The sequence below is a fragment of the Chryseobacterium sp. 22532 genome (genome assembly GCF_052044665.1).
Classification (GTDB): Bacteria; Bacteroidota; Bacteroidia; order Flavobacteriales; family Weeksellaceae; genus Chryseobacterium; species Chryseobacterium lathyri.
This window is the reverse complement of the sequence record NZ_JBQENJ010000006.1, coordinates 286953-377827: the sequence shown is the minus strand read 5'-3', so window position 1 is coordinate 377827 and position 90875 is coordinate 286953. Positions and strand designations below refer to the sequence as shown.

At 37.3% G+C, this 90875-nt stretch carries 88 protein-coding genes, 2 tRNA genes and 1 riboswitch (1 of these 91 only partly in view); of the genes, 35 read left to right on the top strand and 55 right to left on the bottom strand.

Annotated elements, in window-relative coordinates; all coding sequences use genetic code 11:
- Positions 1-113: 113 nt before the first annotated feature.
- The 8 genes from ACTJIV_RS18020 to ACTJIV_RS17985 form a co-directional block, all read right to left on the bottom strand.
- Positions 114-341, bottom strand: coding sequence for a microviridin/marinostatin family tricyclic proteinase inhibitor (locus ACTJIV_RS18020; RefSeq protein WP_111960784.1), 228 nt, complete (start codon positions 339-341; stop codon positions 114-116).
- Positions 342-389: 48 nt separating this feature from the next.
- Positions 390-515, bottom strand: a complete 126-nt coding sequence (locus tag ACTJIV_RS18015; protein ID WP_440629042.1) for a microviridin/marinostatin family tricyclic proteinase inhibitor — start codon at positions 513-515, stop codon at positions 390-392.
- Complete coding sequence (locus tag ACTJIV_RS18010) at positions 466-579, bottom strand: hypothetical protein (RefSeq protein ID WP_440629047.1); 114 nt, start codon at positions 577-579, stop codon at positions 466-468. Before ACTJIV_RS18010 ends, ACTJIV_RS18015 begins: the two co-directional genes overlap by 50 nt.
- Before the next feature lie 59 nt (positions 580-638).
- Positions 639-884, bottom strand: a complete 246-nt coding sequence (locus ACTJIV_RS18005; RefSeq protein WP_440629041.1) for a microviridin/marinostatin family tricyclic proteinase inhibitor — start codon at positions 882-884, stop codon at positions 639-641.
- Positions 885-998: 114 nt separating this feature from the next.
- A complete protein-coding gene (locus ACTJIV_RS18000) occupies positions 999-1784 on the bottom strand; it encodes an alpha/beta fold hydrolase (RefSeq protein WP_440629040.1) in 786 nt (261 codons plus the stop codon).
- A gap of 6 nt (positions 1785-1790) precedes the next feature.
- Positions 1791-2195, bottom strand: a complete 405-nt coding sequence (locus ACTJIV_RS17995) for a hypothetical protein (protein WP_440629039.1) — start codon at positions 2193-2195, stop codon at positions 1791-1793.
- A gap of 12 nt (positions 2196-2207) precedes the next feature.
- Entirely contained in the window at positions 2208-2927 is a 720-nt protein-coding gene (locus ACTJIV_RS17990; protein ID WP_111960776.1) for a pyridoxine 5'-phosphate synthase, read from the bottom strand.
- 115 nt (positions 2928-3042) lie between these two features.
- Entirely contained in the window at positions 3043-4311 is a 1269-nt protein-coding gene (locus ACTJIV_RS17985; RefSeq protein ID WP_440629038.1) for a mechanosensitive ion channel family protein, read from the bottom strand.
- 122 nt (positions 4312-4433) lie between these two features.
- On the opposite strand from ACTJIV_RS17985, the gene ACTJIV_RS17980 reads away from it, so the two are divergent.
- On the top strand, positions 4434-4925 hold the full coding sequence (locus tag ACTJIV_RS17980; RefSeq protein WP_111960772.1) for a DUF456 domain-containing protein: 492 nt from the start codon (positions 4434-4436) through the stop codon (positions 4923-4925).
- A gap of 12 nt (positions 4926-4937) precedes the next feature.
- Complete coding sequence (locus ACTJIV_RS17975) at positions 4938-5447, top strand: hypothetical protein (protein ID WP_440629037.1); 510 nt, start codon at positions 4938-4940, stop codon at positions 5445-5447.
- On the opposite strand, the gene ACTJIV_RS17970 is transcribed toward ACTJIV_RS17975, so the two are convergent.
- The 3 genes from ACTJIV_RS17970 to ACTJIV_RS17960 form a co-directional block, all read right to left on the bottom strand.
- Positions 5434-6075, bottom strand: coding sequence for a uracil-DNA glycosylase (locus ACTJIV_RS17970; protein WP_440629036.1), 642 nt, complete (start codon positions 6073-6075; stop codon positions 5434-5436). The two genes, ACTJIV_RS17975 and ACTJIV_RS17970, sit on opposite strands and share 14 nt — an antisense overlap.
- A gap of 148 nt (positions 6076-6223) precedes the next feature.
- Positions 6224-7225, bottom strand: a complete 1002-nt coding sequence (locus ACTJIV_RS17965) for an acyltransferase family protein (RefSeq protein WP_440629035.1) — start codon at positions 7223-7225, stop codon at positions 6224-6226.
- Positions 7226-7253: 28 nt separating this feature from the next.
- Entirely contained in the window at positions 7254-7763 is a 510-nt protein-coding gene (locus ACTJIV_RS17960) for a GNAT family N-acetyltransferase (RefSeq protein ID WP_223559874.1), read from the bottom strand.
- A gap of 59 nt (positions 7764-7822) precedes the next feature.
- On the opposite strand from ACTJIV_RS17960, the gene ACTJIV_RS17955 reads away from it, so the two are divergent.
- The gene (locus tag ACTJIV_RS17955; protein ID WP_111960762.1) at positions 7823-9970 is read left to right on the top strand and encodes an endonuclease MutS2; all 2148 of its coding nucleotides are present in this window, start codon (positions 7823-7825) and stop codon (positions 9968-9970) included.
- A gap of 66 nt (positions 9971-10036) precedes the next feature.
- On the opposite strand, the gene ACTJIV_RS17950 is transcribed toward ACTJIV_RS17955, so the two are convergent.
- Entirely contained in the window at positions 10037-11107 is a 1071-nt protein-coding gene (locus ACTJIV_RS17950; RefSeq protein ID WP_440629034.1) for a GEVED domain-containing protein, read from the bottom strand.
- Between the two features lie 232 nt (positions 11108-11339).
- On the opposite strand from ACTJIV_RS17950, the gene ACTJIV_RS17945 reads away from it, so the two are divergent.
- Together ACTJIV_RS17945 and ACTJIV_RS17940 are read left to right on the top strand one after the other, a co-directional pair.
- Complete coding sequence (locus ACTJIV_RS17945) at positions 11340-12137, top strand: hypothetical protein (protein WP_111960758.1); 798 nt, start codon at positions 11340-11342, stop codon at positions 12135-12137.
- Between the two features lie 52 nt (positions 12138-12189).
- A riboswitch (cobalamin riboswitch) is annotated at positions 12190-12368 on the top strand.
- A 117-nt stretch (positions 12369-12485) separates the two neighbouring features.
- On the top strand, positions 12486-12869 hold the full coding sequence (locus ACTJIV_RS17940) for an acyl-CoA thioesterase (protein WP_111960756.1): 384 nt from the start codon (positions 12486-12488) through the stop codon (positions 12867-12869).
- 152 nt (positions 12870-13021) lie between these two features.
- Here ACTJIV_RS17940 and ACTJIV_RS17935 read toward each other — a convergent pair whose 3' ends face one another.
- Positions 13022-13612 (bottom strand): HD domain-containing protein, encoded by a 591-nt coding sequence (locus ACTJIV_RS17935; RefSeq protein ID WP_440629033.1) that lies wholly within the window; start codon positions 13610-13612, stop codon positions 13022-13024.
- Positions 13613-13622: 10 nt separating this feature from the next.
- Entirely contained in the window at positions 13623-14300 is a 678-nt protein-coding gene (locus ACTJIV_RS17930) for an XAC2610-related protein (protein WP_440629032.1), read from the bottom strand.
- A gap of 112 nt (positions 14301-14412) precedes the next feature.
- Between ACTJIV_RS17930 and ACTJIV_RS17925 the strand changes: the two genes are divergently transcribed.
- The 6 genes from ACTJIV_RS17925 to ACTJIV_RS17900 all read left to right on the top strand — a co-directional run bounded on the left by ACTJIV_RS17925 (position 14413) and on the right by ACTJIV_RS17900 (position 20624).
- Positions 14413-15747, top strand: coding sequence for a cytochrome P450 (locus ACTJIV_RS17925; protein WP_440629031.1), 1335 nt, complete (start codon positions 14413-14415; stop codon positions 15745-15747).
- A 215-nt stretch (positions 15748-15962) separates the two neighbouring features.
- A complete protein-coding gene (locus ACTJIV_RS17920; protein ID WP_111960748.1) occupies positions 15963-16292 on the top strand; it encodes a PadR family transcriptional regulator in 330 nt (109 codons plus the stop codon).
- 11 nt (positions 16293-16303) lie between these two features.
- A complete protein-coding gene (locus ACTJIV_RS17915) occupies positions 16304-18022 on the top strand; it encodes a PspC domain-containing protein (RefSeq protein ID WP_111960746.1) in 1719 nt (572 codons plus the stop codon).
- Positions 18023-18332: 310 nt separating this feature from the next.
- The gene (locus ACTJIV_RS17910; RefSeq protein WP_111960744.1) at positions 18333-18935 is read left to right on the top strand and encodes a 1-acyl-sn-glycerol-3-phosphate acyltransferase; all 603 of its coding nucleotides are present in this window, start codon (positions 18333-18335) and stop codon (positions 18933-18935) included.
- 94 nt (positions 18936-19029) lie between these two features.
- Positions 19030-19461, top strand: coding sequence for a PaaI family thioesterase (locus ACTJIV_RS17905; RefSeq protein ID WP_111960742.1), 432 nt, complete (start codon positions 19030-19032; stop codon positions 19459-19461).
- A gap of 197 nt (positions 19462-19658) precedes the next feature.
- Positions 19659-20624 carry a chorismate-binding protein gene (locus tag ACTJIV_RS17900; RefSeq protein ID WP_440629030.1) on the top strand — a complete coding sequence of 322 codons (966 nt, stop codon included), beginning with the start codon at positions 19659-19661 and terminating at the stop codon, positions 20622-20624.
- 187 nt (positions 20625-20811) lie between these two features.
- Here the strand turns inward: ACTJIV_RS17900 and ACTJIV_RS17895 are convergent, their stop codons facing one another.
- The 11 genes from ACTJIV_RS17895 to ACTJIV_RS17845 all read right to left on the bottom strand — a co-directional run bounded on the left by ACTJIV_RS17895 (position 20812) and on the right by ACTJIV_RS17845 (position 31120).
- A complete protein-coding gene (locus ACTJIV_RS17895; protein WP_111960738.1) occupies positions 20812-21006 on the bottom strand; it encodes a hypothetical protein in 195 nt (64 codons plus the stop codon).
- A gap of 5 nt (positions 21007-21011) precedes the next feature.
- Positions 21012-21614: a MarC family protein gene (locus ACTJIV_RS17890; RefSeq protein WP_111960736.1), complete on the bottom strand. Its 603-nt coding sequence runs from the start codon at positions 21612-21614 to the stop codon at positions 21012-21014.
- A 44-nt stretch (positions 21615-21658) separates the two neighbouring features.
- Entirely contained in the window at positions 21659-23398 is a 1740-nt protein-coding gene (locus ACTJIV_RS17885; protein ID WP_440629029.1) for a BatD family protein, read from the bottom strand.
- Positions 23398-24147, bottom strand: coding sequence for a tetratricopeptide repeat protein (locus tag ACTJIV_RS17880; RefSeq protein ID WP_111960732.1), 750 nt, complete (start codon positions 24145-24147; stop codon positions 23398-23400). The genes ACTJIV_RS17885 and ACTJIV_RS17880 overlap by 1 nt, the downstream gene beginning before the upstream one ends.
- 101 nt (positions 24148-24248) lie before the next feature.
- Positions 24249-25256: a vWA domain-containing protein gene (locus ACTJIV_RS17875; RefSeq protein WP_440629028.1), complete on the bottom strand. Its 1008-nt coding sequence runs from the start codon at positions 25254-25256 to the stop codon at positions 24249-24251.
- On the bottom strand, positions 25256-26245 hold the full coding sequence (locus ACTJIV_RS17870) for a VWA domain-containing protein (RefSeq protein WP_440629027.1): 990 nt from the start codon (positions 26243-26245) through the stop codon (positions 25256-25258). The genes ACTJIV_RS17875 and ACTJIV_RS17870 overlap by 1 nt, the downstream gene beginning before the upstream one ends.
- Positions 26238-27134, bottom strand: coding sequence for a BatD family protein (locus ACTJIV_RS17865; RefSeq protein WP_407934757.1), 897 nt, complete (start codon positions 27132-27134; stop codon positions 26238-26240). The genes ACTJIV_RS17870 and ACTJIV_RS17865 overlap by 8 nt, the downstream gene beginning before the upstream one ends.
- 44 nt (positions 27135-27178) lie before the next feature.
- The gene (locus ACTJIV_RS17860; RefSeq protein ID WP_223559884.1) at positions 27179-28042 is read right to left on the bottom strand and encodes a DUF58 domain-containing protein; all 864 of its coding nucleotides are present in this window, start codon (positions 28040-28042) and stop codon (positions 27179-27181) included.
- An 83-nt stretch (positions 28043-28125) separates the two neighbouring features.
- Entirely contained in the window at positions 28126-28584 is a 459-nt protein-coding gene (locus ACTJIV_RS17855; protein ID WP_111960722.1) for a GNAT family N-acetyltransferase, read from the bottom strand.
- Entirely contained in the window at positions 28584-29588 is a 1005-nt protein-coding gene (locus ACTJIV_RS17850) for an AAA family ATPase (RefSeq protein ID WP_111960720.1), read from the bottom strand. The genes ACTJIV_RS17855 and ACTJIV_RS17850 overlap by 1 nt, the downstream gene beginning before the upstream one ends.
- A gap of 236 nt (positions 29589-29824) precedes the next feature.
- Positions 29825-31120, bottom strand: coding sequence for a hypothetical protein (locus ACTJIV_RS17845; protein WP_440629026.1), 1296 nt, complete (start codon positions 31118-31120; stop codon positions 29825-29827).
- A gap of 204 nt (positions 31121-31324) precedes the next feature.
- On the opposite strand from ACTJIV_RS17845, the gene ACTJIV_RS17840 reads away from it, so the two are divergent.
- The 7 genes from ACTJIV_RS17840 to ACTJIV_RS17810 all read left to right on the top strand — a co-directional run bounded on the left by ACTJIV_RS17840 (position 31325) and on the right by ACTJIV_RS17810 (position 39709).
- On the top strand, positions 31325-32593 hold the full coding sequence (locus ACTJIV_RS17840; protein WP_440629024.1) for a peptide-N-glycosidase F-related protein: 1269 nt from the start codon (positions 31325-31327) through the stop codon (positions 32591-32593).
- A 251-nt stretch (positions 32594-32844) separates the two neighbouring features.
- The gene (locus ACTJIV_RS17835; RefSeq protein WP_111960714.1) at positions 32845-33318 is read left to right on the top strand and encodes a DinB family protein; all 474 of its coding nucleotides are present in this window, start codon (positions 32845-32847) and stop codon (positions 33316-33318) included.
- 114 nt (positions 33319-33432) lie between these two features.
- Positions 33433-34182: a 23S rRNA (guanosine(2251)-2'-O)-methyltransferase RlmB gene (gene rlmB / locus ACTJIV_RS17830; RefSeq protein ID WP_440629022.1), complete on the top strand. Its 750-nt coding sequence runs from the start codon at positions 33433-33435 to the stop codon at positions 34180-34182.
- A 97-nt stretch (positions 34183-34279) separates the two neighbouring features.
- Complete coding sequence (locus tag ACTJIV_RS17825; protein WP_440629020.1) at positions 34280-35329, top strand: DUF6263 family protein; 1050 nt, start codon at positions 34280-34282, stop codon at positions 35327-35329.
- Between the two features lie 161 nt (positions 35330-35490).
- Positions 35491-35718, top strand: coding sequence for a hypothetical protein (locus ACTJIV_RS17820; protein WP_440629019.1), 228 nt, complete (start codon positions 35491-35493; stop codon positions 35716-35718).
- A 30-nt stretch (positions 35719-35748) separates the two neighbouring features.
- Positions 35749-38295, top strand: a complete 2547-nt coding sequence (locus ACTJIV_RS17815; RefSeq protein ID WP_440629017.1) for a YfhO family protein — start codon at positions 35749-35751, stop codon at positions 38293-38295.
- Positions 38296-38413: 118 nt separating this feature from the next.
- Positions 38414-39709, top strand: coding sequence for a glycosyl transferase family 1 (locus ACTJIV_RS17810; RefSeq protein ID WP_440629015.1), 1296 nt, complete (start codon positions 38414-38416; stop codon positions 39707-39709).
- Positions 39710-39926: 217 nt separating this feature from the next.
- On the opposite strand, the gene ACTJIV_RS17805 is transcribed toward ACTJIV_RS17810, so the two are convergent.
- On the bottom strand, positions 39927-40571 hold the full coding sequence (locus ACTJIV_RS17805; protein WP_336378726.1) for a hypothetical protein: 645 nt from the start codon (positions 40569-40571) through the stop codon (positions 39927-39929).
- A gap of 118 nt (positions 40572-40689) precedes the next feature.
- On the opposite strand from ACTJIV_RS17805, the gene ACTJIV_RS17800 reads away from it, so the two are divergent.
- Positions 40690-41652: a YpdA family putative bacillithiol disulfide reductase gene (locus ACTJIV_RS17800; protein ID WP_440629012.1), complete on the top strand. Its 963-nt coding sequence runs from the start codon at positions 40690-40692 to the stop codon at positions 41650-41652.
- Positions 41653-41715: 63 nt separating this feature from the next.
- Here the strand turns inward: ACTJIV_RS17800 and ACTJIV_RS17795 are convergent, their stop codons facing one another.
- The 3 genes from ACTJIV_RS17795 to ACTJIV_RS17785 form a co-directional block, all read right to left on the bottom strand.
- Complete coding sequence (locus ACTJIV_RS17795; RefSeq protein WP_440629010.1) at positions 41716-43746, bottom strand: TonB-dependent receptor; 2031 nt, start codon at positions 43744-43746, stop codon at positions 41716-41718.
- 61 nt (positions 43747-43807) lie between these two features.
- Positions 43808-44977, bottom strand: coding sequence for an MFS transporter (locus tag ACTJIV_RS17790; protein ID WP_262901818.1), 1170 nt, complete (start codon positions 44975-44977; stop codon positions 43808-43810).
- Positions 44978-45264: 287 nt separating this feature from the next.
- Positions 45265-46938, bottom strand: coding sequence for a glutamine--tRNA ligase/YqeY domain fusion protein (locus ACTJIV_RS17785; RefSeq protein ID WP_111960694.1), 1674 nt, complete (start codon positions 46936-46938; stop codon positions 45265-45267).
- 155 nt (positions 46939-47093) lie between these two features.
- Here ACTJIV_RS17785 and ACTJIV_RS17780 point away from each other — a divergent pair, with 155 nt between their 5' ends.
- Both ACTJIV_RS17780 and ACTJIV_RS17775 read left to right on the top strand, forming a co-directional pair.
- Positions 47094-48221, top strand: coding sequence for an alpha/beta hydrolase (locus ACTJIV_RS17780; protein ID WP_440629008.1), 1128 nt, complete (start codon positions 47094-47096; stop codon positions 48219-48221).
- 416 nt (positions 48222-48637) lie between these two features.
- Positions 48638-48781: a hypothetical protein gene (locus tag ACTJIV_RS17775; protein WP_167409453.1), complete on the top strand. Its 144-nt coding sequence runs from the start codon at positions 48638-48640 to the stop codon at positions 48779-48781.
- On the opposite strand, the gene ACTJIV_RS17770 is transcribed toward ACTJIV_RS17775, so the two are convergent.
- Together ACTJIV_RS17770 and fbp are read right to left on the bottom strand one after the other, a co-directional pair.
- Positions 48782-49795, bottom strand: a complete 1014-nt coding sequence (locus ACTJIV_RS17770; protein WP_440629006.1) for an o-succinylbenzoate synthase — start codon at positions 49793-49795, stop codon at positions 48782-48784.
- The gene (gene fbp / locus ACTJIV_RS17765; RefSeq protein WP_040998657.1) at positions 49795-50811 is read right to left on the bottom strand and encodes a class 1 fructose-bisphosphatase; all 1017 of its coding nucleotides are present in this window, start codon (positions 50809-50811) and stop codon (positions 49795-49797) included. Before fbp ends, ACTJIV_RS17770 begins: the two co-directional genes overlap by 1 nt.
- A 325-nt stretch (positions 50812-51136) precedes the next feature.
- Here fbp and ACTJIV_RS17760 point away from each other — a divergent pair, with 325 nt between their 5' ends.
- The 3 genes from ACTJIV_RS17760 (at position 51137) to ACTJIV_RS17750 (ending at position 54419) form a co-directional block, all read left to right on the top strand.
- Complete coding sequence (locus ACTJIV_RS17760; protein WP_223559902.1) at positions 51137-52375, top strand: aspartate kinase; 1239 nt, start codon at positions 51137-51139, stop codon at positions 52373-52375.
- Between the two features lie 22 nt (positions 52376-52397).
- Positions 52398-54239: a lysophospholipid acyltransferase family protein gene (locus ACTJIV_RS17755; protein WP_111960686.1), complete on the top strand. Its 1842-nt coding sequence runs from the start codon at positions 52398-52400 to the stop codon at positions 54237-54239.
- A gap of 107 nt (positions 54240-54346) precedes the next feature.
- Positions 54347-54419 (top strand) — tRNA-Phe (locus tag ACTJIV_RS17750).
- A gap of 98 nt (positions 54420-54517) precedes the next feature.
- Here ACTJIV_RS17750 and ACTJIV_RS17745 read toward each other — a convergent pair.
- On the bottom strand, positions 54518-55084 hold the full coding sequence (locus ACTJIV_RS17745) for a cysteine hydrolase family protein (protein ID WP_440629046.1): 567 nt from the start codon (positions 55082-55084) through the stop codon (positions 54518-54520).
- Positions 55085-55107: 23 nt separating this feature from the next.
- Positions 55108-56049, bottom strand: coding sequence for an alpha/beta hydrolase (locus ACTJIV_RS17740; RefSeq protein WP_440629003.1), 942 nt, complete (start codon positions 56047-56049; stop codon positions 55108-55110).
- A 140-nt stretch (positions 56050-56189) separates the two neighbouring features.
- Here ACTJIV_RS17740 and ACTJIV_RS17735 point away from each other — a divergent pair, with 140 nt between their 5' ends.
- On the top strand, positions 56190-56552 hold the full coding sequence (locus tag ACTJIV_RS17735) for a winged helix-turn-helix transcriptional regulator (protein WP_111960897.1): 363 nt from the start codon (positions 56190-56192) through the stop codon (positions 56550-56552).
- 137 nt (positions 56553-56689) lie between these two features.
- Positions 56690-56762 (top strand) — tRNA-Phe (locus tag ACTJIV_RS17730).
- A 241-nt stretch (positions 56763-57003) separates the two neighbouring features.
- Here ACTJIV_RS17730 and ACTJIV_RS17725 read toward each other — a convergent pair.
- Together ACTJIV_RS17725 and ACTJIV_RS17720 are read right to left on the bottom strand one after the other, a co-directional pair.
- Positions 57004-57609, bottom strand: coding sequence for a hypothetical protein (locus ACTJIV_RS17725; protein ID WP_111960788.1), 606 nt, complete (start codon positions 57607-57609; stop codon positions 57004-57006).
- A 224-nt stretch (positions 57610-57833) separates the two neighbouring features.
- Positions 57834-58106, bottom strand: a complete 273-nt coding sequence (locus tag ACTJIV_RS17720; RefSeq protein WP_111956880.1) for a hypothetical protein — start codon at positions 58104-58106, stop codon at positions 57834-57836.
- A 436-nt stretch (positions 58107-58542) separates the two neighbouring features.
- Here ACTJIV_RS17720 and ACTJIV_RS17715 point away from each other — a divergent pair, with 436 nt between their 5' ends.
- From ACTJIV_RS17715 to ACTJIV_RS17705, 3 genes are read left to right on the top strand one after another with little or no spacing between them, the layout of a single operon-like run.
- Positions 58543-59718: a thioredoxin family protein gene (locus ACTJIV_RS17715; protein WP_440629000.1), complete on the top strand. Its 1176-nt coding sequence runs from the start codon at positions 58543-58545 to the stop codon at positions 59716-59718.
- Positions 59719-60342, top strand: coding sequence for a DUF3575 domain-containing protein (locus ACTJIV_RS17710; RefSeq protein WP_111956876.1), 624 nt, complete (start codon positions 59719-59721; stop codon positions 60340-60342).
- A 4-nt stretch (positions 60343-60346) separates the two neighbouring features.
- A complete protein-coding gene (locus tag ACTJIV_RS17705; RefSeq protein ID WP_072921985.1) occupies positions 60347-60553 on the top strand; it encodes a hypothetical protein in 207 nt (68 codons plus the stop codon).
- A 106-nt stretch (positions 60554-60659) separates the two neighbouring features.
- Here ACTJIV_RS17705 and ACTJIV_RS17700 read toward each other — a convergent pair whose 3' ends face one another.
- Positions 60660-61856 carry an exo-beta-N-acetylmuramidase NamZ family protein gene (locus ACTJIV_RS17700; protein ID WP_440628998.1) on the bottom strand — a complete coding sequence of 399 codons (1197 nt, stop codon included), beginning with the start codon at positions 61854-61856 and terminating at the stop codon, positions 60660-60662.
- Between the two features lie 4 nt (positions 61857-61860).
- Here ACTJIV_RS17700 and ACTJIV_RS17695 point away from each other — a divergent pair, with 4 nt between their 5' ends.
- Both ACTJIV_RS17695 and ACTJIV_RS17690 read left to right on the top strand, forming a co-directional pair.
- Positions 61861-63090, top strand: coding sequence for an ABC transporter permease (locus ACTJIV_RS17695; protein ID WP_111956874.1), 1230 nt, complete (start codon positions 61861-61863; stop codon positions 63088-63090).
- A 227-nt stretch (positions 63091-63317) separates the two neighbouring features.
- Positions 63318-64301 carry a PLP-dependent cysteine synthase family protein gene (locus tag ACTJIV_RS17690; RefSeq protein ID WP_440628996.1) on the top strand — a complete coding sequence of 328 codons (984 nt, stop codon included), beginning with the start codon at positions 63318-63320 and terminating at the stop codon, positions 64299-64301.
- 67 nt (positions 64302-64368) lie between these two features.
- On the opposite strand, the gene ACTJIV_RS17685 is transcribed toward ACTJIV_RS17690, so the two are convergent.
- The 3 genes from ACTJIV_RS17685 to ACTJIV_RS17675 are packed head-to-tail and all read right to left on the bottom strand — an operon-like array spanning position 64369 to position 66161.
- Positions 64369-64896 (bottom strand): hypothetical protein, encoded by a 528-nt coding sequence (locus tag ACTJIV_RS17685; protein WP_440628994.1) that lies wholly within the window; start codon positions 64894-64896, stop codon positions 64369-64371.
- A 44-nt stretch (positions 64897-64940) separates the two neighbouring features.
- On the bottom strand, positions 64941-65243 hold the full coding sequence (locus tag ACTJIV_RS17680) for a chaperone modulator CbpM (RefSeq protein ID WP_111956868.1): 303 nt from the start codon (positions 65241-65243) through the stop codon (positions 64941-64943).
- A 3-nt stretch (positions 65244-65246) separates the two neighbouring features.
- Complete coding sequence (locus tag ACTJIV_RS17675; RefSeq protein ID WP_223559916.1) at positions 65247-66161, bottom strand: DnaJ C-terminal domain-containing protein; 915 nt, start codon at positions 66159-66161, stop codon at positions 65247-65249.
- 93 nt (positions 66162-66254) lie between these two features.
- Between ACTJIV_RS17675 and ACTJIV_RS17670 the strand changes: the two genes are divergently transcribed.
- Positions 66255-67454: a dicarboxylate/amino acid:cation symporter gene (locus ACTJIV_RS17670; RefSeq protein WP_111956864.1), complete on the top strand. Its 1200-nt coding sequence runs from the start codon at positions 66255-66257 to the stop codon at positions 67452-67454.
- A gap of 204 nt (positions 67455-67658) precedes the next feature.
- On the opposite strand, the gene ACTJIV_RS17665 is transcribed toward ACTJIV_RS17670, so the two are convergent.
- Both ACTJIV_RS17665 and ACTJIV_RS17660 read right to left on the bottom strand, forming a co-directional pair.
- Positions 67659-68042 carry a DUF779 domain-containing protein gene (locus tag ACTJIV_RS17665; RefSeq protein ID WP_111956862.1) on the bottom strand — a complete coding sequence of 128 codons (384 nt, stop codon included), beginning with the start codon at positions 68040-68042 and terminating at the stop codon, positions 67659-67661.
- 432 nt (positions 68043-68474) lie between these two features.
- A complete protein-coding gene (locus ACTJIV_RS17660; RefSeq protein ID WP_111956860.1) occupies positions 68475-70004 on the bottom strand; it encodes an aldehyde dehydrogenase family protein in 1530 nt (509 codons plus the stop codon).
- Positions 70005-70184: 180 nt separating this feature from the next.
- On the opposite strand from ACTJIV_RS17660, the gene ACTJIV_RS17655 reads away from it, so the two are divergent.
- Positions 70185-71108, top strand: coding sequence for a helix-turn-helix domain-containing protein (locus tag ACTJIV_RS17655; RefSeq protein WP_440628990.1), 924 nt, complete (start codon positions 70185-70187; stop codon positions 71106-71108).
- 50 nt (positions 71109-71158) lie between these two features.
- Here the strand turns inward: ACTJIV_RS17655 and ACTJIV_RS17650 are convergent, their stop codons facing one another.
- The 11 genes from ACTJIV_RS17650 to ACTJIV_RS17600 form a co-directional block, all read right to left on the bottom strand.
- On the bottom strand, positions 71159-72217 hold the full coding sequence (locus ACTJIV_RS17650) for a hypothetical protein (protein WP_440628988.1): 1059 nt from the start codon (positions 72215-72217) through the stop codon (positions 71159-71161).
- 124 nt (positions 72218-72341) lie between these two features.
- A complete protein-coding gene (locus ACTJIV_RS17645) occupies positions 72342-73670 on the bottom strand; it encodes a hydroxymethylglutaryl-CoA synthase family protein (RefSeq protein WP_440628986.1) in 1329 nt (442 codons plus the stop codon).
- Between the two features lie 149 nt (positions 73671-73819).
- A complete protein-coding gene (locus ACTJIV_RS17640) occupies positions 73820-76330 on the bottom strand; it encodes a M1 family metallopeptidase (protein WP_440628984.1) in 2511 nt (836 codons plus the stop codon).
- An 11-nt stretch (positions 76331-76341) separates the two neighbouring features.
- Positions 76342-76572 (bottom strand): hypothetical protein, encoded by a 231-nt coding sequence (locus tag ACTJIV_RS17635; RefSeq protein WP_111956852.1) that lies wholly within the window; start codon positions 76570-76572, stop codon positions 76342-76344.
- A gap of 1 nt (position 76573) precedes the next feature.
- Entirely contained in the window at positions 76574-77896 is a 1323-nt protein-coding gene (locus ACTJIV_RS17630) for a serine hydrolase domain-containing protein (protein ID WP_440628982.1), read from the bottom strand.
- 197 nt (positions 77897-78093) lie between these two features.
- On the bottom strand, positions 78094-78888 hold the full coding sequence (locus tag ACTJIV_RS17625) for a thymidylate synthase (protein ID WP_440628980.1): 795 nt from the start codon (positions 78886-78888) through the stop codon (positions 78094-78096).
- Positions 78889-79051: 163 nt separating this feature from the next.
- Complete coding sequence (locus ACTJIV_RS17620) at positions 79052-79492, bottom strand: hypothetical protein (protein WP_223559923.1); 441 nt, start codon at positions 79490-79492, stop codon at positions 79052-79054.
- 159 nt (positions 79493-79651) lie between these two features.
- On the bottom strand, positions 79652-80998 hold the full coding sequence (locus ACTJIV_RS17615; protein ID WP_440628978.1) for an alpha-amylase family glycosyl hydrolase: 1347 nt from the start codon (positions 80996-80998) through the stop codon (positions 79652-79654).
- Between the two features lie 274 nt (positions 80999-81272).
- Entirely contained in the window at positions 81273-81863 is a 591-nt protein-coding gene (locus ACTJIV_RS17610; protein WP_111956848.1) for an IS1096 element passenger TnpR family protein, read from the bottom strand.
- Between the two features lie 134 nt (positions 81864-81997).
- Complete coding sequence (locus ACTJIV_RS17605; protein WP_111956847.1) at positions 81998-83029, bottom strand: sensor histidine kinase; 1032 nt, start codon at positions 83027-83029, stop codon at positions 81998-82000.
- Between the two features lie 46 nt (positions 83030-83075).
- Entirely contained in the window at positions 83076-83753 is a 678-nt protein-coding gene (locus ACTJIV_RS17600; RefSeq protein ID WP_111956846.1) for a response regulator transcription factor, read from the bottom strand.
- A 197-nt stretch (positions 83754-83950) separates the two neighbouring features.
- Here ACTJIV_RS17600 and ACTJIV_RS17595 point away from each other — a divergent pair, with 197 nt between their 5' ends.
- Both ACTJIV_RS17595 and ACTJIV_RS17590 read left to right on the top strand, forming a co-directional pair.
- Positions 83951-86590: a TonB-dependent receptor plug domain-containing protein gene (locus ACTJIV_RS17595; protein WP_440628975.1), complete on the top strand. Its 2640-nt coding sequence runs from the start codon at positions 83951-83953 to the stop codon at positions 86588-86590.
- A gap of 35 nt (positions 86591-86625) precedes the next feature.
- A complete protein-coding gene (locus ACTJIV_RS17590; RefSeq protein WP_336378754.1) occupies positions 86626-87849 on the top strand; it encodes a hypothetical protein in 1224 nt (407 codons plus the stop codon).
- A 147-nt stretch (positions 87850-87996) separates the two neighbouring features.
- Here the strand turns inward: ACTJIV_RS17590 and ACTJIV_RS17585 are convergent, their stop codons facing one another.
- The 3 genes from ACTJIV_RS17585 to ACTJIV_RS17575 form a co-directional block, all read right to left on the bottom strand.
- A complete protein-coding gene (locus tag ACTJIV_RS17585) occupies positions 87997-89235 on the bottom strand; it encodes an amidohydrolase (RefSeq protein WP_440628973.1) in 1239 nt (412 codons plus the stop codon).
- An 84-nt stretch (positions 89236-89319) separates the two neighbouring features.
- The gene (locus ACTJIV_RS17580) at positions 89320-90162 is read right to left on the bottom strand and encodes an AraC family transcriptional regulator (RefSeq protein ID WP_440628971.1); all 843 of its coding nucleotides are present in this window, start codon (positions 90160-90162) and stop codon (positions 89320-89322) included.
- 268 nt (positions 90163-90430) lie between these two features.
- Positions 90431-90875: the end of an amidohydrolase gene (locus tag ACTJIV_RS17575; RefSeq protein ID WP_440628970.1), read on the bottom strand. It continues 890 nt past the right edge of the window; only the last 445 of its 1335 coding nucleotides appear in the window; the start codon falls outside the window, past its right edge — the gene reads right to left on this strand; the stop codon is at positions 90431-90433.

Genomic DNA, 90875 nt, shown 5'->3' with positions numbered 1-90875 from the left:
AAATCATTCGAGTGGGTAATGCAGAGAATCATTGGCCGGATTTTATTAAAAAAGGAAACTTAGTGGTAAGTTTCCTTTGAAAGATTGTATAATACGATTATTTCTTTAAAGTATTAGTCTAATGGTACTGTTGGGGCATCATCATCTCCGTCAGATGGATACTTCATTGTATGCATCAGATCATCTTGAGGTGAAGTCACCGTATCAACTGACGGTTTTGTGATCACATCTCTTTCAGGAATAGTAATCTCACCACCTCCTTTCACTGTTTCCGGATCTTTAAGCTGCTTTTCTAAAAACGAAGCAAAAAACGGCTTCTTTTGTGAATTCTTGTCTTTCATAATAATTTAGTTTTGGTTAAAATATGTTTTAAATTTTTCTAGAGAAATTTAAACAACATCATCATCACCGTCAGAAGGATATTTCATCGTAACCAAAAGATCCTTGCTTGGAAATGTCACGTGATCAAAAACCTGTGCTGTTACATTCAACTGAAGGTGCCGTAACGATTTCATTATCAGTGTTGGTAATAATTCCGCTTCCCTGGATGGTATCCGGATCTTTGATCTGCTTTTCCAGGAATGAAGCAAAAAAAGCTTCTTTTTTAAATTCTCGTCTTTTATGGTAATTGAGTTAGATTATAGAGCATCCAGTTCCCCACTCTCATCACTGTCGGAAGGGTATTTCAGTGTCACTACCTGATCTTTTAACTGCGATGTTGCATTATCTAGGAACGGTGAAGTTGTTATAGTGTCTCTCGTTGGTAAAGTAAGTACATCAGTAGTAGGTGTTGTAATTCCACCTCCTTGAATAGCTTCAGGATCCTGAATTTGTTTCTCTAAAAACGAAGCAAAGAATGGCTTTTTTGAGTTTTTCTTTTCCATAAGTTATTATATTTAGTTTTATGCAAACTAAAATACAAAAAATTTCAATACACGGGGATATATTGCTTTATTTTAAGAAAATTTTAACTAAATCAGTAAAAAGAAAGAATTAAATTAATTTAAACCCAAAAAATCTTTAACAACTTTCGCGAAATCAACCGGATTTTCAGCCTGAACCCAATGTCCGGCATTTTTTACCGTAACAATTTTAGCTTTTGGAAACTGCTGTTTGATTCCGTATTCATCCTGAGGAAGGATATAATTTGATTTTTCGCCTGCAATAAATAAAGAATCGCCTTCAAAAACCCCAAATTTTACCGCATTAGAAACAAATTCGTTATATTTTTCAGATAAGGTTTTAAGATTGAATCTCCAGTTCAGCTTTTTATTGTCGTCCCAGTACAGATTTTTTGCCAGAAATTGGATCGTAGACTTTTCAGGAATGTATTGGCCTAATATGGCTTCTACATCACCACGTGAGCCTGCCGTATTGAAATCTACCGTTTCAAGGGCTTTAATAATCCCCTGATGATGCGGAGGATAGGCTTTTGGGGAAATATCCACTACAATCAGCTTTTCTACTCTTTCAGGGTATTTTAAAGCAAACTGCATCACGGCTTTCCCCCCTAAGGAATGACCCAAAACATGGGCTTTCTGAATACCGTAATGATCCATATAACGGGCAATATCGTCTGCCAGATCGTCATGTGACATACTTTCGGAATGAAAGCTTCTCCCGTGATTTCTAAGATCGATCAGATGTACCGGAAGATACTCTCCTAAGTCTTTTCCAAAACTCCCCCAGTTGTCGAGCATTCCAAACAGTCCGTGAAATACAAGAAGTGGCGTAACCGTAAGATTCTCGCCGAATATTTTTGAATTAAGTATATTATTATCCATAATGTATTAGTCTAAAAATGATGAAAAAAATTCTCCAACTGCCTGAAAGATATCCCCAATATCCAGCCAGGATAAATCGATTTCTGTGTCGGAAAGCTCAGGAATAACGAAATTGAATCCTCCTGAAGAAATTCCATCCAGCATGGCCTGCTTCATTTCGGCATAATCGCAGATTTCTCCCGAAGCTTTATGATATGAATCAAAATCCTCATGCGAGGAAAAAACAGCCATTCCCCAACAGGAATAATCAATTGCATCGCTTATATTACTCCATGAAGTTTTTTGATTGGCTTTTTTTATTTCCTCAGGTTTATAAAATTTCTTCTTACCGTAATCATCTACAAGGATGCTTCCTAGATCTTTAATATATTTTTTCCTGTCTTCAGGTAAAGGGGTACAAAATTCGTTCATTTTATTAATCAATTACCATTTTGCCAGTCTCTTCAAATAAGCCTGAACGGTGTTTTCAAGTCCCATATAAAGGGCTTCGGAAACTAAGGCATGCCCGATTGAAACTTCAAGAAGATTTGGAATCTGGTCCGCAAAGTATTTTAAATTTTCCAGGCTCAGATCATGCCCTGCATTGATTCCCAAACCGAATTCTGTAGCAGCAACCGCTGTATCATAATAAGGTTTTATAGCCTGTTCTTTGTTCGTCAGATAGTTTTTCGCGTAAGCTTCAGTGTAGAGCTCAATTCTATCAGCTCCTGTTTTTGCAGCGTGCTCTACCAATTCCGGTAAAGGATCAAGAAAAACAGAGGTACGGATTCCTGCTTTTTTAAATTCTGTAATAATCTCGGTCAGAAAGTCCAGATGTTTTTTAGTGTCCCAACCCGCATTGGATGTAATGGCATCATCTGCATCAGGAACCAGGGTTACCTGTTCAGGCTTTACTTCCAGAACCATATCAATAAAAGAGCGGTGCGGATTTCCTTCAATGTTGAATTCTGTTGTAACCAGCGGTTTCAGATCATATACGTCTTTTCTTGTAATGTGCCTTTCATCAGGTCTCGGGTGAATGGTAATCCCCTGTCCTCCAAATTCCTGGATTTTTATTGCTGCTTCTGTTACGCTTGGCGTATCACCTCCCCTGGCATTTCTTAATGTTGCAATTTTATTAATGTTTACACTTAGTTTTGTCATTTCTTTATTTAGATGTTATTTTTAAGAGATTAGAAATTTAGCTCTTGGAATTACTTCTCTAGTTAGATAAAAGTAACGGTCAAATTATATTAATCTCTAGTTCTGACTTCTTTATTTATGCCTTAATGCTTATTTGCATCACCTGAAGATCAAATTCTTTGGAAGCCACCAGGAGATGGTCGAAAATATCAGCCTGGATCTGCTCAAAATGTTCCCATTTAGAATCATTTGCAAAACAATACACTTCAAGGGGAAGTCCCTGTGGTGTAATATCCAGCTGACGGACCATTTTAGCTCCTTTTTGATCTATATCCGGATCGTTCTCTATATATTTTTGGGCATAATACCTGAAAACCCCGATATTGGTAAGCTGCCTTCCGTTAATGGTCTTATCATTATGCTTCAGGTCCTGTTTTTCTTTTTCTATCTCCAGTGTTTTTTCTTTCAGATAATCTGAGATCAGGTTGATTTCTTTTAAACGTTCAATATCTTCTTCATTCAAAAATTTAAAAGAATTGATATTAAAGTAAATAGATTTTTTGATCCTTCTCGTATTGGATTCGGACATGACCTGAAGGTTTCTGATCTCTGTCGTCAAAAGGTCATAGGTAGGAATTGTAGAAACTGTTTTATCAAAATTCATGACTTTCGTTGTCAGAAGGCTGATATCTATAATATTTCCTTCCATACTGTATTTGGGAATGCTTACCCAGTCCCCTACCTTAAGATTTTTGGAAGTAGCAACGTGTATCCCTGTTACAAAACCTAAAATGGTATCTCTGAAAACCAGTACCAGTACAGCTGTAATAGCTCCTAAACTCCCGACAATAGTGGTTCCTTTAATTCCAAATATGACGCATATTCCTAATACGGAAAATATGAAGATTCCTAAGATCTTTACGGTTTCTGAAATAGCATTCAGCGCCATGATCTTATAAAAATCCTGTTTTATGGTAAAATAATTTCTAAAGCCCGTTAATGACCTGTAAAGCATTCCGGCAAGAATAAGTACAAGCCCCAAATTGATAGATCTGTTAATAAAAATATTTGTTTTAGGGAGTGCCGTTGCCGGAAATATAGAAGGATGTATTCCTGCGACCACCAAAAGAGCGGCAAAATGAGCCACAGAATTAGAAATCTTAGACTGATAAATTGACCGGATGATCGGATATTTTTCGTCATTCCGGAAAAACCTGAAAATAAAATTGATCGCAAATTTAAAAACAAAATCTACTACTAAAAATACAGCACACAAAAGTGCCAGCTTGATAATAATATGAACAACCCAATCCATCCCGCCGGGTGTTACCTGGCTGATATAGATGTATAGCTGATCACTTATTTCCTGCAAAAAATTCTTAGTGTCTTGTATTTCGTCTTTCATTACGGCAAATTTATAAAATTAAGAATGATGATCTTACTATTGACAATCAATTTTCATCCCAAATATTAAAAAGGCTTCTGCGAATTTTCTTTTTTCCTATCTTGCATTGATAATTTAAAAGAATGGATACCACCTTAATTAATATTCTCTGTCTTATTTTATTGGTTCTCGGGATGCTGGGAACTTTCCTGCCTGTACTTCCGGGGCTTTTGCTAAGCATCTGCGGACTTTTAATTTATAAATTCGGGACAGATGCAGATTTGCCGATGATTTATATCTGGGCATTTGGGATCCTCACAGCAATTTCTGTAGTTTTAAGCTATGTAATTCCAGCAAAAACCAACAGGAAATACGGTGGAACGCGTTGGGGAAGTATCGGATCAGTTATTGGGACCATCGTAGGAATTTTCATTCCTATTCCTTTAGGGTTTCTGATCGGAATGTTTGCCGGGGTATTTATCGGGGAACTTCTTCATGACAGTAAGGATATGAATAAGGCCTTACAATCTACTAAAGGTGCATTTATCGGCTTCATTTACGGAACCGGTTTTAGTCTTGTGGTAGGTGTGGCAATGTTTTTGGTAGTAGTTTTAGATATGCTTGATATTATTTAAAAAAAATAAAATATGTTCCATAAAGCCATCATACTTAGTCTGGGACTGCTCACTTTAGCAGGATGCAATGCCCAAAAGAAAACAAAAGCCCCGGAATCAACCGCCGGAACCCCTTCTCCTATGAATGAAACCAAAAATTCAGCACAAAAAGGAGGCGTCATTTATTTTAATCAGGGAGAAAATAAATTCCTTAAAGAATACGAAATGAATGTGACCTTCAAAGGTATTTCTGAAGACAGCCGCTGTCCTGAAGGAGTTGCATGTATTTGGGCAGGAGTTGCCGTAGCACAGGTAGAAGTTATGGGAACTTACTCCCGCCCTATGGTTTTAACCCTTGCCACCATGGATAACACGGGGCGAAACTACCACAAGTCTGCAGAATTCAACGGGTATACCATTTCACTGGAAGAAGTAACGCCTTCCCGGAAATCTGAAGCCGGGGGAAAAGATCTGGATGGAAAATACAGAATCGGAATCAAAATTACAAAAGCTGACGGGAAATCAAATTCTACCAAGAAATAGGTTTCTTCCCTTTTGAGACCAGATATTCATTGATCTTTGAGAAGGGCTTGCTTCCATAAAAACCTCTATGTACAGAAAACGGTGACGGATGCGCCGATTTTAGAATAAAATGCTTAGCCGGATCTATGAGTTCGGCTTTTTTTTGTGCAAAAGCCCCCCAAAGAACAAATACTACATTCTCTTTTTTATCCGAAATTTCTTTAATGATAAAATCTGTAAATTTTTCCCAGCCTAAATCTTTGTGAGAGTTAGGTGAATGGGCACGAACCGTTAAAGTAGCATTGAGTAATAAAACGCCCTGCTTTCCCCAGTCATCCAGTTCTCTGGAAGTTCTTTCAATTCCCAGGTCGTCTTTTAATTCTGTAAAGATATTTTTAAGTGAAGGCGGTGCTGCTACCTGCTCTGAAACGGAAAAACACAAACCATTGGCCTGATAGTCATTATGATAAGGATCCTGCCCCAGGATCACCACCTCAACATCTTCAAAAGGAGTAATCTCCAGTGCTCTGAATATCTGTTTTTTAGGTGGAAATACTTTCGTTGTTGCGTATTCCTGCTTTACTTTTTCCCAAAGATTGGTAAAATATTCTGTTTTCTTTATCGGGGCTAAAACTTCTGTCCAGGTCATGGGATTGATATGATAATTTGAAAATGTATTAATGTGATATAATTCTTCCTTTACCGAATTATATTACAAAAATATCCTTTAATTCCTGGATAGCCAAATCTGGTAATATAATGATTGAATGATATAGTTATTGAAATGACTGGGTGAGTTACGTTTGAAATATTTTCACTCTTTTTTCAATAAGTATGTAAGAAAAATAAGACAACAGAATAGAAAATCCAATCAGAAGAAAATTATTGAGATGGTAGGAATCTACAATGACTATTTTCTGTCGCCTTACGATATAATGGATAATATATAATGAATATGAAATATTTCCTAGAAAGTAAACTGCTTTTGTTTCTAAAAAACTTTTGACCAGACTCTTTTTTTCCGAATACAGATGCTTTATAATAATTGCTGACAGTAACGGAATAAAAAATAATCCTCTTGCAGTGTACAGAAGTAAAAAGGATAGAATAACTACACCATAAATAAACAGGTTACTTTTCTTTATTTTTATTCCCTGTAAAAATGCAATTCCAATTCCTATAAAATAGCAGGATACCGTTCGCACTAAAGAACTTACTCCAAAAACGACATCAAGATATTGAGAAGATCTGTCTATCTCAAGCGGTGCATCATCAAAATATATGTCCGGCAGATAAGAAACAATACCTCTTAAAGCTAAACCTAATATGATCAGGAACCAACTGTTTAGTTTATATTTAAGTATGCCCCATAGCAAAAAGGGAAATATCAGATAACAAATCCATTCTGTGCTCAATGACCAGTATACTTCATTTAATGAATAATTGGGATTAAAAAAACACTGTAGAAGTGCTGTATTGACTAAAAATTGGGTCCAGGTAGGATTTTTTGCTATAAAAACGATGATAAAAACAACAGACAAAAAATATACGGGATAGATCCTGTTGACTCTTTTCTTATAAAACTTCTGCACTCCGTCAAAAGTCAGGTGCTGAAATTTCTCTGAATAGGATACTGCAAGCAGAAAAGCACTCAGTACAAAAAAGATATCTACAGCTACATATCCCTTCCCATTCACGGACTGGATCCAAAAATTTCTAAAGTAACTGAAATGGAAAAATGTTACCCATAGCGCAACAATACCTCTAAACCCTGTTAATGATTTTATTTCATTTTTCATATGCTAAACAATGCAGTCTGTGGGGAAATCAATTCATTATTTTCTTTAAACTAAAAATAATATTGTCGGGAAAATCCTCATCTTCTCTGTTCTCTTCCAAAACAAAATTATGCTTCAAAAGAAGACCTTTCGAGTTTTCATTAAGCTTGTGGGTAATCGCTAAGATTTCCTGTAGATGTAATTTATTAAATCCATAATCTAAAACAGCTGTTAAGGCTTCAGACATAATCCCTTTTCTGTGATAGTCCGGTAACAATTCATAGCCGACTTCAGCTGTTTTTCTGTCTTCAGAAAAATTCCACAGGCAGATGGTTCCGATAAGATTCGGCTGATTTTTATAGGTAATTCCCAGATAAAGGGTTTGCCCGTTCTGAGTTCGTTCTTTAATCGTTAAAATAAATTGCAGAGCATCATAGTTCGTTTTCGGAGAATTCCTTTTCACAAACTGATTAATAGTTTCGTTGCTTCTAATCTTCAGGATATCTTCTACGTGGCTTTCGTTAATTTCCTTTAATATTAGCCGGTCTGTTTCAATCATTAATTTGGTAAATATCTCAAATATACATAATAATCACATTTTCTCACTAAATTTGCAATGTGTATATAAATAAAGAAGATTTAAACGAATTAGAGTTTCCGCAATTGCTCGCGGAAATCTCTCCATTTGCGTATTCTCCGAAAACGAGAGAAAAAATTCTTCAACTTCGTCCCATGGAAATTGACGAGGCGGAACTTTCACTGAAAAAAACGTCGGAGTACCTTTCGAGTTTTGAGAGTTCAAATGCAATTCCGTTCGATGAATATGAAGATATCGAAAGTGAGCTGAAATTAATGCTGATCGAGAATTACCGTCTGGAAAACAGTGCTTTCATTAAAATAAAAACCTTAACTGAACAGATAGGAAAACTTCAGAAGTTTTTCCCGACCATGCCCGACACCTTTCCTAACCTGATAGGAGATGTTTCTGAGCTGGAATTCAAAAAAGAGATTATTGATAAGATAGATAAGGTCTTTAACCGTTTTGGGGAAGTAAAAAGTGATGCTTCTCCTGTGCTAAAGGAGCTCAGAGCTGAAATTCAACAGGCTAAAAAAGCCATTCAGGAGAATTTCAACCGTGCGCTGTTCAATTATGGACAAAGCGACTTTCTGGATGATATCCGCGAAACTATTATTGAAGATCAAAGGGTTTTAGCAGTAAAATCCGGGTTTAAGAAAAGGGTGGCAGGAAGAGTTTTAGGAATTTCAAAAACAGGCTCTATCACATATATTCAGCCGGACAGCGTTGTAAAACATTACTTTAAGCTGCGCGAAAGTGAAGAGGAAGAGAAGAAAGAGATCGATAAGATACTCAGAAAACTGACTGCGGAACTGGCAGAATTCCAACCTCAGCTTTGGAGATACCAGATTTATATTTTTGATCTTGACCTTACAAGAGCAAAAGCAAAATTTGCTGAGCTTGTTAACGGAATCCTCCCGAAGATCAACCGTCACAGGACGTTAAAGCTGAAAGACGCATACCATCCGCTGTTATGGCTGAGAAATAAAGTAGAGAACAAAACCATTTTCCCACAAAGCCTGTCATTGACAGACCATAACAGAATTATCTGTATTTCCGGACCGAATGCTGGAGGAAAATCTATCACACTGAAAACCGTTGGGTTGCTTCAGCTGATGATCCAGAGCGGAATTCTGGTACCGGTACATCCGAGGTCTGAAATGTTCTTCTTCGAAAAGATCATGACCGATATCGGAGATAACCAATCGATCGAGAATCATCTGTCTACTTATTCGTCAAGGCTTAAAAAAATGGCAGGGATCATCCGTGAAGCTGATGGCAATACGCTTTTGCTTATTGATGAATTTGGAACCGGATCTGATCCTGAACTTGGCGGTGCCCTTGCAGAAAGCTTCATGGAGTATTTCTATGATAAAAAGAGTTTTGCCATCATTACTACGCATTATACAAATATCAAGCTGGTGATAGAACAGCTTCCAAATGCTGAAAATGCAGCAATGCTTTTTGATGAGGAAACCCTTGAGCCGATGTATAAGCTAGAAGTGGGACAGGCAGGAAGCTCGTTTACCTTTGAAGTAGCCGAAAAGAACAGGATCCCAAGGTTTATTATTCATGCTGCCAAAAAGAAAGTAGAACATGACATTGTCAATCTTGATAAAACGATTGTAAAGCTTCAGCAGGAAAAATTTGAAGTTGAAAAACTGAAAACCGATCTTGCGGAAAGAAAGGAATCTGTGGAAGACAAACGCGACAATCTTCAGAAGCTGAACGAGCAGCTGCAGCAAAAGCTTTTCAACTTTCAAAAACTATATGAAGAAGAACACCGAAAGCTTCAGTTTGGAAATAAGATTGAAACGTTTATCGACAGCTATGTAAAAGGAAAATCCAGAAAAGACGTTGTCAAGGATTTTGTGAAATTGTTGGAACAGGAAAAATTCAGAAAAATAGGTGCTGATAAAGATGAATCGAAACGTCTTCAGGTGGTGAAAAGAAAGATCACGCAACAGCTTAAAAAGGAAGATGTAATTGAAAAGATTGCTGAAACCAATGAAAAGCTGGAAGAAAAACGTAAAACCGACCGTGCCGTCTGGATGAAAGAAGGACAGCGTGTCCGTATTCCGGGAAGTACCAGCGTAGGAACTATTGAGAAAATTTCCAAAAATAAAGTGATCGTCAACTACGGAACTTTCAAAACAACAATTAATGCAGATGAGCTGGAAAGAATCTGATGATTTAGGATTTATAGCTTAAAACTTATAAAAAAATAGCGCTGAAAAATCAGCGCTATTTTATCTTTATTTCCTGATAAATTTCAACCGGGCTGTATTTTCTTTACTTTTAAGCTGAATAAAGTAAATTCCTTTAGCGAGATAATGAATATCTACTGTATTCTCAAAGGTTCTGCCCTCTCCCACTTTCTGCCCTGAGACTGAGAAAATTTCATACTCAGCTTGTGAGGAAAGTCCTGAAATATATAAAACGTCTGAAGCAGGATTCGGATAGATACTTATTTCTTTGGATTTCCCAGTTTCATCTACAGCAAGATTCATGTTCACAAAAGTTACTCCATAGTCTTCCACTTCACCATACGCAAATATTTCGCATGGACCAGCAGGCTGTGTTTGGCTGATGATTACCCTCATTGCTGTTCCGCACTGGGTTATACCGGCAAAAGAAGGAACATTAAATATAAAAGCTTTAGGATTTGTAGAATCTACAATAGTAGAAACGATCATTTCCGAAGCTTCAAAAATGGCGTTCGCATTAAAATCTATCCACGCTTTTACATAAGATGTCCCCGGTACTGCTGCCCAACTGGGTGTTACCGATAAAACATTATTTACACTACCCACCCCAAGTTGTATGCGGCGGGGTAAGTCCATACGAAAATCCGTATGGTTTGACATCGATGAAGCACTTACCATTGCCGGAAGTCCCCCGGAAGGAGTTATCGTAACGTTCGATAAATACAATGCTCCCAAATTAGTAGAAGTGGATCTGCAGTAATTAAGATGGGTATAGAAGGTTAACGGAAAGGATATATCTCCGGACGCATTATCAATCACCTGAACCATATGTCCCAGACAGGGTGTGAGATTATCCAGATCAGCAGAAGTGGCCCCGGCAGGAATATTCATCGAGAGCCATACCGCAGATGTTGAGGCCCTCCATTTCACGGTATAGCCTGTAGCTCCGGGTATAGGATCCCAGGTGATATGTGCAGAAGTAAAACTAATATTGGAAGCTGCTAAATTCATCGGAACAGTAAAGGCAGATTCTGCGCACATATTGTCTATTCTACTGGCTGCCTGAAATTGTACTGCACCTGAAAAAAGCAGAAGCATAAAAAGTAGCTTTTTGATCATATTTATTTGTTTATGGATTTTCGTTTGAAAAATAGTTTAAATTATTTACATATTATTAAATTTTAATTAATAAATACTCCATCTGAAACGTTTTACACAAAAAAAATATTATTTTCTGATCAGATAATAACTTTTTTAGAACATATTGATCATTTTAATCAAATACTGTTATATTTTACTGATCAAAAAAACATTTAATTTATATATTTGAGGGATCAAAAATTTTCATCAAATGATTTCCATAAACAAAGCATTGTACCTCTCCGCTTTCAGCCTTTTTTCTTTGGCATTTGTCAAGGGACAGAATAAGGTTCCTTTTGGTGTTGTAAAAGCTGAAGAAGGCTACGCCAACGTGCGCGTCCATAAGGATGACTACAGAAAAATCGTAGACAAGATCCGGATGCGTAAAGGGGATGTATTTGTTTATGTAAAACCTGCACCCGGAGAAACGGAATGGGTATGGATTAAATATCCTGAAAAGCAGGATGAGGAAAAACCTTTTGTAAGATATGAGAATCTTGAGAAGGAAGGGATGGTAAATAAAGGGCGTATTGCCTTTATCGACCAGCTTCCTCAGTTTACACCTTCTAAATCCAAGAACGGGAAATCACTAATCTTCACAGACAACAGCAATCCAAAAATACCGACTTCACAAAGAACCAAGGTGGTTATTGACGTTTATCCGTCCAATGCCGGTTACAGAAAGCAGGAAAAAGATACGGATGGAAAGATCCTTACTATAGATAAAGTAAAGCCATGGGGAATTAAAGACGGGCTTCCGGAAGGGATGACAGAGATTAAGTCCATCAGAGTACAACAGCCGGGAAGAGGTTCTGTTTTTGTAAGGGAAGCTATTAAAAATATGTTCCAGCCTACCATGGATTTCAATAATGTCGGAGTAACGGCTCTTGACAATGATCACATTTATCTTTATATGATCAATGGCTCGGGTGAAAACAGATATGTCACACTTTGGACCATCAAGGAAGGAAAGGTAATGAGCCAGATTATTTACAATAGTCCGGAATAATTGTCGTTTTTCGCAGTAATATTCTTATTTTTGCCCTGAAAAAGTTTAACGCTAATTCATCACAGAAATTGGTTCTGCTTAACGCAGATTAAAAGGGAACCGTGTGAAAATCACGGACTGTCGCGCAACTGTAAGTAACTGAAGTCTTTATCAAGGATCCACTGTGCAGGGCACGGGAAGGAGATAAAAGATGTTACAAGTCAGGAGACCTGCCTATTTCTTTAAACAAGAAACTTTCGCGATTTGAAGTTTATTGATCTGATGGACTGCTTCAGGGATTCTCCATGATTCCTGTCACTGTTCTGTTATTTTGATATTATTTCATTTCGCATTAATTAATAATGAAATATGACTACAGAAGAAAGAATTGCAGCATCCGAGACCAGAATTTTTAAAGCGGTTTTTCCCAACACTACCAATCACTATGACACTCTTTTCGGAGGTACTGCCATGCAGCTGATGGATGAAGTAGCTTTTATCACTGCAACGCGTTTTGCAAGAAAAAGAGTGGTAACTGTAAGCAGCGATAAGATCGATTTTAAAAAGCCTATCCCTGCAGGAACCATTGTAGAGCTGATCGGAAAAGTTGACTATGTCGGAAAAACCAGCATGAAAGTGAATGTAGAAATCTATACGGAGCAAATGTACTCGTATGAAAGAGAAAGAGCCATCGTGGGTGATTTCACTTTTGTAGCGATTGATGAGTTTAAAAAACCGATAAGAATAATGTAAAGAATAAGTTTCGGGCGGCCTTTGGCCGCCCGAAACCCTTTATAAGGTACAAAAAAATTGTATTTGTAAAATTGTATTATTCTGATAAGTGAAACGCTCTTGTTTATCTTAAAAAACAGCAGTTTTAATTTTAATTTTTTTTTGCGATAAATCTACCGAACAACCTTGTCAGTATCCAAGCTTCTGATCAGTAATGTCTCAAAGGCCTCTCCCATCTCATCCGATGCCCTCCTAATAGCATTTTCCAGCATATTTCTGATCTGCTTTTCAGTCACACCGGCTTCCGTCCAGCTTCTTCCTGAAGTGTGTGAATTTAAGATAAACGGCATAATACGGTCAATGGCGCAGGCAAAAATAGCGTCCGGTGTTTTTTCTTCCTCAAATTCAAGCCATAATTCAAAGAACTCGGTACGCAAAGGTTCATCAAGGATTCCAAAGATTTTCTGCGCTGAAACCTTTTCCCTTTCGAATTTTCCTACCATCGCCTGTTCATCAAAAAGGAAAGTATCTCCTGCTTCTATTTCCACTAAATCATGAATGGAAAGCATTCTTATGACCCTTAAAAGATCAATATCTGCACGGTTTTTAGCATACGGATAAAGGATCTGCGCCAAAATAATGATCTGCCATGAGTGTTCGGCCGTATTTTCCCTTCTGGAATCATCGGCATTGTAATTTCTTCTCTGTACGTTTTTCAGGGCATCCACTGCCAGGATAAAATCGATCTCCTTTTGTATTTTCATTTCTTTTTTATTATTTGGATGATTTTCTAACGATCCATTTATTATTAATCTTTTCCCTAACAGTCACTTTCGTTTTTTCATCACTGAAATCACTGATTTTTTCGTAAACCAGATCCAATCCTTTGTTGGGAATCACCTGATATTCGTAGGTGTAATGTAGAGATGCGCCGGATCTGGCATAAGTGGTCAATCGTTTCCGTTTGGAATCTACATCAAACATTCCCTGATAGGAGCTGGCAATTTCAGTAAGTTCTTTACTCAGAACAAATTGTTTCTTTGTGGAATTAAATACATACACATCAAAAGAAGCACTGCCATAGTTTCCGCCACTGCCGTTTCTTATGGCTACATCTTCCGTCCCGTCAAAATTGAAATCTCCAAAAACCACAGGATCATCATGGACCATTCCGTGGGTTAGTGTTGTTACACTGGTGCTTGACGGTTTCGCCTCTTTTTCAAAATACATGACAAAATCTCCGGAAGCAAGAGTCTGTAGCTTCTCTCCGCTTTTACTGAACAATATGATAGCAGCGTTATTTCTACAGGCATCAGCCTGACATTCTTCAACAGTAACCTCTGCGTTATATTTCCTGGATGCATCTTCGATGGCAAAACGATATTGCCCGAAACAAAGAGGTCCAAGCAGTATCAATGCCAGCGACCTGTATAATGTGGTTGTATTGATCATGGGTGATTTTTATGCATTAGTTTTCAACAAATTCTATGCAAAAATAGGGGTTTTGGCTGAAAGCTATTTTATATAAGAGATTAGTTGTATTTTTAATGGAAATATCTGTAATATGTCTCCAGAATTCAATTATCCAACGGAAATTAAAGGAACAAGAAAGCTGTATTCTTTATTTAAAGGAATAAAAAATCCGTTAGAGGTTATTACCGGAAACCACAAAATTGCAGGAGATAACTACTATATCAAAACCAATTTCACCAATAAGAACTTTATTTTTTCTCAGGATAAAGAATTCACAGAATATATTTTAAAGCAAAATCATAAAAACTATTACAAATCTGAGATCCAATCCATTACTTTAGGAAAGTACCTGGGAAACGGTTTGCTCACGAATAACGGAAAAGACTGGCTGAAACAGAGAAGGCTGATTCAACCTGGTTTCAGCAAAACGAAAATCACCAACCTGGTTTCAATTATGGAAGAGGAAATTGATAAAGCTTTTCATTCATTCCAGCCTGGGCAGGATATAGATCTTTATGATTTCTTTCATAAGCTCGCTTTTAATATTGTCGCAAAAACTCTTTTCAGCTCTGATATTGGTGAAACCCAGGTGAAAGAACTGGGTAAAATCATTACAGAAGTTCAGGAAGTTTTCGCCAAAGAGGTTCGCCTGCCTTTTTATTCTAAAATTTTAAAAGTTTTGGGCATTATAGACAAAACTATTGAAAAAAGCGAAAGGTCAAAAGCTATTATTCAAGGAGTTTTGGATAAACGGAAAAGTTCAGGAGAAGAGAAAGATGATTTGCTGAACATGCTTATCCAAACACGATATGAAGATACGCAACTTCCGATGTCTGATGAGCAATTGGTCGATGAAATGCTTATCCTTTTCATCGCCGGTCACGAAACAACCGCTAATGCGTTAAGCTTTATCTTTTTTGAAATCAGTCAAAGTCCTGAAACTGAGGAAAAATTAAAAAAAGAGATTGCAGACGAGGGGGAAATGGTTTTTACGTCCGAAAGCTTAATGAAAAAATCTTTTACTTCAAATATCATCAAAGAAGCTATGCGGCTGCATTCTCCAGCCTGGGCTATTGATCGTCAGGCTTTGGAAAATGATCATTTTAAAGAATATTCCTGGCCGAAAGATACTTTGATCATACTATATATCACCGGTCTTCACAGAAACCCTAAATATTGGACAGACCCGAACTCTTTCATTCCGGAGCGTTTTGATGATGAAAATGCCAAAAATTTCGCTTACTACCCTTTTGGTTCCGGGCCCAGGCTTTGTATTGGTGAACACTTTGCCATTATGGAAATGGCTCTTATCATCCGTAAATTCTACAAAAAATTCAGTTTTATATCCTATCAGAAAGCATTGAAGAAAAAAGCTCTTGTTACTTTAAGACCTACCAGCTTAAAAGGAAAAATTAGTAAAAGTTGATCTGGTTTTCTTTAAAATTCTCATATCTACAAATCATCAATAAAAATAATTTATTTGATTTTCAATTAGTTACATAATTTATTTAAATTTTTTCACTACTTTGTATTGCATATTACCATTTTAATTACATATCTTTGTAATGTAAAATCGGAATAGGTTCATCTAGCTAGGAACATTATTCTGAAACTATAACTAATTAACAAAACTTATTAAAGATGAATACTGAAAATACCAAAGCGCAAATGCGCAAAGGAATTCTGGAATTCTGTATTTTAAGTCTCATCAACCATCGTGAAATGTATGTTTCCGACCTTATCGATGAACTTAAAAAAGGAAAACTGGATGTAGTGGAAGGAACCCTCTATCCTCTCCTTACAAGACTGAAAAATGGCGAGTTCCTTTCCTACAGATGGGAAGAATCTACAGGAGGACCACCAAGAAAATACTACCAGATTACAGAAAAAGGCAAGCTTTTCTTGGACGAACTTCAAAATACCTGGGCAGAGCTGACAACATCAGTAAACCAAATTACTCAAAAAATTTAAAAAACAAAGCTATGAACAAGACACTCTCAATAGGACTCGCAGGTTTTTCTTTCACTATAGAAGAACACGCATATATAAAGCTCAGCGATTACCTGAATGCACTGAGAAGCTCACTGGATGCTTCAGAAGAGGAGGAGGTAATGCATGATATAGAAATAAGAATGGTAGAAATCTTCAGAGATTCTTTAGGAAAACGTGAAGTTGTAAATGATTCTGATGTAGAAAAAGTAATTGCTCAGATCGGAACTCCGGAAAAAATTGAAGAGCAGGAAGAGGCTTATTTTTCTGAGAAAAATACTAAAAAAACAACTCAGTCAGGAACGGAATATACAGACAAAAAACAGTTGTTCCGTGATCCTGAAAGACAAAAGATCGCTGGGGTATGTGCTGGACTTGCTCACTATGTAGGAATGGACATTACAGCAATGAGAGCCATCTGGCTTGGAATCTTTGTACTGGGGATCTTCACGGCAGCTATCTCTTCTTCACTGATTGGTCTTCTTTATGTAATTCTCTGGATCGTACTTCCAAAAGCAGAAACAGCAGCAGATTTCCTGAAAATGAAGGGAAAGCCTATGAACTTCGACAATCTTAAGAATGAGTCTAATAAATTGGTTCAGTTTGCCAATGAATCTACTCAGAGAGTCGGGGAAATGTACAACGAATCCAAGCCTTATATTGACAATGCAGGCAGCGGTATCTGGAATATTCTGAAATACTTTGTAGGAGCAATCTTTGTATTGATGGCTATTGGAAGCATCATCGGTATATTTGTAATCTTTGGATTATTTGGTATGGATGCAGATTTCCCAGGGGCTAATGAGATGAGATTCTATATGGATGACAACGGTCTGGATAAAGTATTGGTCGCTATCATGATCATCGGATGTTTAATTCCTACTATCCTTTTCAGTTTGTTAAGCATCAAGATATTCTCACCGAAGACTAAACTTAGAAATATCGGATGGGTAATCGGAGGACTGTTTCTTTTACTGATAGGTCTTGGAACTTATTTCGGAGTAAGCATGGCTAAGAAAAACCTGATCTATAAAGGAAGTAAGGAAGATACCGAGAATATTGCCATCAATACTACATCGGATACGCTTTATGTAGATTTGAAACAGGTGAATATTCCTCAGAACTTCACAGCCTATGACGATGATATTTATTCTGATAAAAAAACAGTTTACAAAGAAGATTATGTATATGTAGAAGTAACAAGAAAGCCTGAGGTAAAAACACCTTACCTGATCATCAAAAAAGAAGGAAATGGCTATAATGTTCCGGTTCAGATTAATGTTCCTGTAGAAATAGTGGGTAACAAGGTAATGCTTCCTAACTACATCAAATATCCGTATGAGCACAGATTCAGACATTACAGAGTAGATTATGAGCTGGTAGTTCCTCAAAATGCAGTAGTAATTCCATTGAAAAAAGATAAAATGGATTTTGACGGAGATCTGAACGGAGACGGCATCAATGATGACGACCAGGATCAGGACGAAAACGGTAATATCAGAATTGAAAAGAATAAGATTTCTGTAAATGGTTCTACCATAGAATATAACTCTAATGATAAAGACAGCATTATCATCAACGGGAAAAAAGTTCCGAATAACCAGGCAGACCAGGTAATTGATTCTATGAAGTCCAGCATCAAAAAGATGAACAAAAACGTGGACATCAAAATCAAAGACGGGAAAGACGAAATTTCCATACAAACTAAATAATTAACTTCAGAGAGTGCAGAAGGTGTGAATGGAAGGCAACCGTTTGAAATTCACACTCTTCTTCTCTCAGAAATCAGAAAAAATATTATTATTTAGTTCGCTATGTTAAAAAAATGTTATACATTCGTATAGTTAAAAATAATTAACCAAATCATTAAAAAACACCTTAACCATGGTACAAGTTGCACTAGAAATTGTTATGAAAATCGTAGATTTAATCAGCGGTTTGTTTTAAGAGCGATAATATTTCAATATATTTGTAAAGTATAACCAGTTTGGTTATACTTTTTTGTTTTTAATCTAAAGATATATGAAAAAACTGATAGGTAAACTGATGTTAAAGATGCTGGGCTGGAAAGTCGTTCTGCAGGGCGATGTGAATAGTCTGAACCGATGTATCCTTGTGGTAGCACCCCATACCCACAACATGGAATATCTGTTAGGAAATCTTGCCTATTGGTCTTTAGAAAAACCTTTAAAAATCATCATCAAAGATGCCCACACCAAAGCATGGTACGGAAGTCTTGTAAAAGGGCTTGGCGGTATTGGTATCGACAGAAGCCAGAAAAATGATCTGGTGAATTTTGTTGCCAGACAGTTCGAAAAAGAAGATTTCAGCCTTGTTATTACTCCTGAAGGAACCAGAAGCTGGGTTCCGAAGTGGAGAAAAGGTTTTTATCATATGGCATTGGCCGCAAAAGTACCGATTGTTCTGGCAGCGGGTGATTTCAAAAGAAATATCGTGTATTTAGGCTATACCATACCTTATGAAAGGATCGCTTCAGTTCCTTTTTCCGAGATCATGGAAGAAATTCAGGATTACTATGTAAAATATGATATTGTTCCTAAAATCCCTGCGAACTGGAACCCGAATATTATGGGAGCTGGCAACGAAGAAGAAGTTAGAAGTTAGAAGTTAGAAGTTAGAAGTTAGAAGTTAACGAAATTACTCTTTACTCTCTTAATCATTATTTATTATTTATCAATCATCATTCATCACTTATACAATGAAAGGTCAGACTAAAGAAGAGCTCCTTACGTTCTTAAACAACTGGGGAGAAAATATAACATTAGCAAAAACACTTGAAATACAGTTCATCGATATTGACGTTGAAAATGAAACTTTAACTGCCACAATGCCGGTACAGCCAAAGGTACACCAACCTTTCGGAATTCTGCACGGAGGGGCAAGCTGCGTACTTGCTGAAACCTTGGGTTCAAGCCTGTCCAATATGTTTATCGACGGCAGCAAATATTACGGGGTGGGAACCAATATCAATTCCAACCACCTAAAAAGTAAAAAAGATGGAGTCGTAACAGCTACAGCACGTTTCATCAGAAAGGGAAAAACCATGCATGTTTCTGAAATTGAGATCAGAGATGAAAAAGGTGTACTGATCAATCATACTACGATGACGAACAATATTCTTCTGAGATAATTCAAAATATCAACAAAAAATAAAAGACTCAAAAAATTTGGGTCTTTTTTAATGCGTTTATGACAAATATTTCATAAAAACAGCTCTTTTAATTTTGACAGTTTTAAGACTAATAATACCTTTGCTGAAAGGAAAATCAACTTGGGAATTTCCTACTGTATTTCCGGGTGGTGATTTTCAAAACCTATTCATAACTCATGATTTATTTCAAACTTCCTTTCAACGAAACATTATATTCAACTGATCAGAAACAAAACGATGAATCTGTGAGTTTTCATTCCTTTGACCTGTTGAGGCAGATCAGTTTTGAAGGCAATATTACTCATGCTTCCGAACAGTTTGATCAGTCCGACATCACCAATGAAACCCTGTTGAAAGACGAAAGCTTTTTCAATGCAGAAACCAAGGAGGAGTATATTAGCAAACTTCATCAGGTCATTAGCGTTATTAAAGATCATCAGCTTCCAAAACTGGTGTATTCAAGAAGGAAGATCTTCAAAAACTTTAACGGGATAGATTTCAAAGAAAGTTTTAAAAAACTATGCACATCCTACCCAAACGCATTCAGATATATCTTCAATAATGGGCAGCATGCCTGGATGGGGGCTTTTTCAGAGACTCTGGGGAAATTTAACAAAACAACCCATGAGTTTGAAACCATGAGCCTGGCGGGAACTCTTCCTGTATCCGAAGAATGGACAGAAAAAGAAATTGAAGAGCAAAAACCTGTAACTTCCTATATTCAGGATACCCTTAAAAACTATTCCGGCAATATTGAGATATCAGAGACCTACGACCATATTTCGGGAAATATAAAACACCTAAGGACAGATTTTAAAGCTCATATTAAGCCTGAAGATCTGGACAGTCTCATCAATGAGCTCCATCCTACTCCGGCAGTCTGCGGAATTCCAAAGGATTTCTGTAAAAAAAGTATTCAGGAGCTTGAAAAATTTCCCCGCGAGCTGTATTCCGGCTTCATTAAAGTGGAAACAGAGGAGAGTATCATGTATTTTGTCAACCTGCGATGTGCAAGACTTTACAAAGATTCTGTACACGTATTTGTAGGCGGCGGCATCACGGCTCAGAGCAGTCCGGAAACAGAATGGCGGGAAACAGAACTGAAATCGGAGGCCATTTTAAAGAACCTGGTGGTTTCTTAAAATACAGATAATAGTGGACTTCTGGAACATCAGTCACCAGTAACAGACCCAAATTTTCTATAATGGATTTAAAATAAAGAAGAGTATTGTAGGTAGCTGAAGACCTCGAAGTACCTCTCTCGAAACAAAACAAAAAACCTCCTTCCAGCGAAAGAGGTTTTATTATATAGAATAATGTAATTCTGAATTATTTCTTAGCTCCAATCCTACTCCATGTATCCAGTACAAAAAGCAAAATCAGACCTAGAACTGCTGAAGCAATTGAAAATACAAACTTCAGGTTATCTTCTGATAAAAGATCCGTCTGCCAGTCCAATGCATAAAGATTGATGGCAATAAAAACGATAAACACAACTAGAAATACTTTATAAAACTTCTGCATGATTCTTAAAAATTAATATAGTTCAGCACCAATTGGGCAAAGTTTGCGGTAAATAATTTTATTGAAATAGCTAAAAGGATGATCCCGAAAACCTTCTGAAGAATAGACAGGGTAGCTTCTCCCATTTTGTTTTCCAGCCATTTCGCTGATTTCAGCACCAAATATACGAAAATTGTATTGAGAATGATTCCCAAAATAATATTAATATCATGAAATTCAGCTCTGAGAGATAAGGTGGTTGTTAGTGTTCCTGCTCCTGCAACCAACGGAAACGCAATGGGAACAATGGATGCAGCCTTTGCTTCGGTGGTCTTGTTGATCTCAATACCTAAAATCATTTCAAGGGCTATGATAAAAATCACAAAAGCTCCTGCAATGGCAAAGGAATTCACATCTACCCCAATCAGCTTAAGAATTTTGTTTCCTACAAAAAGAAAAACAATCATAATTGCACCGGCAGTAATGGATGCTTTTCCAGCTTCTATCTGACCAAACTTCTGCTGAAGGCTTACGACAATAGGAACAGAGCCAATAATATCGATTACGGCAAAAAGAACCATAAAGCAGGTAACGATCTCTTTAATAGAGAAATCATTAAATATTTCCATCTCTTTGTAATTAATAATTTCGCAAAAATATGAAAAAAGATTGATTATTTGCTAATTCGTGAATACAAATTAACAACTGCTTTTAGAAGCTCTTCCATACCTTCTGGTGATTTCAGAGGGGAGTATTTCTCCATTTGAATTCTTTGCAGCAAATTTCTGTATTCTTCAGCAACAGAAAGTCCTTTATGCCTTTCCAGGAATACCCTGAAATCCTGTGAAGAACTCTGAAAATACTGCTTTCTGACCTCCATATCCATTTCCTCCATAGTGTCAAAAAACTTTTCATAATCTCCGGTATCCTTAAGATTCTCAAGATAACTGAAATAATCGTTAATATCCGTTTTCAGCGTTTCTCTGATCTGTTTTTCTGTTTCAGCCACAGAACCAAGAGGTTTCGGAGATGCTGTTTCTTTAACTAACGTTCGTTTTTTTTGCCATGTCTTAAATAACAGGTACATAACAAATAACCCGATAAGAATAGAAATATTGGTTAAAAGAATGTTCCAGTGGAATTTAGTCTTTTCCTTTACTTTAAATGTTGTTGTTTTCAGAACAGGGGTATCTACCGTTTCCAAAAGCGTGTTGGTATATTCGTTTACCTTTTCAACTGTGGTACGTGATTCCAGGATCTGGTCATGGGAAAATGCGTTCAGGGCAAGCGTTTTGTTTCCAAGGTCCACATATTCGTGACTGGCCGGATTAAAAAATGCGAACTGCTCGGTCTGTACCGAAATGGCACCTGCTTTTTTAGGAATAATAACATAATTAGCCAGAATCTCTCCTTTCATTCCTGTAGTTCCGGGAGCCACTTTGGATGTGATTTTAGGCGTAAAGACTTCATAATCCGGAGATGCTATGATTTTGGGAAGATGCATATCCGGAAGATTTCCTTCTCCTGAAACCTTTACAATAACGTTGATTGGTTTGTCGACCTCTATTTTTTCCTTTGATGCATTATATACATTCACGTTGAAGTTACCCACTGCATTTTTAAAATATTCAGGTGATCCCTCCGGAAGCTTTTTTACATTAAGTTTTACTTTATTGGAAACAATTTTATTTTTATTCGAATAAGAGCTTACCGATGCCGACACCGCCGGCACATCTACATACCCTGATTCATTAGGAAAAACCATAAATACTGCCACAACCTGGGAAGCCATATTTCCGGTACCTGAAGGATCTATCTCGGACTTGATGAAGCTTATAGGATGTACATTAAGGTTATTCTGACGTGGAAGACGAACATCTTTCACCTTTCTCAAATTGTCCACGTTTTTAGAGTAAACCTTCAATACGGCTACTGTGGGCTGGTCTTGGTAAACTTCACGGTCTTCTATCTCCATATTCAGATAGACTTCGCTGGAGGTATTACCGGCAAGAGACCTTCTTTCAATAATATCTTTTATATTGATATCAAAAGGTTCTGTTTTATAGATCTTATTATTAACTGTTACGAGTACGGAACCAATCTTGATTTTACCTTTCTTTTTAGGTTCAAGAGCAATTCTGGATATTTTTTGAGTAACAAGCGTATTGGTGGCAGGATCAATTAATGTATTGGTCATTGATCCGCTTCCTATAATATTGAATTTCGAAAGGTCAGGCAGCTGAAAACGAGTTTGAGGCTCAAGATCCACCCCATTAAGCTCAAGAACAATCGTAAGATTTACAACATCTTTCCCATTGTATTCCGCTTTATCAGATTCCATGAACAAGTTCACCTGTCCGTAAGAAATTACGGATGCTAAAAGGAATAATATGTAAATCAGTTTCTGTTGCATCACCAATCTTTTTCGTTGCTCTGAGGCATCGAATAAGAATTCTTGTTTAAGATTCTTCTGGCGGTTTCTTTTTCTTTTTCGTTGACTTTATCTAATATAGCATTTTCAAGATTCTTAGGCATTTTTCCTTCATTATCCTGGTTCTGCTTAGGGGTATTTCCCTGCTCGCTTTCCCCTTCGTTCTGCTGGCCATTACCCTGATCCTGCTTTTGATCTTTTTGGTCACCTTTCTGATCATCATTTTTATTCTGATCATTTCCTCCTCCGCCTTTTCCTGAATTGTTCTGTTCGTTTTTCTGCTTCTGCTGTTTTTCTTTTTCTTTCAGCTTGGCAATTTCATAATTCTTTCTGGTTGCTTCATTATAAGGATTCTGCTTCAGAGCCTGCTTATAATAGTCTGCCGCTTTTTCCGGTTGGTTCATCTGCATGTAGGTATTGCCCAGATTATGAAGAGCGGCCGTTTTATCCGGCAGCGTCTGCGAAAGCTTCTGTGCTTTGTCAAATTCTGCTTTAGCCTCCTCATACTTTTTGCTTTTATACAATGCATTGCCCAGATTGTAATGAGCTGTAAAGTCTTTTTCATTTTCTTTTACAGCCTCCATATACTTGGAAGAAGCACCATCATAGTCTTTACCGTTGAATTTCTGATTACCTTCATAAACTAAAGTTCTATAGTTTTCCTGCCCAAACAGTATGTTTGAGAATGAAAAAGCAATAAGAAACGATAAAAAAATGATTTTAGTATTCATTACTTGCAAAATTATTCCTTTATATGTTAATAAACAGACTTCTATTTGTTAAAGTTCGGTTAAAGTACTTATTTAAAATCTTGATAAACAAAGTGTAAAAATTAAATATTGAAATCTTTTTTCGGATTCAAGATATAAATTAAAAAGAAAAAGAAAATAGAAATTATTAAAAAGTATTGATAATAGTGATTGGCATTCTGGGACTTTACCAAAGTCTGCGCAGATGAGGATTTTTTACTCACGGCATCAATGATCTTATCGGGAGCTTCATTGATGTTATTTCCGTCCACATAATCTCCTCCTGTAGATTCTGCCATCTTTTTAAGGGCCTGTGTCTGTCTCTTGGAGATCACTGTTCCGCCATCCATATCGGTCTTATAGCCCATCAGCTGTCCGAAGACATATTCCGGAACCGGCGCCCCTTCATCCGTTCCTATTCCTACCGATGTTATGGAGATCCCTTCTTTATTGGCCAGTCTTATCGCAGCATTATCATTGCCTTCATTATCTTCTCCGTCACTTAACAGAATGACTTTTCTTGAACCTTTGCTTACATTTTTAAACTTTTCTGCTGCAGCCTGCATTCCTTTCAGGAAATCAGTTCCCTGGATCTTCATAGAATTTGTTTCTACTGCACTTATGTAGGTTTCTGCGGTTCCATAATCAGTGGTAAGTGGCATAATAGAGACTGCTTCACCCGCAAAGATCACAATACCTATCTTATCATTCTTCATCTTCTGCATGGTACTCAGCATCAGGTTTTTCGCCTCTGTAAGACGGCTGGGATCAATATCTTCCGCATTCATAGAATTGGAGACATCCAGCATAAATATCACATTATTAAGCCGTTGATTGGTTTTTACTTCTTCGGAACCGTTCAGCAAATCTATGATCGAAAATATTAGAAAAAGCGTTCCCAAAAGATATAAAGCCGGAAAGAATTTTGTAAACCCGGATCTTTTTTCGAACAGGCTGTCATGAAAGCGGCTGTCTGCAAAGGTCTCTCTCTTCTTCTTCTTCCATCTTAAAAAACGGATCAGAAAGAAAGACAGCAGCGGCAGCAGCAACAGCAAAAGTAAATACCAGTAATTTCCTAACGACCAATTCATCAGCTTAAAAATTTATATAATACCCATCGCAGCAGTGCATCAAAAAACAGCATTCCCAATGCGATCCAAAGGAAAATTTTAAAATATTCATCATAGTTATACAGCTTGGCAACCTTGATATCAGTCTTCTCCAATTGGTTGATCTCATCGTATACTTCTTCCAGGCTGCTGTTGGAAGTGGCTCTGAAATATCTTCCTCCCGTCGTCTGTGCTACTTCTCTCAAGGTGTTTTCATCAATCGTAACTTCTGTTTCTGTAAAGATCAGGTCTCCGAAAATATCCTGTGAGGTAGGCATCAGCGCAAAACCGTTGGTTCCTATCCCAATGGCATATACTTTTATATTATTATTTTTGGCAAGTTCTGCAGCAAGCTGTGGAGGAATTGCATTCTGAATATTGCTTACTCCGTCTGTCATAAGAATAACCACCTTACTTTTAGCTTTGCTTTTGATAAGATGATTTACCGCTACAGAAAGTCCTTCTCCGATAGCTGTTCCCGGTTCAAGACCTGCAGAATTAAGGTTTTTAATTTCATCAATAACCACCTGATGATCAGAAGTTACCGGTACTTTGGTAAAAGCTTCTGCAGCATAAGCTACTACTCCTATCCTGTCATTCGGACGCTTCTGGACAAATTTTACGGCAATATCTTTTAATGCAGTAATACGGTCCGGTGTAAGGTCTTTGGCTAGCATACTCAGAGAAACGTCTATGGAAAGCATAATATCTACACCTTTGGTATCGTCTCTGTCCTGAGAAACTGTAAAAGTTCTCGGTCTGGCCATCGCAATAATCAATGCAGAAAGGATAATATATTTCGAAAACTTAAGCAGAACAAGCACAGCACGGATTCCCCCGCTGCCTTCCATATTTTGGACAGTAGGGACTTTTATCCCTTTCTTTTTCCCTCCCGTATCTTTAATAAAAAGGGGAATAAACAGCAGAAAAAGCAGCAGGAACCACGGACTGTAAAATTCAAAATCAGGCATCCTTTCTTAAGTTTTCAAATTCTAAATCTTTCGATGATCTCTTCACAAAATCGCGGATATCTGCAAAATCTTTTTCCATAGTAGTCTGATCAGGGAAAGTCTTGGCAAATTTCACCAGATCTCCTCTTAAAAATACATCTTCCACTATTCTTTCATTTTCCTGTGAAATGGTATTGTTTTTCTTCATGACGTCAATAAGATCATCTGTAAGAAGAACATCCGCCGGAAGATGATATTGTTTGGCAATAAATTTTCTGGATATGTCTATCAGTTCAACATAGAATGAACGGAAATCACCTCCTTCAATGTATTTTTTCTTTTTTAGGGAGTCCAGTTCCTTTAAAGTCTGGTTAGTGGCAACAGCCGGTGAACTTTTAGATTTTCTGCCCCATTTAATAAACATGATAATGGCAATAATCAGAGCAATCCCGGCTAAAGCAGCGAGAATATAAAATTTATAGAGCTCCCAGTAATCTTTTGCTTCAAGCTTTACTTCCTTATTGTTCATGATATCATTGATCTGGTCTGCCTTTTGGGCTGTATTCACCACATCAATCTCATAAGGAATGGTTTTTAGAACTTTACCTCCTACATTAAATTCCAGCTCAGGAATAGTAAATTTTCCTTCTTCATACACTGAAAATTCAATTTTTCTTTCGTAGGAATTCTGGTTTTGTCCGATACTGTCTTTAATTTCTTCAAAATGGAAAGGCAAGAGTTCATTTTTAGGAGCGGAAATTACCTGCAGCTCATGAACATTGTCTATTTTAATAACCAGATGGTTAACCTCACCTAAGGCAAGGGTTTTCTTTTCCAAATTGGAAGATAATATCTGCGAAAAAGCATTTCCACAGATTAAAAAAGAAAGTATGAATAATATTTTTTTCAATTTCAAATAATAATAGTTGAGGCCGGAGCCTTTGTTATTGATATTTACTTCTTCTGGAAATAATTATACAGCATTTTAGAATAATCGGCACCCGTGTTCATATTCATAAAACTGGCTGAGCTGTTGGCAAAATCTTCTTCCAGCGCCCGGACTTTCTGCTTCTGGGCTTCTGCAAACGTATACCTCCATCTTGCACTGGAAGTATTGGCCCAGACTTCTTTTCCTGTTTCAGCATCATACAGAAGAGCATAGCCTACATCAGGAATTTCATTATCTTTTTCGTCATAGATCCTCATGCCCAGCAGCTGGTGTTTTTTTGAAGCCACTCTAAGCATTTTGGAATCATAAGTATCTTCAAAATCTGAAAACAGAAAAACCAGAGACTTTCTTTTGAATATCCCCATCATATATTCCATAGCTTTATCAATCTTTGATACAGCCGGGACATAATCTGCTGTCAGAATATTGCTGATAATAGAAAGAATATGTTTTCTGCCTTTTTGGGGCGGAATTACTTTATATACTTTATCTGCAAACAGGATCAGCCCTACTTTGTCATTATTTCCTGCCGCTGAAAACCCGAGGCTGGCAGCAATTTCTGCTACATATTCCCTTTTCAGCTGGTTTTTGGTTCCGTAATCCATAGAGGCGGAAATATCTACCAAAATCATCATGGTCAGCTCTCTTTCCTCTTCCATTACCTTTACGAACGGTTCCCGGAAACGGGCTGTTTTATTCCAGTCGATTCTTCTGATCTCGTCTCCGAACTGATACGGACGGACTTCCGAGAAAGTCATCCCCTGTCCTTTAAAAGCACTGTGATACTGTCCCATAAGCGAAGCTTCCGTCTTCTTTCGGGTACGGATCTCTATCTGCTTTACTTTTTTTACAATATCTTTTATTTCCATACATTCGTTGCTGATTTAGGATTGCAGGGGGCTTGTGCGACACACTTCCATCTTCCATCTCCCATCTTCCTTACTTTCTAACTTTAATCCTTCAATTCAATCGAAACATTCAGCCATTCATTATCAAATTTTGGGCTGTATTTCTTATAAAAATTAATAGCGGGTTCATTCCAGTTCAATACCTGGAAAACCATTCCGCTGTATTGGTTTGCTTTTCCATATTCCAAAGTGGCATCAAACAAAAGTTTTCCGATCTGTTTTCCTCTCATTTTTTCGGTCACTACCAGATCTTCAAGATACAGCCTTCTTCCTTTCCAGGTTGAAAACCGGTCATAATATAGGGAAATTCCTACAATTTCATTGTTCAGCTCAGCAACGAAAGCTCCCCAAACCGGAGATTTTCCGAAGCCGTCCTCTGTAAATTCATCCAGTGTTATAGTCACCTCATGAAGTGCCTTTTCATATTCTGCAAGTTCCTGGATCAGTTCCAGCATGGGAGCGCAATCTTCCCTGACAGCTTTCCTGATAATCACTTCACTCATTATGGTGCCTGTATTTTTGCCAAAATCCTGTTGACAATCTCTTCTGATGAAATTTCTTCTGCTTCCGCTTCAAAGGTAAGACCAATTCTATGTCTTAGTACATCCTGAGCCAACGCTTTTACATCTTCAGGAATAACAAAAGCTCTTCCCTTTAGGAATGCGTAGGTTCTGGATGCAATGGCAAGGTTGATGGATGCTCTTGGAGAAGCTCCGAACCCGATATAGTTTTTAAGCTCAGAAAGTCCGTAATTTTCCGGATAACGTGTTGCAAAAACCATATCCAGAATATATTTTTCGATCTTTTCATCCAGATAGATCTGGTTGATCAGTTCTTTGGCATCTACGATATCCTGCAGTGATATTACAGGTTTAATAACAGGCTGATGAGAGGTAGAAACCATTCTCATAACTGTTCTTTCATCTTCAAAATTCGGGTAATCGATTTTACACTTCAGCATAAAACGGTCGCTCTGTGCTTCAGGTAAAAGATAAGTTCCTTCCTGATCGATCGGGTTTTGGGTGGCCAGTACCAGAAACGGTTTCGGAAGTTTCATGGTTTCATCACCAATCGTTACCTGTTTTTCCTGCATTACTTCCAGCAGTGCCGACTGTACTTTTGCCGGCGCACGGTTGATCTCATCCGCCAGTACAAAGTTGGCAAAAACAGGACCTTTTTTTATTGAAAAATCGTTGTCTTTGATATTGAAGATCATCGTTCCCACCACATCTGCTGGAAGCAGATCGGGTGTAAACTGTATCCTGGAAAATTCACCGTGAACAGCTTCTGCCAAGGTTTTAATCGCTAAAGTTTTTGCCAGTCCCGGCACCCCTTCCAAAAGGACATGCCCGTTACCTAGAAGACCTACCAAAAGGCGGTCTATCATATATTCCTGGCCAATAATCACTTTATTGATTTCCTGTCTGAGAAGGGAAAATAAGTAATTCTTTTCTTTTACTTTTTCCGTCAACTGGCGGATATCTTCAGCTTGATATGTATCTGACATAGCTTTAATTAAAAATAGGTGGTAAATTTCTGATAAATACTGGCATTAATCAACATAATGAATGCCATATTAGAGTTAAAGTTTGTTAAATATTCCTTTATTAATAATGTATCCAAATAACAGGCAGGAATTTGTGGTGCTGTTTCTTTTTAAAACAGTTTGCTTCTCTGAAAACATATTGCTTTTCAATGACAACTCATGTTATCATTGAAAGCATTGTAATAAGTGTTTGCAGACTAAAGTTTAGTAATGCTAATGGTAAAAACATTTTCCGGCATATCAACCGTTTCTTCATAGGCCCCGACATTGATAAAATATTCGGTTCCTGCGGTTGTTGTAAATGTATAGGTTTCTGCAGCTCCGCCTCCGCCGTTGTCTACTGCATTTACACAGGCCAGATTTCCACATGCACCGCTGTAGATATCCATCTGAGGATCATAAGCACTGCCTGCAGGCATGGTTATTTTAACAGTAAACTGACCACCATCCCCGGTAAATCTGAACCAGGTCCCGTCGTTCATTGCATCAGGACACGTGGTTATAAATCCGCCATTGTTAGTGGCAGATACAGCATCACTCTGAGTATAGGTGTAAGGAAAAGCAGATGCCGCCAAAGCTCCGGAACACGCATCATTAACAGGTACAGGAGGAACTGTAGTAAAAATAACATCCGCACAGCCGGAAGATGTAAGATTCCCAGTAACGGAAGTGACCTTCAGATAATAAGTAGTATTCGGATTAAGAGGAGCTGAAGGAGAAAAATCTGTAGCAGTTACTACCTGCTGATTAATAACATCTGTACCTCCTGCACTTGTTCCTAATGAAATTTTATAAGAATCGGCTCCGGAAACAGGAAGCCATTTAAAATTTGGAGTTAAAGAAACAAATTGAGCATTATTGATCGGATAATTAACAAAAGGACATGCCGGTGTAGAGCTAGGCGTTAATCCTGAAATTGTCACTGCAGCTTTATAATCCGCTCTTATTCCTCCGGGTGGAGTTGCAGGATCAACGATCATACGGTCTCCTTTATAATAAAGAGTTGAATTCTGGATATGCGGATAAACACGAAAGGCTTCATCAAAATTATTAATATCAATACTTTGAGAATTTTCCTTTGCAGCGATCACTAAATTATCACTGTTATTATAGGCAAATGGTGTTGTAAAAGTAACTTCAACCTTATTATTAGTTTTGGTTACGGTACCTGCAAATACCTGAGTCAGCTGTGAAGCTGGAATCCAGTCTGTTCCGGATATAAAGGATGTTTTAGTGGTATGCCCGACATAAACCGTCCAATCCGAAGAATCATTAATGCTGGCCGAAGGGTCTACATAAAAGGTAAGGCCCGTAATATTCCCCGCTGCAGCTGCATTTAATTCCTGTTTGGGATAGATCTGCTGAACATATGAATATGAAAAAAAACTACTTATAGGGGCCGTTCCGACATTTGAGCTTCCAATGTTTAAATTGATTTGGGCATTAAGCATTAAAGCTATCGATAACAAAGATAAAAGTAAAATTTTTTTCATTATTGATTAATTAATATTGAACATTGCGCTAATTTAATTATAAAATTTCAATTTTTCAACAAAAAATGAATTATAAATACAATATAATAATATTTTAAACGAATATTTAATATATTTGTGGTAAACACCAACAATATGTATCAAAAGCTATTTTTTACAAGCATTCTTTTTGCAGGGCTTTTTCAATCGCAAACAACAAGCAGAATGAATTTGATTTCAGATGCAGTGTATTATGACGGTTACGCAGCCACAGTATCCGATCCGGTACCTGCCGGCCTCATCAGATTATCAAATACCAGATACGCCAGAAAACTTACAGATGCTGAACTGAACTCCTTTAAGGCAAAAATTGCCATGAGAGTGACTATAGGTGCTTTGTGTGATAATTATGACCGTCTGGGAAGCGTATATTTAGCCATGATACCTAAAAACCAGCCTACCTACACTATTAACGATGCGAATGTGAAAAGAATTGAGGTTGGCAGGTACATTACCCCATTTATGAGCAAAAACCGAAGCCCTACTGAGGTTCCTTATACATATGACTTAAGTAATTTATACAGCATATTTCATGATACCACATTACGTGCTTCTTATGATATGTATATGGAACTGGACGTTTTTGGTGTTCCTTATGCAGCTCAAACACAGGTTGCAGGATGTGCCGGCAGGATCGATGTCTTTTCAGGAACGCTTACCTTCTTTTCGACAGATGCAGGAGCCACACCCACAGACTACAATGCTCTAGTTCCTGTATTAACTTATAGCAGATTAAATAATTATAACAGCACCGATGTTCCTGGTGAAACCGTTAGAATCGTCAGTTTCAATCTTCCTAATGCAGTCACCAATGCCCGCTTCTATGTGATATCCACTCCTCACGGTGCCAACAGTGGTGGTGAAGAATATGTTAGAAGGCAGAATTACACCTATATAGATGATGTACAAATGCTTACCTATACTCCCGGAGGAATTTCCTGCGAACCGTTCAGGGTTTACAATACACAAGGCAATGGAATTTATGGAGCAGTCCCAAAATCACTTACAGAATGGACTTCATGGAATAACTGGTGTCCGGGTAACTCAGTTCCTGTCAGAGGCTTTACAATACCCACTATAACCGCTGGAAATCACACCCTTAAACATACAATTCCAACTGCTGTTTTTAATCAACAGCAGGGAGATGTCTATTTATCCGTCTACATGCAGGGGAAAAGCAGTGCCGCTTTGGACGTGAAGGACATTAAGACCGTAGATGTCAGCATATATCCCAATCCTACGGCTGATTTCGTCAATATAAGATCCAAAACAGATGTAGCTTCGATAAGCCTTTTCAGTATTGACGGGAAAAAATTAGCTGAAACTCGCGGGGAAAACAGAATAGACATTTCAACGTATACTGCAGGAGTCTATTTTCTGAATATTGTTATGAAGGATGGAATAACATTCAAACATAAAATCATCAAAAAATAAAAAAAATCTAATTCGGCGTGACATTTCCGGAATTACTATCAAATTAACACCATACTCAGATTGTTTGAATTTGAAAAAAGTAAAAAGCTCTTTTGAATACTTTTCAGAGGAGTTTTTTTACGATCGACAAAAAGAACACAACAATTAACATCTTTTTTCAGCATTTAAGAACATTTAATTCAATCCCTTATCCAAAAAATTGTCACTTCCAGTTTATTAAACTATTTTTGGTGATTAAAAATTTTTGCAAAATGAATTATCATTTTCAAGCACACAGACAAGTGAGAAAGAACCTTTTAAGTATTCTGCAGAACAATTCCCATGAAGATCTTCTGCTGATTCCTGACGGTTTCAATAACAATATGTACTGGAATATTGCGCATACGGTTGCTACCCAGCAGCTCCTGCATTATTATCTTAGCGGAAATCCTTTCAGAATAGATAAATATTGGATCGAAACCTACAAAAAAGGAACTCTTCCTAACCTGAATGTACAAAAATCTGAAGTGGAAGACCTTGAGTTTTTACTCACTGAAACTTCAAAGATTTTAATGAAAGATTATGACAGCGACTTCTTTTCAGACTATACACCTTACACAACCAGTTTTGGAATGGATCTGAAAAGCATCCAGGATGCCATTATCTTTAACAATATGCATGAAAGCCTACATTACGGCTATATCATGGCACAAAAAAGAGCAATACTTGGAGAGAACGGAAGATAGTGAATCTTCACTGCGTGAGTCAATGGTCAGATGTGAATTTTATACATACCAAAATTGACTTACAAAGTAAAATTCACTATTGACTATTCACCATATAATTTATAATAAATTTCAATGAAAGACGATTTTATTTTCGGGCTGCGTCCCGTAATTGAAGCTATTGAAGCGGGAAAAACGATTGACAAGATCTTTGTGCAGAATGCACTTCAAGGTCCTATTTATGCTGAGCTGAAAACGATTTTAGCCAAAAATAAAATTCGTCCCAACTATGTTCCAATTGAAAAGCTGAACCGTTTTACAAGAAAAAACCACCAGGGAGTGGTTGCCTTTATTTCAGATGTTCCGTTTCACAGAGTGGAAGATATTGTTCCGCAACTGTTCGAGGAAGGAAAAACACCTTTCCTTTTAATCCTTGACAGACTTACAGATGTGAGAAACTTCGGAGCGATCTGCAGAACAGCAGAATGTGTAGGGATAGATGCCATTATTATTCCTGAAAAAGGAGGAGCACCTATCAATTCAGATGCCATTAAAACGTCTGCGGGAGCACTTTACAATATCAAGATCTGTAAGGAACCTAATCTTGCGCATGCCGTAGATTTCCTTCAGCAGAGCGGTATCTCTGTATTTGCAGCTACTGAGAAGGCTCAGAAACTGATCTATGATGTGAATTTCACAGAACCTTGCGCTATTGTAATGGGGAATGAGGAAACCGGAATTTCTAAAGAAGTCATGCATCATTCAGACGAAAAAATAAAACTTCCTATCGAAGGAAAAACACAGTCTCTGAATGTTTCTGTAGCATGTGGAGCCATTTTGTATGAAGCGGTAAGACAGAAAATCGTATCGGCTCCAAATCTTTAATCGGTAACGAATAAGTATTTTATCGTAATGTTTTGTGGTATTGTTATTGATGCACAGAACGGAAATATCAGTAAAATTTAAACTTAAAAAAAATTAAATGAAAAACGTAACAGCATTAATGCTTATCTCATCTATAGCTCTTGTATCTTGTAAAAAAGAAACAGCAACCATCACTAAAGTAGATCCTAAAACAGGAAAAACAGTTACGGTAGAAGTTCCTGCCGATTCTGTAGCTAAAGTGGCGGAAAACCCTGCCATTAAAGATTCTGCGGGAGTTTTCACTCAGACATTTAAACTGGAAAAAGGAAAAACCTATCCTCTTACCACCTACCAGAGAGATGTGAAAACAATGGAAGATCCTCAGGGAAAAACGATTACAGCAACCAGCGAATCTACGGATGAAATGAGCTTCACCGTTAATGACATCAAAGGGAATGTGTATGATATGACTCTTAATCTTGTAGCAAAAAGAAATTCGCAGAGTGCACAGGGTAAAACAGTAATCGTAGACACCAAACTGGCTATCCCGAAAGAAGATGACCTGAAAATGATCTGGAATATCAACAAAGCTTTGACCGGGAATAAGCTTAACATGAAGATGGATACTAAAGGAAATGTAGTTTCTATCACAGGTTTCGATGCTGTTTATACCAAAGTTGCCGCTGCTGTAGGAACCCTGATCAAAGATGCCAATCAGAAAGCAAGCGTGGTAGCCAGTCTTAAAGAAACTTTCAATGAAAAAGTCTTGAAAGACCAGCTGAATAAAAACTTAACGATTATTCCTAAAAAAGGAGTGAAAATCGGTGAAAAATGGACTACTTCTGAAAACGCAGATCCAAGCGGAAGCGTTAAAGTAACTTCAAACTATGTACTGAAAAGTGTAGGAAACGGTGCTGCAGAAATTTCTGTAACAGGAGGAATTCCTAAAAAGACAGAAAAGAAGACGCAGGGACCTATCACACACAGTCTTAGCAGTGAGCTTTCCCAGAACGGAACCATTAAGTTTGACCAAAGTACAGGATGGATTACCAACCAGAACATTGATGTAAAAACAACACAGGTTGAGACTATTTCAGACGGAAAACAGTCACAGTCTATGAAAAGTATTTCCAAATCTTCTGTAATGGTCAATCCTTCTGCAAAATAATTGAATTAAAGACGTTTTAGGGTCAGAGGGTTTGAGAGTGAAAGGGTGTTAGAGTTTGAGAGGAGGTTTTTATTATTAATAATTGCTTTCATGATTATTGTATACCCTTGAATTTTAAACTTCAGGCTTTAAACCACAAACTTGAATTTAAATTAGAAATTATGAAGTACATTCTTGAGTTAGTTCTCTCTGCCATCATTATTTTCTTTGTCTGGAATATCCTGAAAAGGCTTTTCTTCAAGACCTTTTACAGCTATAGATTTGATAACAATAAAGATAATAACAGACAGCAGGATCTACACAACTCGAATAAGAATAAACAGAACCTCAACTGGGATGCAGAAACAGTTGACTATGAAGAGGTAAAAGAAACTAAAGACAAAAGGTAAAATCCAAAGAAATAAAAGATAATAACCCGTATGGCTAAAAATAAAAACTTAATTTATATTGCAATTTCATTAGTTGTATTTATAGTTTTAGCATTTTTATACTCCACCCCTGTTTTTTCCGGAAAGCAGCTTTTTCAGCATGATATCGTACAGTACAGAGGAGGCGCGAAAGAGCTCCTGGACTACAGAGCCGATACCGGAAACGAAACCTACTGGAGCGACTCCATGTTTGGAGGGATGCCGACCTATCAGATGGGCAGCCAGTTCAAAGGCGACATCATCAAAAAGATCGACAGCAACCTGAACTTCCTGCCAAGACCGGTTAATTATCTTTTCCTGCTTTTTGCAGGGTTCTTCTTCCTTGGAATGGTAGCCGTCAGAAACTGGAAGTACGCTTTACTGGGCGCCACTTTCTTCGGCTTATCTACCTATTTTTATATTATTATAGCAGCAGGACACAACGGTAAAGTAAATACCATCGAGTATTTTGCACCGCTCCTTGCCGGAATTATATTAGTCTATATCAGAAAACAGTACATCTGGGGATTCATTGCAACGACCCTTTTTATGGGACTTCAGATTGCTGCCAACCACCCCCAAATGACGTATTACCTGTTTTTGGCCTTAGGATTTTTATTCCTGTCCGAACTGGTAAGAGCCATCCAGAAAAAAACTCCGATGAAGCATTTTTTGATCTCATCAGGAATCATTGCTGCTTCATGCGCAATTGGTGTCGGGATGAACTCTCAAAGAATCATGGCCAATTCCGAGTACATCAAAGAAACGGTACGTGGAAAACAGATTCTGACGAATGAAAGCCATACTTCAGGACAATCAGGACTGGATAAAACCAGCATCCTGATGTGGAGCTACGGAAAGCTGGAAACACTGAATCTTTTCATTCCAAGGCTAATGGGTGGCGGAAGCCAGGAACCGGAGGCTAAAGAAATGATGAACAGGGTTCAGGAGCTTATCCAGGAAAATGTAGGGTCACAGGCTGAAATGGACCGAATTTCAAAAGGATTCAATGGGGTAACCTATTGGGGAGACCAGCCGGGAACTTCAGGTCCTGCCTATCAGGGAGCCGTCGTATGTTTCCTTGCTTTATTAGGATTCTTCTTCGCCTGGAAAAAATACCGTTACTGGATCCTTGGAGCTTCTATTCTGACCGTTTTGTTGGCTTGGGGAAGCAACTTTATGCCCTTGTCCGACTTCTTTATCGACTATGTTCCTTTTTACAGCAAATTCAGAGCACCCTCTTCCATATTGGTGGTTGTGGAATTATTATTCCCTTTGATTGCCATTATCGGAATCTACAGGTTCTTTACAGACGAAAAACTGACAGAGGAATACAAAAAGAAAATCCTTATATATGTAAGCGGAGGAACTTTAGGAATTTTATTGATCCTTCTTCTTTTCGGAAAATCACTGCTTGGTTTTTATACGGATGGAGAAAAAACATATTTCCCGCCTTTCCTATTGGATTACCTTGCTGATGAGAGATTTAAATTATTCAGAATCGATGCCATAAAAGCATTGATCTATGTCGCTATAACGGCAACAGTTCTTTTCATGACCATGAAGAAAAAACTGAACCAGAATATCGCTTTGATTATTATTGGAGCCGTGAGTTTATTTGATCTCTGGACGGTAAACAAACGTTATCTGAATGATGAGAATTATGTAGATAAGGTTTTTGCTGAAAATCCATTTCAAACAGAGAGTTCAGACCTGCTGGCTGAAAAAGTTCAGGGAAATCCGAACTTAGAATCTATTCTGGCGAACGTCAACGTTAATAAAACGCTTGAAACTATTGCGGAAAGAGACAAAACACATTACAGGGTTTTCAATAATATCTTAGGGACATTCAGTGAAACCAATACGTCTTATTTCAAATCTTCAATCGGAGGATACCATGCCGTAAAACTGAGAAGATATGACGACGTAATCAACGAGTATTTCCAGATCATGGACTCTGTGAAAGTACCGAATATCCTTAATCTTCTGAACGCAAAATACTGGGTAATGGGAGGTCCGGAAAAGCCTCAGGCCATGCCGAATCCTAAGGCCAACGGAAATGCATGGTTTGTAAGCGATCTGAAATTCGTGAATACACCAGATGAAGAAATCAAATCTATTGGCGTGATCGACAGTAAGAAAACGGCTGTCATTGCATCCTCAGACAAATCTTATTTCAGCAGTAAACCTGTTCAGGCAGATTCTACGGCATTTATCAATCTAACGAAATATCAGCCGAATGAACTGGAATTTAAATCTCAGTCGAAAACCCCTCAGCTGGCTGTATTTTCTGAAATCTATTATCCTCATGGATGGAAAATGTTTGTAGATGAAAAAGAAGTTCCTTACATCAAAGCAGATTATCTTCTGCGTGCTGTACACGTTCCTGCAGGAACTCACAACATCAGAATGGTCTTTGAACCAGAAGTGATACAAAAAGGTAAATGGCTATCGCTTTTATGCTTTGGATTGTTTATCGCACTGAGTGCATTCGGGATCTTCTGGATGAATAAGAATAAGAAAAAGAAAAAGCTAACTTTAACTGAAGAAAAAGCCTAAACGAAGTTATACTTAATACTCTTAATTCTTAACTCAAACCTTAATGGCTAAATTTTAAAATATTAAGAATCTTTTAAGTGGTTAAGAATATTAAGACTTATATTCAAATCTTCAATTAATGGAACAAAAAAAAATACTGATCATCACCTATTACTGGCCTCCTGCGGGAGGTCCTGGTGTTCAAAGATGGTTGAAGTTTGCCAAATATCTGCCGGAATTTGGCTGGAATCCCGTGATCTATACTCCCGAAAACCCGAGTTATCCCTTACTCGATGAAAGTCTTTTAAAAGATGTTCCGCAAAACCTGGAGATTGTAAAAACCAAAATATGGGAACCTTATCAGCTGGCTGAAAAACTGAATAAAAGCAATAAAAAGTTCAAAGCCGGACAATTTGATGTTGGTAAAAACCAAAGCTGGAAATCCAGACTTTCCATTTGGGTAAGGGGAAATTTCTTCATTCCGGATGCCAGGGTATTCTGGGTAAAACCTTCCATAAAATTTTTAGAACAGTATTTAAAAGAAAATAAAATAGATGTCGTAGTAACTTCCGGACCGCCCCACTCTCTTCATATGATCGGCCTGGGATTGAAAAAGAAATTCCCTGCTCTGAAATGGATCGCCGATTTCCGTGATCCATGGACAGAAATTTCTTATTATAAACATTTAAAACTCACCAAAAGCTCCGACAGAAAACACCGTCAGCTTGAAAGTGCCGTCTTTAAAAACGCAGATATAACATTGGCAACAAGCTATACGGATGCTGAAAATTTCAGAAAAGCAGGAGCAAATGCTGTTTGTATCACGAATGGATTTGATGAAAGCGATTCAGCTCCAATCAATGTGGTGGGTGAAAAGAAAGAAACAACCTTTACTTTAAGCTATATCGGAGTTCTTGAACAGTTGAGAAATCCTGAGAACCTCTGGAAGGTCCTTGATGGGTTAGTCAAGGAAAATAAAGAGTTTGCAGACCATTTTACTTTGAAGTTTGCAGGAAGAGTTGACGATAAGATCCTGCAATCTATAGAAAATTCGAGCCTGAAAAATCATATCCTGAACCTGGGGTATATTTCTCATGACAAAGCTGTTGAAGAAATGACCAATTCAAATCTGTTACTGATCACCAATTTCCCGAACGAGTCTTCTCAAGGAATTATTCCAGGAAAAATATTTGAATACCTGGCGACCGGAAAGCAGATCATTTCTTTTGGTCCGGATGAAGCAGATGTTTCAAGAATACTTGCGGAAACAGGTGCGGGAAAACATTTCGGTTACGAAGATTCTAAAGCAGTCAAAGATTTTATCATAGAGAAATATGAACTCTGGAAAAAGGGAGATCTTCTTGAAAACACTCAAAATATTGAACAATTTTCTAGGAGAAATCTCACTAAAAAACTGGCTGAAATTTTACCTTAAATTTGGAAATTTTCTGATAGGAAAGAAACCTGTTAATTCTCAGGATCATTATACAATGCCATAAATGCTTCGAATCCGCTCAGCATAACACTTTCTAAACTTTATAGTTATTTATTAGAGATGTCATGCTGAGCGGATTCGAAGCATCATTCATTTACAAAGATTAGTAACTTCCGGCTTCTCTCTTCCAGCTTCAAGCCTTTAAGCACAGGTTAGATTAAATTGTCCATTGGTCGTTGACAACGGCCACCAGATATTGCTTACCCTGAAATTCTTCAAAAACGAAGCGGATAGTTTTCCAATCCATTCCGCCATTCTTTTCAGAACCTTTTATATAGTTTTCAGTGAAGTCCTGGCCAGGATATATTTTCTTTAAATTATTAAGTGAATTTCCTCCTGCAAGAAATTGATTGAATGAATATTGTGATGCCGTGAAGTCCGTGGAGAAAACCCATTTCGCTAAGTAATCCTTGATGGTTGCTTTATACGGATCTCCTGAACCGTCCTGTGCTCCCCACGTATATAAAGTTTTTGTTGGCAGGTATTTTTCAAAATCAGCTTTGGAAAAATGCATATCCTCTTTCGGGTCTACAAATCCATACATTGAAAAACTGATTCCTTTTTCCGGATGAATAAATGATGTGAAAGTCTTATAATCTTTACTTTTTAAAGCCTGTAGGATTTCGTCATTAGCAGTCTTTACAGCTGCCACATCCGTTTTTTTCTTCTGAGCTGCCGTTTCAATATTTTTTTCCTTAGCCTGAGCCATAGAATCTATCACATTAGGAACAGGTTTTTCAGGATTTTTCTTACAAGCCACTAACAGGGTTAATGCCAATACTGGAATAATGAAGTTTTTCATCTTTTCAATTTTTTAATTCATAAAAAACACCAAAACTGATGCCAATACAATATCCCTGATAGATAAGTTCTGTTGTCAATTTTCCACTTAATATCATGGTTTTAAGTAAATTTGTTGTATGGAAATTTTAGACATCCTTATTATCGGAGGAGGGCCTATCGGTCTCAATTGTGCCCTTGAAGCCAAAAAAAATAATCTGACTTACCTGATCATAGAAAAAGGAACTATTGTCAATTCCTTATATCATTATCCTTTATATATGCGCTTCTTCTCCACGGCAGAAAAACTGGAGATAGATGGTATTCCGTTCATTTCCACAGCTCCCAAACCCGGCAGACAGGAAGCCTTAGAGTATTATCAGGGAATCGCAAGACAAAAAGAAATCAACATTAACCTCTATGAAAAAGTCCTGAAGGTTTCCAAAACCGGAGATGTCTTTGATATTGAAACCTCAAAATCAGCTTATAGAGCCAAAAATGTAGTGATTTCCACAGGATTCTACGATATTCCGAATCTGATGAATATTCCAGGTGAAAGTCTTCCGAAAGTGAAGCATTATTATACGGAGCCTTATCCATATGCAAAGCAGAAAGTAGTTGTAATAGGATCAAGTAATTCTGCTGTGGATGCGGCATTGGAAACTTACCGGAAAGGAGCCGATGTAACTATGATCATCCGTCATTCCGAAATTTCTAAAAGTGTAAAATATTGGGTAAAACCCGACATTGAAAACAGAATTACAGAAGGAAGCATCAAGGCTCATTTTAACTCAGAAATAGTAGAAATTACCGAGAATTCTGTCATTTTTAAAGATGAAAACGGACAGAACCGCGAGATTGAAAATGATTTTGTCCTGGCGCTGACCGGATATCTTCCCGATTTTGAGTTTTTAAGAAATTCAGGAATAGAATTGCAGGGTGACTGTCTGAATCCGCTGTATCATCCTGAAACCATGGAGACCAATGTTCCGAATTTGTATCTGGCCGGCGTTGTATGCGGAGGAAAAGATACCCATCTCTGGTTTATTGAGAACTCACGCGTTCATGCGCAGATGATTGTTGGAAATATACTTTCTAAGTAATATTATTGTGCTTTTTATAGATTTTGAATTGAATTTTGATAATTCTGATGTGATTACAGTCTGCTAAAATTCAACATGGGCTCCGAAGATAAAACTCCTTTTTGCAGCAGGATTATAGAAACGGCTTCCAAAAGCATTGATATCAAAACCGGCAACATAATCTGTATTGTAAAGGTTCTGAATCTGTAGATGTAGATTCAGTTTCGTCCTATCAATCCGTATTGGAAATCCTAACCGGATATTTCCTACCAGACTTGATTTTGACCAGACAGAATTGGCGTCATTCAGAGGTGTTTTTGAAATATAATAATGAGAATAGTCTACAGTAAGATTTTTAAAAAAAACAAAGTTGAATAAGCTGTTTACCGTTGTGTCCGGTACTCCTGTAACCTTATTTCCTGAAAAATCATTATCCAGCTGTTTGTAATTTCTGAATTTAAAATCATAGAAGCTTCCGGAAAACCGAAACTTAAAGCTGTTGAATATTTCATTTTTAAGATGAAAACTTTTAGACTCTAAAAGAACTTCTACCCCTTTCTGCGTGATACTCCCCTGATTGGCAAAATATTCCTGCCCGCTTTCATTTTGTCTTCGTACAATGGCATCTTGCATCCTGAAATCAAAATAGCTTCCTTCAATAAAAATAATATTTCCAAACTGCTTTCTTATACCAACCTCTTTATTCCAGCCGGATTCAGGAACAAGATTAAAATTAAACTCCTGATTGGAAGACCGGATTTCTTCGCTTGTAGGAGCTGAATTTCCTTTTCCTATTTTTCCTCTTATCGAAAAACCTTTTCCCAGCAGATAAGTAATTCCCAGGTTTGGAAGCCACTGTTCTTTAAATTTCACACGACCTATATTTGAAACCGGATACATCCTCTCCCATTCGTAGGAATTTGAATTTAAGCTTATCGAAATATCGGTAAAAAGCTTTTCATTAAAATTCAGTTTTTGTGACAGAAAATAAAAACCGGAATTATTTTTCAACTGATCAAAATTCTGAGGATTACCTGGTATTCCTTTATTATTGCTGTAATTTTTAACCAGAATATTTTGATTTCCGCCCTCAAACCCTAACCTCAACGCCAGAGATATATTGTTCCAGTTTTTTTCATAATTTAAATGGGTCCTCAAGGCAAAATTCCTTTCAAATCTATTTTCAAAATTCGTGATGAAAGGATTTTTAAAATCCACATAGGAACCCTGTACTAAAATAAAGTGTGAAAAATTTGGGTTAATGGCAGTCTCATGTGAAATTCCTGCCAAAACCATTTTATTACGGATTCCTGCATTCTGTTCCTTTGCGCTTAAAAGCCCGCCGGCAGCTGGCCTTGCTTGTTTCCTGCCAGATTCCATTTGCTGCAGGGTAAGTCCGCCCGGGGTTTCATAATCCAGATCAGAAAGCAATAATACAGCATTCAGTGAGGCCTTGGGAGCATATTTAAAATGATCTTTAAGATAGATTTGCTGCCTCTTTACAGCCGATTGCTCACGGTAAGAGTCTGCCTGGTAATAATCCTGAAAAATTTCAAAGAAATGTTTTCCTTTCTGACGGGCAACATTAAAATTCTGTTCAAAAGTTCCGTAACTTCCTATAGAAATGCCGGCAGATAAATGATCTGATTTCCTGGTTTGCAAAAGCACCGTTCCACCGGTTACAGCACCGTAATCTCCACTTTCCGGACCTTTATAGATCTCCATCCTGTTAATAAGCTTCGGGGATATGATATTAAAATAAGTATTCCCGGAAGCATCAGATAAAATGAAATCGTCCAGATAGACTTTGATATTCCTTACTCCAAAAGGAGATCTCAGGGTGCTTCCACGGATTGATATCCTGTAGCTGGCTGGAGAGCGCTCTTCCATTCTGGTTCCCGCAATTTGATTGACTGCTTCCAGAAGTCTTTCCGGAGGATTCTGCTCCAGAAGATTTTCAGAAACAACGGCAACAGATTTCGTAGAAGTCATAAAGAGAACCGGTTTCTTATAAGCATCAATTTTCACCTCGGATATCAGAACGGCAGTATCCTTTTTCTGCGAAAAGAAAAACGACACAGTGAGAATAAAAAAAAATGCTAATAATCTCGTCATCAGCACAAAGCTAGCAAAGTTTTTATTGTAATTTTATGTGTAATGTAAAATCAAATGATATTTAGCTTTTAATCTCTCTTTTCTTAAGCATCCAGGGAATCACAAAATAAAACCCGGCAGCAATACCCACAGTCAATACTCCGGTTCCTATCCACAAGGTATTGAAGCCCAGTTTATCTGCAGTCATGGTCCCCACGTAAGGAGTAATGATAAAGGCTAAGGCCACCGATATCCCGTTCATTCCCATATAAGCCCCTTTGTTGTTTTCGCCGGACCGCAGTGCGGTTATGGTAGATATAAACGGAAGCGTCCAAATCTCGCCAATACACAGCAAGGTCATAGAAACAACAAGGGTAAGAATGGAATGGTCAAAGGCTAACATTGCATAAGAAACCCCACATAATACAGTTCCTATGAACAAAGTAAAGGCAAGGTTGAAATATTTTTCTGCGATCTGTACAAAGCCCATCTCCAGGAGTACAATCAGGAAACCGCTATAGCCTAGAATATAACCGATACTCTGCTGGCTTAAATGCGCGGTATCCTTATAAAAAATAGTCAGTGTACTGAATAACTGAAAAAAACAAATGGCGAACAACATACAGAAGAAACTGTAAAGCAGAAATTTTCCGTCGCGGTATGGAGAATTTTCTTTTTTAACGGCGATGGCTTCTTTTACTTTTTTCGGCTTCAATGAGGCCAGCTTATTACGTTTTCCGAAGAACCGGATATACATCAAACCGGCCAGCAGTGCGGCCAGGGCATTACTGAAAAATAAAAATTCATAAGATATGGCAGATAGTATTCCACCTAATGCGGGCCCTATAGAAAACCCGAGGTTAACAGCCATCCGATTCAGTGAGAAAGCTCTCGTGATATTTTGAGGTTTAGCATATTTAGTAATAGCTACCGAGTTGGCAGGACGGAAAGTCTCGCTTACGATACTCTGGATCAGAATAATGGCAGCCAAGCCGACTTCCGTTTTAAACAGCGGAATCAGGCAGAATAACGGGACACTCAAAAGAAGGCTCAGACTCTGGACACGGTATTCTCCGATTTTATCGGTAATTAATCCTCCCAGCCATGAGCCCAATACGGAACCTAACCCGAAGAAGCTCAAAATAATCCCTGAATTTTCAATGCTGAAATGAAGATGCCCCGTCATATACACTCCCAAAAACGGAAGCACCATAGAACCTGCACGATTGATGAGCATGACCAGCGCCAGCATCCAGCTTTCTTCTGAGAGTCCTTTAAAAGAACCCGTATATATGCTAATTAATTTCACAATATTATTATTTTATGGGGAGAAATTCGAGTGAGGTGCAAAAATAGGCAAATTGGCCAAGAATGCCTTTTAAAAGGCACTTTTTTTTATCAATCATATTGATAGAGGCAAGAAAATACACTGACAGGAATTAATAGAAATGATCTTTAAGGTTCTGTTTGATTTAACCAATTAAAAACAAAAAAGCAGGACTTGTTGAAGGTCCTGCTTTTATATTAATCCTTGTAAGATTATTCCGGTTTGAATGAATCCTTCAATGTTACCGTACGGTTAAATACCAAATTAGAATCCGTAGAATCACGGTCTTTTGTAAAATACCCGATTCTCTGGAACTGAAGTGGCTCTCCCACAGCAACATCCTTTAAACTTGGCTCAGCAAATCCTTTAATGGTTGTTACCGATTCAGGATTGATGAAGTTCAGGAAATCTACATCCTTCTCTGCATCAGGTTGCTCTACGGTAAATAGTTTTTCGTAAATTCTTACATCTACCGGGATTGCATGAGTAGCAGATACCCAGTGAAGTGTCCCTTTTACTTTTCTCAAGCTTTCTTCGGTACCGCTTCCGGATTTGCTCTTTTCATCATAGCTTGCATAGATCGTAGTGATCTCTCCGTTTTCATCCTTCTCAACTCTTTCCGCTTTGATAATATAGGCTGATTTCAGACGAACTTCCCCGCCCAATTTCAGTCTGAAAAACTTATTATTAGCCTCTTCTTTAAAATCTTCTCTTTCGATATATAATTCTCTGGAAAAAGGAACTTCTCTTGTCCCTGCATTTTCCTGTTCAGGATTATTTTCAGTTTCAAGCCATTCTTCCTTACCTTCAGGATAATTTTCAATAACTAGCTTAACCGGATCTACAACTGCCATCACACGTTTTGCCACCTTGTTCAGGTCTTCACGTACACAGAAATCAAGCAACTGAATTTCGATCAGGTTTTCTCTTTTGGCCACCCCTACTTTTTCAATGAAATTTTTGATTGATGCCGGTGTGAAACCTTTTCTTCTCATTCCGGAAATAGTAGGCATTCTCGGATCATCCCAACCTGTCACTGCTTTTTCAGCAACCAGCCTTTGAAGCTTTCTTTTGGAAGTGATCATATAAGAGACATTCATTCTTGCGAATTCTCTTTGCTTAGGTGCTATTTTAGATTCGTCGTATACCTGCTCAAGATACCAGTTATAAAGAGGTCTGTGATTTTCAAATTCTAATGAACACAATGAGTGTGAAACCTGTTCCAGATAATCAGATTCTCCGTGTGCCCAGTCGTACATCGGATAGATTTTCCATGCTGTACCTGTTCTGTGGTGAGGTCTTTTCAGGATTCTGTACATCACAGGATCACGTAAGTTCATGTTTGGGGACACCATATCGATCTGCGCACGAAGAGACATAGAACCTTCCTCAAATTCTCCGTTCTTCATTCTTTCGAACAGGTCAAGAGATTCTTCTACCGGACGGTTTCTGTACGGCGACTCTATTCCCGGCTCTGCAGGATTCTTTCTCTGCTCCGTGATCACTTCAGAAGGCTGCTCATCTACATAAGCTTTTCCGTCTTTAATCATCTGTACGGCCCATTCGTAAAGCTGCTGGAAGTAGTCGGATGCATACAGTTCTTTATCCCATTTGTAACCTAACCATTCCACATCTTTTTTGATAGAATCCACGAATTCCTGCTCTTCTTTCTCAGGGTTCGTATCGTCGAAACGAAGGTTTACGGGAGCGTTGTATTTTTCGCCCAGTCCAAAGTTGATGCAGATGGCTTTCGTATGGCCAATATGCAGGTATCCATTAGGTTCAGGCGGAAAACGGAAACGGATCTGTTCTTTTTTCAGACCGTTTGCCATATCATCTTCAATAATTTGCTCAATAAAATTGAGTGATTTTTTTTCTTCTTCCATTTAAATTAGCTTTTATTGTATGCAAAAAAAGTTTGACAAAGTTACGGAAAATTTAGGGCTTACGGAAATGATAATCTAAATGCTGAAAGACTAATAAATTCATTATTTATAGCTAACTTAGATAGAAATAAGACCAATTACAAAATTTACCCACTATGGCTGTTTATATCCTAAGCAATCGTAAGATCGTACGTCACAAAGGCGAAAAAGCAGATTCATTTTCCAATGATGAATATTCTATTCCCAATTTCAGGATCGCAAAATGTGATTTTGACACCTACAAAGAGCCTACTGCATCCAAAAAGAAGAAAGATTATACCAACCGTAACATCTTAAATTACAAATTATTTTCTGAGCCCGAAAAGCAGGGCTATGAAGATGTCCTGGAAGTTTTACGGAATGAAAAAGGTATTAAAAATTCCTCACGGACAGCCAATAATCTAGGCGGAACCCAAAGAATGTTCTATGAATTATATAAGAATATGTCTTCTACAAAAGAAAGAAGCGATGTCCTGATTTTTATTCATGGGTATGCATACGATTTTGATGATGAATTAAAGGCAATTATCGATCTTAAAAAGCTGTTTATCGATAATCCGGCATCCCCTGTAGAGCATATCCTTTTTGTGAGCTGGCCTGCTTCAAGCAGTATTGTTCCTCTGACTTATTTTGATGACAAGGCATCAAGTATTAATTCAGGGTCATCGCTGATGCGGTTGTTTTATTTTTACACCCAATTTTTAAAAGATATTTTTTCAACCCGTGACCTGGCTCCGTGTAATCAAAGAATTCACCTGATGGCCCATTCTCTTGGAAACAGGGTGCTTCAAAGTATGCTTTACAGCCTTAAAAAAGAAAATATCCTCCGCGTTATCGATCAGGTTTTGCTTTTAAATGCTGATGTATCCTATAAAGTCTTCGAAGACTCTGAAGATTCATATAATAAGCTTCCGCTGCTGGCCAACCGTATTTCTATTTATCTCAACAGAAAAGACACGGTATTGGGGATTTCACAATTTACTAAAAATATTCTGACCCCCAGATTAGGCAAGAATGGCCCCAGCGATATTGAAAAACTGAAAGATATCGTTTCTATCATCGACTGTACTTTTGTAGAGGATGATATCCTGAACAGTTTTAAATATGAAATAGGAAACCATTGGGGATATCTTTCCAGTTCAATGGTTCAAAAAGATATTTTTCAGAATTTATATGGAATTGACAGAAATTTAATCACAGGGCGATCAAAAAATAACGAAAATATTTTCACAATTATTCCTTAATGATTAATTAAAAAAATCCCATAAAATGAACTATATGTTAAACTTCGTTCCAATACCGACATTGGCATAAAGATTGTAAATTTCATTACAAAGAGAAATAAAAATATTTTATCATGAAAAGAATTAAAAACAAGTTTTCTTATATAGTAAGATATATAAAGGAAGCAATTTTTGTAAAAGACGTGATTTAATAAGAGTACTGATCATAAAATAAAGTTTATCGACCCTAACACTACTTTTGCCTCATTTTCACGTCTGTATCTTCTTTAATTATTGAAGAGATTTTACCATCCGTAATATAATATATATTTACGGAAAATTGACATGGATATAAATTTATATTAATTTAGGTAAAGTATTGCATAATAAGAAAAATAAGTTGATATTTACTTTACCAACTCAATTAAAATCTTATTATGAAAAAACTTAAAAAATCAGAATTAAAAGTTATTAAAGGAGGCATAGTTCCACTTGGTTGTAATAACTGGGATACAAAAAGAAGATGCTGCACATCCTGGGATGAAGAGCATATGTACAACCCTATCTGCCCAGAGCTTTAATTAATTTTGCGTGTCTTTGAACCAGAGCAACTCGTTGTTCAGTTCTAAACTAGATTCAAAATTATTTACAAATAGAGATCCGGTGCCCAAACCTTGCGGCATCGGATTTTTTTTCGTGAATGTATACTGGGCAATAGCATTCAGTCCTATATTACTTTCAAGAGCAGACGTAATCCACCAGCCGATATTCTGCTCTTCTGCAAGAGAGATCCATTCATCTGAGCCTGAAAAACCTCCGACCAGAGCAGGTTTTAAAATAATATACTGAGGCTTAATGCTTTCTAAAAGCTTTTTCTTTTCGGCAGGATCAGTAATCCCAATCAGTTCTTCATCCAAAGCAATCGGCGTAGGAGCTCCGGCACACAATGAGGCCATATCACTCCAGTTTCCAGCCTTGATTGGCTGCTCAATAGAATGAATATGAAGATCTGAAAGCTGCTGTAAAACAGTCTTTGCTTCTTCCCTACTAAATCCGCCATTAGCATCTACCCGAAGCTCCAACGCATCTTTTGAGAATTTTCCTCTTAACTTCTGAAGGATTTTGTGTTCAGACTCCCAGTCAACACCAATCTTCAATTTGATACAATGAAATCCTTTTTCAAGCTTTTCCCGGATTTGTTCCTCCATATACAGAATGTCTCCCATCCAGATCAATCCATTGATCACGATAGCAGATTTCCCTTCGGTAAATTCACTTGGAAAATACAGATTCTCTCCGTATTTCAGATTCAAAACTGCCTGCTCATATCCGAACCATATAGACGGAAACTCTTTCAGTTGTTCTTTTAAATATAGGTAACCACGATCAATATTTTCACAAAGCCATTGGAGTTTTTCTTCATAATCCGGTCTGTCATCAAAACTCAATCCCCGAAATATTGCACACTCCCCTGTTCCCTTTTTTCCGTTGTCTCCAACCTCGAGAATAAAGGTTTCTTTTTCATACAAAACGCCGCGAGACGTTCCGCTCGGGCGTTTAAATTCCAATAAATATCTGAAATATTTTGCTTTCATTATTTTACACTGTCAATCCGCATGAATTCCTCTGCTTTTTCCACCATCTGAATACTTCCGCAGAAAAACGGAATTCTCTGATGCAGCTCTGTAGGTTCTACCTCCAGAATTCTTCTGAATCCGTCAGTAGCTTTTCCTCCAGCCTGTTCAGCAAGGAATGCCATAGGATTACATTCGTACAGCAATCTTAATTTTCCGTTCGGAGCCTGGGAATAGGAAGGATAAATATAAATTCCTCCTTTCAGCATATTTCTGTGGAAATCTGCTACCAAAGAACCGATATATCTTGAAGTATAAGGACGGTCTCCTTCTTCCATCTGACAATATTTAAGATAGTTTTTCACACCTTGAGGGAATTTAATATAATTACCTTCGTTGATGGAATAAATCTTTCCATTGGTAGGAAATGTCATATTAGGATGAGAAAGATAATAGGTTCCCAATGAAGGATCCAGAGTAAATCCGTTTACACCATTTCCGGTCGTATAAACGATCATGGTAGAAGAACCGTAGATTACATATCCTGCTGCAATCTGGTTGATTCCTTTCTGAAGAAAATCTTCCAGCTGAACCGGAGTTCCGGGTTCTGTTACTCTTCTGTAAATAGAGAAAATAGTTCCGACAGAAACATTTACATCAATATTGGATGATCCGTCCAAAGGATCAATTAGCACGACATATTTACTCAGGTGGCCGTTTTCACCACACTTAATGTCAATAAAATCATCATTTTCCTCCGAAGCAATACCACAAACAACCTCTCTCTGAGACAAAGCCGTAATAAAAATTTCATTGGCAATCACATCAAGTTTCTGTTGTTCTTCGCCCTGAATATTCTGGTTACCGGCAGCTCCTGTTATATCTACGATTCCGGCTTTGTTTACTTCTCTGTTTACCACTTTTGAAGCCAATCTTATGGCGCTCAGTAGACGGGAAAATTCACCTGTAGAATATTGAAAATCGTCCTGTTTATCTATAAGAAATTCTCCTAAAGTCTGTAATGGTTGATTTGACATATTTTTCTTTTTACGTTTTCCCCAAATTTCGGAAAATTTATCGGAGAAAGAAAGCTTTTATTAGAAAAGACCTTAACAGTTGTTTTTCAACACCATACAGAACCAACAATGGTATAGACCTAAAATTATCATTGCGTAATTAATCCCCATTTGATGACAATAAATCAACAAAATTCTGATAATATTCATCAAGTCTCAATTTTAATTAAATCTTAATTCCATCCAGCCGCCAGAAACTTTCATATCTCGTTGTAAATTTATAATTTTGACCTCCGTAAAAAACTCATGTAATTTTTAATCTAACAATTTTATTTTTAACAAATTAATGAAAATTTTCAAGTTTGGTGGTGCATCTGTAAAAGATGCCGAGAGTGTAAAAAATGTATCCATGGTTTTACAAAGTCAGGGATTTGCCAAATGTCTGCTGGTTATTTCAGCAATGGGCAAAACGACAAATGAATTGGAAAAGGTTGTAGAACTTTATTTCAAGAAGGATAACTATCAAACTGAGATTGAAAAGATAAAACAAAAACACATCGAGATTGCGGAAGGTCTGTTTCCTGAAAACCATGTAGTTTTTGCTGAGATCAATATATTCTTTGATGATATTGATTCTTTCTTAAGACGAAACAAATCGCCTAATTACAGCTTTGTCTATGACCAGGTCGTAAGCTGCGGGGAAATGATCTCTACAAAAATTCTGAGTGAATACCTGAATGAAATTCAGTTTACGAATCAATGGCTGGATGCCAGAGATTATATTAAAACAGACAGTTCCTACAGGGAAGGTATGGTAGACTGGGCAAAAACAGAAGAATTTATTTCAACTTTAAATACGGATATCTGCTATGTAACGCAGGGATTCATTGGTTCTGACGACAATAATTTTACGGTAACTTTAGGAAGGGAGGGCTCTGACTACTCTGCTGCTATTTTTGCGTATTGCCTGAATGCTGATGCCATGACGATCTGGAAAGATGTTCCGGGAGTAATGACTGGGGATCCAAGGAAATTCAGCGATGTTTCTCTTCTTTCCAATATTTCTTATGAGGAGGCCATTGAAATGGCTTATTACGGAGCAAGTGTCATTCACCCGAAAACATTGCAGCCTCTGCAGCAAAAAAACATTCCTTTTTATGTAAAATCTTTCGTAGATCCTACCAAAGGAGGAACTAAAGTTGGAGCCTCGGATAAAAACCAACATGAAGAATCTTATATCTTAAAAGAGAATCAGATTCTGTTAAAGATCTCAACAAGAGATTTCTCATTCATTGCAGAAGACCATATGAGTCTTATTTTCGGATATCTCTCTAAATATAAAATCAAGGTATCTCTTATGCAGAATTCTGCTATTTCATTGGCTTTGTGCCTGGAAGACAAATTCAATCAGGTGGATGAGCTTAATGAAGAACTTCAAAAAATATTTAAAACCAAAGCGGTTAAAAATGTATCTTTATTCACAGTAAGAAATGCGAAGATGGATCATATTGACAAATTTTACCAGGAAAAAAATGTATTATTGGAACAGATTTCCAAAAATACGGTTCAAATGGTAACACAATAATTTTAACTGCGACTAAACACATATGAGTTTAATTTCGAAAAACGATCTTATCACAGCTTCCGGCTTAAGCAAAATTGGGTTCCTGAAAAACCCGGTCGCATCAGCCGTGATGAGTATTGCCAAAATAAATGAAGTTAATAGATTATACGACAAATTAAAAGATAAGGAAGGCAAAGATTTTTTCGACTCATTTGTAAGAGAAAGGAACTTAAGCTATGTGGCTTTTGAAGAAGATCTGGCAAAAGTTCCGAAAACCGGACCGTTTATTCTGGTCTCAAACCATCCTCTGGGTGCTATTGACGGAATTTTAATGTGTAAAATCCTTTCAGAAGTGCGTCCTGATTTCAAAGTAATGGGGAATTTCCTTCTGGAAAAAATTAAACCCATGGAACCGTATGTGATTTCTGTAAATCCTTTTGAAAACAGAAAGGAAGCTTACAGCAGCACTTCGGGAATGCGTGAAACCCTGAAACATCTTCAGAATGGAGGCTGCGTGGGGATCTTTCCGGCAGGAGAAGTATCTAATAAGAACAATCCTTATGGAGAAATTCTTGACAGAGACTGGGAAAAGCCTGCCCTTAAGCTGATCAGAATGGCTAAAGTACCGGTAGTTCCCTTGTATTTCCACGCTAAAAACAGCCGCCTTTTTTATCAGGTTGCAAAGCTTCATCCAAGTTTACAAACGCTGATGCTTCCTGCGGAGATGATGAACGACAGGGAAAAACCGATCAGAATCAGGATAGGAAAGCCCATCACTGTAAAGGCAATGGATGAAATGGAAACCATTGAAGAGCTGGGTGAATTTCTGAAGCGTAAGGTATATATGATGAAATCTTACTACGAAAAGAGAAAATCATTGGCCCAAAGCATCAATCTTAAAAACCTAACGTTAAAATTCCCGCTGTTAAGGGAAGAGAATATTGTCCAGAATATCATTGACGAAACTCCTAAGGAAGATATCCTGAAAGACATCAACCGCCTGAAAGGGACAGAAAAAATGCTGTTCAGTAACGGAAATTACGAGATCTATTTCACGACTTACGAGGAAATTCCTTCTGTGATGAGGGAGATCGGCCGTCAGAGAGAACTTACTTTCCGTGCTGTGGGCGAAGGAAGCAATTTACCGTTTGACCTTGACGAATACGATAAACACTATCATCATCTTTTCCTTTGGGACAGCAGTGCGGAGAAGCTTGCAGGAGCCTACAGAATGGCTTTGGGAAAAGAGGTTATGAAGAAATATGGCATCAAAGGATTCTATACAAGCTCTTTATTTGAGTTTGAGCAGGATATCCATCCATTCTTCAAAAAAGTGATCGAAATGGGCCGTGCTTACATCTGTGAAGAATATCAGCAGAAGCCACTTCCGCTTTTCCTTTTGTGGAGAGGAATCGTTCATGTATGTTTAAGAAATTCCGACCATAAGTTTTTGATGGGCGGTGTAAGTATTTCCAATAAGTTTTCTGAGTTTTCAAAATCTCTGATGATTGAATTCATGCGTTCAAACTACTTTGATTCAGCAGTTGCACAATATATCACCCCGAGAAATGAATACAAGGTAAAGCTTCGCGACCGGGATAAAAATATTTTCTTTGAGGAAATGGAATCTGATTTGAATAAGCTTGACAAGATTATTGATGACCTTGAACCTGAGCTAAGGTTACCTGTTCTGATCAAAAAATACATTAAACAGAATGCGAAAGTGATTGCTTTTAACGTGGATCCAAACTTTAACGATGCCATTGACGGATTGATGTATATCCGAATCAGTGATCTTCCGGAAAGTACGATAAAGCCTGTATTGGAGGAGATGAGTGACCACATCAGAAAGGAACAGGAAAATAATTCAGCTGAAAATCAGTAGGTTTTATTTTTATTTTAAAAAAGTGCGGTTAATACTTGCTTCATATAGGAAAACTTACTACTTTTGCATCACTTTAAAACAACGAAGTAAGTCAACAAAAATATAATGGTTTCTTAGCTCAGTTGGTAGAGCAATGGATTGAAAATCCATGTGTCCCTGGTTCGATTCCTGGAGAAACCACTTGAAAACCTCTAATTTATTTAGAGGTTTTTTTGTTTTTATGGATAGGCTTTCAAAAATATTTAAACACAAATTAGCACTAATATTTTTGGCTAATTCTACAATTCTTTTAATAATTTTTCTGAATTCCAGACGGAAGCAAATTCATCATTTAAATTGGCAAGGGCAGTCAGATGGATCAGCTCGGCATCATATTTTTCGCCGTTTATCCCTACCCTGTCAAATGCTGCTGTTGCATCTGAAATTACATATGTTTCATACCCAAAATTTCCAGCCATCCTTGTCGTCGTTGAAACACAGTGATTGGTAGTTATTCCTGCAATCACTAAAGTATTGATATTCTGTTGGTCCAGCTTTTCTTTTAAATCTGTTCCGGTAAAGGCACTGTTTACATTTTTTGTAATAACAGGTTCATTATTTTGAGGCAGAACATGATCATTAAACTGAAAACCCGGGTCCAATTCATGCAATTTAGATTCCGGATTCACAGAGCTGTGTCTGACATGAAAAACCGGGAGTCCCAATTCTCTCCATTTTTCCAGCAATATTCCACTGATCTTTTCTGCATCTTTATTATTTCTGTTTCCACCCCAGTACTTTTCAGCCAAAAATCCTTTTTGAATATCAATCAGAAGCAGGGCTGGTTTTTTATCTCTTAACTTTATCATTTATATTATTCTTAATATGATTAAAATATACGGCTGTAAAGGAATTCCTTATATCTGTCGTTTAAAGGAGAATCAAACAGATCAAATACATGCAATGCTCCCGGTATCACCCACAACTCTGTTTTGACTCCTGCCCTATATAAAAGTTTTGAAAATTCTATATTTTCATCCCTTAAAGGATCCAGCTCACAGGCTACTATTGTTGTTCTTGGAAGATCGCGAAAGGCATTATAGTTCGTAAGATCTGCATACTTTATACTTTTATCCTTATTATCATTTCCCAAAAAATGAAGCCAGGCGGTTTCTGCATATTTTTTATTCCATAAAGGAGCATCTGTAAATTCATTCATGGAAAAGGTATTAAGCTTATTGTGAATCACCGGATATAATAAAAACTGATGGTTTATATTTTTTATTCCTTTATCATTAGCCATCTGGGTAACAGCCGCAGCCAGATGCCCACCGGCACTTGCCCCAAAAACAACAATATGATTCGGATCGATTTCAAGCTGTTCCGCACCATGTTCAATGGTCCACTCCAGCGAGTCAAATCCGTCCAGTACCGGAACAGGGAATTTATATTGCGGAGACAGCCTGTAATCAACCGAAATTATTGTAGCATTAAGATGCTCTGCTAATTCAAACATCTGGTTATCTACCTGTTCCGGAAGGCCAAAGACATATCCTCCTCCATGAAAATAAATGATAGTTCTATTTTTATCAAATTCTTCCGGCTGATAGATATGAAGTCTTATTGAATGATTATCAAAAGAGCTTTCTATGAAAATATCTTTCACATTAATTTTATCAGGCCCCTTAAAAGGATTATTCTTTGCCCATATTTTTTTCTCTTTCTGAATGATTTCCGGGTTATTAAGAAATTCAGCTTGATTGATTTCCAATGAAAACGGAAAACTATCTATACTTTTCTTCAGGTCTTTATCAATTCTATTGAAATCCATTGTATTATGTAATGTGCTTTGGATGAACGAATTTTAAGTTTTGGCTCAACTGTCAATCTTTTTATTTTTGTAAATTTATATGATGAATATCGGGTCTCCAAACACTCAATGAATTGTGTGGAACAAACAAAAAAGTAAGTATGAGCATTAAAGAATCATCAACCAATCAAGAAAATAAAAAAGGTCTGGAGCTTAGCTGTTCTGAGATATATGCTGTAAACCTGATCAGTGGCCGATGGATTCTTTCAATCTGCTACTGCCTTAAAACAGGAAAACTGAGATTTTCTGAACTCAAGAACAGCATCCCAAATATCAGTGAAAGAATGCTGACCATGCAGCTCAAAAAAATGGAAGAAGAAAGGCTGGTTCTAAAAAAGGTCTATGCAGAAGTTCCTCCAAGAGTAGAATATGAATTAACGGAAATCGGGCGACAGTTGATCCCTGTTTTGGATCAATTGGAAATATGGGGCGAAGATCACAAGAAAATAAAGAAAGGATTATAAAATGACTGTATTGATTTTTAAGCAAATACAAATCACAAAAGATATCTTTACCCATACTTTTGAAATTAATTATAAAAAACTTGCACGATATTGCAAAAAGTTCTATTTTTGCACCCACGTTAAACAACGAAACAATTGGTTTCTTAGCTCAGTTGGTAGAGCAATGGATTGAAAATCCATGTGTCCCTGGTTCGATTCCTGGAGAAACCACTGGAAATTAAACAATTTCAAACAAAACCCCTCAAATTGCACAATTGAGGGGTGTTTTTTTGCCCAGATATCAATAACAGAGATTCTCAAATTGAAGGTGAGCATAACATTTCTGTTTCATAATTATCTTTACTCAAAAAATGTAGTTAGCATTGTAAAATTACAAAAAGTCAACTAAAAAGTTGGCTTTGATTTTATTCATCAGTCCCAGATTGTCATCCCGTAATATGAGAAGAAAGGATTACCAATTCTGTGCGATCATTATTTGCTCATCTTTGGGTAAAGGTTTAAAAAGATCTAAAATCTCAATTTCTGAAAATGAGTCAGCTCCTGTAAACTGCAAAATTTCATCTGGAATATACCGCTTATTATAAAAAATATCTATTGCCTTCTCATCAATATTCCTTGAAAAATTAGGAGTATCTACAGGTGTCCAGATATTCAATGGTCCACTTTTAATTTGTAAATGATCTTTCGAAATAAATAAATACTGCTCTTTAAATTTCACTTTGATTTCACATCCAGAAATGCCATTCATTATATCTGCACCAGAAACATAATCTATTATATAATCGTTCTCAAAAGAAGAATTATTTAACATTAATTTTCCATATTTCACTTCATCATTAACGGCATAATTCCAAAATATTTCTCTTACATCTCTAAAAAGTAAATATGAAAAATCTAGCTTATCATATCTTTTAATTATGCTTTGAGTGAAGTTAATATTGAAAATTTCAAGGTTTACATAAGGAATAATTATCCATTTATTATAGACAAAAATATCTTTATTATACGCTTCAGATGTATTTACTTCGAAAACATCGTCTTCTATACTAATAATCATTATTCTTTTTTAAAACTATTTCATTAATGTTGTTTTTCCACCAATAGGAGTTCCGTCTGTTTTATAATAATATCATCGTACCAATCGACTATATATAATTTAATAATTATCATTTTTAAATTGTTTTTTATTAACAAATGCTCCTCCTGTCATAAACAGTCGAAGATAAAAACCCCGCCTTGATTATTCCTTAAGCATACAATACAATTTTAGTTGGATTAATCCTATCCAATTTCAATTACTTGCCCTTGTTTAAGTTTCATTATTTCAAATAATAAATCTTCATCAATATAATTCATATCAAAAGTAAGAGCTAAATATGATTGATTCTCTATAACAGTTTCATTAACTATATTTATAGGTATCATTAAATCTTTTAATACTATTGTATTTATTTTGTAATTCTCTAGTTCAGAATCAGATTTAACATTTCCTGTAACAATTAATTTATTTCTAGTTTGTAATCTAAAAACACTTTTTATTAAGAAAGAATCCATTTTATTGTAATTTTTTAGCATCTTATCAAAATTTTCTTTTATTTCATTGTATCTGGCTCCATAATAGTAAAGATCTGTTTCGCTGTCTAATTCCTTCGCATTAAACTTATATGGATCGACATAGGCTGTTGGTTCCTAATTTATTTAACCAATTATTAAAAATAATTTAATCTCAAAAATTAGGACGACAGATAATAATCATTGGAAATTACTGATCATATTCCATAACTATTTATCCAAGAAAATTACAAATCTTAGTTTAGTAAAGAAACTTTAATAACAAGTTCATAATTTTGAAAGTAATTACAGGTTAAACCAATCATTTTATTTAAGGCCCGTAACAGTCTTAAAGTTCGTTAATATACAGCATACCAAGTCAAATTCATCCTCTATTTTTTGGAAAATAACTATCTTCGCCTACAAATCTAATTTGAAAATGAAGAAGATCATCTCCGGGGTATTTGTTTTCTGCTCTGTTGTTATACTGGCTCAGGAAGCCATACAGTTCCAGGAACTACCTTTCAAAGACATTATAGCAAAGGCAAAAAAGGAAAAGAAACTTGTTTTCATCGATGCTTATGCTTCCTGGTGTGGACCGTGCAAGATGATGGAGAAAAATGTATTTACCCAGAAGCCTGTAGGAGATTATTTCAATACCAACTTCGTCAATGCCAGATTTGATATGGAAAAAGGTGAAGGAAGGGAAATTGCCGCCAAATATGGTGTACGCTCCTATCCTACTTATCTTTTCCTGAATGGTGAAGGTGAGCTGGTTTCTCAGAATTCCGGTTATATGGAGCAAAGCATGTTTGTGGCCATGGCTCAGGATATTAATTCTGCAGGTAATAAAAAAGGTTCTTTAAAAGAACGTTTTGCCAATGGAGAGAAAGACCCGGAATTCCTGATCAACATTATGAAACTGAACTCCTCCTCAGATTACGATTTTGCTAAAAAAGCTTCCGAACGGTATTTTGAAAACAAAAAGAAAACAGAAGAAATTTCTAAAGAGGAAATAGGTTTCCTGTTATTTTTTGTAAAGTCAACGGAAGACAGTAACTACAGCACGTTTACATCAAGAAAGGCTGAAATTATTAAATATCTGCCGGAAGAAACTTACAATGAATTTGACAATCAGCTGAAGCTTTCAAAAATTGTAGAACAATCTATTGATGATAAAAATAAAAGGATCAACGACGAATATTTCATGAAAACGGCTGAACCGTTAGTAGGAAAACAGCTCGCACAATCCAAACTGAACCAGACGAAACTCAGCTATTATGAGCAGAATGCCAATTTCCCTGAATTCGAAAAAGCAGCTTTGGAATATTATAAAAACTCCGATGCATTTGAGCCTAATGAACTGTTGAGAGCAGCGTGGATATTTAGTGATCACATCAAAAATCCAGCATCACTAAAGAAAGCCTCGGAATGGGCAGAAAAATCTGTAATGCGTGGCGAAACATCGGAAAACACTTACATTCTTGCCAAGCTTTATTTTCTTACAGGGAATAAAGAAATGGCCAAAAGCTACGCAGAAATGTCTAAACATATGGCCGTTCAGACCAATAAAGACTCCAAACTCGCAGAAGAATTATTGAAACAAATAAAATAAATGCTAAAACACAAATTTCTTACCGCATCTATCACACTTCTGTCTGCTGCAATGTTGACAGCCCAGGAACAAGAACAGGAAAAAAGTCTATATATCAAAGGAAATGCACTTCTGGCTCCAATTGGACTCATCAATATTGGTCTGGAAAAGCAACTGACGTCAAAGTTTACGATGCAGGGCGACGTTCTGGTATCTCCCTGGAAGTCTTTTGCAGGACATGAATTTCAGTATTATTCTGTTTCTCTGGAAGGAAGATATTATTTTAATGAAGCATTCAGCCATTGGTATGTAGGAGCTAATATTGCAACCTCAGCATTTGTACTTCAAAAATGGAATTATTGGAAGGATGTTGCCTATATAAATGACCAAAATGAAGTATTTGTTAAATCTAATCTATATCAAAAAGGAATTTCATTTTTAGTTGGCGTTACCGGAGGATATCAATTTAAAGTATCTGACCGATGGAATATTGATGTATATGCAACTATTGGCTCATCTACAGATTTCTACAAGGGATATGACCGTACCACCGGACAGCGGTATGAATCAGCCAAAAAATTTAATAAAAGCGGAGAAATCCTTCCATACAGAGGAGGTGTCATGATTTCTTATAAACTAAAATAACAGCATGAAACTGTTCGGAAAAAATCATATTATTATTTCAGTGATCACTTTTGTGATCCTTTTTTTAATGAATTATATCGGAAATGACCTGCCCGACAAGTTGGAAAGAGCATTGATGACAGCTTTTGCCGGAGTTATAGGATTATCACTTGGGCTTTTCATCCTAAATAAAGGTAAGAACGATAAAAACCCTCCACAGAATTTTGATTGATATCAAAGTGAATGGTCAATTGTGAATTTGGCTTTATCCGTGAATTTTATGATCTATAGGTTCACAATTGACAAGGCAAAGCCAAATTCACAGTTGACTTTTAAACTCAGTCTTTGTAAACAATATACTTACGGCGGATCTTTTCGAATTTCTCCAGATCATTTTTCCATGAAGCTTTGATTTCCTGAATTGATTTTCCGGCTATGATCTGTTTTCTGAATTCATCCGTTCCGGCCAGCTTATCAAAGAACAAATTCTCCAGGAAGAAGTTCTGCTTTGGATTCTTATAGCCTTTATAAGATTTAATCAGCCATTCAAGATTCAGTTCTCTAAGATCTTTCGGATAGGCTGAAAGATCTTCACCGTAACACAATTTTCCGTTTAGAAAAGGATCTTTTGCTCCAAAATTAGGTTTTGGTGTAAACTGATAAGGAAATCCCTGCGTCCATGGAGAACCATAGACCTGGAATGGCAGATCAGTACCTCTTCCCACAGAAACCTGAGTTCCCTCAAAAAAACATAAGCTCGGATATAGATTGATAGATTTATCATTAGGCAGATTTGGGGAAGGCTTATCTAAAATCGGGTAACGTTTATTTTTATGGTAATTTTTCATAGGGATCAGGGTATATTTTGCCTGAACTCCATTTTTCAGCCACTTTTCGCCATTCACCATTTTCCCGTACTCTCCTATCGTTAATCCATAGACTACAGGAACTTCATGCATTCCTACAAAACTTGACCATTTTTTTTTCAAAACAGGTCCGTCTGTATAACCATCATGTGGGTTCGGACGGTCCAGCACCATTATTTCTACATTATTTTCGGCTCCAGCTTCCATCAAATAGGCTAAAGTTGAAATATAGGTATAGAACCTGACACCAACGTCCTGGATATCAAAAACAACAATATCAATTCCTTTTAACTGCTCAGGTTTTGGCTTTTTGTTGTTTCCATATAAAGAAATAATCGGAATTCCTGTTTTGGTATCCACTCCGTTCTTTACTTTTTCTCCTGCATCTGCATCTCCTCTGAAACCATGTTCAGGAGCGAAAATCGCCTTAATCTTGATATTATTTTTTACCAGAAAATCTACGACATGGTTTTTATCACTCATCAGTCCGGTCTGGTTGGTGACCACTCCGATGGTTTTATTTTTCAGCAGAGGAAGATAAAGCTCAGATTGATCTGCACCGGTTTTGAAATCCGGCTGATCTTGAACCTGAGAATAATATTGGTTGAATATACCTAAAAAAATTAGGCAAATAAGAAGTAAATTTTTAATTTTGAAATCTAAATTCATAAGCTTGAAATTTCCTTTATATTTCTCTAGAAAAATAGCGTTTTCCAAAGATAACAAAAATAACCTTTCAAGAGTTATCATCTTCATCGGCAGGCTTTCTGTAGCTTTGGGGATCATTGTTTCTTTGATTACCGTATCTACGGGCTTCGGCTCAAAGAAAGCCATCAAAGAGAGGCTGGCAGATTTCAGCGGACACATTACAGTACGGTCTACAAGATCTAATTCTTCTTACAATACCTCTGTTCTTGACAATCAGGGACTGAACATTCAGAAAATTAAAAATCTTCCGGATGTAGAAAGTGTTCAGAAGTATGCAACAGTAACGGGAATTATGCGTAATGAGCATAATTTTTCAGGCATTATATTTAAAGGAATTGGAAAGGATTTTGACAGTCTGAGGTTCAAAAAATTCCTGGTTGCCGGTACTACTCCTAAAGTAACAGAGAATGGCTTTAACAATGATGTAACTATTTCACAGAAGATTGCTAATGATCTTCACCTGAAAGTAAATGACAGTATTGTTACCGTATTTTCAAAAGCAGATCAAAAGCCGATCTACCGTAAATTCAGGGTGATAGGAATTTATAAAACTGATATTAAAATGATTGACGAGCAATTCGTCATCGGGGGAATCAATCATGTAAGAAAAATTCAGGAAATGAAGCCTGATGAAATAGGTGGTCTTGATATATTCTTTAAAAATGTAAATGACATCGACAAAGATTTTCCGGAAATTGAAAAACTGATCGGCTATAAAAACTATGCTGAAAAAGCAACGGAAAAATTTCCGCAGATCAATGACTGGATCAGTATTTTCGACACCAATATTGCCCTGATTATCATCATTATGCTGATTGTGGTTGTTATTAACATCATTATGGTTCTTTTAATTCTGATCATTGAAAGAACTAATTCTATCGGCCTTCTAAAAACACTGGGGGCAAGCAATTCACAGATAAGAGCTACGTTCATCAATTATACACTGATCATCATGATCCCGGGGCTTCTGTATGGTAATGCCATAGGTCTGGGTTTGATTCTGATTCAGAAATTCTTCGGCATCATTAAGCTTAATCCTGAGAACTATTATGTAAGTACGGTTCCGGTTGATCTTAATCCTGTTGCCATTATATCTATTTCACTAGGAATTTTGCTTATTTCCGGACTGGCTTTGATCGTTCCGAGTTACCTGATCAGCAAGATATCTCCGGTGAAGGCGATTAAGTATAATTAAAAGTGAAATGTAAAGGAGTCCATTGTCAATGTCAATGACAAAACAGTGATCAATTCTATTTTATTTAAAAAATTCACTATTTGCGATTCACCATTCACTTTATACAATTATTACAATTAACCCATTTCAATGACCTAAGTAAAAATTCATTATTAACAATTCACCATTCACATAAATCACACAGCTAATTTTTAAAGCCTTATCTTTGTACCGCTTATAAAACATTTATGAAATACGCAAAAAATATTCTTGAAACGATAGGAAACACCCCTCTTGTGAAACTTAATAAAGTATTGGGAGAAGATTTTCCTGCTCTGGTTTTAGCAAAAGTAGAGACATTCAATCCTGGGAATTCTGTAAAGGACAGAATGGCCCTTAAAATGATAGAAGATGCCGAAAAAGACGGCAGATTAAAACCTGGAGGAACCATTATTGAAGGAACTTCCGGAAATACGGGAATGGGGCTGGCTCTTGCTGCCATCATCAAAGGCTACAAATGTATTTTTGTAACCAATTCCAAACAGTCAAAAGAGAAATGTGATATCCTTCGTGCTGTAGGAGCAGAAGTTATCGTATGTCCTACTGATGTGAAACCTACTGATCCGCGTTCTTATTATTCAGTTTCCAAAAGACTGGCTAAGGAAACAGAAAACGGATGGTATGTGAACCAATACGACAACTTATCAAACAGAGCGGCTCATTATGAATCTACAGCTCCGGAAATCTGGGAACAGACAGATGGAAAGCTTACGCATTTTGTAGCGGGTGCCGGAACAGGAGGTACTGTTACGGGCTGCGGAACATTCTTCAAGGAGAGAAATCCCAATATCAAAATAATTGGTGTTGATACGTATGGTTCTATTCTGAAGGAATTTCATGAGACCGGTGAGCTTCATTACGATCATGCTTATACGTACATCACGGAAGGAATTGGGGAAGATATTATTCCTGAGAATTATGATATGTCTGTTATTGATCATTTTGAAAAAGTAACGGATAAAGACGGTGCTGTCTACGCTAGAAAACTGGCTAAGGAAGAAGGGATTTTCTGTGGATATTCTGCAGGAAGCGCAATTGCTTCTCTGATCCAGATGAAAGATCAGTTCACGAAAGATGATGTGATTGTAGTTCTTCTTCACGACCACGGTTCAAGATATGTAGGAAAAGTCTACAATGACGAGTGGATGAAGGAAATGGGTTGGTTGGATTAATCAAAAACGAAGAAGGTAAATTTACCTTTATATAAATAAAAAATCAGAGCGTTTTGCTCTGATTTTTTTATTGTTTGATGTTTTTCTTTATGGTCTGTTTTAAGCTGCTGTAATCTCCTTTACTCATTGATTTTTCGGGAAACATGTAATTGTATTTTCCTTCCAATGCAATAAATGAATTATTTATATCATATACTTTGAAATCTTCCCACTTGCTTAGCTCTTCCTGATGATTAAGATTAACGTTAAAAATATCATCATTAAAACGGATCTCATAGATTTCAGAATCTTCCAGGGATTTCAGATAACGGTTAACCTCTTTTTTCCACCGGGAAACCTTGTTGATGCTTAAAGAAAGATAAACCGTACAAAGCAGGAACAAAAAGCTCACGAAATATAGAATCCCAAACTTTTCTTTGCTTAAATCATCTTTAAAACAAAACAGAATTAACAGAACTAATCCTACAACTGCCGTAGTAACGGTTTTTCCTTTGGTAGTCTGTGAAAAAAACAAACTTCCCTGGTTACCGCTGAAATAAATTTCCTCGAAATCCTTTCTGTTTACATTTAATTTAATGATTTTCTCTCCATTCATTTCTCAGAAATATTTAATTTGTTTTTAAAGATTACAAAACTAAATCAAATATCTTCATATTGGTCACTTATTGCAGAAAGTTTATTCAGTAAATCACGATTTTTTCTCTTCAAATCTTCCATTTTCCGAAGCATATCATGAATAACTTCCAGACCGGGAAGATTAATTTCCAGATCATAATGCCAGTTGGTAAACCTTTCAAAAACAGGCAGGTCTTCATATAGTAAATACCGGACATCATTCTCTGTTTCTACATGCAGTAAACCCTCGTCTACCAATTCATCAAAAAAAGTGATCTCTATATTGTATATTTTTACGAGTTCTTCCCGTGATATTCTTTCATTCATGGCTTAGGAATTTTTAAGTTGTTCAAAAAGTTCTTTCTGCTTGTCTGTCAGATGGGTCGGCAGCTTCACCTCATACGTCACAAAAAGATCTCCAGCCTGCCCTTCTTTCTTATACACCGGAAAACCTTTTCCCTTCAGCCTTACCGTTGTTCCGTTCTGTGTTTCCGGCTTCACTTTAAGGTTAACGCTTCCGTCCAGTGTAGTCACTTTTACGTCGCCCCCTAAAACAGCGGTATACAGATCTATTGAAACCTTGGTTTTCAAATCATCTCCTATTCTTTCAAAATTAGGATCTACGGGGATATTGAAAGTAATATACAGGTCTCCGTTGGGACCACCATTAAAACCCGGGTTTCCGTGTCCTTTCAGTTTGATCTGCTGTCCGTCATATACCCCCGCCGGAATCGTAATTCTTACTTTTTTACCGTTGATATCAAAAGTCTGTGGATGAGTCTGGGCAGCATCTTTTAAACTTAAATTTAATTCAGCATGAACATCCTGTCCCTTGAATTTTCCTGAAGAACTTCCCCTTGAGCTTCTTCCAAAACCACCACCGGCACCGCCAAACATACTTTGAAAAAAATCTGAAAAATCTTCTCCCTCACCGAAATCAGCACCGGAAAATCCACCGCCGCCATAGTTCTGCTGCTGATACTGTCGTTGCTGTTGCTGAGCTTTTTCATACTCTTCCCCGTGTTTCCAGTTTTCCCCATACTTATCATATTTGGTACGGTTTTCAGGATTACTGAGAACTTCATTGGCTTCATTCAGTTCTTTGAATTTCTTTTCAGCTTCTTTGTCACCCGGATTGAGATCAGGATGAAGCTTTCTCGCCAACTTACGGTAAGCTTTTTTAATGTCATCCTGTGTTGCGCTTTTATCTACGCCTAAAATTTTATAGTAATCTATATAAGCCATAGAAACGATATTTACTCAAATTTATGAAATTTAAGCCTGAAAATTATATAAGAGAGTGTTAAAAATAAACCTATCTTTGATAAAAAGCATTGAATGAAAGAGGTACTGAACAACTACTCAGGAATTATACTTTTACTCTTAGGAATTGTTGCAGGAAGCATTATAGGTATTACTGCTCCCAATATTGTGGAATATGTTAAACCTTTGGGAGATATCTTTCTGAACCTCCTTTTTGTGAGTGTAGTACCGTTGGTATTCTTCGCTGTTTCCAATTCTATTGCGTCGCTGGAACAGCAGTCTAAATTCGGAAGAATCATTTTAGTAATGTCTTTTACTTTTCTGTTTTTTATTTTGACAGCAGCCATTTTTACGATCTGTGTCGTTTATGTATTTCCAGTTTCCGGGATTTCCGGCAGTTCTGAAATCATTTCTGAAACGGTTAGTGAAGACAGTTGGGGAAACAGGATCGTAAGCTTTTTTACTGTTGGAGAATTTACCCAGCTTTTTTCAAGACAAAATATGCTGGCTCTTCTTATTTTTGCTTTTATGACCGGATTTGCAGCCCGCAAAGCCGGAGAAAAAGGACAGCCATTCAGGGTTTTTATCGCTTCCGGATATGAGGTAATGAAAGAGCTTCTTTTATTGATTATGAAGCTTGCGCCTATTGGTCTTGGAGCTTATTTTGCCTATCAGGTAGCCACTTTGGGACCTCAGCTTTTTGGTTTTTATGCTAAACCTTTAGGACTTTATTATATTGCAGGAATCGTTTATTTCTTTGTCTTTTTTTCTTTGTATGCTTTTATGGCGAACGGGCAAAAGGGGATCAAAAGTTTCTGGACAAATGCAGTCTACCCCACTCTAACTGCTCTGAGTACCTGCAGCAGTTTTGCGACCATGCCGGCGAATCTTCAGGCTGCCTCGAAAATAGGTATCCCGAATTCCATTGCCAACCTGGTTATTCCAATTGGAACCACATTGCATAAGAACGGATCTTCCATGTCATCCATTATCAAGATATATGTTGCTTTTCTGATCATTGGGAAAGACTTTTTTGACCCTGCAAATTTATTGCTGGCACTAGGAATCACTGTTTTTGTAAGCATTGTAGCCGGTGGAATTCCGAACGGCGGGTATATCGGTGAAATGCTGATGATTTCGGTTTATAAACTGCCACAGGAAGCTATTCCGGCTGTGATGATTATTGGGACGCTGGTGGATCCTTTAGCTACGGTTCTTAATGCTGTGGGAGATATAGTCGCTGCTATGTTTGTCAACCGGTTTGTGAAGGTCTGATGGGATAAAGAGAAAAAGAATAAAGAATAAAGAATAAAGAACAGGTATAGTACATATTTATACGATTGGTTCAAATCTATACTTATAAATCCTCTTGATCTGCGATAGTTTAGATAATTATTTTCTGAGTGATTAAGTTGATCGGATATGTTTTTTCTAGCCGATTGTTTCAAAGATCGGTGATCGGTGTTGATGGTCGATATTTTATTCGCTACGTTTTACTGGTTCCAGATGTTCATATTCTTCTTTGGTGAAAAGTCTGTACTGGACTTTGAATGTCTTGCCTAAAGGAGTTTCCAGAGAAAAACCTCCCGGACCGAATCCATCTGTGACATCCAGTGTAAAGTGGGAATATTTCCAATATTCAAATAAATCGCGGTCTATCCAGAATTCATGACCGTTGATGGTTCCTATCATAGCATCATTCATTCTCGGAAAAAATCCGCCTTTCTCAAAGCATTGTGGCTGAGTGCCTTCACAGCATCCGCCGGCCTGATAAAACATCAGGGGGCCGTATTTATCTTCCAGTTGATAAATAACATCAAGCGCTTTTTCTGTTGCTGATAATCTGGATATTGTCGCTTCCATTTCTTTCTTTTTAAACGAGTTGTTTCTATTAAGGTACGAAGATTAATTGATCAACTCTTTCTCTTAATATATTTTTTAATCGCAAAGGCACAAAAGTTTTTATCTCATGCTGTTTTAGGACGCAAAGATTTTATCTATGATACAATTGTATACTGCTGTCATTTTGAACAATTTTACATGTCAAATCGTAAAAATTATCATCAGCATATGGTCCTCTGCTTTACCTCAAATCTCTGATTTTATTATGTATTAAAATGCAAACTGTAATTCCAAAATAATGGCTAAGTTTTCGCGTGAGGGATTGGAAGGGCGGCGAGGAACGAGCCGGTGCGGAATGAAATGGAGCACCGAAACAAAGTGAAGCCCTGGAAAAGCCCGACCGTTTTGCCCCGGCTCTGCCGGGGCAAACGGGCACGCCCTAATATTTAAAAATTAAAAGAAACCTAATTTGTTTTTGTTGTAGGAGATCAGCATATTTTTGGTCTGACGGTAGTGGTCAAGCATCATTTTATGATTTTCTCTACCGATTCCCGACTGCTTATACCCTCCAAAAGGCGCTCCTGCAGGATAGGAATGATACTGATTCACCCAAACTCTTCCCGCCTGGATCTGGCGCGGAACATTGTACAGCTGGTGTGCATCTCTTGTCCAAACTCCTGCTCCAAGACCATAGATGGTGTCATTGGCGATTTTTACAGCTTCTTCTTCATCTTTGAAAGTCGTAAATGCCAGGACGGGTCCGAAGATCTCTTCCTGGAAGATTCTCATTCTGTTGTTTCCTTTGAAAATGGTAGGCTGGATATAGAATCCATCTTCTAAGTTTTCTCCCACATTATTTACGTCACCACCTACAAGAACCTCAGCCCCTTCTTCTTTTCCTAACTGAATATAAGACAGTATTTTATCTTTCTGGATCTGGGAAGCCTGGGCACCCATCATCACGGTTTTATCAAGCGGATTTCCTACTTTGATCGCTTTTACTCTTTCGATTACTTTTGCAATGAATGCGTCTGCAATATCTTCCTGTACCAACAGTCTTGAAGGACATGTACAAATCTCTCCCTGATTAAGGGCAAAAAGTACAGCACCTTCAATCGCTTTATCCAAAAATTCATCATCTGCGTCCATTACGGAACTGAAGAAAACGTTTGGAGATTTCCCACCTAATTCAAGGGTTACCGGAATAATATTTTCTGTAGCATACTGCATGACAAGACGTCCTGTAGCTGTAGAACCTGTGAATGCTGCTTTTGAAACTTTAGGATTAGTCACTAAGGCTCTTCCCAGCTCCGCTCCGAAGCCGTTAACAATATTAATAACACCTGCAGGCAGCAGATCGCCTATAATTTCCATTAAAACCAAGATGGAAACCGGAGTACTTTCAGCGGGCTTTAATACAACACAGTTCCCTGCAGCTAAAGCCGGGGCCAATTTCCATACGGCCATCAATATTGGGAAATTCCAAGGGATGATCTGGGCAATTACTCCCAACGGTTCGTGAACGATCAACGAAACAGTGTCTTTATCCAGTTCATTGTGAGAACCTTCGTCTGCACGGATCACGGAAGCAAAATATCTAAAATGGTCTATGGCAAGAGGTAAATCGGCAGCCAGCGTTTCTCTTACCGCTTTCCCGTTGTCGATGGTTTCAACAATGGCAAGGTATTCAAGGTTCTGCTCGATCCTGTCTGCAATTTTGTTTAATATAACGCTTCTTTCTGTAGATGAAGTGTTTTTCCAGGTTTGGAATGCTTTGTCTGCGGCATTTACGGCCAGCTCCAGATCTTCTTTGGAAGAGTGTGCTACTTGGGTAAAGTTTTTACCATTCACCGGAGAAACTACATTGAAATACTGTCCGTTTACTGGAGGTGTAAATTTACCATCAATGTAATTATCATATTTGTTTTTGAATTCAGGCCACTGAAAAGCGGTTTCTGATTTCGGTTCTGTCATAGTGCTCATATTAATGTAATTTTATTTTTTTCGTAATGCCAAATTACATTTCCAGATGAAAAAGTGATAGCACAATCGTGTAAAAAAATATCACAATAGTGCAGATGGTTAATTTTATAATTTTATTAACAACAGTCTAGGGCTAAAATTTATATATTTGAGTAATTGGGTCTTACAAAATGTTTAGAAATGAATAACAATAATAAATTTTTATTAAATACTCCTGAATTAAAGAAGGAGAGCCAGTTATTGAACCTTGTTGAAAACCAGACAAAATTCAATCTAAACAACTGTGAATTTAACATTTATGAAACCCACAAAACAGCTTTCGGTGTGAAACTTCACTTTGAAAACATCGCATTTACAGCAATGCTAAGGGGCAAAAAGCATATGAAGCTGGATAATAAAACAAATTATTTTGATTATTTTCCCGGTGAAAGCATTCTCGTTGCACCCGGTGAAACCATGGTCATTGATTTTCCTGAGGCAGACGAATCTCCTACCCAATGTATTTCTTTAAGCCTTAATCCTGAATTTATAGAAAATTCGCTTAATTATTTAAATTACAGTCTTCCCAAAGTGGATGAAACTTCCCAATGGAATATCAAGCTGGATGAATTTTTCCTGTTTAATAACAAATCCTTAGCGTCTGCTACCAACAATATCATGAGGATTGCAATGGACGACAATTCCCAGAAGGATATCATGGCAGATTTTGCTTTGAAAGAACTTTTGATCAGGCTTATGCAGACGCAAGCCAGAAGTATGGTTGAAAAAAATATTGCTAAAAATAAATCCAGGATAGGTTTTGCCGTTGATTATATCCGTAAAAACCTGCATCAGAAGCTATCTATCGACAGTATGGCAAAACTGGCTTATGTAAGCAAGTCCAATTTCTTTAAAATGTTCAAAGATGAGCTGGGAACTTCTCCCAACGATTTTATCCTGCAGGAAAGGATCAACAGAGCAAAGGAGTTACTCGCAGGGCAGAACAGCATTAAGGAAACTGCTTATCAGACAGGATTCTCGGATACAAATTATTTTACTAGAGTTTTCAAGCATCTGGTAGGTGTTACACCGAAAAGTTATCAAAATGAAAAAGTATTTTTTTGAATAAACCAAAAAGAGCAGATTCTTCTGCTCTTTTTGGTTTTCTAAATCATTTATTGTTTCTCTAAAATCTGCTCTAACTGCTTTTCCAATTTATTAATTTTTTCGGATTGAGATTTTAAAGTCTGATTTTCTTCCTGGAGTTTTTTGATTTGCTTATTCTGCTCTATGGAATAAAGGGTAAGCTCCTCTATCTTTTGTAAAAGTTTGATCTGAAATTCACCAATATTTACACCCTCCTGCTCCATAACTTTAGCAGAAGCTATTTCCGGCAAATGCTTATTTTCTTTAATATGCTTTTCAACATCTTCTAATTTCGGAAGATCATAGTCTTTTTCAAATACGAAGTCAGCAGTCGGCGTAAGTGTTACTTTTACTTCTTTCGCTTCTAATTTCCCTTGAAGGGCTGCATTTCCGTTAGCTTTTAAAGTAAGAACCTCAATTCCTGGAGACCCATTATATCCAACAAAAAAACGGTGCTGCCCCTGGGAAAAATAATCTAAACTTGCAGTGCTTATTCCAAAACCAAAGTAATTATTTGAACCTCCTGACCAAAGTGTAATCTTATTAGGAAAAGTTGACGGATCAGAGTAATTAGTTCCTAAATCTAATTTAGAAACTGGACTTGAAGTACCTATTCCCACATTCCCATTTGGCGTAAACCTTACTTTTTCGTCACCATTAAATCTAAATCCAAGCCCAATAATATTATCCGTATCCCCTCTGATAATTCCCATATCTGCATGATTATTATACCATGTAAACATAAGAGAAGAAACCAATGTATTAATAGGGTTTTGCGTTGTGGAAGGCTGAAAGAATCTAATCCCTTTTTGTTCGTTTCCAAAATTAACATCGAATTTAGCCTGAGGAGTTGAAGTCCCAATTCCCACATTCCCGATTTCTGTTAATTGAAAACCTACTCCCGTAGATGTTCGAAGCCTTACCCCGCCATACCAATTAATATCTAAGCCAGAAGAACCTGTCACGGGATAACTCCCTAAATAAAAATTTACAGGATCCCCATAGCCATATAATTTACTGAATGCGATATCCTGAGAAAATAGTAGTTCACAGATAGCCAGACCAAGAACTGATAATGTTTTTTTCATACAATATGTGTTTAAAAATTATTTATTATTCCTATTAAACCAGAAGAGCTCAATAAAAAGTGAGCAAATTTAACTAAATTTTCAAGAATATCAGAATAATTTATCACCACATATAGACAAAATTTTAATCTTTATAATGATAATATCTTGCTCCTTTCAAAACAGGATTATCAGTTTCTACTAAAATCAGCCCGAAACCTTTATAATTTTTATTAACGGAAGTCTGAAGCTGTTTTCTATGAAGTTTTTCATAGGTTTCAAAATCAACTGCCGTTCTGTTTTTTAAATTTTCAAATAAATTCCATTTGGCTGCTGCAGTTTTCCAGTTTTTGGATATTTTTCCGGCAAAAACTTTGGATTTCGAGCCGCTTCCGTATCCTAAAAAGCCTATTTCTGCACCTGCCAGCTCTTCTCCTTTGTCAAAAGCAACCTGTATTGCAGAAAGGAATGCCATAAAGATGGAAGCTGTATACATATTCCCTATTTCTGAGGAGGCCCGCTGAGACCTTTCGATCTTTTCACTGATAAAATTGAGATAGTCTTCAGATTTCGCAACCGTTTTCTGCTCGTCAGAAGTTTCATAAGGAAGTCCGTTTTCCAGGCTATAAATTTCTGTGAAGACTCTTTTTCCGTGGAAAGCATACGGAAGATGGAAGATAAGATATTTCCAGGCCTCATAAGGCTTATCTTTTCCTGTAATTTCTTTATAATGCTGGTAAGCTTCCCTGATCCTGTCCTGATAGCATTGGTTTGAATACTGCCCATCAAAAACAGGCTCATCCGTAAAGATCTCAATTTTATCCGGGTAAGTTTCCGGAGCTGAATTCAGATCTTTTTTACTGTAGGCTCTTCTGGGCTTAAAGAAATCAAAAACGCCTTCGGTAGCTACTCCCCAGTTATTTTCAATCTCCAGAAGATCCGGTTTTGATGAAACAAGCAGGGCCACTGCACCTCCTCCCTGGGTATATTCACCAGAAGAAGCCAACTCGTATTTGGCATAATCGCTGGCAATAACTACTGCTTTCTTATCTGGATTCACCCTTACAAAGTCAAGGGAATTATGAAGGGCATCTACCGCTCCAATACAGGCGAAAGTCATATCCACCACATCGCAGTTCCTGAAACATCTTTCGCCAAATTCTTTTTCCAGAACTTTCTCTATCATCTGCATGGCGTAGGAAGCCGTAGGTTTTGCAGCATCCAGGGCACTTTCAGTTCCCAGATAAATCCTGGCTATATCTTTAGGATTGAGATTATGATCTCTGATCAGTTTCAACAAAGCTTCTGCTGCAAAGGTAGCGGCATCTTCATGAACATCAGGAAATCCCATTTTATGCAGTCCTAATCCTTTTTCCAGTTTTGCGGGTTCAATTCCTCTTTTTTCCGCCAGGTCTTTGATTTCTAAGTACAAAGACGGCACATAATAGCCCGCAGCCTCAATTCCAAAAGTCATTTTATTCTTAATTTTTATACGAATTTATAAAATGATGTTTGAATAAGCCCTCATTTCTAAGGCATAATTTGTCTTTTAAATACAAAAATCATAAAAAAACCGCTGTTCGATACAGCGGTTTTATATTCTTGTCAATTTTAATGATCTGTTTATTTAAAATCTTCAATCGCTTTATTGATGGCATCAATCTGTTTGTTGATGCTTGCAGCATTCTGAGGATTCTGTCTCAACAGTTCCATTTTTTTACTTAAACCGTCTTTCAGCATCTGGGAAATCATCATTTTTACCTGAGGATTATCTCCCATTTCACCTTTTGCATGGCTGATTATTTTGGTAATGTTCTCAGTAGCTTTCAGATTATCTGAGCTCATAATCCAGTTATATCCTTCTTCTGCAGATTTACCCAATTCCGGATTCTGGAACTTAATAAATGGATAAAAGGCTACAAGCGGAGTGATATTGGACATCTGTGAAGTCACTTTATTCTTTACAATCACCGGAAGCAACTGGCTCAATAATTCGTCTGAAGCCCCTTCAAGGTCAATTTTATCCGCCAGTGTATTAGCTTTTGACGGGTCAATAGCTACAACAGCGCTTAATGAAGTTCCTTTTACAGCATTGGAGACAGCGTTTACTCCTTTTTCAAAAATTGGAAGATATTTTTTATCCTTAGTTTTAACTAATGCAGAAATGGCAGCAGCCTGAACTAATGTTTTCGGGTCGTTAGAGGCTAATTTCTCAACATCTGCCCCCAAAGCCTTCATCTGTTCAGGATTTGAAAGATCCATCAATTGAAGAGCTTTGATTCTTGTTCTGAAATACGGATCTTTTATTGCAGCAGCCAGTAATTTTGTAGCAGCAGGGTTTTTGCCTACCTGATCTTTTATAGCGGATAAAGCTTTATATCTGCTCTTAAATTCTTTGGAGTTGGTGAACTGCAACAGGTTCTGCTCCGGAGTTTTGGTGTCTGTGATATCTGCCAGTAAAATTCCGTCTGCGTTGATGTTCACAAGATCAGGAGTTTTGGAAACATCAAAATTAAATGTATTCTTCGCTTCAGCATTTACCCATACGTTATATCTTTTCGGCTTTCCGTTGTCATACACATCAATAGCAAGAGGAAACTCGAATGGCTGCTCCTGGGTCTGGTTGATCGTTACGGCTACCTGTTTTTTTACCGGTTCGAAAGTAAATGAGTAATTGATCTTTGGATTTCCGCTTCCGAAATACCATTGATTGAAGAACCAATTCAGGTCTTTCCCTGAAACTTTTTCAAAGGAAAGTCTTAATTGGTGTGCTTCTGCATTCTGGTACTCATTGGTTTTCAGATAGTCGTTCATTCCGGCAAAGAAAGCATCATCACCAAGATAATTTCTCAGCATGTGAAGAATTCCACCTCCTTTCTGATAGGTCACAAGATCAAAAACATCTTCACGGGAATCGTAATTGAATCTCACGAGGTTTTTCTTGAAATCAGCAGGATTGTGGATATACATATTCACATCGGTCATCTGGTGGTAGTCTGCCTGGTCTTTTCCATATTTATATTCATTCCAAAGGTATTCGGAATAATTCGCGAAAGATTCGTTTACGGTAAGGTTGCTCCAGCTTTCCGCCGTCACAAGATCCCCGAACCAATGGTGAAATAATTCATGGGCAATGGTATCTTCCCATTTGTTTTCATCGATCAGCTGCCCCGGCTTCTGAAGGATATCGCTTCCATGTAGGGTTGCTGTTGTATTTTCCATGGCACCACTCACATAGTCTCTTCCTGAGATCTGTGCATATTTTGCCCAAGGATAATCATAACCCATCTTTTTGGAGAAAAACTCGATCATTTCCGGAGTATTTCCGTAGATCTGTTTAGCATAAGGTTCGTATTCTTTTTCGATATAATAATCTACCGGAATATTTTTCCATTTATCTTTAACGATGGCATATTCTCCTACGCCCATGAAGAACAGATAAGTGGCATGTCTTTTATCCATTACCCAATGGTCTGTTCTTAAATTATTCCCTTCTTTCTGTGAATCTTTTAGAATTCCGTTGGAAAGCGTTACATATTTATCAGGAACGGTCATATAGATCTCCTGGGTAGTCTTCTGATTCGGTTTATCGATGGTTGGGAACCATGCTGAAGAAGATTCTGTTTCCCCTTGTGTCCAGATTTGTGTAGGCATATCCGAATCCTGTCCCTGTGCATTGACGAAATAAAGACCTTTGGCATCATTGATGGCCATACTTCCTTTCTGTTTTACTTCATTAGGTCGTGCGGTATATTTGATGTACACCGTATATTCCTGATTTTTCTGATAGGTTTTGTCCAGATTGATTTTCAGGATGTCATCTTTATATTCATATTTCAGAGGTGATCTTTTTCCGTTGTTGTCAAGAGCTACTTCATGAATCAGCATTCCTTTTGCATCAAGTGTCAACTCATTGGAAGGGTAGAAATACGGAGAGGCTGTCAGCCATTCTTCTCCACCCATCTGTTCTTTCTGATAATCAAAATTGACTTTAAGCTTGGTATGTTTAAGTTCCGTTACTTTTTTGTGTGTGGCTCTGTAAGCCTTTTCCCTTCCTGAAGTTTCGGTCTGTGCTGATACGTTCGTGGAAAAGAAAATTCCGAGTATAGCAATGGACAAAATCGCCTTTTTCATGTATTACTGTATTATTTTTTAGAATTATTTTTTGTTATTATATCAAAAATATCATTAACTAAGGTCTCGTAGTCTCCTTTTTTGAGCTGTTCCTTGGTTTTGGCAAAAGCTTTTTTCAGTTCACTTTCGGGGTTTTCATCATCAACGATCTCTGCCGAAGCTACACCTTTTAGTTGTAGAACTGCATTTTGAAGTGCTGCAAGGTCTGCATTGTCTTCTGTATTGATTTTTAAATATTTCATTTTATTGTTTCTTAAAGGTAAAATTATTGGCTCCTTGTGAGAAGTCCATAGTTCCTTTCTCAGCATTGAACTTCATTTTAATGCCTGCCATTTCAAACTTAAATTCGCTTTCAGAGACTGCTTCCAGTGGAAATGCGCCCTGTCCTGTAGCCTGCCCCATCAGCTTTCCTTCTTGCTGAAATATTTTTATATCCAATGGAAAGCCTTCTGTCTTGTAAAGCCCTTCATATTTTTTCAGAATTTCAGCTGCTACAGAAACTTCTTTAAAATTAGGCATTTTAAAATCTTTTCCAATAGCTGTCTGGATCATTTTGATCGAAATATCATTATTATCGTAATCTGATTGATTGGTGATGGCACTCACTGCTACTTTCAGCTCAGGAAAATAATACAGTACTGATCGGAACTGATCAATTCCCCCGTTATGTCCATACCCCGAATATTTTTCAAAAGGTACCTGTGCAATTCCATAGCCATAGCCGTCGATAAAATTTTTCATCCGGGAAAGGCTGGTTTTATTGATGAGCTTTCCGTTTTCCAGAGCCATGATAAACTTCAGAAGTTCTGTAGGGGTAGAAATGATATTTCCTGCACCAACAGGAATGCTCATATCTGTTTCCTGCCACGGCTGATAACTTCCACCGGAGTATGTATAGGAAAGCGCCTGGTTTGTGGAAGGATCAATCTTTCCGCCCACTTCCGTCAGTGTTAACTTCAGAGGATTTGTAATTTTAGCCTTAAGCAACTGTGCATAAGTTTTTTTATAGACCTTTTCCAGTATAAAGCCCAGCAGAATATAATTTGAATTGCTGTATTCATATTTTGTTCCCGGAGAAAAGTCGCTTTTATATTTTTTGATGATTGACACCAGGGATTGTTCTGTCTGAACTGTTGTATTATAGCTCCAGTACTCCTGTTCATCCGTTAGATTATGAATTCCGCTTCGGTGCTGTAAAAGATTTTCGAGGGTAATTTTATCTGCATTTTCTATTTCCGGATACCAGGTGGAAAGTTTAACATCGAGGGATAGTTTTTTTTCTTCAACAGCCTTCATCACAAGTACTGCGGTAAATGTTTTGGAAATAGAACCTATTCTGTATTGGGTATTGATATTGGCTTTCTGCTGTTTTGCAACATCGGAGAATCCTGTAGTTTTCAGAAAAGTAGGTTGCCCGTTTTCTGCAATAGCAAAACTTCCCATGACTTTATGATGAACAGAAAGTGAATCAAGATAATCCATTAATTTCTGTTTGTTTGCACTTTGAGAAAATGCCATACATGAAATACTTGCTGTCGCCACAAAAAACAGTTTTTTCAGAATCATATTATTAATTTTCCAATCAGTAGTAAAATTAAGGATTCTGTTACAACAGTACATACCGGAAAGTTATTTATAGTCTTCAGAAGAAATCAAGATTTCTCAGTTGTGACATCATCTTATGTTCATCTTTCCACAAACTGTCTTTTTTTGAAATAAAAAAAGTGAAGACCTTGCTTCACTTTTATATTTCATACGATTAATTAAATTGCTACAGGAGCTTTGATTCCCGGATGCGGATCATAATTTTCCAGAGTAAAATCTTCAAAATTAAAACTGAAAATATCTTTTACCTCAGGATTCAGCTTCATAACCGGAAGTGGTCTAGGTTCTCTGGAAAGCTGCTTATTGACCTGTTCAAAATGATTGTTATAAATATGAACATCTCCGAAACTATGAATATAATCTCCTACTTCCAGATCGCAAACCTGAGCCACCATCATCAGCAACAAGGCATAGCTTGCAATATTAAACGGTACTCCAAGAAATACATCAGCGCTTCTCTGATATAACTGCAGTGACAGTTTTCCATCTGCTACATAAAACTGGAACAAAGCGTGACATGGCGCAAGGGCCATATTGGGTATTTCAGCGGCATTCCAAGCGGAAACGATCAGTCTTCTTGAATCGGGATTCTTTTTGATCTGGTCTATTACCTCAGTGATCTGATCTACTATTTTTCCATCGGCTCCCTGCCAGCTTCTCCACTGTGCGCCGTAAACAGGTCCCAGGTCACCGTTTTCATCAGCCCATTCGTCCCAGATGCTCACTCCGTTGTCGTTGAGATATTTGACATTAGTATCGCCATTCAAAAACCAAAGCAATTCATAAATAATAGATTTCAGGTGTACTTTTTTTGTAGTCACCATCGGAAAGCCTTTTGACAGATCGTATCTCAGCTGGTACCCAAAAACACTTCTGGTTCCGGTTCCCGTTCTGTCCGTCTTGTCTGTTCCATTGTCTAAAATATGCCGTAAAAGTTCCAGGTAGTTCTGCATTTTGAGAGTGCTTTTATGGTTCAAATTTAGAAAAATTTAAACGATTTACGGGTATCATGGATCATAAAAAAGCATCCATTCCCATGAATGCTTTGTTTATTAGAGTCTTTGATCTTCAATCAAAAGAAGTAAATTTTATCTTCAAAATTCAAACAGGATAATTCTACCAGATATGCTGAATAGTCTGGACCATGTTATTAATGGCAAAAGTCTCCCCCTCTTTTTTCCCTGACATGGCTTTCACAAGGGGTGATTCTACAGAAACTGTCATCACTTTTTGTTTTTCAGAAGTAATTTCGCCCACAGATACGGCAACATAAAACAAACCTTTATCTGTTTTGACCAAAGCTCCGATCTGAGCTTTATCTGAAGGTTCAACTGATATTTTTTGAATAACAGATTGCTGATTTAAAGATTCATTAAGCTGCCGCTGAAGGTTATTGATTTCCTGCTGAAGCATTTCGCGGCCTGTTTCATATTTGTCGCCCATGGAACTTTTGGTATCATTATTAGAAGCGCGGGTTTCTGCAATCAGGTTTTCAAAAGATTGTATTTTTTCTGTAAGCTTTGCTTTTATGATGTTTAATAATTCCTGTTTGTTCATATCATGAAGTTTCGTGTAAATTTTGGCTAAAACCGGTTGCAAATATGCATAAAATAAGCGGGCTAAAGCCCGCCCCTATTGAATATTTTAGAAGATTAATATTCTTTTAAAAATAAAAGGAATGTAAATATTTCTGATTTTTAATGTTTAATTTCTGATTTATTTTTCAAAAACTGCATAGTCTGAAACTTTGAATGTGAAATCTTTCCCGCTGTCAAAATCTCTTTTGGTCTTGTCAAAAACATTACGGAAAACTCCTGAAAGATTCTGGTCCTCAATGGTAAAGTTTACAGGTTCTTTTGACATGTTCAGGACTACCAACACTTCATCTTTTCCGTTCTTTCTGACGTAAGCCAGAATTTTGTCGTTGGCTGTGGTATTTAAAAGATAGGTAGATACGTTGCTATCTCCGCCTCTTAATGCAGGATTGGAGGCTTTCAGTTCCAGCAAAGTTTTATAAAATTCTGCCATCTGGTAGGTATTGGTCCATTTGATGACATCTTTTTCAAAAAATTCAAGCCTTTTCATATTGGGAAGTTCCTGGCCTGAATATAACAGGGGAATACCATTCCATGTTGCAGAGAATACAGCCATAGGTTTGGTTATTGTTCCATACTTTTCGTATTCTGTTCCGTTCCAGGAATTTTCATCATGGTTGGCTGTAAACCAGGCTCTCATGGAAGCATCTCCGATATTGGAATATTTTTGCAACAAATCTTTAAGTTCCTGAAGAGGCTCATTTTTCTTATAATAGTCTGCAGATTTATGCATCCATTTCCATGAATAGCTTGCATCAAATACTTTTCCGTATTCGGGGCTCTCGATTTCATCAAATTCTCCCAGCCAGAAAAGAGGCTTTATTTTTTCGACTTCCGGGCGTGCCTGCTGCCAAAAATCCACTTCTACCCAAGAGGCAAGATCGCATCTGAAACCGTCAATCCCCGTTTCCTTTACCCAGAATTTCATGGCATCTATCATCGCCAATCTCATTTCCCGGTTTTTGTAATCCAGCTCAATAATATCATCCATTCCTGAAGCAATATGAAATTTTCCATCAGGATCTTTCAGATAGAATTCCGGGTGTGTTTTTGTCCAGACATGATCCCAGCCGGTATGGTTGGCCACCCAATCTATGATAACTTTAAAGCCCAACCGATGGGCCTCGTTCACCATATGTTTGAAATCATTCATGGTTCCAAATTCGGGATTGATGGACGTGTAATCTGAAGCTGCATACTGGCTTCCAAGGCTTCCCTTTTTGTTTTGCTGGGCAATGGGGGTTATGGGCATGAACCACAGGGTTTTGATTCCCATTTTTTTCAGACGTGGCATTTCTTTTTCAAATGCTTTAAATGTGCCTTCCTGTGTATATTGTCTTAGGTTTACTTCGTAAATATTGGTCGTGTGCTTCCATTCCTTCGGCAGATCCATAGTGTTTTGAGTGTTTTGAGTGGCACAGGAAACAATTCCCAGGCCAATTATTGCTAATAGAATTAATTTCTTCATTCATCTATTTTTAGCAAAAGTAAGGAATGTTTTTTTGTTAGAAGCAGAGAACGTGAAGAAGTGAGAAAGGTAAAATGTGAATAGTCAATGGTGAATTTTGCTTCGCAAAGTAATTTAAGTTTGAAAAAGTGAACGATGAATAAGAGGCTGTTTAGATTTTTAAAATCTCGCTTAAAATTCATGATTCACTTGCGAAGTAAAATTCACAATTTACCTGCAATAGCTGACATAAAAAAGCCCCGGACAGAATCCGGGGCCTTATATTGTTCAGATGTTATCTTTCATCATCGTTATCATCATCCTCTTCGAAAACATCGTCATCGTAGTTTTCTTCTTCTTCATCATCGAAACTGTCGTCATCCTCATCTTCAAAATTTGTACTTCCTCCAAAGTCATCCTCGAAACTGAAATCATCATCCATCAATGGCATTGCCGATCTTTTCTTGGATCCTCCGCCTTTGCTTGGTGCCTTTAACGGAACGTTTCCAAATCTGTATACCGTAATAGGATAATTAACTCCTTTTGTTTCTTCGATGATTTCTACAAGCTCACAATACAGTTCCCAAAGATCAAGAAGCCCATACTGGAACTGAGCTTTGTCGCCTACATTTCCAAAAGCTTCATCAATGTACACGTCCGACATAATTTCGCCATCACCATCGTCACTCATATCTTCCAGGGGAACGCTTTTAATTATTGTTCCGTCGTCTTCCAACATATTAAAAGTGGAAAGTTCGTCTCCTTGCAGACTGAACGCACTTTTAATTCCCAAATGTAAGTTCCATAGTGATTGTTTTCCCTTTACTTCAATATCACGGAAAATATCCTCTTTCGCATCTAATATTACGCGGATCTTGTAAACCATATCAGTTTCTTAAATTACTTTTTTGCCTTAATTATTATGATAAATCTCTGTTGCAAATATATAATAAATGACATGTGACAAAAAAATATTTCAGGATTTTTTAAAATATTTTTTTTTCTTACATTTTACCAGAATTATTTGCTTTTTTCAAGCATAAAACTGAATTTAGTGCCTTCAAGATAGACACTTTCTACGGTAATATTTTCGTTATGGGCTTCCAGAATATGCTTTACAATAGCCAGCCCAAGGCCGGAACCACCTTCTCTCCTACTTCTGCTGGTTTCGACACGGTAAAATCTTTCAAAGATTCTCGGAAGAGCTTCAGCTTTAATTCCCATTCCGTTGTCGATCACCTCAATCAGTACCTTATTTTTAAGAACACTGGTTTTTACGGCTACTTTTGCTTCCTGCCTGTTGGCATAATGAATGGCATTGGAAATCAGGTTAATGAAAACCTGTGAAATTTTCTGCTTATCGGCATCTACAAAAATCTGTGGATGAAGGGTCTGGATCTGCAGGGTAGCATTATGTTTTTCTGCTTCAAATTCAAGAAGCTCAAAAATTTCTTTGATCAGAAGGTTAACATCAAATCTTGATACCGTAATACTGATTTCTCCTGCCTCAAGGCGGTTGATCATATCCAGGTCTGTAACGATTGCGATCAGCCTTTCTACGGATTTATCTATCCTTTCCAGATATTTGTCGCGGATGGTAAGATTGTCAACACCTCCGTCTCTTAGGGTCTCTACATATCCCTGAATGGAAAACAGCGGTGTTTTAAGCTCATGGGAAACATTTCCGATATATTCTTTACGGTAGCTTTCCATTTCCTTCATCATATCGATTTCCGTTATCTGCTGCTGGTTAAGATCGGAAAACCTCTCACCCAGTTCTTTAATGGTAATATTCTCGTTATTGTCATGAACAATTTCCTGCGGAAGCATTTGTGAAAGACCGCGAACCTGCTTTTTCCCGTAATAGTTGAAAAGAAGCTCGAGGACCACATAATTGATCATAAAAATGAGGATGAGGCAGGTAAAAAGACCAATCTTAAAAAAAGGCGTCTGATAATAGATATCCTTCAGTGAATCAAAGATGATCACTAAAAGAAACATCACCAGTGTCAGAAGACACGAGGCGACGAGTGTAAGTCTGTAAAATTTCAATTTTACAAGTTTTTATAGGTTTATGTAAAGGTAGGAATTTAAAGTATTAAACGATAAGCTTATACCCGATTCCTTTTAATGTCTGGATGGTATTAATTCCCAGTTTTTCTCTCAGTCTTCTGATGTGTACGTCAATTGTTCTTTCTCCTACGATTACATCATTGCCCCATACTTTTTCCAGAATTTCTTCTCTCTTGAATACTTTTTCAGTATTTGAAGCAAGAAGATAAAGCAAATCAAACTCTTTTTTAGGAAGAAGGAACTGCTGTCCGCTTTTGGAAACTCTGAAATTGTCTTTGTCGATCACTAAATCACCAATTTCAATCAGTTTAGCATTATCAGAAACCTGAGAAGTCAGCTTCAATAAAGCATTCACTTTAGAAATCAGAATTTTCGGCTTGATCAGCTTTACGATGTAGTCATTGGCTCCGGCCTGAAATCCTGCCAACTGAGAGAATTCTTCGCTTCTTGCAGAAAGAAAGACAATAAGTGTTTTCTGCAGCTCTTTTACTTTACGGAGTTCCTGGCAGGTTTCGATACCATCTTTTTCGGGCATCATAACATCTAACAGAATAAGATCGGGGATGATCTCTTTGGCTTTATCTATTCCCTCGTTTCCGTTTGTGGCTGTATAGATATCATAGCCTTCTTTTTCCAGGTTGTAAGACAGAATCTCTAAAATATCCAGTTCGTCGTCTATTAAGAGTATTTTCTTTTGGTTCATTTTCAATTTTTACAGAGTCAAAGTTAATAAATTTTAAAGCACAGATGAACAAATCTATTATCGTTCATATAAAGTTAACAATAACCCGCTTTTATTAATGTTTAGTTAAAAAAAAATTAAAACAACCTAAACCATTTACCCCACTAATCTTTTATTCCTTTGCACCGAAAGAATCTAGTAATAAAGTAGGTAAAATAATGAAAATTAATAAACTTAGCATTGCAGTCATATTTTTATCCGGATCCATGTTTTACGCTCAGGAAACAAAGCAGGACACGATCATTAAGGAGAAAAAAATTGATGGCGTAGTAATCCAGGGAAGCAGCAACAAGAAAACTGAAACTGCTGTATTAGGAGAACAAAAAAAAGCGGTTATTCAAAAGCAGGCTGTAAGTGCTGAAGAGATTTCCAGAAAAGGGATCTCCAACGTGGAACAGGGACTTACGAAAGTAACGGGAATCACTACAGTAGAAGGAAGAGGTCTTTTCGTTAGGGGTCTTGAGGAACGATACAATTATTTATTGATCAACGGTCTTGGATCACCTTCCAACAACCCATTCCAAAAGATTATTGCCCTGAAGCAGTTCCCAACAGATGTGGTAGGAAAATTAAATATTTACAAAACCTTCAACTCCAACCTTTACGGAGATTTTGCAGGAGCAACTTTTGATATTGAAACACTAACGATTGACAAGCCTTTTACGAAGGTAGAATTCAGTGTAGGGGTAAATACTTTAAGTACATTCAGAAATAACTTCAAAGTAGCTGAAGGTGCAGACGGAATGAACGGGTATTTGGGATTGAACTCCAGAGACAGAAGGCTTCCTGACGAAATCAGAAATGCAAGACCGGATAACTATAAATTTACGCCTGATCAGGCTTTAAATTCATTCAAAGATTCATGGAATGTGGACAACGTAAAATCAATGCCAAATACAAGCATTGGATTTACAACCGCCCAAAAAGTGAAAATGGGTGAGACTGGAAATTTAGGAATTTTATTCTCTTTAAACCAGGGAAGCAAATTTGAATATAAGGATGGTGATAATAACCAGTTCAAAGGACAGGGAAAAGGTTCATTCATCGAAAACATGAACTTTCTTAATCGTAAACAATATAATTACGAGATAGAATCTTCGGTTTTACTAGGTTTAGGATATAAAAATAAAGGGACCAATGTTAATCTAAACGCTATTTACTTACAGAATGTCAATAATATCATAGAAGACAATTATGGTTATAAAGACGGACAGGTTCTTAACAAAACCACTTTCTTTAGAACTAATCAATTAGATGTTTCAAGATTTTTAGATTTACAGTTAACTGCTTCTCAGAAAATAAATGAAAGACATCAGATCAAAGCCGGAGCCAGTTATGTAATCAATAATTATCAGCAGCCGGACAGAAAAATTATAGAGGGTAACCGTATTGATCCTACTACAGGAGCAACTCTTTCTGACGGAAATATCGCCATGCGTTATGGAGGAAATAACATTATCCGTCAGTATTTAGATGTAGATTCCAGGTTCTATGGTTCAGCTTTTGCGGAATATCAATTGTCTTTAGGAGAAAAAGGAGACAGAAAAGATTTTCCTATTCAGATTGCATTAGGGTATAACGGGTTCTCTGACTTCAGAAAAACTTCTTACCGATTTATCTTCGGGCGTACAGCTAATTCTTCAGCTCCTTTTGTGATTAATATTGATACTCCTCAGGACGTTTTTAATGCTTCTCTTAGAAATGGAGATCTATATTACCAGGAAGGTTCTGACGTTTCACAATTCTACTCAAGCTTCTACCAGATTATCAACGGAGGGTATGCCAACGTTAATTTAAAACCTAATGATTCTTGGGATATCTTATTAGGTGCAAGATATGAGAATGACATGACCCTGATCCGTTATTCTGACCAAAGTGCTGACAATAAAATCAACCTGGATAAAAACAAAGACTTCTTCTTACCTTCATTATCGGTAAAAAAAGCTCTTAACAATAAAAACAATTTAAGGTTCTCTTTCAGTAAGACCGTTACGCGTCCTATCCTTATTGAGACAATGCCTATTACCTATATTAACCCGGACAACGTAAATATTGTTGGTAATCCTGAAATTAAAAACAGTGAAAATTACAACTTCGATTTGAAGTGGGAATATTTTCCAACCAATAAAGAAATGTTTGCTGTAAATCTATTTGCGAAAAGAATTGACAATGCCATTGAGCGTTCGTTGGTAGCTTCAGGAAATGCAACAGGTTCTACCATTACTTTCTTCAATGCAAAAAAAGCAGATTTATTCGGGATAGAATTAGAAGGGATCTTCAGTTTAGGCAGAATATCTGATGCTTTAAGAAGCTTTACTTTAGGAGCTAATGCCACTATTATGCATTCGGACGTAGAAAGAAGCCAGGATCAGTTAAATATGGAAAGACCTGACTGGTTTGATATTACTGGAGAGACATTACGCAAAAGAGGTTTACAGGGAGCTTCTCCTTATACCATCAATGCTGATTTGAAATATGAACTTAAAGACCGTAACAACTTAGCCCATACATTCTCTTTGGTTTACAATGTATCAGGAAGCAAAATCTATGCAACAGGAGGTGCCGGTACCGACAACTACTATGAAAAGCCATTCAACCAGGTTGATTTTGTATACCAGGGACAATTAACGAAAAACTGGAATGTGAAATTTGCCGTACAAAATATTTTAGACAGCAAATATAAAATCTTAATTGGTGACAAAAATTATCTCCCTACTAATTTTGAACAGGGTAATAACACACTTACAAACTACTACAGAGGAACTACCTTCAACCTTACCGTAGGGTATACATTCTAAAAATAATTTAATAAAAAATAAAATAAAGTATAAAAATGAAAAGAAGAGTTTTATCATTATTATCGTTAACAGCCGTGTTAACATTAGCCTTAAATTCATGTACTATCGAGGTAAATGATGGCCTAGGAGACGGTACTACAGTTACTACTCCGGGAACTACTGAAAGTGTATTAAGCGGAAGCGGAACATTATCAGGGACTATTTCAAAAGATATCCTTATTAAAAAAGGAAACTATACATTAGACGGAATTGTAAAAATTACGAATAACGCTACAATTACTATTGAGGCAGGAGCTACTTTCAATGTAGTAACTTCCAAAACAAGCGGTTTGGTAATTCTTCAGGACGGAAAGATCAATGCTGTAGGTACAGCTGCTGAACCAATTGTATTCACAACTTCTACTAAAACTCCTGGTGACTGGGGTGGTATCACGATTTACGGAAGAGCTCCTATCAAAGCTGTAAACGGAAATACTCAGGCTCTTTCTGAGGACGGAAACAATGTTTACTACGGAGGAACTGATGCCAATTCAAACTCAGGAACTATGAAGTTTGTAAGAGTGGAATATGCCGGTAAAAAAATTGGTGATGGTACTTCTGAAACCAACTCTATGACGTTCTACGCTGTAGGAGCAGGTACTACTTTGGAGAACCTTGTAACGTATAAAGGAACAGATGACGGTTATGAATTCTTTGGAGGTACTGTAAGTGCCAAGAATATCGTTTCTTATGGAAACTATGATGATTCTTTTGACTGGCAGGATGCATGGAGCGGGCAGAACAACACCAACTGGTATGCTTTCCAGACAGGTACCGGTAACTTCGGAATGGAGATTGAAGCTTCTGGTAATGCTGACAATGTAGCACCAAAAATATCAAACATCACCCTGATCAGAGATGCGAATACGCTTCCGGAAACAGCCAACTCTCCTGAAATTACTGCTATCCAGTTTAAAAAGCAGGGAACAGGAATCTTCTCAAACGTTTATATCAGCGGGTATAAAAATGTTGGAACTCAGAAAGCGTACAGCGTACTGATCCAAGATGCGGCTACAGAAACAAGCCAAGTAAACACAGGGAAAGTGGTGGTTGCACCTCTTACTTACTTAAACTCTGACAATGCTGGGGTTTGGGGATATGCATTCACTCCAAACGGTGGAAAAACTTTCACGAACACCGCTACTGTTACAAAAGTATCTCTAACTCCTGGAGCTTGGGCTACTGTAGACGGAGTAAACCTTTTAGCAGGATTACAATAATAAGTAACTAGTTTCTTCATATCAAATCTAAGGGCCATCAGAATTCTTTCTGGTGGCTTTTGATTGTTCAAATAAATCAAAGAAAAGCCATCAGAAGATCCAATGGCTTTATTACAAAAAACAAGTATATTAAAAAATATATTTCAATTAATGTCTCCAAAATAAGTTCCCGTCATTCATCAGGGCTTCTATTTTGGATATTCTGGAAACAGATTCTGCAGAACATGAAGCATCAGTAAATACAACGGCTGCATCGTCGCCTGGTTTGGGCCATTGCTGTTTTCCTTTTTCATCTAGCGGAAGAATACTTTGAGTAGCAAACTGAAGTGTTCTTGACAATTCAAATTCGGTTTCATATCCGTACAGTTCCGCAATCAGATTCGCTTTCTGAAGCATATTTCCTGATCCGAAGGTACTCCAGTAATCCTGCACATTATCATTTCCGATCACAACCTTCACTCCATACTTTTTCAGCATTGGAATGGGCATTACCGTTCCTCTAAAGGGTACAGAAGAGGCAATTCCCACTTTTCCTTCAGCCAGTCTTTCTGCAATCTTTTCCGTTTCTTTTGGTGAAAGGTGGGCTAAAGCAAAGGCGTGACTTACAAATGTTTTTCCCTGAAGCTGTGGATTTTCAATAGCTTTATCGATAAGATAATTGATGGTCTTCATTCCGGACTCTCCTACTTCATGCAGGTGGATATCAATTCCTTTTTTATGGTCTAAAGCCAGTTGTATTGTGAAATCAATTACTTTTTCAATATTCCCGTCAATACTTAACGGATCAAGCCCCCCGATAAAACCTACACTTTTCAGCTGTGCCGCTTCTTTCATCAAAGGAAGCGTATCTGTATAATACAGGCCATGCTGCGGGAAAGCAACAAGTTCAGCTTTAAAAGAATCTTTTTTATGTTCTAATGCTTTTTCCAGATTCTCAAGTGAGTGCAAACCAGAAGTAGGATCAATATTAAAATGGGCTCTTGCAAAATGAGTCCCGTAATGCTGAAGCAGGCTGATCAGCTGCTCTGCTCTCTCCACAGAAGTTTTTAAAAGTTCAGGGATAATTTCCTGCTCATAGGCAATCATATCCTTCACTGTTCTCCGTTTCGGTGAAAGTGCCTGCCACGGAAGTCCGTACAATGTCTTGTCCAGATGAATATGCATATCTCTGAAGGCAGGAAGCATCAGAAAACCTTTACCATCCAAAGCATCAGAAGCCGGATCATTCGGTTTTACGGATTTGATCTTTCCGTCTTCTATTTCAATACTGAAAAGACCGGTTTTCGTCCTGATTACTTCTTCATCATCATATTCAAATCCCGTTTCGAGACGGACATTTTTGAGTGAATAGGTTCCTTTTGCGGCCAATTGATAGGGAAACTGCATGACTTATCTTTTTTAACAGGACAAAGCTACGACCACCCCGTTGCAAAACCGGTGTATCAATTATGCTTTGTGTTGTACAGATTATTATTTGAACTGTGACGGAGTCATTCCCGTCTGTGCTTTGAAAAATTTGGAAAAACTGGCATGATCATAAAAGCCAAGATCGTACAAAATATCTTTTACAGACATTTCCGATACTTTTAAAAGGCGTTTTGCTTCCAGCAGGATCCTGTCCTGAATGAGGGATGAAGCAGAAGCATTCAGATTTTTTTTGCAGACAATATTTAAATAATTGGCTGAAATATTAAGCTTTTCCGCGTAAAAAGAAACCGATCTTTCCGTTCTGAAATGTTCATCAATAAGATGTAGAAACTTGGAAATAATAGGATTGGAATAATACATTTCAAAATCTTTAAAAGTCCCCTCCACCGATTTACTAACCAACAGCCCGATGAGCTCGCTCCGTTTCTGAATGACTTCCCAAAAAATATTCTTCTCATTTACTTCTTTCCGGATAGCCTGAAATTCATACAGAAAAGTCTGAAAGGCTTCTTTGGAAAGATTAATGACCGGATGATTCTGGTAATACGAAGCAGAAAACCTCAGCGAAGGCAGAAAACTTTCAAACCAGTCTCTGCTGATCATCAGTTGATAGCCCACCGTTTCCTTTTCAATCACCCATTGATGTACCTGATCCGGAAAAACAAGATGGATCTGGCAATTTTCTACTTCATATTCTGTGAAATCAATGGTATGAGTCCCTTTTCCATGCTCAAAAAGATTAATGATAAAAAAATCATGCTTGTGAGGTTCATCAATAGAACGTTCCCCGTGCAGTTCATTGAACAGCAGATGACAGCCCTGAAGCTGATTTTCGCTGAACTCCTGAATTCCCAGGATTGGAAAATGATCGGTATGATGCCCCACGTACTCTGATTTTCTCTTAAAATTAGTAAAATTTATGCGAGAAATCTGAATAGATGGAGATATTTTCATTTTTAAACAGATATGATTGCTTTTAACCATAAAAAGCGACTGTATGGATTTTCAATATTTTTAATTTCCTACAGAGCAGAATAATTTTTAAAACATTAAGATAAATGAAGTAAATAAGGAAAGTTAAGCTCTACTTAGTATTCTTAAAAACGGAATGAATCTTCATGGTTTTATTATTTTCGTAGAAGAAAAGATCATTTTAATAAACTGTATTTCCCTGATGAACTAAAGATTTCACCTCTGAAATTCTTGAAACCGCTTCTGCCGAACAGCTTGCATTTATCAGGACAAAATCCGCCTGATCTCCGGCTTTTGGCCATTGCTGAATTCCTTTATCATCCAGCGGGAGGACATTCGCTGTTGCCAGTTTCAGGCTTCTTGATAATAAAAACTCCGTAGAATATCCGTACAGCTGAGCCATCAGATTGGCTTTCTGAAGTACACTTCCGGTCCCGAAAGTATTCCAGTGGTCCACAATACTGTCATTACCTGTCAGGACGGTTACATTATGTTTGTACAGAGTAGGAATCGGCATTACAAGACTCCCAAAAGGGATGGTGGAAACAATTCCGATTTGGGCCCCACCCAGTTTTTCTGCTGTTTCTTCCTGTTTTACTTTGTCCAATTTTGCTAAAACAAAACAG

Coding starts and splice junctions, on each gene's coding strand:
- ACTJIV_RS17925 (WP_440629031.1), top strand. CDS start 14,413: ATGTCTCCAGAATTCAATTATCCAACGGAAATTAAAGGAACAAGAAAG.
- ACTJIV_RS17825 (WP_440629020.1), top strand. CDS start 34,280: ATGAAAAACGTAACAGCATTAATGCTTATCTCATCTATAGCTCTTGTA.
- ACTJIV_RS17660 (WP_111956860.1), bottom strand. CDS start 70,004: ATGAGCACTATGACAGAACCGAAATCAGAAACCGCTTTTCAGTGGCCT.
- ACTJIV_RS17840 (WP_440629024.1), top strand. CDS start 31,325: ATGAATTTGATTTCAGATGCAGTGTATTATGACGGTTACGCAGCCACA.
- rlmB (WP_440629022.1), top strand. CDS start 33,433: ATGAAAGACGATTTTATTTTCGGGCTGCGTCCCGTAATTGAAGCTATT.
- ACTJIV_RS17935 (WP_440629033.1), bottom strand. CDS start 13,612: ATGAAAATACAAAAGGAGATCGATTTTATCCTGGCAGTGGATGCCCTG.
- ACTJIV_RS17625 (WP_440628980.1), bottom strand. CDS start 78,888: ATGCAGAACTACCTGGAACTTTTACGGCATATTTTAGACAATGGAACA.
- ACTJIV_RS17645 (WP_440628986.1), bottom strand. CDS start 73,670: ATGACTTTTGGAATTGAGGCTGCGGGCTATTATGTGCCGTCTTTGTAC.
- ACTJIV_RS18015 (WP_440629042.1), bottom strand. CDS start 515: ATGAAATCGTTACGGCACCTTCAGTTGAATGTAACAGCACAGGTTTTT.
- ACTJIV_RS17710 (WP_111956876.1), top strand. CDS start 59,719: ATGCTAAAACACAAATTTCTTACCGCATCTATCACACTTCTGTCTGCT.
- ACTJIV_RS17885 (WP_440629029.1), bottom strand. CDS start 23,398: ATGCAACAGAAACTGATTTACATATTATTCCTTTTAGCATCCGTAATT.
- ACTJIV_RS17880 (WP_111960732.1), bottom strand. CDS start 24,147: ATGAATACTAAAATCATTTTTTTATCGTTTCTTATTGCTTTTTCATTC.
- ACTJIV_RS17975 (WP_440629037.1), top strand. CDS start 4,938: ATGTTCCATAAAGCCATCATACTTAGTCTGGGACTGCTCACTTTAGCA.
- ACTJIV_RS17995 (WP_440629039.1), bottom strand. CDS start 2,195: ATGAACGAATTTTGTACCCCTTTACCTGAAGACAGGAAAAAATATATT.
- ACTJIV_RS17770 (WP_440629006.1), bottom strand. CDS start 49,795: ATGAAAGCAAAATATTTCAGATATTTATTGGAATTTAAACGCCCGAGC.
- ACTJIV_RS17820 (WP_440629019.1), top strand. CDS start 35,491: ATGAAGTACATTCTTGAGTTAGTTCTCTCTGCCATCATTATTTTCTTT.
- ACTJIV_RS17850 (WP_111960720.1), bottom strand. CDS start 29,588: ATGTCAGATACATATCAAGCTGAAGATATCCGCCAGTTGACGGAAAAA.
- ACTJIV_RS17655 (WP_440628990.1), top strand. CDS start 70,185: ATGAATAACAATAATAAATTTTTATTAAATACTCCTGAATTAAAGAAG.
- ACTJIV_RS18005 (WP_440629041.1), bottom strand. CDS start 884: ATGGAAAAGAAAAACTCAAAAAAGCCATTCTTTGCTTCGTTTTTAGAG.
- ACTJIV_RS17670 (WP_111956864.1), top strand. CDS start 66,255: ATGAAAGAGGTACTGAACAACTACTCAGGAATTATACTTTTACTCTTA.
- ACTJIV_RS17760 (WP_223559902.1), top strand. CDS start 51,137: ATGAAAATTTTCAAGTTTGGTGGTGCATCTGTAAAAGATGCCGAGAGT.
- ACTJIV_RS17990 (WP_111960776.1), bottom strand. CDS start 2,927: ATGACAAAACTAAGTGTAAACATTAATAAAATTGCAACATTAAGAAAT.
- ACTJIV_RS17795 (WP_440629010.1), bottom strand. CDS start 43,746: ATGACGAGATTATTAGCATTTTTTTTTATTCTCACTGTGTCGTTTTTC.
- ACTJIV_RS17640 (WP_440628984.1), bottom strand. CDS start 76,330: ATGAAAAAGGCGATTTTGTCCATTGCTATACTCGGAATTTTCTTTTCC.
- ACTJIV_RS17960 (WP_223559874.1), bottom strand. CDS start 7,763: ATGATTGAAACAGACCGGCTAATATTAAAGGAAATTAACGAAAGCCAC.
- ACTJIV_RS17920 (WP_111960748.1), top strand. CDS start 15,963: ATGAATACTGAAAATACCAAAGCGCAAATGCGCAAAGGAATTCTGGAA.
- ACTJIV_RS17985 (WP_440629038.1), bottom strand. CDS start 4,311: ATGAAAGACGAAATACAAGACACTAAGAATTTTTTGCAGGAAATAAGT.
- ACTJIV_RS17715 (WP_440629000.1), top strand. CDS start 58,543: ATGAAGAAGATCATCTCCGGGGTATTTGTTTTCTGCTCTGTTGTTATA.
- ACTJIV_RS17855 (WP_111960722.1), bottom strand. CDS start 28,584: ATGAGTGAAGTGATTATCAGGAAAGCTGTCAGGGAAGATTGCGCTCCC.
- ACTJIV_RS17630 (WP_440628982.1), bottom strand. CDS start 77,896: ATGATTCTGAAAAAACTGTTTTTTGTGGCGACAGCAAGTATTTCATGT.
- ACTJIV_RS17700 (WP_440628998.1), bottom strand. CDS start 61,856: ATGAATTTAGATTTCAAAATTAAAAATTTACTTCTTATTTGCCTAATT.
- ACTJIV_RS17675 (WP_223559916.1), bottom strand. CDS start 66,161: ATGGCTTATATAGATTACTATAAAATTTTAGGCGTAGATAAAAGCGCA.
- ACTJIV_RS17945 (WP_111960758.1), top strand. CDS start 11,340: ATGATTTCCATAAACAAAGCATTGTACCTCTCCGCTTTCAGCCTTTTT.
- fbp (WP_040998657.1), bottom strand. CDS start 50,811: ATGTCAAATCAACCATTACAGACTTTAGGAGAATTTCTTATAGATAAA.
- ACTJIV_RS17620 (WP_223559923.1), bottom strand. CDS start 79,492: ATGAACAAACAGGAATTATTAAACATCATAAAAGCAAAGCTTACAGAA.
- ACTJIV_RS17905 (WP_111960742.1), top strand. CDS start 19,030: ATGAAAGGTCAGACTAAAGAAGAGCTCCTTACGTTCTTAAACAACTGG.
- ACTJIV_RS17735 (WP_111960897.1), top strand. CDS start 56,190: ATGAGCATTAAAGAATCATCAACCAATCAAGAAAATAAAAAAGGTCTG.
- ACTJIV_RS17970 (WP_440629036.1), bottom strand. CDS start 6,075: ATGACCTGGACAGAAGTTTTAGCCCCGATAAAGAAAACAGAATATTTT.
- ACTJIV_RS17790 (WP_262901818.1), bottom strand. CDS start 44,977: ATGCTGGCGCTGGTCATGCTCATCAATCGTGCAGGTTCTATGGTGCTT.
- ACTJIV_RS17635 (WP_111956852.1), bottom strand. CDS start 76,572: ATGAAATATTTAAAAATCAATACAGAAGACAATGCAGACCTTGCAGCA.
- ACTJIV_RS17810 (WP_440629015.1), top strand. CDS start 38,414: ATGGAACAAAAAAAAATACTGATCATCACCTATTACTGGCCTCCTGCG.
- ACTJIV_RS17860 (WP_223559884.1), bottom strand. CDS start 28,042: ATGGAAATAAAAGATATTGTAAAAAAAGTAAAGCAGATAGAGATCCGT.
- ACTJIV_RS17890 (WP_111960736.1), bottom strand. CDS start 21,614: ATGGAAATATTTAATGATTTCTCTATTAAAGAGATCGTTACCTGCTTT.
- ACTJIV_RS17650 (WP_440628988.1), bottom strand. CDS start 72,217: ATGAAAAAAACATTATCAGTTCTTGGTCTGGCTATCTGTGAACTACTA.
- ACTJIV_RS17800 (WP_440629012.1), top strand. CDS start 40,690: ATGGAAATTTTAGACATCCTTATTATCGGAGGAGGGCCTATCGGTCTC.
- ACTJIV_RS18020 (WP_111960784.1), bottom strand. CDS start 341: ATGAAAGACAAGAATTCACAAAAGAAGCCGTTTTTTGCTTCGTTTTTA.
- ACTJIV_RS17665 (WP_111956862.1), bottom strand. CDS start 68,042: ATGGAAGCGACAATATCCAGATTATCAGCAACAGAAAAAGCGCTTGAT.
- ACTJIV_RS17600 (WP_111956846.1), bottom strand. CDS start 83,753: ATGAACCAAAAGAAAATACTCTTAATAGACGACGAACTGGATATTTTA.
- ACTJIV_RS17965 (WP_440629035.1), bottom strand. CDS start 7,225: ATGAAAAATGAAATAAAATCATTAACAGGGTTTAGAGGTATTGTTGCG.
- ACTJIV_RS17720 (WP_111956880.1), bottom strand. CDS start 58,106: ATGGATTCTTTCTTAATAAAAAGTGTTTTTAGATTACAAACTAGAAAT.
- ACTJIV_RS17875 (WP_440629028.1), bottom strand. CDS start 25,256: ATGAATTGGTCGTTAGGAAATTACTGGTATTTACTTTTGCTGTTGCTG.
- ACTJIV_RS17705 (WP_072921985.1), top strand. CDS start 60,347: ATGAAACTGTTCGGAAAAAATCATATTATTATTTCAGTGATCACTTTT.
- ACTJIV_RS17685 (WP_440628994.1), bottom strand. CDS start 64,896: ATGAATGGAGAGAAAATCATTAAATTAAATGTAAACAGAAAGGATTTC.
- ACTJIV_RS17910 (WP_111960744.1), top strand. CDS start 18,333: ATGAAAAAACTGATAGGTAAACTGATGTTAAAGATGCTGGGCTGGAAA.
- ACTJIV_RS17585 (WP_440628973.1), bottom strand. CDS start 89,235: ATGCAGTTTCCCTATCAATTGGCCGCAAAAGGAACCTATTCACTCAAA.
- ACTJIV_RS17805 (WP_336378726.1), bottom strand. CDS start 40,571: ATGAAAAACTTCATTATTCCAGTATTGGCATTAACCCTGTTAGTGGCT.
- ACTJIV_RS17590 (WP_336378754.1), top strand. CDS start 86,626: ATGAAAAGAAGAGTTTTATCATTATTATCGTTAACAGCCGTGTTAACA.
- ACTJIV_RS17690 (WP_440628996.1), top strand. CDS start 63,318: ATGAAATACGCAAAAAATATTCTTGAAACGATAGGAAACACCCCTCTT.
- ACTJIV_RS17780 (WP_440629008.1), top strand. CDS start 47,094: ATGGCTGTTTATATCCTAAGCAATCGTAAGATCGTACGTCACAAAGGC.
- ACTJIV_RS17870 (WP_440629027.1), bottom strand. CDS start 26,245: ATGCCTGATTTTGAATTTTACAGTCCGTGGTTCCTGCTGCTTTTTCTG.
- ACTJIV_RS17940 (WP_111960756.1), top strand. CDS start 12,486: ATGACTACAGAAGAAAGAATTGCAGCATCCGAGACCAGAATTTTTAAA.
- ACTJIV_RS17835 (WP_111960714.1), top strand. CDS start 32,845: ATGAATTATCATTTTCAAGCACACAGACAAGTGAGAAAGAACCTTTTA.
- ACTJIV_RS17900 (WP_440629030.1), top strand. CDS start 19,659: ATGATTTATTTCAAACTTCCTTTCAACGAAACATTATATTCAACTGAT.
- ACTJIV_RS17615 (WP_440628978.1), bottom strand. CDS start 80,998: ATGAAGAAATTAATTCTATTAGCAATAATTGGCCTGGGAATTGTTTCC.
- ACTJIV_RS17980 (WP_111960772.1), top strand. CDS start 4,434: ATGGATACCACCTTAATTAATATTCTCTGTCTTATTTTATTGGTTCTC.
- ACTJIV_RS17915 (WP_111960746.1), top strand. CDS start 16,304: ATGAACAAGACACTCTCAATAGGACTCGCAGGTTTTTCTTTCACTATA.
- ACTJIV_RS18000 (WP_440629040.1), bottom strand. CDS start 1,784: ATGGATAATAATATACTTAATTCAAAAATATTCGGCGAGAATCTTACG.
- ACTJIV_RS17950 (WP_440629034.1), bottom strand. CDS start 11,107: ATGATCAAAAAGCTACTTTTTATGCTTCTGCTTTTTTCAGGTGCAGTA.
- ACTJIV_RS17785 (WP_111960694.1), bottom strand. CDS start 46,938: ATGGAAGAAGAAAAAAAATCACTCAATTTTATTGAGCAAATTATTGAA.
- ACTJIV_RS17595 (WP_440628975.1), top strand. CDS start 83,951: ATGAAAATTAATAAACTTAGCATTGCAGTCATATTTTTATCCGGATCC.
- ACTJIV_RS17610 (WP_111956848.1), bottom strand. CDS start 81,863: ATGGTTTACAAGATCCGCGTAATATTAGATGCGAAAGAGGATATTTTC.
- ACTJIV_RS17775 (WP_167409453.1), top strand. CDS start 48,638: ATGAAAAAACTTAAAAAATCAGAATTAAAAGTTATTAAAGGAGGCATA.
- ACTJIV_RS17845 (WP_440629026.1), bottom strand. CDS start 31,120: ATGAAAAAAATTTTACTTTTATCTTTGTTATCGATAGCTTTAATGCTT.
- ACTJIV_RS17930 (WP_440629032.1), bottom strand. CDS start 14,300: ATGATCAATACAACCACATTATACAGGTCGCTGGCATTGATACTGCTT.
- ACTJIV_RS17725 (WP_111960788.1), bottom strand. CDS start 57,609: ATGATTATTAGTATAGAAGACGATGTTTTCGAAGTAAATACATCTGAA.
- ACTJIV_RS17895 (WP_111960738.1), bottom strand. CDS start 21,006: ATGCAGAAGTTTTATAAAGTATTTCTAGTTGTGTTTATCGTTTTTATT.
- ACTJIV_RS17680 (WP_111956868.1), bottom strand. CDS start 65,243: ATGAATGAAAGAATATCACGGGAAGAACTCGTAAAAATATACAATATA.
- ACTJIV_RS17815 (WP_440629017.1), top strand. CDS start 35,749: ATGGCTAAAAATAAAAACTTAATTTATATTGCAATTTCATTAGTTGTA.
- ACTJIV_RS17755 (WP_111960686.1), top strand. CDS start 52,398: ATGAGTTTAATTTCGAAAAACGATCTTATCACAGCTTCCGGCTTAAGC.
- ACTJIV_RS17740 (WP_440629003.1), bottom strand. CDS start 56,049: ATGGATTTCAATAGAATTGATAAAGACCTGAAGAAAAGTATAGATAGT.